Origin of the sequence: Butyrivibrio proteoclasticus (genome assembly GCF_900115735.1) — a bacterium.
Classification (GTDB): Bacteria; Bacillota; Clostridia; order Lachnospirales; family Lachnospiraceae; genus Butyrivibrio; species Butyrivibrio proteoclasticus_B.
Window position 1 is genome coordinate 1 of sequence record NZ_FOXO01000002.1, and the last position, 115,343, is coordinate 115,343.

Below are 115,343 nucleotides of genomic sequence, written 5' to 3' on the forward strand. Positions count from 1 at the left end.
TTTTGAATTAACAAGACAATAATAACATATCTGAGAAGATAAGACTAAAAAATCTGTTAAAAAATAAACAACGTTATTGAAATTAGCATCATTATCTCAAGTTCAGAAGCAAAACAGGCTCAATCCTAGAGCACATCTGGGATTGAGCCTTTTCTTCTGTATGGCGCAACAGCATTTATTTCATAGCAATCAAGAAAAATTTGACGGTGTTTTGCAACCCATGTAGAAAGCAAGCCAACTGCCAAGGCAGTTGCCATTGAATATAGAGCGCGGAGCGCTCTTATCCTTAATTCGGGCTTGGTTACTTTCTCCAACATATCTATAGGTTTGTCAAGGCTGCCCGCAGGGCACCGCTTCGCGGCTTTGGCCTTGACTAACCTATAGATATGTTAGTACGGTTAGACAAGCCCGAATAAGGATTTTTGTGCATCTTTGATGCACTTGTTTCAGAGAAATCCCATGATTGGGATTTCTTCCATTTCAGTAACGTAACAGGCGCTGAATGTCCTGCTGTTTCCGGTTCTGAAGATTAAGTGTCAACCCAAAGGCTTTGCTGCATTCATCGATGACTTCGTCATAGTAGGTGAATCTCCACAGATTTGTGTGAAGCTTTGTACAGTTGTATTTCTTCAGCGAATCTATGATTCTTCCTGCCTGATATTTTCCGTCAAGTTTTTTCTCTAACAGTCTCACAAGTACCAGTGCAAGGAAGCAGGTGGTAAAGTGAGCGTCGATGTGCTTATTGGTTCTAAGATATACAGGGCGTGATTCAAAGAAAGTCTTTGTTACTTTGAATGAGTCTTCAATCCTTGCAAGCCCCCTGTAGACATTACGCATCTCTTCGTCACTCATGTTTAATTCGCTGGTTACAATAGCGTAGTAACCATCATATTTTTCTTCTTCCCTAATCTTATCGATATCAAGTTCAAGATTTCTGCCTTCGACTATTTCCCCAGTTTTCTTGTCAAACGCTATATTTACTACGTATGACGCGCTGCCTCTTGCAGTTACCCGTGTATACTTCTTTGGATTTTTTATCAGGTCTTTGGCACGTTTGATCATGGCTTCACGGTCAGCTTTCTGCTTTTTTGCATATTTCTCTGAGTAGTAGACAAGCTGCTTCTGGTCCACAACGACTTTCTTTTTTACGGGTTCCTTCTGATCTGGCTTTGTTACATTTACATGCAGCTCCTTTGGGAAGATGCGGGATTTGTGTTTGAAGGTTATTTTATGTCCGTCATCATCAATTACCTTGTCGCTTTTATAATCATCCTTCAGTACCCATTCCTTGAATTCTGCGTCAGCACCTCTTACAGTCTGACCATAAACATATCCATCCCTAGTGTTGTTGTCGCTTTTGTTATCCCCGTTAAGCCAGTAGATGTTATCTGAAGTATTGAGACCTCGGTCTGCTACAAAGATAACCCTGCAGTCATCAAACTTCTCTTTGGCTCTGTTTATGATTGGGCGCATATGCACTTTCTCTGACTCGTTACCGGGGAACATATCAAATGCCATAGGTATCCCGTTCTTATCCATGAGCAGACCCATTTCTACGATTGGGTCAGGACGGTGGTTCTTCTCAGGACCACGCTTACGATATTTGGCATCGGTTGGATTGCCGTTCTCATCTATCGGATTTCCTTCATTATCAACTTCATCAACATCAGGACGGCTGATATCAAAGTAATAGTTCGTGCAGTCAAAGTAAGACACAGACATATCACGAGGAACTATTTTCTGTGATTTTTCATAGATCCATGTCTGAAGGTCGTCCTTGTTATCTGCAATGATATCAAGGGCATGGTATATGTCATCAAGAGAGCAGTCGTCGAAAGGTTCAAAGAAGAAATCACTGCTGTTGAGAGTGTATCTTTTTGAACCTGGATTAAGCGCCCTTGAAAAGGTGAGGAGCTTTGTTATCTGATCCGTGCTGAATTTCATCTTACGGCCACGGGTCTTCCAGTTCCAGAACTTATCTATTTCCAGATCCTTGTAGAGGTTTTTGAGAATGCCATAGCCTACATTTCGGACGTCATTTGTGCCGATTTCCATTGTAGATTTAAGATCAATAGCTATATCGGTACTCTTTTCGATCTTATTCTTTTCAGTCAGTTCCCTGGCGTATTCGGTGAAGTAAGCTACAGGGTCGTCATATTGCGTTTTTAGTTTTTCCAGGTATCCAAGGCTTTGTACTGTCCTCGTGCGGCTCTGCCGCTTTTCCCTGTCATAATAACTTTCCTGGATTGCAAGATATATCCCCTGAGGCCGATTGATTTGTCTAAGATACATGGTGTTTTACCTCTTTGCTGTGAGATTGAATTCAGATATGATTCTGCTGGCAGATTCTTCAGGTGAATCGCCGTTCATGTCGAAGGTACGGCAGAAACCGGCATAGATACTGCCATACCATTTCTGATCTTCAATGATTTCTTCCATATAGTAGTCTTTATGTTCATTTTTGTATTCATCATCTTTGTAAATGACATCGTTTTCATCACTGAATACCAGTCTGTCAAAAATGTTCTCGACAGAATCTTGAAGTTCGATAGATAGAGTGTTGTCATTGCTGACTATATCAGACAAGTGTTCAATATTTGAGATGGGAGTAACAGCAATGACTTTGCTTCTGTTAGACTTGCTGATTATATCTTTAAGAACACAACAGCGTTTACAGTCGCGCTCTTTAAGATTGCCTGTGCTGACAAATTCCTCAAGTGTGATTCTAAACGCTTTTTTTACTTCGTCATCAAGATCGTAAAAATCAAACCCAAGGCTTTGAGCAAGTACTTTACCAGTTGAGCTTTTGCCTACATTTGAAATGCCAAATAAAAGAATATTCATAATAACCGCCTTTCTTACAATATTATACCATATTACATTAGATTACACTATATATAAAATACATAATATTGACAAAAAAATTCCGCATGCCACAAGGGCTTGCGGATGATTTACGCTTTATTCAACTTCTGAACTCGGGAGATCGTACATTTTTGAAATCTTAAATTCTTCCATGTTTAATACCTCACCTATATTTTTGAATTAACAAGACAATAATAACATATCTGAGAAGATAAGACTAAAAAATCTGTTAAAAAATAAACAACGTTATTGAAATTAGCATCATTATGTGCAAAAATAATGATGGTGTTTTCTGAGGGTATGTTTTCAGAAGGCATTATCTTTGGCCTGATGCTTGGCATGCATCGAATTATGGCCAGTCTAAAAATAGGTAGCAAGTAATGAAAGTTACTTCACAATACGAAAGGAGATTTTTTCATGATTTACTCTACAGAGGTAAAAAACATGTGCCCTGTTACACAAGGGGTACACCATGGCGCTGCTCCCATCCCGGAAGAGGCTAAGTGGGTTAAGTCAAAAGAAATAAAGGATATTTCCGGCTATACACATGGTATCGGCTGGTGTGCTCCACAGCAGGGCTGCTGTAAGCTTTCCTTAAATGTTAAGGATGGTATCATTCAGGAGGCACTCGTTGAGACTATTGGATGTTCAGGAATGACACATTCAGCAGCTATGGCTTCTGAAATTCTTCCAGGACTTACAGTTCTTGAAGCTCTTAACACAGACCTTGTTTGTGACGCTATCAACACAGCTATGAGAGAGCTCTTCCTTCAGATCGTTTACGGCAGAACACAGTCTGCATTCTCAGAGGATGGTCTTCAGATCGGTGCTGGTCTTGAGGATCTTGGTAAGGGTAACCGTTCAATGGTTGGTACAACATACGGTACACTTGAAAAGGGACCTCGTTACCTTGAACTTACAGATGGTTACATCACAGACATCGCTCTTGACGAGAACGATGAGATCATCGGATACAAGTATGTTAACTTTGGTAAGATGATGGACTTCATCAAGGCTGGTGATGATGCAAACACAGCTCTTGAGAAGGCTAAGGGACAGTATGGACGTGTTGCAGATGCAGTTCGTTGCATCGACCCAAGAAACGAGTAATAGGTAAGGAGGAAAATATACAATGGCTTTATTTGAATCATATGAAAGAAGAGAGCCCCAGATCCTGGCTTGCCTTAAGGAGTATGGAATTTCTTCTATCGAAGAGTGTAAAGATATTACAATGGCAGCTGGCATCGATGTTTACAAGCTTATCGAAGGCATCCAGCCAATCTGCTTCGAAAACGCAAAGTGGGCTTACACAGTAGGTGCTGCTATCGCAATCAAAAAGAACTGCCGCAAGGCTGCTGACGCTGCTGCAGCAATCGGAATTGGTCTTCAGGCTTTCTGTATCCCTGGATCAGTTGCTGACAGACGTAAAGTAGGTCTTGGACATGGTAACCTTGGAAAGATGCTTCTTGAAGAGGATACAGAGTGTTTCGCATTCCTTGCTGGTCACGAGTCATTCGCAGCTGCTGAGGGTGCTATCGGTATCGCAGAGAAGGCTAACAAGGTTCGTCAGAAACCTCTTAGAGTTATTCTTAACGGTCTTGGAAAAGACGCTGCTCAGATCATTTCTCGTATTAACGGATTCACATATGTTGAGACAGAGTATGATTATTACACAGGTGAAGTTAAGGAAGTATTCAGAAAGTGCTATTCTAAGGATGCTAATTCACCTCGTGCAAAGGTTAACTGCTATGGTGCTAACGACGTACAGGAAGGTGTAGCTATCATGTGGAAGGAGAACGTTGACGTATCTATCACAGGTAACTCAACAAATCCTACAAGATTCCAGCATCCAGTTGCAGGGACATACAAGAAAGAGCGTATAGAAGCTGGTAAGAAGTACTTCTCAGTAGCATCAGGCGGTGGTACAGGTCGTACACTTCACCCAGATAACATGGCAGCTGGTCCTGCTTCTTATGGTATGACAGATACTATGGGACGTATGCATTCAGATGCTCAGTTCGCTGGTTCTTCATCAGTTCCTGCTCACGTAGAGATGATGGGTCTCATCGGAGCTGGTAACAACCCTATGGTTGGTATGACAGTTTCAACAGCTGTTTCTATCGAAGAGGCTGCAAAGGCTGGTAAGTTCTGACCATGATCACTTGACGAGGTTTTTTCGAGTCTAGTGAGCATGGTCGTTCGGGCGAGCGCGAAGTGCGAGAGCCGAACTTCATATTAACTTGACGAGGTTTTTTCGAGTCTAGTGAGTAAAGTCGTTCGGGCGAGCGCGAAGTGTTAGAGCCGAACTTTCTTGTTATAAACTATATAAAAGCGAGTGCTGAGCACTCGCTTTTTTAACGCCTTTTATCGGGGTATTGTTCGTAGAATTTGTTTTTGTCTTTGTACATGAGCTCGTCTGCATAGCGCATGGCAAGGCGAAGATCTCCTAATTCGGCATCGTGATAGTAGCCTATGGCAAAGTGGAGCCAGGTAGGATCTGAAGCTTTTTCCCGAAGGATGTGGATTTTTTCTTCAAAATTATCTTTAGTATCGAATGATATAATAGTGAATTCATCGCCGCCAGCTCTGTATATTTTATCTGATTCAAATACTTCTTTTAATACATTGGCGGCATATACCAGGAGTTTATCACCCTGATCGTGACCGCCATTATCATTTATTGTCTTAAGACCGTTAAGATCACAAAATGCTACATTGAAAGGCCTTGGATTAAACTCAAGTTTAAGTGCCAGTTCATCTACATTTACGTTCATGCAGTTTCTATTGAATACTCCCGTAAGCATATCGACATTACTAAGGTACTCGAGTCTTTGCAGGAAGAGGTGATTGGCAACTTCAGATGATAAAAAGAATGAGATTAGCTCAACAGTTTCTTTTATCCTAACAAGGTGATTTACGTCAAAGTTTGTAATATAAAGATAACCGATAGTTTCACCGCTATGAGAAAAAGGTACAAGGCAAAGACTTTCAACATTATTTATTCTGAGTGTTTTAACCCATTCAGGAGCTTTCTCTTCAATATAATCTAGATCATGTTCATCCTTTATAATAATGCTGTTTGTTGTCTTTACAAGTTGTTCCCAACTTTCGATAATCTCATAAGGAATTTTGCTAAAAATACCTCGTATATCGTTAAGCGGATTAGATGATGCAGCACTGATAATGTCGTAAGATCTGAATTCCTTGTCAATTGTGAGGGTGCTGGCGGCATAGGAGCCTGTATACTCGAGAAGGTCCTTTGTTACTGTTTCCATGCTTTCAAGGAATTTGTGTTCATTTCTAAGCTCAAGGCAGGCTTTTATAACAAAGCTTGCAATGTCAGGAGAAACGGCTGCAAATTTACCGGTATCCATTTCTTTGTTTAAAGTATAGGAAAACTGGCAGTAGGAAATGGCAGGATCATCGCTTTTCTCTGTGATGGGGTTAAGTATGTCCTGAGTCCAAAAACCGTAGACCTTTGAGGTATCTACATAAGTGTTTATGAATTCGCCTTTCCATGCAGCTCTGAAGCAAACATCCTCAAAATTTGGTTCTTTTGGAAGATGCATGGTATAGAGTTGTCCCTCAAGGTGCTTATCAAATGATTCATAATCAATGTCGGCATCATGTTCTGTGCCAACAAAAATGTCATAATAGTTTTTCTTTAAAAATTCATTTATGACAGCGAAGCGAACCTCGCCACAACTGCCATCAGGATGTTTTTCAACAGACATGATGGCACTTGGGATGGGGAGCAGATTAACGTAGGTTTTCAATTTTAAATAAGTTTCATTTGTCATATTACTTTATCATCTCCGGGTGAGTGTAATAGAACTCTTCTTTAAATTCCTGACCGTACTGGTTTGCAAATCTCATAGCTGTATGGAGTGAACCATCTGTGGTGTCGGTATAGTAGCCTACCGTGAAGTATACCCAATTCGGATCGGAAGCTTTATTTTTTAAGCTTTCTATCTTTTGGCTGAATTCTTTTTCTGAACTGTTGGTGGAAATAATAGCAAATTCATCACCTGCAGATCTGTAAATAAAGTCGTCTTCAAATACTTCACGAAGAATCTTCCCGGCATCTCGAAGCAGATTATTTCCTGCGTCATGTCCCTGATTTATATTGATGGTCTTTAATGTGCTTAAGGTACAGAAAGCTACGCTGTAAGGCGCAGGTGACATTTTAAGCTCCATGGCAAGCTCGTCAACCTTTGTGTTCATGGCATTTCGGTTTTGCACGCCGGTGCGTAGATCGAGAGAACTTAGACTTCTTAATCTATCAATAAAGATATGGTGTGCCACTTCAGAAGCAAGGAAGAAAGCAACCATCTCTATGGTGTCTTTGAATCTGGCTAATTGTGATACATCAAAATTGGTAATGAAAAGATATCCTATGACTATGTTCTGGTGGATGAAAGGAGCCAGACAAAGGCTCTTTACATCATTTTCCCTTAGTGTTTTTACCCATTCAGGAGCTCGCTTTTCAATATCGTACATATCCTGTTCATTTCGGATGATGATGCAGTCTGTGCCCGAAATAAGGTCTTCCCATGATTCAACTATTTCATATGGAATATCAGTGAAGATGTCATGTATATTAACAAGATTGTTTCTGACGGATTCGCTGATAATTTCAAACTGATAAAGGTCTTTTGAGATTGTGACAATAGACGTGGCAAAAGAATTAGTGAATTCACGTATCTCTTTTGTTACAAGATTCATAGTAGTGTAGAAATCATCATTTTTCCTAAGGTTAAGGCAGGTTCTTATTACAAAGCTTGCGATATCCGGTGAAATGATGGAGTACTTACCAGAATCCATTTCTTTGCTAAGGATATAGATGAACTGGCAATAGCCTATCTTAGGATCGTTGTCATTGTTTATGGGAATTACAATATCTTCAGTCCAATAGCCATAGAGCCTGGTTGTGTCAACATAGGCGTGATAGTGTTCATTATTCCAGGCGGCTTTAAACAGTATATCTTCGAATTTAGGATCTCTTGGTATTTTTAAGTCATAGCGCTGACCTTCAACGTTTTCTCCAGTCATACTGAATTTATCATTTGTTGCTGCCATGAGTATTTTTCCGCAGGTTCCATCATCATTTTTTTCAACAGACAGAATAGCAGAAGGCATGTTGCACATGTTTACAATGGTTTTAAGTGTTTCGTAATTGATACCAGGCATTTCATCCTCCAAAGATTAAAAAAAGTAACGGCATCACGATAATATATATACTATTATATAATAGCATATAGGAACTTGATTTTTTTAATATCTCAATGTATAAATTATGAAATTCCTATTAAATATTTGTTGTAATGTAAAGACTGGAAAAATAATCCATATATATTGTGATTTTGGGCGAGATATAAGTAGTAATGCTTTAAAAAGAGGTTTACTATTGATATAATGCTTTTTAAGCGGCATGGCTTAACTGTGCCGCTTTTAATATAATTATCATAGTATTGGATCAGGGCTTTTTACTTATGGATAATATTACTGAAAAGACAATAAATCATAAATTTAATACAAAATCAGAACTGGTGTGGTTTTTCCTTAGAGGAAGTAAGACTTTCTTTTGCCTTTCAGTCGTTCTTTCCTTTGGGATAACCTTTTTTGAACTCATAAGTCCCAAGATAGTTCAGTACACTGTGGATTATCTTTTGGTGGATGTGCCTGATGAAGGCGGGAGCATTCCTTTTTATTTGAGACTTTTGTTGGATGCAATTGGAAACAGAGCTTTCCTCAAGGAGCATATTTACATAATGGCACTGTTAGTTGCTCTTTTTGCTCTTTTATCAGCGATATGCAGGTATTTGTTCAAGGTGTGCAATGCCCATGCTGCTGAGAAACTTATTCAGAGGATGCGAGATAAGCTTTTTGAACATATTATGCATCTGACTTTTTCCTGGCACAGCGAGAATCATACAGGTGATATCATACAAAGATGTACTTCAGACGTTGATACGGTTAAAATGTTCATTTCAGAGCAGCTTCTGTCATTGGTCAGGATTATTATCAGAATCATTATAGCCATGTATTTCATGATTCAGATAAATGGCATTCTTTCAATTTTTTCTGCGGTATTTATTCCTATTGTAGTGTTATATTCGTTCATTTTTCATAACAAGATCAGCAGAAGTTTTGAAAAAGCTGACAATGAAGAAGGAAGGTTATCAGCTACGGCGCAGGAAAACCTCACAGGTGTAAGGGTTGTCAGGGCTTTTGGCAGAGAACAGTATGAAAAAGAGAGATTTGAAAGACAGAACTTTGAGTACACAAATCTTTGGATAGAAATCATGAGGATACTGTCTTTGTTCTGGTCTTCAAACGATCTGATCTCGGGTTGTCAGGTCATGCTGGTAACTGTTGTTGGTGCTGTTTTTGCCGTAAAGGGGAATATCACGGTTGGTGAGTATATTGCATTTGTATCCTACAATGCTATGCTTACATGGCCTGTAAGAGCTCTTGGAAGGATAATCTCAGAGATGAGTAAGGCCGGGGTTTCAATTGAGCGTATCAGATATATTATGAATTCTGAAGTTGAGAAGGATAAAGAAGATGCAAAAGAAGTATCAATGAATCAGGATATTAATTTTGAAAATGTTTCTTTTACCTATGGAAATGGTTCTGAAGAGGTTCTAAATAATGTAAGTTTCAAGATAAAGGCAGGAACAACGGTTGGAATATTAGGCGGAACCGGATCAGGAAAATCGACGCTCATGTATCTTTTAGACAGGCTCTATGATCTGCCAAAAGGGTGCGGACGAATAATGATCGGAGATACTGATATTAAGGACATTAAGGCAAGCCATTTAAGAAAGAACATCGGTCTTGTGCTTCAGGAGCCGTTCTTGTTTTCAAGGACTTTGTCTGAAAATATAGGAATAACCCTTAAGGATAATGACATTAAACAGGTTCGTGATGCGGCGAAGGTGGCAGCGCTGGACGAAACTATAGAGAGCTTTGGTCAGGGATATGATACTTATGTGGGCGAAAGAGGCGTGACGTTGTCAGGAGGTCAGAAGCAGAGAACTGCAATCGCTCAGGTTCTTGTTTCCAAGCCGCCTGTAATGATATTTGATGATTCGCTTTCTGCTGTAGATACAGCAACAGATGCCAAGATAAGGCGAGGCCTTTTGGAATCTACTTATGATACAACAGTAGTCCTTATTTCTCACAGAATAACAACTCTTATGCATGCGGATCACATTATAGTACTTGATCATGGTAAAGTGGCGGAAGAGGGACCGCACGATGAGCTTTTAAAGAAAAACGGAATTTATAAAAAAATCTACGATATTCAGATGCAGGGAATATGAAAAACGAACAATTAAAAAAACTACCATTTTTTGGAATACCAAAATTATATCCATTTATAAAGCCATATCTTCCAAAGATAGTATTTATGGTATCTTTGGGAGTATTAAGTTCTCTTATTGACTCAATTTATCCTATCTTTAACAGGTATGCCCTTGATAATTTTGTGGGCAAAAAGACTTTGGAAGGTCTTGGAAGCTTTGTTGTCTTTTATCTTGTAATCCTTGTTTTGCAGGTAATTGATAATTATATTTCAACTTATGTCTGCGGACAGGTTGAAATGAGTATGGATAGAGATTTAAGGAATGCCTCTTTTAATCATCTGCAGGAGCTTTCATTTGCATATTTTAATCAGAATAATGTTGGATATATTCATGCGAGAGTCATGAGCGACACAGGTAAGATTGGTGTAATGGTATCCTGGCGAATGATGGATATTATATGGAATGGCTCATATATTGTATGTGTGCTTATCATGATGATTTTTCTTAATGTCAAATTGGCGCTTTATGTAATAATTCTTGTTCCTGTGGCAGCTCTTTTTTCTATGTACTTTCAGAAAAAACTGATTGTTTTTAACAGAAAGATACGTGAGATTAATTCTACTATCACTAGCAATTTCAATGAGGGTATTACCGGAGCAAAAGCTATTAAGACACTTGTAGTAGAAGATAAGATTCAAAATGATTTTGAAAAAGACACCGGGAATATGTACAGAACTTCAGTACATACGGCACATTTTTCTGCACTTTTCACATCATCAATAACATTAATGTCGTCACTTGCTCTTTCTTTGGTGTTATGGAGAGGCGGAATTGCCACAATGGAGGGAGTAATCCAAATTGGCACGCTTTCCGTGTTTCTTTCTTATGCGCTGGGGCTTATGGAACCGGTCCAGAATGTTATAGTCACAATATCTGAGCTTATCAGTGTACAGGTAAATGTCGAGAGATTTTTTAAGCTTATTGAGACTGAGTCTGACGTCTCAGACAGACCTGATGTCATAGAGAAATATGGAGACACATTTAATCCAAAGAAGGAGAATTGGGAAGACCTCTATGGTGATGTTGAGTTCGAAGATGTGACTTTTAAGTATCCTGATGGAGATGAGTATGTTCTTGAGCATTTTAATCTAAAAGTTCCACAGGGAACGAATGTTGCCATTGTGGGTGAAACCGGTGCCGGAAAGTCAACTCTGGTAAATCTTGTTTGCAGATTTTTTAAGCCTACAAGCGGAAGAGTCCTTATTGATGGAAAAGATGCTGCGGACAGATCTCAGTTATGGCTTCACAGTAACATCGGATATGTTCTGCAGACGCCACATCTTTTTTCGGGAACAGTAAGGGATAATCTAAAGTATGGAAAGCCTGATGCTACTGAGGATGAAATCTGGGAAGCTTTGCGCCTTGTATCTGCCGAGACAATTGTAAAGCGCATGGAAAAAGGACTTGATAGTGATGTTGGAGAAGATGGCGGAATGTTATCAACTGGTGAAAAACAGCTTTTGTCTTTTGCCAGAGCAATTCTTTCTGATCCCAAGATACTTATACTGGATGAGGCCACAGCTTCTATTGATACAGTAACCGAAAAAGCTATTCAGGATGCCATTGTTACCGTGACTAAGGGAAGAACATCTTTTGTCATAGCACACAGACTATCAACTATTGTAGATGCTGATATCATTTTGGTTGTTCAGGATGGTAAAATAATAGAGAGAGGAACACATAAGGAGCTTATGAGGATTAAAGGTTTCTATCATGAGCTCTTTACAAGACAGTTTGCTGATGAGGCTTTTAATCAGACAGCAGGATGAGTAAAGGTGGCAGGCTACTATGATGGATATAGCGGTATTTAGTGATATACATGGTAATCATTCGGCGCTTCAGGCGTGCATTGATTATGCGATGGGGAAGGGCATAACAAGATTTGTCCTTCTTGGCGATTACGTGACAGATTGTCCCAATCCTCAGAGGACCATGGAGCAGATATATGTGCTTAAGCAGTATTTTGAAACCTATATAATAAGGGGAAACAGGGAGGAGTATCTTCTCAACTATAGGAAAAATGGAGAGGGCAACTGGAAGAAGGGGTCAGCTAGCGGTTCACTTTTATATACCTATGAGAATCTGACAGAAAAAGACTTTGATTTTTTTGAATCACTTCCCAATTACGGAATATATGAGCAGAAAGGCTTTCCCGGATTTGAGTATTGCCATGGATCACCAAGTGATACATCAGAGCTTCTTTTCAGTGAGAAAAGAAATACAAAAAAGGTGTTGTCTCACTTAAAGACGGGAGTTCTTTTGCATGGTCATAATCATGTGCAGGAGACATATATTTACAGGGGGAAAAAGGCTGTTAATCCTGGATCAGTAGGAATTCCATGGTATCACGATGGTAAGACTCAGTTTTGCATTCTTCATGGGAATGGAAAGGTTTGGGAAGAAGAGTATGTGCAGCTTAATTACGACAGGAAAGAAATTCTCAGAGAATTCAAAAACTCTGAATTAAAGACCTATGCGCCTGCGTGGGCAGCGGTTACTATGCATACCATAAGAACCGGAATTGATCTTAACCAGACAGTTCTTCTGCGAGCGATGAGACTATGTGAACAGGAGAGGGGGATTGTTAAGTGGCCGGACATTCCGGAGAAATACTGGGCAATTGCGCTTAAGGAAAACTATATTGATCTAAATGGAAAAGAGATACCACATCAAAAGGGAAACAGTAAAACTTAATTGTGTGGCTGTAAAAAATGAGAAATCATTTTTTTACAGCCATTTTCGTTATGCAGAAATAACAGTGTTTCTTCCGTGCTGTTTTGCAGAATAGAGCCTTGTATCAGCTTCTTTTAGCAAATCATATGGCGTCATGTCTTTAGTGTATGTAGCCGTACCGAAAGAAGAGGTAACTTTTATATCAACGCCTTCATAGGAGAAAACCTGATCAGATATTTCATCGCAAATGATGCTGATAGTATGACAAAAATCTTCGTAATTTAAATCTTTGTTTGCCAGAAGAAATTCTTCTCCGCCCCATCTTCCTGCGCATATTTCAGTGCGAGAGGATATCATTTTAGCTATTTCGGTCAAAACGTGATCACCCAATAGATGGCCATATTTGTCATTGATATTTTTGAAATGGTCAACGTCCATTATGGCGATGTTTTTGTAATTATCTTCGTATAATACTTTTTGAATGTGTTGTCTATTATAAAGGCCTGTAAGGTAATCTGTATTTGCCATTATATTAAGCTGTTTTGCATTTTGCTTAATGTTCACGCTGTAGATAGTGTTGTAAATAATAAGAACAGAAAAAGCGATGAGAGCATTTGTATAAAATAAAAAAGCGGAAATAGAATCAGAAGCCAGAAATCTTGTAGATAGGTAGCCATTTTCATGAAATCCATAAAGCGCTATAAAAGTTGCAATATATATGAATACAAGTATATTGGCTGAAAAACTCTGGACTTTTGAATAAAGTGGCATGAAATAAGGCGTTACAACTGAAAAGACACAAGGAAAAAGCCAAAGCCAAAAGCCACATTTATATCCCATGAAATATGTTGCCAGAACAATTTGAAAATAAATCTCAAAATGAGCAAGCCACACCATAATAATAGTATGTCCTGTGGCATTAAAGTAGTATTCAATCAGATAAATTCCTATGCTGACGAGATTGATGTAGATCATGGGAGTGCAATAGGAATATGCATAAATGCCCTCAAGAATAATGTGCATAAAAAGAAATGATGTTATTGTTTTATTAAATAACTCTTTATCTTCAAAATCATATTGTGTTTTTTCTCTCTTTATATAATTTGCAAGAAAAAAATTGTTGTATGAATTATCCATTTTATTACCCACATTATAATAACTTTTTGTCTTTAAACAGATATATTATATTTGTTCGAAAGAAATTGTCTAGTTCAATATAGTAAACAACTAAAGAATTTGAAAGAAATTAGCAAAAAAAAGCCCTGAAAATATCATTTTCAGAGCTTTAATGTCATAATTTAATTATTTTTTTATATTGCTGCAAATATGACAGCTGAAGAATTCTGCTATATTGTCGTATCCATTGCCACAGATGTATCAGCTGCAGTAGTCTTGTTTGCATCCTTGTCATAACTCTTTAGCTGATCATCAAGCCATGAAGATTTGTATTTTGCGTATTTGTCAGCGGTGACGGTTGATTCAGAAGACGTGGAAGATTCGCTTTTTGAGCTGGTTGTTGTTTTGCCTTTTCCCAAACCGTCGATGAAATCAGATTTAGAAGTAGTCTTTTTTGAACTGATGTTTGATGAAGTAGATTCAGTAGCAACAGCGGTTGAGCCTGTTTCGCGATATGCATTAAGAGCGTTCTGATTGCCAACTTTTTTCACATACGACTTCATAAGTGAGCCATAAGCACCACTTTTAATACTGGAGTAATCAGTAAGAAGACTAGTCATATCATTTACATAATTATATGAGCCAGAAAGGCTGCTGAATATATTTGCCATTTGCACACCTCCTTGATAAGAATGCTTCCTTAAGGCCTCCATGCCATAAGTATGACTTCTTGAACTGAATTCCAGAAATCCGCATATACTGCGGATTTCGTGAGAATATGAGTGAAGAGTCAACCAAGCCTCATCGACGAAGTCGATTTAAATTGGCTTGGTTGATGCATTCTTGAATTGTTGATTCAAGAATGCATAATATTACGCATATTATTAAGGATATTATCACAGAAAAGTGGCACAGTTACAATTTCTTTCAAATTAAATTAGTATAAAAAAATATTAAAGTATTTTTTTTATTCCTCATTGAATGTAAATATTTGTTTTCAACACTTCGGCAATATGTTGAATGATCCCATAAATAGTAGGCTTAAACATGCTCAAAAGAAACAAAATATAGAAAAAGCAAGAAAAAAAGAGAAATGAAGAGATAAAAGGAGTATAGAGTAAAAAATAGAGCTTTTTACAGCTTGCGCAAGTCAAATTAAACTACTAATATATGTTCTTAGAGATTAGCACTCGAATCAAACGAGTGCTAACAACTAATTAAATAATAATCACATATTATATAAAGGAGGCATTTACAATGAAGTTAGAACCACTTTCAGACAGAGTTGTTTTAAAGCAGCTTGAGGCAGAAGAAACCACAAAGTCAGGTATCGTTCTTCCCGGAGCAGAAAAAGAAAAGCCACAGCAGGCAGAGGTTATTGCAGTAGGTCCTGGCGGAATCGTTGATGGCAAGGAAGTTAAAATGCAGGTTAAGGTAGGTGACAATGTCATCTATTCTAAGTATTCAGGAACAGAAGTTAAGCTTGATGATGTGACATACATCATTGTTAAGCAGAATGATATTCTTGCAATCATTAAGTAATCCAGAGACTTTTTAAGTCGTATGTTTCGAATTCAGCAAATATAATATTTTGGAGGAAAACAAAATGGCTAAGACAATTAAGTACGGCGCAGACGCTCGCACAGCTATGGTAGAAGGCGTTAATAAGCTTGCAGATACAGTTAGAGTAACAATTGGACCTAAGGGAAGAAACGTAGTTCTTGATAAGAGCTATGGTGCACCTACAATCACAAACGATGGTGTTACAATTGCCAAAGAGATCGAGCTTGAGGATGCATATGAGAACATGGGCGCTCAGCTCGTAAAAGAAGTAGCTACAAAGACTAATGATGTAGCAGGTGATGGTACAACAACAGCTACAGTTCTTGCACAGGCTATGATCAATGAAGGTGTTAAGAACCTTGCTGCAGGTGCTAACCCAATAGTTCTTCGTAAAGGTATGAAGAAGGCAACAGATGCAGCTGTTGAGTCTATCAGCAAGATGGCAACTAAGGTTAAAGGAAAAGAGCAGATCATGAGAGTTGCTGCTGTATCATCAGGAGATGATGAAGTAGGTCAGATGATCGCTGATGCAATGGAAAAGGTTTCTAATGATGGTGTTATCACAATCGAAGAGTCCAAGACAATGCAGACAGAGCTTGACCTTGTAGAAGGTATGCAGTTCGACAGAGGCTATATCTCAGCTTACATGGCTACAGATATGGACAAGATGGAAGCTACATTAGAAGATCCATATATTCTTATTACAGACAAGAAGATTTCTAATATCCAGGATATCCTTCCTCTTCTTGAGCAGATCGTTAAGACAGGTTCTAAGCTCCTTATCATCGCTGAGGATGTTGACGGCGAGGCTCTTACAACTCTTATCGTTAATAAGCTCCGTGGAACATTCAATGTAGTAGCTGTTAAGGCACCTGGATATGGCGATCGTAGAAAGGCTATGCTTGAAGATATCGCTATCCTTACAGGTGGTAAGGTTATTTCTTCTGATCTCGGTCTTGAGCTTAAGGATACAACAATGGATGATCTTGGTAGAGCAAAGAGCATCAAGGTAGAAAAAGAGAAGACAACAATCGTAGATGGTCTTGGAAATAAGGATGACATTAAAGCAAGAGTATCTCAGATCAAGAAGCAGATTGAAGATACAACATCTGATTTCGATAAGGAAAAACTTCAGGAGAGACTTGCTAAGCTTGCTGGTGGTGTTGCAGTTATCAGAGTTGGTGCTGCTACAGAGACAGAGATGAAGGAAGCTAAGTATAGAATGGAAGATGCTCTTAATGCTACAAGAGCAGCTGTTGAAGAAGGTATCATCTTTGGTGGTGGTAGCGCATATATTCATGCTTCTAAGGAAGTTGCTAAACTTGCTGATTCACTTGAAGGTGATGAGAAGACAGGTGCAAAGGTAGTTCTTAAAGCACTTGAAGCTCCTCTTTTCCATATTGCCAACAATGCAGGTCTTGACGGATCAGTTATCGTTAACAAGGTTAAAGAGTCTAAGCAGGGTATCGGCTTCAACGCATACACAGAAGAATATGTAGATATGGTTAAGGATGGAATCATCGATCCTGCCAAGGTTACAAGATCAGCTCTTCAGAATGCTACATCTGTAGCATCAAGCTTCCTTACAACAGAAGCAGCTGTAGCTACAGTTAAAGAACCAGTTCCTCCAATGCCAGCAGGCGGCGCAGGAATGGGCGGAATGATGTAAGCGATAACGAACCAAGCTCCAATACATAATCAAAACCGCTTTAGCGGTAACAATAGAGAAAACCACGGAACCAAGTTTACTTGGTGTTCCGTGGTTTTTCTATTGTTATATGTGCGATAGCACATTATGATTATGTATTGGAGCTTGGCGACAACGGACGACAGGGAAATTGCGAAGCAATTTCGCTGTATAAGCGATAAACCGCCTCGCCAACAAAGTTTGGCGACTGGGATGCTGCACTAAATTCGGTAAAACCTCATTAAGTGCCCACCCATGGCTCGTACTAAGCTCGAAAAAACCTCGCTAAGTACTCTGCACAAACGGACGACAGGGAAATTGCGAAGCAATTTCGCTGTATGAGCGATAAACCGCCTCGCCAACTTATCTCAATCTTTGCAAAAAACATCCCTGTATTTTGCATATTTATTGTATATAAAACCATTAAAAATCTGCTATACTCATCTTATAAAACATAAAGGAGGGGAGTTATGGATATATCTATGCAAATTGTCTGGCTTATAGCAGCGGTTGTTTTTGGTGTGCTAGAGCTTGTTACAACTAGCCTTACAAGCATATGGTTTGTGTTTGGAGCAGTTGTTTCTATGATTGCCGCACTATTTAGTGCTCCAATGCTGATTCAAATTATTATCTTTATTATTGTATCTGCGGTTTCCCTTTGGTTTACAAGACCTTTAGCAATGAAATATTTGAATAGTAGAACAGTTAAGACTAATGTTGATTCACTTGTTGGAAGAATACTTATTGCTAAGACTGAAATAGATAACCTGAAGATGAGTGGGAAGGCAGATCTTGATGGATCAACGTGGATTGCAGTAAGCAGTGATGATTCAATCATTGCTGCGGGCGAAGAGATTGAAGTGGTAAAAGTTGAAGGAGCTAAGCTCATAGTTAAGAAAAAGGAAGCAGGAGGTAAATGATATGGGTTCAGTATCAAAAGTGTATTTTACCAGGAATATAACTCCTGAGCAGGTTGTTAAGATGTATGATACTCTTGGCAAAAAGCTTACCGGTAAGATTGCTGTTAAGGTCCATTCCGGTGAAGATGGCAATCAGAACTATTTAAAGCCTGAGTTTTGGAAACCTATGGTTGAGCATGTAGGTGGTACCGTTGTTGAGTGCAACACAGCTTATGATGGCGAACGTAACAGCACCGAGAAACATGTAAAACTTATAAAAAAACATGGTTGGAATGATTTCTTTGTGGTTGATCTAATGGATGCAGAGGGGCCGGATGCTATACTACCTATCACTCATGCAAACCATTTAAAAAATGATATTGTTGGTAAGAATCTTCTTAATTATGATTCGATGCTCGTTTTGTCGCATTTTAAGGGACATCCAATGGGCGGATATGGTGGAGCATTAAAACAGCTTTCTATAGGCTGCGCATCTACTGCCGGAAAAGTAAATATTCATTCAGGTGGAAAGCTTACAAAGACTGATGAACAGGCTATTGTCTGGGATAATCATGCTGCCCAGGATGATTTTCTTGAGTCTATGGCCGAGGCTGCATCTGCAGTTGTGGAGCATTTTAAAGGAAATATGGTATTTGTTAATGTAATGAAGAATATGTCGGTTGACTGTGACTGTTGTGCAGTTGCTGAAGATCCTTATATGGCTGATGTTGGAATCCTCATTTCTACTGATCCCATCGCTATTGACAGGGCTTGCATGGATCTTGTTTATCAATCAGACGATCCGGGAAAAGAGCATTTCCTTGAGAGAGTACAAACGAGAAATGGAGAACATACTATTGATGCTGCTGCAGAAATGGGATTTGGCGTAAAAGAGTATGAGCTCATTTCTATAGATTAAAATAATAAAAAGTTGGGGCATGTTTTTTTAAACATGACAAAAGGAGGAAAAATGGTAGCAGCAATTATTTTAGTCGTTCTTATTATCGCGCTTATCGCAACTAATATCAGAGTTGTTCCGCAGGCGCATTCTTTCGTAATTGAAAGGCTTGGAGCATATAAGGAGACATGGGATGTTGGACTTCATATCAAAGTTCCATTTATCGACAGAGTTGCTCGTCAGGTTGATTTAAAAGAGCAGTATTGTGATTTCCCACCTCAGCCTGTTATTACACAGGACAACGTAACAATGCAGATTGATTCAATTGTCTTCTTTAGAATTTCAGATCCTATGGCCTATGCTTATGGCGTAAGAAATCCTATCGGGGCTATTGAAAATCTTACAGCAACAACTCTTCGTAATGTTATCGGATCACTTACACTTGATGAAACGCTTACTTCCCGTGATCAGATTAATGCGCAGATGCAGGATGCACTTGATATTGCAACAGATCCTTGGGGGATAAAGATCACAAGAGTAGAGCTTAAGAACATCAATCCACCAGAGCAGATCAGAGATGCGATGGAGAAACAGATGAAGGCTGAACGTGAGAAGAGAGAGAAGATTCTTTTTGCTGAAGGTGAAAAGCAGTCTCAGATCACAGTTGCAGAAGGTGAGAAACAGAGTAAGATTCTTCAGGCAGAAGCTGATAAGCAGGCTACAATCCTTAGAGCTGAAGCTGAGAAGGAAAAGAAGATCAGAGAAGCTGAGGGTCAGGCAGAAGCTATTAGAAATATTCAGAAGGCTAATGCAGACGGAATCAGTATGCTTAAGTCCGCAGGAGCAGATGAATCAGTTCTTACACTTAAGAGTCTTGAGGCGTTTGAAAAGGCTGCAGACGGCCAGGCTACAAAGATCATTGTACCTTCAAATATTCAAGGACTGGCAGGACTTGCAGGCTCTCTAAAAGAAATTGTGAAATAATTTAAAAAATATAGCGAAAATCGGCATTATATAGTATTATTACATTACTGTGTAATTTGATAAAACAAGGGGTTGTACGTTCCTTTGGAACGTGCTACTCCTTTTCGCATGTTTAAGATATTTTGGGAGGGTATGTAGTTGGATCTTGAGAGGCAGAAAAGAGCGCCTATATACGAAGCGCTTGAGAGATTTAGAAAGCAGCGTGTGGTTCCATTTGATGTTCCGGGACACAAAAGGGGAAGAGGAAACGCTGAGCTGGTTAGTTTTCTTGGTGAGAGGTGCGTTGGAATCGATGTAAACTCCATGAAACCTCTGGATAATCTTTGTCATCCGGTATCTGTTATTAAGGAAGCCGAAGAGCTTATGGCTGACGCATTCGGCGCTGCACATGCATTTATGATGGTTAATGGGACTACAAGCGCAGTTCAGGCAATGGTTCTTTCTAATGTGAAAATGGGCGAAAAAATAATCATGCCCAGAAACGTTCACAAAAGCGCGATCAATGCCCTTATACTTTGTGGTGCAGTTCCTGTATATATTGATCCTAAGGTTGATACTAAACTCGGTATTCCTTTGGGAATGGAAATAGCAGATGTTAAAAGAGCTGTAAAAGAGAATCCTGATGCAAAGGCAATTCTTATCAATAACCCTTCTTATTATGGAATTTGCTCAGACCTTAAGGCAATTGTAGAATTGGCACATGAAAATGGCATGAAGGCTCTTGTAGATGAAGCTCATGGAACACATCTATATTTTGGCCCCGGACTTCCTCTGAATGCAATGGCTGCAGGTGCTGATATGGCGGCCATCAGTATGCATAAGTCAGGTGGTAGCCTTACGCAGAGTTCTATTCTTTTATGCGGAAAGGATGCTAATATAGGATATATAAGCCGAATAGTTAATCTGACTCAGACTACAAGTGCCAGCTACCTTCTTCTTGGAAGTCTTGATATTTCCAGAAGAAACCTTGCACTAAACGGATACAATAGCTTTGAAAAAGTAACAAAGATGGCTCAGTATGCAAGAGAAGAGATCAATGATATTGGTGGCTATTATGCATATGGGAACGAGCTTAAAAACGGCGGAAGTATTTTTGATTTTGATGAGACTAAACTGGTTGTAAATACGAGAAGCATAGGACTTACCGGTATTGAGGTTTACGACCTTTTAAGAGATGAGTATGACATTCAGATGGAATTTGGGGATCTTTCCAATGTCATGGCATATATTTCAATAGGTGACAGACTGCAGGATATTGAGCGTCTTGCCGGAGCTTTGGCAGATATAAGACGTCTTTATGCTAAAACAGAACAGAGCTTCTTCTCTGCAGAGTATGTAACTCCTATTGTTAAGGCAACTCCTCAGGAAGCATTCTATGCAGAAAAAGAGCAGCTTCCAATCGACAACTGCGTTGGCAGGATAAGCGCAGAGTCTGTTATGTGTTACCCGCCGGGAATCCCAATTCTTTCTCCGGGAGAAGTAATAACAGCAGATATTTTGGATTATATTAAGACAGCAAGAGAAAAGGGATGCTCAATGCAGGGACCTGAAAGTGAAGATATATCTGAACTTTTTGTGCTGAAATAACCTTTTGATAAGAACTGAAGTATATAGGAGGAAAATCATGGCCGAAATGGATTATTGGTTTAGTGATATGCATACAGGCAATGTCAAAATAAGCATAAGACTTGCCAAGCAGCTTTTTTCAGGAACAAGTGAGTTTCAGAGAATTGATGTTTTTGATTCTCCGGAGTTCGGTAAATTCCTGACCTCAGATGGAAATATTATCTTTTCAGAGAAGGATGAGTTTACTTATGACGAGATGATCGTTCATGTGCCTATGGCAGTTCATCCTAAAGTCCAGAGAGTCCTTGTACTTGGTGGAGGAGACGGCGGTGTTGCCAGAGAGCTTTGCCATTATGATGAGATAAAGGTTATAGATGTAGTTGAGCCAGACAACATGTTTGTGGATGTTTGCAAGCAGTATTTCCCTGACAATGCTATAGGTCTTGAGGATGACAGAGTTCATATTTTCTATCAGGATGGCCTTAAATATCTCAGAAAATGTGAGGACATGTATGACCTCATAATAAATGATGCCACAGAGCCTTTGGGACATGAGGCAGGTCTTTTCACAAAAGAGTTTTATGGAAGCTGCTACAAGGCGCTTCATGATGATGGAATCATGGTTTATCAGCACGGAAGTCCTTTCTATGATGAGGATGAGGAAAGCTGCAGAGCCATGCATAGAAAGGCTTACAGAGTATTCCCTATAAACAGAGTTTATCAGGCGCACATTCCTACATGTCCTGCTGGATACTGGCTCTTTGGATTTGCCAGCAAAAAATATCATCCTCTAAAGGATTTTAATCCTGACAGATGGGATGAAAGAGGTATTAAGACCTGGTACTATACAACTCACTTACATAAGGGAGCCTTCATGCTTCCCAAATATGTAGAGGATCTTCTTCAGGAAGAAGAGGATATGAGCAGGTAAATTTGATTTTATTATTTTTTTGTGATTTCAAGCGAAGAAAACGGAGGATATATAGATGAGTAGATTATTGGTTATCGGATGTGGCGGTGTTGCACAGGTTGCAATCCAGAAATGTTGCCAGAACAGCAAGGTGTTCACAGAGATGTGCCTTGCCAGCAGAACTGTTTCTAAATGTGATGCTCTTAAGGAAAAAATTGAGAAGCAGGGTACAAGTGTAAAGATTACTACAGCAACTGTAAATGCTGATGATGTTAATGATGTTATAAAACTTATTAAGGAGTACAAGCCTGAAGCGGTGCTCAATGTTGCACTTCCTTATCAGGATCTTGTTATCATGGATGCCTGCCTTGAGTGCAAGGTTGATTACATTGATACAGCAAACTATGAGCCTGAGGATACAGACGAGCCTGTATGGCGTGCTGCATATGAGAAGAGATGTAAGGAAAAGGGCTTTACAGCTTACTTTGATTACAGCTACCAGTGGGCTTATATGGACAAGTTCAAAGAAGCCGGAATCACAGGACTTCTTGGAACTGGCTTTGACCCAGGTGTAACAAGTGTATTTACAGCATATGCTAAAAAGCATTATTTTGATGAGATTCACACTATTGATATTTTGGACTGCAACGGCGGTGATCATGGCTATGCTTTTGCTACAAACTTCAATCCTGAGATCAACCTTCGTGAAGTAAGTGCAAACGGAAGCTATTGGGAGGATGGTCACTGGGTTGAGACAAAGCCTATGGAGATCAAGAGAGTATACGACTTCCCACAGGTTGGACAGAAAGACATGTATCTTCTTCACCATGAAGAGATAGAGGCTCTTGGTAAGAACTTCCCTGAGGTTAAGAGAATTCGTTTCTTTATGACATTTGGCCAGAGCTATCTTGACCATATGCGTTGCCTTGAGGATGTAGGAATGCTTTCAACAAGCCCCATCAATTTCGAAGGAAAAGAGATTGTGCCTATTCAGTTCCTTAAAGCTCTTTTACCTGATCCTGCAAGCCTTGGACCAAGAACAGTCGGAAAGACTAACATTGGATGTATATTCCGCGGTGTTAAGGATGGAAAAGAGAGAACAATCTATATTTACAATGTATGTGATCATCAAGATTGCTACAAGGAACTTGGCAGCCAGGCAATCAGCTATACAACGGGTGTTCCTGCCATGATCGGAACTGCACTTGTTCTTAGCGGTCAGTGGAAGAAGCCTGGCGTATATACAACTGATGAGTTTGATCCTGATCCATATATGGATATGCTGGGTGAATTTGGTCTTCCATGGGTTGTTGATGAAAATCCACAGCTTGTTGACTGATATAAGATTAATAATTTTTAGTTGCATTGATGAGGGGGAATTATGAATCTATCTGAAATACGTACGCCGGCGTATGTTATTGATGAAAAGAAATTACGCGAGAATCTTGAAATTCTTGAAAGAGTACAAAGAGAGTCAGGGGCTAAAATACTCCTGGCTCAAAAAGCGTACTCTATCTATCAGACGTATCCATTGATATCAAAATATTTAACAGGCGCGACTGCTTCAGGACTTTTTGAGGCAAGGCTTGCTCACGAAGAGATGCATGGTGAGAACCATGTTTTTGAACCTGCATTTGGCGATGAGGAGATGAATGAGTTATGTGATATTTGTGATCATATTGTCTTTAATTCTCTTAATCAGCTAGAGCATCATAGACCAGTGTGGGAGAAAAGAGTCATTGATGGAAAACTCTCTGTCGGTCTTAGGATAAACCCTGAGTTTAGTACTCAGGATGGAAATGATATCTATGATCCCTGTGCAAAAGGCTCTAGACTTGGTATAAGGTTAAAGGATATGCCTGAAAGTCTTCCGGCGGGGGTTGAGGGGTTTCATTTCCATACTCTGTGTGAGCAGGGGTTTGAACCTTTAGAGACCACATTTTTAAAGGTGGAGGAAGAATTTAAGAGATTCTTTCCAAATCCGGCACAGGAAAATCTTGAGGGATTTGATGAAGATACACGAGGTAAGATCAAATGGATCAATCTTGGTGGAGGTCATCATATAACAAGGGAAGATTACGATGTTGACGGCCTTATCAGACTTGTAAAAAGAATCAGACAGACCTATGGTATTGAGGTTTATCTTGAGCCGGGTGAGGCAATTGCTCTTGATGCCGGATATCTTGTGACCACAGTCATGGATATTGTAGAAACTGATAGAATTCCTGTCCTTATTCTTGATACTTCTGCAGCATGTCATATGCCTGATGTTTTGGAAATGCCATACAGACCACCTCTTAAAGATGGTGAGGAGCCTGGCGAGATGAATTATACATACAGATTATCTTCCAGAACCTGCCTTGCAGGTGATGTTATCGGAGACTATAGCTTTGAGACCGAAAAGAACATTGGAGACAGGCTTGTATTTGAAGATATGGCAATATACAGCATGGTTAAAAACAATACATTTAACGGAATGCCACTTCCTGATATAGATATTCTTCATGAGGATGGAAGTGTCGACATTATTAGAAGATTTGGCTATGAAGATTTCAAGTGCAGACTTTGATTTTTATCAACAGGCAGGAATTTGTAATGGAAATAATTAGTAATAGAAAGCCTTGTGAAGATGCTTTCTTTATGCCGGCAGAGTACGATGCCCATGAAGGAACGCTTATGATATATCCGGTTCGCCCGGGAAGTTGGGGTAAGGATAGAAAAGGCGCTTTAAACAGTTTTAAAAAGATATTTATAGAGATTATTAAAAGGGAAAGCTTATTTCTTCTGGTAGATGAGGAGCATTTCAAAGAAGCAGAGAACCTCATTTATGGAGCGATAAATGAGTACTGCGATGAGCTTAAGGTCTCAGGAAAATATAATGAAGTCTTTGAAAAATATATTGGTGCTTATGGTGACGATGAGCTGATCCTTGAGGATATTCTTGAAGAGAGATGCTTTATTTTGAAAATTGACTCAGATGATTCCTGGGCAAGAGATGTAGGTCCTACTTTTATTGTTAATAAAAGTAAGGATTTACGCGGAATTAATTGGAAGTTTAATGCCTGGGGCGGTGAATTTGATGGCCTTTACGCTTCATGGGATAAGGATGATGCTGTAGCTGTGGCTTTTTGCAAGGCCCTAGATGTGGACATGTATGATGCAGCACCTTTTGTTTTAGAAGGTGGTTCAATACATACTGACGGAGAAGGCACTTTGATGGTTACAGAGAGTTGTCTTTTAAGTCAGGGAAGAAATCCTTCCATGAGCAGGGAACAGATTGAAAACACCTTAAAAGAGTACCTTGGCGTTTCAAAAGTTCTTTGGCTTCCAAGAGGAATCTACAATGACGAGACTAATGAACATGTAGATAATGTTTGCGCTTTTATTGCACCTTCAGAAGTAGTACTTGCATGGACTGACGATGAAAATGATCCTCAGTATGAGCTTTCTAAAGCTTGTCTTGATTATCTGGAAAAAGAAACGGATGCTAAGGGAAGAAAGATAAAGGTTCATAAGCTGCCTATCCCTAAGCATGCTGTATTGGTAACATCTTCAGACCTTCAAAACTATGAGTTTGAAGAGGGCGAAGATATGAGAGATGAAGGGGAGCGTCTTGCGGCCAGCTATGTGAATTTTTACTTTATAAACGGAGCAGCTCTTGTTCCTCAGTTCGGTGATGATAATGATGAGAGCGATAAGAAAGCTTTGGAAATACTAAAAAAGATCTGCCCTGATAGGGAGATAATCGGTATTCCTGCCAGAGATATTCTTTTAGGCGGCGGAAATATTCATTGTATTACACAACAGGTTCCTGCCAGGAAATAAGTAAAAAGGAATGCGGTAAAAATATGGTTAATAAGATAAAGGTTGCCTGTGTTCAGTTTGCCTGCGGTGCAGTTTCAGCAAGTGATGAGGAACAGGTAAAAAGAAACATAGAGAAAGCAGGGCAGCTTACAAGAGAAGCTGCAGCAAATGGCGCAAAGATAATTCTTTTGTCAGAGCTTTTTGAGAGAAAGTATTTCTGTCAGGAGAGGCGCTATGACTATTATGAGCTTGCAAAGCCTGTAATGGAGAATCCTGCAGTTATTTACTTTAAGGAGCTTTGCAAAGAACTTAAGGTTGTTATGCCTATAAGCATTTTTGAAAAAGATGGCAATGTTTTTTATAATTCGGTAGCAATGATAGATGCGGACGGAGAGGTTTTGGATGTGTACCGCAAAACTCATATACCCGATGACCATTACTATCAGGAAAAATTCTACTTCACTCCCGGAAATACAGGCTTTAAGGTGTTTGAGACTGTATATGGAAATGTTGGAGTTGGAATATGCTGGGATCAATGGTTCCCCGAAACAGCAAGATGCCTTGCGTTAAAAGGTGCTGATATTATACTTTATCCTACTGCCATTGGCTCAGAACCTATATTGGAAGTTGACAGTTCGGGGCATTGGATGAGAACAATGCAGGGGCATTCTGCAGCTAATATTATTCCTGTGGCGGCTGCCAACAGAATAGGAAGAGAGGATGTTGAACCGACAGAAGAAAATGGCGGACAAAAATCAAGTCTTACTTTTTATGGATGCAGCTTTTTGACTGATGAAACAGGGGATATTGTTTCAAGGGCAGGTCGCGATACAGAAGAAATAATATATGCAGAGTATGATTTTGAAGAAAATAGAAAAATGAGAGCTTCCTGGGGACTTTTTAGAGACAGAAGACCCGAGTGTTATAAAACTATTACAGACTAATAAATAACTTGTTATGAATTGTTGGGGGAAATTATGACAGTTGATGCTTACTTGAATCCGAATTTTACTATAACAAAGAAACTGATTTTTTTATTATTATCATTTGCAGGGATGCTTGTTTGCGGTCTTGGCATATTCATCTATTCAAAAATATATGCCCGGAAATATCCATCAGATAAAAGAGAAGAGTATCTCAGCATAGATTTTGAGATAAGACTTCAGAAATTTTTTGAGATGCTCATTGCAGGAACAGCCGTAATGTCTTTTTCCTGCGCGTATGTGATCATCAATCATGTATACGGTCTTGTTGCCTCAGGAAAGGCAACAAATCTTACGAGAATTGAGCGGTATCTTACAAGTACCTGGGCAGATGGTAAAGATTTTATCCTACTGTTTCTGATTCTTTTTTCATGTGTCATAAATACAGTGCTTGATGGCTTTATTATAAGGCTAAAGATCCTGACAAGTGAAGAAAAAGCAACAATGCGTATGCTGGCGATGTTCTATGTTATTCTGATACTTATGTATTTAAACAACATAGGCGATGAAAGTGAATATGGTCCTGTAATGATGTATTATTTTGGTCTTATGATAGGACGTTTTGTTTACTTTGATGCTTCTTTCAAGGATTTTGTAACAAACATAAAAAACGTTATCATAAACCTTCCATACATGCTTATTGATATAGCGCTCACAGGACTTTTGTGCTATATAGGTTTTGTATCGGGGTACTTCCTTGAAAGGAACTACTATATTGTAGGCCTGTTTCATACACAGATATTTATTCTTGCCTGTACTTTTATTGTTTACCATGCAATGCGTCTGTTATACTTTAATAAAAAGCATTGATATTGATATAAAAAAGCCTCTTCCGCAATGGAAGGGGCTTTTGCTATAAAGAAAAGAGTTTATTTTGCTTTTTCTTTGATGGCCTTGAGGTCGTCTACTGAGAATGTGTAGGCTTTATTGCAGAAGTGGCAGCGAAGCTCAACATCCTTGCCATCGTCTATCATTTCCTGAATTTCCTTTTTGCCGATGAGCATGAGAGCTCTTTCTACTCGGTCTTTGTCGCAGTTGCAATAAAAGTTAAGATCAACCTTGTCTGTAAATTCAATATCAAAGCCATCGAGAACAATTTTTAGGAGTTCTTCAGGTGTCTTGCCGGCTTTTAAGATATCTGTGACTGATGAAAACTTCTGAAGATTGAATTCAAGGTGAGTGATAGTCTGTTCATCAGCAAAAGGAAGCAGCTGAATGATAAAACCACCTGCTGCTATAACTGAGAGACTTTCTCTTTCTACAAGAACACCAAGTCCAACAGAAGAAGGAGTCTGTTCGGACTTTGTAAAATAGTATGTGAGGTCTTCGGCAACTTCACCGGAATAGAGGGGAACCTGACCAACATAAGGCTCTTTGAGCCCCATATCTCTTATTACAGTAAGAGTTCCTTCGCCAATACCTCCGCCAACATTTAAGTGCCCGGATGCATTGGGCTCCATGATAACATATGGATTAACTGCGTATCCCTTTACATTACCGTGCCTGTCTGCTGTGGCAAGAACTCCTTTTAAAGGACCATCGCCGTCCATTTTTACGGTGATAAGGTCATCGTCGTTATCCATCATTGTTCCCATCATAGCGGTACCTGTCATGAGTCTGCCAAGAGCAGCAGCTGCTATTGGGGAGAGATTATGCGCTTTCCTTGCATATTCTGCCAAATCTCTGGTAGTTGCTGCAAAAGCTCTTATCTGTGCATTTCCTGCTGTTGCACGTACCATGTAATCTTTATATGACATAAGTTTATACCTCATCTTTCAAGTATTAAGCTTTTCCATGATAATTTATTTTACTGGATATGTAAACAGTAAAGCTTAATCAAAATTTAATAAAAATAATATCGATATTACAGGAATTATAATTCGGTTTGCAATATAATAATAAATAGTAGTCAGTATTTTATATATTAGTGTTCGATGAAGCAGGAGGGATAAATGGAAGTCAAAGAAAGAAATGGTAAGCTTGTCTTAAAGCTCATTATTGCAGCAGTGCTGGCTATTATTTTTGTGGCAACTGTTTTGACTATTATAAGTGGTATTGAGATTAACAGAATATATAGTGATATGGTTCAGGAAGAACTCAGGGTTGCTGCTGAACAGCTTAACAGTGAAATGAGCAATGTCTGGGATGGCGATTGGAGCCTACGTGATGGTAACCTGTATAAGGGCGATGAAAATATCATGGAAGAATATAATGAGATCGTGGAAGAAATGAAATCTCTTACCGGAATCGAATATTCTGTTTTCTATGGCAAGACAAGACAAATCACAACCCTTCTTGATGGCAACGGGAATAAAGCTGTAGGTTATGATGTATCTGATGCTGTATATAATCAGGTTGTTGGGAATAAGTCAGAATATTATGCAAAGAGTATTCCGGCAGGGACCAATGAACATTATTATTTGTACTACCTTCCGCTCATGAATGATGACGGTACAGCCATCGGTATGGTATTTGCAGGAAGAGAGAGCGATTCAGTAGATGGCAAGGTCAGAGGTATCATTATCACGATGACCGTTATTTCAATCATTCTTGCTCTTGCTACTTCAGCAGTTGGTTATTTTGTAGCGAATACTGTATCGGTCAAGATGAAAGCAATTGCAGATGAACTTGGAAAGCTTTCAAGAGGTGAACTAAAGCTTAATATTGACGAGAAATCTTTACAGAGAACTGATGAGATAGGTCTTTTGGCTGATGGGGCAAAGACACTTAGCGATAAGCTTGGTGATGTCATTACAAGAACCATGGACATGTCCAATGAGCTTAAAAAATCAGGCGCGGAGCTTGCAGATTCTGCTAATCAGGCGTCAACAGCTTCAGGTCAGGTGAGTCAGGCTGTGGACGATATTTCAAAGGGCGCTGTAAATCAGGCTGAGAGCGTTGAAACGGCCGCCGGAAACACCCAGGATATCGGCAGAGATATTGATGAAGTTTCAGAGAATGTTGAACAGCTCAATTCTTATTCAGAACAGATGAAGGCTTCCTGTGAGGCGGCAATGGAAGCTCTTACCAAGTTGATAGATCAAAGCAGAGAGGTTCAGGACTCTGTGAAGGATATTGGAGCAACTATAGATTCTACAAATGAATCGGCAAAAGAAATATCGAAGTTTTCAGAGGCTATCACTGAAATTGCCAGCCAGACAAATCTATTGTCGCTCAATGCTTCTATTGAAGCAGCAAGAGCTGGCGATGCCGGGAAAGGTTTTGCAGTAGTTGCAACTGAGATTGGAAAGCTTGCAGTGCAAAGTAGCAATAGTGCTGAAGAAATAAAGAAGATTGTTGAAAAACTTGTGGCTGATTCAGAGGCTTCCGTAGAAGTAATGCAGAGACTCAACAGCAGCTTTGAGCAACAATCTGAGCAACTTGATGATACAAAGTCGAACATGCAGAGCATGGCTGAAAATGTTGACAATGTGGCAGACAGTACAGGAAATATTGCAGGCTATGTTGATCAGCTTAATTCAGCTAAGGATAAGCTTGTTGCAATTATATCTGACCTTTCGGCTATTTCTCAGGAAAATGCTGCATCTACTGAAGAGACAAATGCCTCTATGCAGGAACTGAATGCAACCTTCGCTATTATTACGGAATCAGCTGATAAGCTCCAGAAACTTGCAACAAATATGTCCGATGTAATTAGCTATTTTAAGCCATAACAGGCCGCTTTTTCAATTGACATATATTTAACGTGTGGCTATAATAAATTGTAGAATTATTAACAAACACACATATATATATATGTATTAGATAGGAGCAGCATATGGCAGAAAAAGAGATTTCTCAAGCGGTTATCGCTAGACTTCCGAGATATTTCAGATACTTGGGAGACCTTAAGGAGAAAGGCGTTGAGAGAATTTCTTCTCAAGATCTTTCAGGCATCATGAAGGTTACTGCTTCTCAGATAAGACAGGACTTTAATAATTTTGGCGGCTTTGGGCAACAAGGATATGGGTATAATGTGAGTTACCTCTATGAAGAAATAAGTAAGATTCTTGGTATCGATAAACAGCACAGCCTTGTGATTATTGGTGCAGGTCATCTGGGAAAAGCAATAGCAGGTTATACCAATTTTACCAGAAGAGGCTTTGTGTTCAAGGGGGCATTCGATTGCAATCCTGCGCTTTATGGAACTAAGATACGTGACGTAGAAGTAAGACCTATAGAGGAAATGGAACAGTTTGTAAAGGATAACAAAATTGAGATAGCGGTTTTGACTATTCCTAAAGATCAGGCAGTTCCGATGGCTCATAAACTGGCACAGTGCGGAATCAAGGCTATATGGAATTTTGCCCATGTCGATCTTGAAGTTCCTGACAATATTCAGGTAGAAAATGTACATTTATCTGACAGTTTAATGAAATTGTCATATAATATAAATAGGTATGAAAATAATTTTTGACGGTGAGAGACTGATGGCAAAGAGTGATGAAGTGTATATGTCTGCTCTTGAAGGGAAAAGAGTTCCCATACTGACGCTGGATAATAAATGGCATCAGCTTTTTACGCAGACAGATATGACACCTGAAATAGAACAACTTGCAGATCAACTTAATGCGCTAGTTAGACGTGATGGTCAAATCCGAAGTGAGACCAAAGATATCAAGAAGCTTAAGAAAAAGCTGCTTGGTGAAATTGTGCCGCTTAGAGATATGGCTAATATGACAGGTGATTCTTCGACCATTGAAAAAGAAATTCAGGATAGAACCAGGCTTATAAATGATTGCAATGAGAGACTGGACTCGCATCAGGGCGAGCTTCTTGATCTATCCAGACAGATTTATGATATTGATTATAAGTTGATGATTGAGACTATGAAGGTTTGCTATGAGAGACTTCATGAGAATACCGACTATATCAAGACCATGGATGAGTGGATATCCAAGGTTAGGGTAGAGCTGAAGAAAAATGTTATACGTCTGCAGGAAACTGAGATGGAGAATTACAATCTATATACGTATATGCATCAGATTTTTGGACCGGAGGTTATAGAGATTTTTGACATGAAGTATGATCCGGACAGAAGACATCCAATAAGACGACCTCTAGCAGGTGATGAGTCGGAATATGTTGAATAAGAATCAGGCTGCCTAAGGGCAGCCTGTTTTGGTATATTTTATATGTTGGGGAGGGCGGATATGAAGTATGCAGTTACAAGTCAGGAAATGAAAATCTATGACAGAAATACTTCTGAAGTGTTTGGTGTTTCCAGTGAAGTATTGATGGAAAGAGCATCGCTTAAGGTTGTAGAAAAAATAGATCTTTGGGCAAAGGAAAGAAAGTGCGAGCGCAGATATAGAGCACTTGTTTTTGCCGGGGTAGGAAATAATGGCGGTGACGGCGCTGTTATTGCAAGACTTCTCAAACAAAAGGGCTACCTTGTTACTTTGGTGGTCATAGGGGATCCCACCAAAATGAGCGACCTTCTGCTTAAGCAACTTAAGACCTGTGAAAAATATGGAATTATAACTGACACATTTTCCAATGTGACGGGCAACCTTTACTCTTTGGAATGGGATATCATTATAGATGCATTATTTGGCATCGGATTATCCAGAAATATTACCGGTAGTTTTTTGAAGGCAATTGAATATATAAATTCATGTAAAGAAGAAAAAAAGAGCGATCTGCTTGTTATATCAGTTGATATACCTTCCGGTGTAAATGCTGATAATGGCAAGGTTATGGGTACTGCAGTAAGAGCAGATATTACAGTTACTTTTAATCAGATCAAACTTGGTGAAATCCTTTATCCGGGATGTGAGTATTGCGGTAATCTTTATGTCGAAGATGTTGGTATAACAGATGACAGCTTTTTAGGAAGAGAGCCGTCAGCGTTTTATTTTGATGAAAAGATAGCAGGCCTTCTCCCTAAAAGACGCAAGGATTCCAATAAGGGAACTAATGGGAAAGTGCTTATTGTTGCCGGCTCAAAGAATGTCAGCGGAGCATGCATACTGGCTGCAAGTGCGTGCATCCGTTCGGGGGCAGGAATGGTCAAGGTCATGACAGCTATCGAGAATGCTGAAATCGTTAAGTCACTGCTTCCTGAAGCGCTTATTGACGTATATGAAGATTTTGAGCCTGTGGCTGATAAACTCATGAAAGATATTGAATGGGCTGATACTGTGGTCATTGGACCCGGAATAGGGATTGATATAAAGGGCGACGAGCTTCTAAACATTGTTCTGAATAATTGTGATAAGCACCTTGTAATGGACGCGGATGCTCTTAATCTTGTGGCCATGAACAGTGAGTACAGAAGGCTTTTGGCTCATTATTCGGTTGGTGGAAGGAAACTTGTTTTAACGCCCCATTTGGCAGAATTTTCAAGGCTCTTTGGGAAGTCTGTCAGTGAATGCAAGGATAATATACTTTTTTATCCAAAAGAACTTGCAAAAGAACTTAGATGTACTGTCGTTTGCAAAGATGCCAGAACTATAGTAAGTGACAGTAACGAGAAAAAGATATATATTAATGTGAGCGGTAATGATGGTATGGCGACTGCCGGATCGGGAGATGTATTATCCGGTATAATAGGAGCACTTTTGTGCCTTGAAAACACTAGCTTTGAAGCTGCGTGTCTTGGTACATATATCCATGGAGCCTGTGGTGATAATGCCGCTGCCAAGCATGGTAAATATGCTATGGTCGCATCTGATATTGCGGCCGAACTTGAAGATATATTGAGGTGAAGTTTAGAAATGTTAGAAGAATTTTCCAGAGTTTATGCCAAGATTGACTTAAAGGCAATTGATTACAATTTGGAGAGTATGAGAAAGAATATTCCTGCCGGAACCAAAATAATGGCGGTTGTTAAGACAGATGCCTATGGTCATGGAGCAGTTAGAATAGCTAAGGAGCTGGAAAACAAGGATTATATCTGGGGATATGCTGTAGCTACAGCAGAGGAAGCTTTTGAACTTAGAGATAATGCTATCAAAAAGCCTATTCTTATTTTAGGATACACTTTTTCATATGCTTATGAGAGGCTTTTGATAGAAGGTATAAGACCTGCAGTATTTAGAATAGATATGGCAAAAGAGCTTGATGCCTGTGCCAAAAAGCTACTTGAAAGAGGCGATATCAGTAAAAAGCCTGAGATTCATATAGCTATTGATACAGGAATGTCACGTATAGGAATTACTCCGGATGAAGAGGGAGTAGAGTTTATAAGGGAAGTAGCTGCTCTTAAAAATCTGGATATTGAAGGTGTGTTCACACATTTTGCAAGGGCCGATGAAAAAGATCTTACAAATGCAAAAGAGAGAGAACTTGTATTTAAAGAGTTTGTTGACAGGGCTGAGGCTGAGTGCGGAATAAAGATAGAATTACGACACTGCGCAAATAGTGCAAGCATAATATCTATTCCGGAAAGTTCAATGGATATGGTGCGTGCAGGGGTGACTATGTATGGAATGTGGCCATCAGAGGATGTTCCAAAGACAATAGTTGATCTTAAACCTACACTTGAACTTATCAGCCACATAGTAATGATAAAGACTGTTCCCACTGGTACACCGGTAAGCTATGGCGGAACATATGTGACTGGAAGGGAGACTAAGATAGCAACGATTCCTGTCGGATATGGTGATGGCTATCCAAGAAGTCTTTCAAACAAAGGCTATGTTCTTATCGATGGCGAAAGAGCCAATATCATTGGCAGAGTATGTATGGATCAGTTTATGGTTGATGTAACACATATAGACAATGTTAAAGAGGGAGATGAGGTTATTCTCATTGGAACAGATGAAAAATCAGGAGATGAGATAACTGCTGAAATGCTCGGAGAAATAAGCGGAAGATTTAACTACGAGCTTACCTGCAATATAAACAAAAGAGTTCCAAGGGTATTTGTATAAAGGGAAAGTTTTGGAAAATGTGGTGTAGGATAGATTGCTCTCAATAGGGGAATCTATCCTACTTTTTACATTTATTATGCTACGACATTAGGAAAAGCGTCGCTTTGATTTATCATACTGAACGTTAATTTCCTGAAGTGCAGCAGTGTCACCGTCCATGTTGTCGGGGTGGTAGAGCTTTACGAGTGATTTATATTTCTTATCAACACTTTCTTTGGTTGTACATCCGGCAAAGAAGTCAAAAGAACTTGATGTAGCTTGTTTAGCGCTACCATTAGTGTTCTTATTGTATTTTGAATTATTGTATCTTTTGCCATTGCCTGAGTTGTTATAGTCATACTCGTCATTATCTATATCATCGTAATTATCATCAGACTCGTCATCGTAGTCTACATCATCTTCTTCATATATATCACTTTCATCATAGTCTTCATCGTAATCTTCATCATATTCATCATCATATTCTTCGGCGTAGTCTTCATCATAATCTTCATCGTATTCTTCGCTATAATCCTCATCCTCATCCTCGTATTCGTAGTTCTCATCTTCATAATCATCATCTTCATAGAAGGAGGCTCTTTTACTGCGGCGATGATCGTGTTCATCCTCGGAATCGGCATAGGATCTGTTCTTGAGCCATTTTTCATAGTCTTTTTCATAATGTCTTTTGCCTGCATCCGGGAAAAGATGGTAATAGCGGTCAAGGGCCTGAGTCACAAAACCTTTACCGATAAAGGCTCTTAAAACGTATATTACAGCATCTGCAATGATACAGAAGAAAATTATCTTGCTAAATGACATGAATACCGAGATTGATAGAAGAATAGTTCCAACAGGGATTATCATTATGATGGTCAGTATCAAAAGGAAAATATAAAGTGGAGCACCTTTGTATGAGTAAACCGCTTCAATCCACCAGGTCCTGATATCGTTGTAAAAGGAAGTAACAAAATAGTTATTTTTGGTAATACTGTTGTTGGCCTCTTTTACCATCTCCTCAGGAATATTTAGGTCACTGCCCTGGATATCTAAAGAGTGAGGCGCCTGAATCTGAGAATCCGGCCCGCTTCCTATAGATAATAGACCGAAGTTTCCTCCAAAGAGCAGAAACACATTTATACATAATAAAAGAAAAAAAGAAATCGATGTAATAGGAAGAATACAGAAAAACAGCTTAAGAAATCTGACATAAGCTCTTATAAACCAGGAAAGCATTGAGAAAAATGCTTTTAAAACCGAAACAACGATACTTGAGATGGCGCCGACGGCCATCGTTAAAACAGAAATCATACTTACAAAAACTCCTTAACCTAAATCCCCACACAAAGAAAATTTTATATGAAAAATGAAAAGGTGTCGAGAGGCTTGATAGAGAAAACAAAAATGTGTTATAGTTAAATTTGATATTATGCGTCTTTTGGCGGATAGGAGGATTGATTATGGACGAAGGCTTGCCTTCTGTCATTCTTATTACAGTATTTATAGTTTTTTTTATTGATGTACTTATACATTCCATTTTTCGTGCTGTTTGGCATTTCAAGGGCGATGAGATGGAAAAAGAAGAGAATATCAGGATATTTAAGTTTTTTAATGATGATGGCACAAGTATTGAAGGCTTTTTTATCAATATATTTTACAAAGCTATATTATATTTGTGCGGCGATCGAGGTGATGCCAATCTTTCAGATGTGACTGAGGAAGAAATTAAGTCCATGGTTACAGAAGGTCAGGAGCATGGTGTTATCCTTGAGTCAGAAGCTGATATGATTTCCAATATTTTTGAGTTTTCAGATAAGGAAGCTCAGGATATCATGACCAATAGAAATGCTATGGTGGCTATCGATGCCAACATGACACTTAAGGAAGCTGTTAATTTCATGATGGAGACCAATAACAGCAGATTTCCGGTGTATCTTGATGATATTGACCATATAATTGGCATAATGCATATAAGAGATGCCATGAAAAAACTCTCAGAGGAAACAGATGAGGAACTTCCGATAAGGAAAATAAAGGGCCTTCTTCGTCAGCCTAAGTTTGTTCCTGAGACAAGGAATATTGATTCTCTTTTTCATAGCATGCAGTCATCTAAAACTCAGATGGTTATAGTAATTGATGAGTATGGTCAGACTGCAGGTCTCGTATCTATGGAGGATATTTTAGAAGAAATAGTAGGAAACATCCTTGATGAATATGATGAGGATGAGAACTATGTCAAACCTACTAAGAACAGAGGCGAGTTTATCGTTGATGGAATGACTCCAATAGAAGTTCTTGAAAAGAAATTTGAGATTTCTTTTGATAAATCTGAGTTTGAAACTCTAAACGGTTATCTTATTTCAAAATTGGACAGGATACCGGAAAGTGACGAAGAATTTGATACTTCAGTTGAAGGCTATAATTTCAAGATCCTCTCTGTACAGAACCATATGATCCAGAGCGTTCTTATGACAAAGCTCCCGGAGAAGGAAACAGGCAGTGAGGAAAAAGAATTAGAAATAGCAAAATAGTTAATTATTATGAAAGGAAGTTTTTATGTCAGGACATTCAAAATTTGCTAACATCAAGCACAAAAAAGAAAAGAATGATGCAGCAAAGGGAAAGATTTTTACTATTATCGGTAGAGAAATTGCCGTTGCAGTAAAGGAAGGCGGACCAGATCCGGCTAACAACTTTAAGCTTGCACAGGTTATTGCAAAGGCTAAGGCAAATAACATGCCTAACGATACAATTGATCGTGGAATCAAGAAGGCATCAGGTGCTGACGGAGCAGTTGATTACAAGAATATTACTTATGAAGGATATGGCCCTGGCGGAACAGCTATCATTGTAGAGGCACTTACAGACAACCAGAACAGAACAGCTTCAAACGTTAAGAGCGCATTCACTAAGGGAAATGGTAACGTTGGAACACCTGGATGTGTATCTTACATGTTCGATAAGAAAGGTCAGATCATTATCGATAAGGAAGAGTGCAAAATGTCTTCTGATGACCTTATGATGCTTGTTCTTGATGCAGGGGCTGATGATTTCAATGAGGAAGAGGACAGCTATGAGATCCTTACTACTCCTGAGAATTTCCAGCCTGTAGTAGAGGCACTTGGCAGAGAGAATGTTGAGTCTGTTTCAGCAGAAGTAACAATGATTCCTCAGAACTACGTATCTGTAACAGATGCTGATACAGTTAAGTATCTTCAGAGAATCCTTGATCTTCTTGATGAGGACGATGATGTTCAGGCTGTTTACCATAACTGGGAAGAGGCAGACGAATAATTATTATTTTTAATATTTGATAGGCGGGGGGAGTCCTAAAATGAAACTGAAACGTGTGTGGCCAGCGTATTGCATCTGGGCTTTGTTTATTATTTTTGATGTGGTGATGGTAGCAAGTTCCAGCTTCTTTTTAGGACTTTTTCCGTCTGATAAAAAAATTATGTATACAGCAGTTCTGACGGTTCTGGGAATTCTTTTGATGTCAGTTCTGATGGTGTTTTTTGGAAAGCTATATGACAGCATTGAAGAGGGGGTTGCTTCAAGAGAAAAACTTTTTGATATTCTATACGGGCTTTTGCTGGGTATCATTGTTGCCAGTGCATTTATTTTAAGAATGAAGGTCTGTGCCAATGGAATCCTTGAAGTTTCAGGTAAGCTTTCTCTTTATGAAAATGCTGTGATCGGTGGAACAAATGTAACTCCCGAAAATGATCTGTTGTCTATTGTATACATCTTTATTCTTAGAGGTATCCTTTTTCTTACAGGTAATGACATAAACGTTGCACTGGTCTTTGAGATTGTTTCATTTTGCATTTTTATCCTGTTTTCATCGGCTTCGGTAAAAATGTTATTGGGAAGCCTTCCATCTATTGTTTTTGCTTCCTTTGTTTCATTTATGCCGATATTTGTCGACAGGTTCAGAATACCTTCTCTTGGTACAGACAATCTTTTTTATGCAATGTTTTCAGTAGAGTTATTTTTGATAGCAACACTTTTGAGAGGAACATACCTTGGGCGATTCAAATCGAAGGTATGGATTATTTGGTATTTGGTTGTTGGTGCTGTGATTGGCTTTATGGGCTATACAGATGCCGGAACTCTTTTTACTGTTGCACCACTTGTTTTTTCTGTTCTGTTTATTGCCGGACAGGAGATAAAGAGTGGGCTAATTAAATTAGCATTTATTATGCTTGGTGGTTTATGCAGCTTTTTTGGAATGATAATTCAGGAACTGGGACCAGAAAATACACTTAATACACTTGTAAAATGGGCTGCATATTATTTTAAGAATCTTAATACATTTAGCCTTTTCATGATCTATACGGATTATAAAATCATATATCTTATCACTGTTATTGCCATGTCTGGGGTTATTATCGGATTTTGGAAGAACAGAAAGATAGACAGAGTTTCTCCATGGCTTTTATCTATGCTCATCATTTATGTGACTGTTCCTTTCATGGGAGCTACTCAGATGAACTCACAGATAATGGTTACTATATTTTATGGCTTCGTGCTTGCCTGCGTAGCCAGTCTTATTACAGTATCTCCTGATGATGATGGCCTTATTGTGATAGAGGATATGGAACAGGGAGAAGCACAAGCTGATACAGCTGATGTAAACGCTGTTGAAGTTACTGATGGCAAGGAAGAAATTGAGGAAATTGCAAAAGAAATTGTGAATAAAAAAGTCAGTGAAGTTATAACAAAGGAAAAAGAAGTCAAAGAAGAGCAGCGCTTTGTTCCGGAGGGGATGGTGCTTCCTATGGAAACTGAGGCGGATTTTAGGGAAAGAGATGAGGCGCCAAGGATGAAAATGCCTAAATTTGAGGGAACCATTTCTCTTGATAGAAAGGCAATAGAACAGGCACTTAAGGATGATTTTGATATCCCGTTTCAACCAGGCGATGATTTTGACTTTTAAAATATATTATTTGAAGGGAAAAATATGAGAATAGAAGATTTGGACGCTTATGAGATAGTTGAAAAGAGAAGAATAGAAGATCTCAACTCTGAAAGCTATCTTCTTAGCCACAAGAAGACAAAGGCAAGAATAGCTCTTTTGTCTAATGATGAAGAGAATAAAGTTTTTTCTATTGGATTTAGAACACCACCAAAGGATTCTACGGGGGTTGCTCATATTATCGAGCATACAGTTCTTTGTGGTTCAAGAGAATTTCCTATTAAGGATCCTTTTGTAGAGCTTGTTAAGGGATCTCTTAATACATTTTTGAATGCTATGACTTATCCGGATAAAACTGTGTATCCTATTGCAAGTTGTAATGATGCTGATTTTCAGAATCTGATGCATGTTTATCTGGATGCAGTTTTTTATCCGAATATTTATAAGACAGATAAGATTTTTAAGCAGGAAGGTTGGCACTATGAGATGGAGGATGAGTCCTCTGATCTTACAATTAATGGTGTTGTATATAATGAGATGAAGGGTGCATTTTCTTCTGCTGATGATGTCTTGTCAAGAGAAATACAGAACTCTCTGTATCCTGACACTACTTATGGATTTGAGTCAGGCGGAGATCCTGATCATATCTACGAGCTTACTTATGAAGATTATCTTGATTTCCACAGGAAATATTATCATCCTTCAAACAGCTATATTTATTTGTACGGAAATATGGATATGGCTGAAAAACTTGATTATATCGATAAAAACTATCTTTCAAAGTTTGATTACCTTGAAGTTGATTCTGAGATTGCCACGCAGGAAGGATTTACATCTCCAAAAGAAGTTAGAAAACCATATTCAATCCTTGAATCAGACAGCGAGTTAAAGAATACATATCTTTCTTATAACTGCAGCATAGGTTCAACTTTAGACAGAAAGACATATATTGCATTTGATATTCTGGATTATGCCCTTTGCTCAGCTCCCGGAGCTCCTATAAAAAAGGCACTTATTGATAAGGGAATCGGGCAGGATGTCTACAGTGAGTATGATAATGGCATCAAACAGCCTGTATTTTCAATCATTGCTAAGAATGCAGACAGCTTTCAGAAGGATGAGTTTGTAAAAACTATTGTTGAAGTCCTTGAAAAGCAGGTAAAGGAAGGCATTGACAAGAAAGCTCTCATGGCAGGCCTTAGCTATGATGAGTTTAAGTATAGAGAAGCTGATTTTGGAAGATTTCCAAAGGGACTCTTGTATGGACTTCAGATCTATGATAGCTGGCTTTATGATGACAAGCTGCCTTGGATACACGTTGAGGCAAATAATACTTTTGCTGAACTGAAAAAAGAAGTTGATGGAGATTATTTTGAAAAGCTTATCGTTAAGTATCTTCTTGATAACACTCACAAGACAGTTCTTTTGCTTGAGCCTGAAAAAGGTCTCACAGAGAAAAAAGATGCGGAGCTTGCAGATAAGCTTGCTGTTTACAAGGCTTCATTGTCTAAAGATGAAATAAAGAAAATAGTAAGGGAAACAAAAGAGCTTAAGGAATATCAGGAAACACCTGATGATCCTGAGGATCTAAAAAAGATTCCGCTTCTTAAGCTATCAGATCTCAAAAAAGAAGCCGAACAGTTTAAATTTGAAGAAAGAGAAATGGATGGTGTTAAGATTCTTTTCCATGATATTTTTACCAATGGAATTGATTATCTGACATTTGTCTTTGACCTTAAGAATATAGATGCAGAGGACCTTCCATATGCTGCTGTACTTAAAAAAGTGCTTGGCATGATGGATACTAAACACTATACATATGGAGATCTTTACAACGAGATCAACATACGAACAGGTGGAATCAGCGGATCTATCAGCACTTATACGGATTCTTCTGATGTTAAGAAGTTCGAAACTGCCTTTGAGATTAGCGTGAAGGTGCTCCATGATAACCTTTTATACGCTTTTGAACTGGTAAAAGAGATCCTTACATGCACTAAGTTTGATGATACAAAGAGATTAAAAGAGATATTTGGTGAGCAGTATGCAAGACTTTCATCAGATCTTTCATCTGCAGGACATCAGACTGCGGCTCTTAGAGCTATGTCCTATGTTTCACCGGCAGCCTTCGTTTCTGATCAGGTAAGTGGTATCGGATACTTCAGAACCCTTGAGGAGCTTTCGAAAAAGGTTGAAACAGATGAAGGGGCTAAAGAAATATCTGAGCATCTCTATAGGCTTTGCAGACTTATTTTCAGACCTGAAAATCTTTTAGTAGATATAACTGGAACAGAAAAAGAATATGAGAATGTTCCAAATGAGAGTGTTAAGTTTGCAAAAGCTCTTTTTACAGATGAATGTCAAAAAGGCAACTTGGAAATCACAACTACCAAGAAAAATGAGGCATTTGTTACTGCGGGACAGGTTCAGTATGTGTGCAGAGCAGGTAATTACGCGGATAAAGGTCTTAAGTACAACGGAGCTCTTAGAGTATTAAAGGTAATGATGGGGTACGATTACCTTTGGAGAAATATCAGAGTGCTTGGTGGTGCTTACGGGTGCATGAGCAGTTATGCTAAAAATGGTGACAGCGCATTTGTGACTTATAGAGATCCTAATCTTCAGAACAGTATTGATGTATTTGAGAAGGCCTCGGATTATCTTAGGAATTTTGAGGCGGATGACAGAGTTATTCTTCAGTATATTATTGGAGCGATTTCTGACCTTGATACTCCTAAGACTCCTTCCGGCAAGGGAACTTATGGCCTTACTGCTTATATGTGTCACGCAAAAATGGAGAACATTCAGAAAAACCGTGAGGAACTTTTGGGAACAACCAAAGAGACTATTAGAAGCCTTGCTGCGTATGTGGACGCATTTATGGAAGATAACTGCGTTTGCGTAATCGGAACAGCAGACAAGATAGAAGAAAGCAGGAGTTTGTTCAACGTTGTTGAGCAGCTTGTAAAAGCATAATTGGAGGATTGGGTTATGAAAAGGTGTAGCGTGAAAGCTTTGTTGTTAGGGAGTACAATCGGATTATCATTAGTTCTTTCTGCGTGCGGTGGTAGCGGTTATACAGCTTCAAATTATGCAGAAGAATCTGTTGCAGAGTCTGCGTATGATGCTAAGAGCTACAACGCTTATGAGACAATGGATGCAGAGGCTGTTGAGGCTCCGGGGGAATCTGTTCAGGTTCCGGAAAAGTCAGACAGAAAGCTCATTACAACCGTAAACTTAAGCACTGAAACAGAAGATCTTGATAAGACAATGGCACAGGTTGAGAACAAGACCAAGGAGCTTGGTGGTTACATTGAGAACAGCAGCATCTATAACGGAAGCACTTATTCCTCATACAAAGAAAGCAGAAGTGCCAGCTACACCATCAGGGTTCCGGTTGATAAGCTTGATTTTTTTATAGAATCTGTTGAAGAGGGAACCAACATTACTAACAAGTCAGTTAGTGTTGATGATGTCACACTTCAGTATGTTGATATAGAAAGCAAGAAGAAAGCATTAAAGACAGAGGAGCAAAGACTTTTAGAGATACTTGAAAAGGCTGAGACAGTTGAAGACATTATAAAGGTTGAGGAAAGACTTTCTGATGTAAGGTATGAGCTTGAAAGTATTGAATCACAGCTACGGACCTATGACAACAAGGTTGATTACAGCACAGTTTATATGGATGTCTCAGAAGTTGAGCAGTATACGCCGGCTGAGAAAAAAGGCGTGATCGAGAGAATTGCTGAAGGATTTGTATACAACTTTAAAGAAGTGATCAATGCGCTTGTTGAGCTCTTTATATGGATAGTGATACATATCCCTCAGATAATAATTCTTTTGCTCCTATGCTTGGCAGCCATATTTGGTTGCAGAGCATATGCTTCTTCCAGAAAAAAGAAGCGCGAAATGAAAATGAGAGCATATATGCAGGCTCAGGGACAGGCCCAGCCACAGGCTCAGCCATCGGCAGGCCAGATAAATACACAAGGAAATGATAATGGAAATAAACAATAGTTTTAAAACAGGCTTTATAACTTTAATTGGTCGCCCTAATGTAGGGAAGTCTACACTTATGAACCATCTTATTGGACAAAAAATTGCGATAACTTCCAATAAGCCACAGACCACAAGAAACAGGATCATGACTGTTTATACAGATGATGATGCACAGATGATATTTCTTGATACGCCGGGCATTAATGAAACCAAGAATGCTCTTGGCGAATATATGTCAAAGGTTGCCAAAAGCGCAATAGAAGAAGTAGATATGGTACTTTGGCTTGTAGAGCCCAGCACTTATATCGGCGAAGTAGAGAGATCAATTATTGAAGAATTAAAGACATTAAAAAAGCCTGTGATCCTTGTAATAAATAAGATAGATACTGTTCCGGCTGAAAAGCTTGAGCTTTTTGAAAATGCCTATAAGAAAGAAATGTCTTTTTCTAAGATAGTTCATGTAGCAGCCCTTAAGGGACAGAATATTGACGGTGTGATGAATGTCATCAAGGAATTCTTACCTGTGGGACCTCCATTTTATGACGAGGATACAATTACAGATCAGCCGGAACGTGATATTGTAGCTGAAATAATCAGAGAAAAGGCTCTTAGACTTTTAAAGGATGAGGTTCCTCATGGAATAGCAGTAACTATTGAAAGCATGAAGATGCGTGAGAAAAAGGCTGTAGAGGAAAAGAGTAAGAAAAAAAGGCATTATCATCCTCCAAAACAGGCAGCTTTAGACCTTGATGCAATGCTTAAGGATGCAGCTATTGATTCATCGAGCGGAATGATAGATATAGATGCGACCATTATTTGCGAAAAGGATTCTCATAAAGGAATTGTTATAGGTAAAGGCGGAGCAATGCTAAAAAAAATTGGCACTGCAGCCAGAAAAGATATTGAGGATCTCTTGCAGTGTCAGGTTAATCTTCAGATATGGGTTAAAGTCAGAAAAGACTGGAGAGATGACAAGACTCAGATGAAGAGTTTTGGATATGATGTGAATAGCTTTAAAAAGTAAGGATTTTTATGGAAGAACTTGTCTATGTACGTGGAATTATAATAAAGCATTCACCTGTAGGCGATTACGACCTTGTGGCAACTATTTTTACAGCTGAAAGAGGTAAGATAACAGCTTTTGCCAGAAATGCCAGAAAGCCTGGAAACAGGCTTTCCGGTAACGTTGAGCCATTTAGTTTTGGTACATTTAAGCTGTATGAAGGAAGAAATTCCTATACTATTGTTGAAGCAAATATAGAAAACTACTTCGAGGGATTCAGACAGAATTTTGAAAGTGCCTGTTATGGCTCTTATTTTTTGGAAATTGTCAGTTTCTATACGAGAGAGAATAATGAGGATAAAGAACTCCTAAATCTATTGTATGTTTCATTGAAAGCTCTTTTGAAAAACAATATTCCCAACAAGCTGGTAAAATGTGTATTCGAACTAAGAACATTAAAGACTCAGGGAGAATATCCGGGAATTCCGGAGAATATGAATCTTCTTGATTCCACCAGGTATGCAATGAATTATATTGCGACAAGTAATCTTGAAAAGCTTTATACTTTCACGGTTACGGATGAAGTTCTTTCAGAACTTGAAAAAATATCGAGTCGCTATATAGGAGATAGTATAGACAGACCACTTAAGAGTCTTGAAATGCTTAATATGATATAACAATATGTTCTATTGAAAAAGAAAAACTATTTGGATATAATTACTTTGTTTGTTTTGAGGAAAAATCTATGAACGGGTTTATTATGAAAAGATTTGTCGGAGTTATCAGCGCGTTCATGTTGCTGTCATGTCTGTTTGGATGTGGAAGTGATGAAGGACAGCTTACAACTGTAGCACTAGATAAAAATGGGAAGATCACCAATACAATTTATGAAGACTTCGGAGAAGAGTACTATGATGTCACTGAACTGACTCAAATGACAGAGGATGAGATATCTTCTTTCAACGCAGAAAGACTTACTGAAAAGATCACATTGGATGCAGTTGATAAGATATCTGATGGAAATGCTGTTAAAATGGTCTTAAAATTTGCAACACCGACAGATTATGCCGAGTTTAACAACACAGTTCTTTATTATGGAACTGTACAGGATGCGCTTGACAGAGGTTATTCTATATCATCAGATCTTATTGATGAAAATGGCCTTAAGATAAACTCAGATGCTTTAGAAGATAATAAGGACAACCATATTATTATTACTAAAGACAGATCGGTATTTATTACACCTTACAATATAGTATATTCTTCAAACGGAGTTTCTTTAAAAGGAAAAAAAGAAGCTGTTTTGTCTTCATCAACAAGTGAAGAAATACAGCTCATTCTTTCAAAATAATTTTTTTATATTAAAATCACTTGCTTGTGATTGATTGGAGGAACATGGAAGCAAAAGCAAAATCAATGGAAAAGATCATAGCACTGGCCAAGGGAAGAGGATTTGTTTACCCTGGTTCTGAGATTTATGGAGGTCTTGCCAATACCTGGGATTACGGTAACCTTGGTGTTGAGCTTAAGAATAACGTAAAAAAGGCTTGGTGGCAGAAGTTTGTACAGGAGAACCCTTACAACGTCGGCGTTGATTGTGCGATTTTGATGAATCCTAAGACATGGATTGCATCAGGTCATTTAGGAGGCTTTTCTGATCCTCTTATGGATTGTAAGGAATGCCATGAAAGATTTAGAGCAGACAAGATCATAGAAGATTTTGCTTCTGAGAATGGAATTACTCTTGAATCTTCAGTTGATGGCTGGAGCCATGAAGAAATGGAGAACTTCATTAAAGAGCATAGCGTTCCATGTCCAACATGTGGTAAGCATAACTTTACAAGCATCAGAGAGTTCAACCTTATGTTCAAGACATTCCAGGGTGTAACAGAAGATGCTAAGGATACAGTTTATCTTCGTCCTGAGACAGCACAGGGTATTTTCGTAAACTTCAAGAATGTTCAGCGTTCTTCACGTAAAAAAGTGCCTTTTGGTATCTGTCAGATTGGCAAGAGCTTCAGAAATGAGATCACACCTGGTAACTTCACTTTCAGAACAAGAGAGTTTGAGCAGATGGAGCTTGAGTTCTTCTGCAAGCCTGGTACACAGACAGAATGGTTTGAGTATTGGAGAAAGACATGTTATGAATGGCTTCTTTCTCTTGGTATCGACAAAGAGCACATCAGACTTCGAGACCATGATCCTGAGGAACTTTCATTCTATAGTGATCACACAACTGATATTGAGTATGCATTCCCATTCACAGATTGGGGCGAGCTTTGGGGCATTGCTTCAAGAACAGATTACGACCTTACAAGACATCAGGAGACATCTGGTGAGCCTATGGAATACTTCGATGATGAGACTAATGAGAAGTACATCCCATATGTAGTTGAGCCTTCTCTTGGAGCTGACAGAGTAACACTTGCATTCCTTTGCGAAGCATATGATGAAGAGAATATTGGAACAGAAGAGAAGCCAGATATGCGTACAGTTCTTCACTTCCATCCGGCAATTGCACCTGTTAAGATCGGTGTTCTTCCTCTTTCAAAGAAACTCAATGAGGGTGCTGAGAAGATTTATGCTCAGCTTTCAAAGAAATATAACTGCGAGTTTGATGATCGTGGAAACATCGGTAAGAGATATCGTCGTCAGGATGAGATCGGAACACCATTCTGCATCACATACGATTTTGATTCAGAAGAGGACCACAAGGTTACAGTTAGATTTAGAGACAGCATGGAGCAGGAGCGTATCGCTATCGATGAGCTTGATGCTTATTTCGCTGATAAGTTTACATTTTAAGGAGTTTGTTTGATTATGAAGCAATATACTGCTAACGAGCTTAGAAAAGCTTGGAAAGATTTTTATATTAAAAGAGGCCACGTTGACTGTGGTGCTGTATCTCTTGTTTCTGACGGTTCAACAGGTGTTATGTTCAACGTTGCAGGAATGCAGCCACTTATGCCTTATCTTTTAGGTAAAAAGCATCCTCTTGGAACAAGACTTTGCAATGTTCAGGGATGTGTTCGTACTAACGATATTGATTCTGTTGGTGATAAGAGCCATGGAACATTTTTTGAAATGATGGGAAGCTGGTCTCTTGGAGACTATTTCAAAAAAGAGCGTTGCCAGTGGAGTTTTGAACTTCTTACTGAGCTCTTTGGCTTTGACGCTGATCATCTTGCAGCTACTGTATTTGCAGGTGATGAGAATGCACCAAGAGATGAAGAAGGTGCTAAATACCGTATTGAGTCAGGTTTCAAGCCTGAGAACATTTATTATCTTCCTGCTGAGGACAACTGGTGGGGACTTGAATATGGTCCATGCGGTCCTGACAGTGAGATGTTCTATGTAAAGGATATTCCTGATTGCGGTCCTAACTGCGGTCCTGGGTGCCATTGCGGTAAATATACTGAAATTGGTAATGATGTTTTCATGCAGTATGAGAAACACCATGACGGATATCTTACACCACTTGCTCAGAAGAACGTTGATACAGGTTGGGGACTTGAGCGTATTCTTGCTTTCCTTAACGGTACTGATGACGTTTATAAGATCGATCTTCATGCTCCTGTAATTTCTTACATAGAAAAAGAGAGCGGAATTAAATACGATACTGATGAGAAGAGCACAAGATCAATGAGAATCCTCGCTGATCACACACGTACTTCTGTTATGCTCATTGGTGACGAAGCTAAGCTTTTACCATCTAACACAGGCGCAGGATATATCCTTAGAAGACTTATACGTCGTGCAGTCAGACATGCAAGAGCTCTTGGACTTAAGAAGGAGCATATTCTTGGAGTGGCTTCAATTTATCTTGATGAGTATTCTGAGAGCTATGAGAACCTTGTTAAGAATCGCAGCTTCGTTCTTCAGGAACTTGGAAGAGAAATTGACCGTTTTGAATCTACTCTTGAAAACGGTATGAAAGAGTTTAAGAAGATCCTTGATAAGACAACTTCTGAAGGAAAGAAAGAAATCGAAGGAAAAGATGCATTCTTCCTTTATGATACATTTGGATTCCCTGTAGAGCTTACTGTAGAGCTCGCAGAGGAAGAGGGCTTTACTGTTGATGAGAAGGGCTTTGCCGCTGCTATGGAAGAGCAGAAGCAGAAAGCCAGAGATAATCAGAATTTCGCTGCAAATCTTACAACAGGCGCTGGTTTATTTGATGAACTTGCAGAGGATGTTAAGTGTGAATTTGTAGGATATGATTCACTTTCATGCGAAGGTAGTGTTGTTGCTATGGCAGATGCAGAGGCACTTACAGAAAGCCTCTCAGAGGGCCAGCAGGGAACAATCATTACTGATAAGACATCTTTCTATGGCACAATGGGTGGCCAGGTTGGAGATATCGGTGAGATAACCGGGAAAGATGGTGCTAAGTTCAAAGTATCAGAAACTGTTAAAGTTGCCGGTGGAAGAACAGCTCATGTTGGAACTGTTGTAAAGGGAAGCTTTAAAGTATCTGATAAGGTGACTTTGGACGTTGACGCTGAAAACAGAGCTAAAACATGCAGAAACCATTCAGCTACACACCTTCTTCAGAAAGCTCTTCAGGAAGTTCTTGGCGATGGTGTTGAGCAGGCCGGTTCTTACCAGGATCCTGACAAGACAAGATTTGATTTTAGCTATCATCAGGCTATGACTGCTGAAGAAATCAAGAAAGTTGAAGATATAGTTAATGCCAAGATTTTGGAAGCACTTCCAGTTGTTACAAAGGAAATGACTTTGGAAGAGGCCAAGAAGACAGGAGCTATGGCTCTGTTTGGTGAAAAGTATGGCGATACAGTAAGAGTTGTAAATATGGGAGACTTCTCTATTGAACTTTGTGGTGGTACACATGTATCTAATACCAGCCATATCGGTCTCTTCAAGATCGTAGCAGAGAGCGGTGTCGCAGCAGGCGTACGTCGTATTGAAGCACTTACCGGAAGCAACGCAAGAGATTACTATCTGAATGTAGAGCAGACACTTAATGCATCAGCAAAGCTTGTTAAAGCAAATGCCTCTGATCTTGCTGAGCATATCAAAAAGCTTCAGGACGAGCTTAAGGCACTTAGAAGTGAGAATGAATCACTTAAGAGCAAAGAGGCACAGGCTGCACTTGGTGATGTTACAGATCAGGTTAAGGAAGTTGCAGGAGTTAAGCTTCTTGCTACATCAGTTAAGGGTGTAGATATGAATGGTCTCCGTGATCTTGGAGATCAGATGAAGACAAAACTTGGTGAAGGCGTTGTAGTTCTTATTTCTGAAACTGATGGCAAGGTTAACCTTATTACAATGGCTACAGATGAAGCTATTGCAAAGGGGGCTCATGCAGGTAATCTTATAAAAGCAATTGCGCCAATAGTAGGAGGAGGCGGTGGTGGCCGTCCTAATATGGCTCAGGCAGGTGGTAAGAATCCTGCTGGAATTAAGGATGCTCTTACAGAGGCAGAAAAAGTTCTTGCAAATCAGATAAAATAATGCTTGACGCATATATTTTTTGTGTTATAATTGATAATGTTATGTGAGCTATTATGCTCAGTATAAGCATAATAAATAACCCAATCAGTCATGTACTTGAAGGGACTGAAGGGAGGGTAAGAGTAGAGATGTCAACTGTAGTAGTAAAAGAAAACGAGACTTTGGATAGCGCACTGCGTCGTTTTAAGAGAAGTTGCGCAAAGGCTGGTATCCAGCAGGAGATTCGTAAGAGAGAACACTACGAGAAGCCTAGCGTTAGACGCAAGAAAAAGTCTGAAGCAGCAAGAAAGCGCAAATATAACTAAATCTAATAAAAAGCCTTTGGCGTATGCCAAAGGCTTTTTTGTTGGAATTTTACTATAAGTAGGCAATACTAATGAGAATATGTTTTTTGACCTTTGGGTTTTATCTATGATAAAATAAACATCGTATGTCGTTTATGCTAAGAGAGAAAGAAAAAGTATGGCAATATATTTGGTAATAGCACTGATTGTGCTGATAATATTATGCGTTCTGGTAATTTATCATGACACGCACAGTTTTGTTGTGAGAAATTATGAGATAAAGTCAAACAAAGTAACTGAAGATTTTAAGTTTGTTTTTCTTTCGGATCTTCATGGGTACGTTTTTGGGAATAATAATGATAAGCTTATTAAAGCGATTGATGAGATAAATCCTGATGCTATAATTTGCGGCGGAGATATGTTTACAGCCCATGCTAAGGACGGGAAAATAAAATACGAGCCCGGATTTGACCTTATCAGAAATCTTTCCGGCAAGTATAAGGTCTATTATGCAAATGGTAACCACGAGTATAAGGTGAAATTTTTTACAAAAGAATTTGGTAATTTCTATGATAGATACAGGAGCAGACTGAAAAAAGAAGGGGTTGTCTTTTTGGAGAATGACTCTGTTTGGCTTGAAGATAAAAACATAAGGATCACAGGTCTTGATCTAAATCTTGAGTACTTTAGAAAAGTAGTAAAAAGAAAAATGGATCCTTCACTGATGGGAAGGCTTGTCGGGAATATTAATGACAAAGAAAAAGAGAGGTTTCAGCTTCTTATTGCGCATAATCCCCAGTATTTTGAAAATTATGCATCCTGGGGTGCCGATCTTACAATGTCAGGGCATGTTCATGGCGGAATCGTAAGACTTCCGATACTTGGAGGCGTTATCTCTCCATCAATAGCTCTTTTTCCGAAATATGATGGAGGCTTTTATAAAAAGGGCGAGAAGACAATGATCCTGGGAAGAGGACTTGGAACTCATACAGTACATGTGAGATTTTTAAATCCCGGAGAAATTTGCGTGGTAAACATCAAGTGCGGGATTTGATGCATTCTTGAATTGTTGATTCAAGAATGCATGACTTATTAAATGAAATTACAGAAACCCGCACTTGCTGCGGGTTTCGTGAGAAGGTGATACAAGGGTCAACCATGCCTCATCGACGTAGTCGATTCAATTTGGCATGGTTGATATATTCTTGAACTTTATGTTCAAGAATATATGATTTGTTTTTATGAGGAGATTTTATGTCACTAGAGATTAAACTTCAGGTCTTTGAGGGCCCGATGGACCTTTTGATGCACCTGATAGATAAAAACCAGATAGATATCTATGATATTCCTATTGTAACCATTACGGAACAGTACATGGAATACATCAATGCCATGCAAAAAGAGGATATGGAAGTTACCAGTGAATTTTTGGTAATGGCAGCAACTCTTATTGATATCAAATGCAAGATGCTTCTTCCTAAGGAAGTCAATGAGGATGGAGAAGAAGAGGATCCAAGAGCTGAGCTTGTTGAAAAACTGCTTGAATATAAAATGTACAAATATATGGCATATGAACTTAAAGACAGGCAAATGGATGCAGGCTTGTCCTGGTTTAGACACAAGGATATTCCCAAAGAGGTAAAAGAATACGAGGTTCCAATAGATTTTAGTGACCTTATCGGTGACGCAACTCTCACAAAACTTAATGAGATATTTCAGGACTTGCTTAAAAGGCAGGAAGATAAGGTGGATCCAATCCGTAGTAAGTTTGGAAATATTGAGAAAGAAACTGTGGATATGGATGCTAAGACACTTTATATCAAGGCATATATTAGAGAACATAAAACTTTTAGTTTTAGACAACTCTTGGAAAAGCAGCATAGTAAGACGGAGGTTATCGTTACATTTCTTATAGTTCTTGAGGAAATGAAACTTGGAGAAATTGAGATACAGCAGGACGGGACCTTTGCAGATATAATAATTACTTCCAGAAAGGCAAGCTGATATTATGACAAAAGAAGAAGGCGCAGGAATAGTAGAGGCTATTCTTTTTACAATGGGCGATTCTGTTGAAATTAGTGCTTTAGCTAAGGCGATGGAGACTGAATCAAAAGAGATAAAGAAATATATTGAGTATTTAAAAGGGAAATATGAGAAAAAAGACAGCGGTATAGGAATCATAGAACTTGAAAATTCTGTACAGCTGTGTACCAAGAAAGAGATGTACGAATACTTGGTGAAAATAGCAAAAACCCCTAAGAAGGCTGTTTTGACTGACTCACTTATGGAGACTCTTTCCATAATAGCTTACAAGCAGCCAATCACAAGGCTTGAAGTTGAAAAGATCAGAGGTGTAAACAGTGATCATGCTGTTAACAGACTTGTAGAATTCGGACTTGTTCAGGAACTTGGCAGATTGGATGCTCCGGGAAGGCCGCTTCTTTTCGGAACAACAGAAGAGTTCCTTAGAAGCTTCGGAGTGAGAAGTCTTGATGATCTTCCAACAATAGGCCCTGTTCAGGTTGAAGAATTTAAGGCACAGGCTGAAGAAGAAGTAAATGTAAAATTGGATATCTAATTTATTAAAAGATAGGGAAAATACTGAATTTTTATGTATTTTCTCTTTTTTTTGGTTTTTTTTATGATATACTATATTCTGACTTAAGTTGCGGGTTTATGCGATTTGAGATTGTGAAAAAATGCACAATAATCAAATAACATAGTTGCACACATTCACATAAAATTTATTGGAGGTTAAACACATGAGTAGTTCTTCACAAGCGAGTCAAAGAATAAATGCTTTGCTCGACGAAAACAGTTTCGTTGAAATTGGCGGCCTTGTGACAGCCAGAAACACAGATTTCAATCTGAAACAGGAAGAAACACCATCTGATGGAGTAGTTACCGGATATGGTGTTATCGATGGCAATCTTGTATATGTTTATAGTCAGGATGCGTCAGTACTTGGCGGTTCTATTGGCGAGATGCATGCTAAGAAGATTGTTCGCCTGTATGAACTGGCAATCAAGACAGGTTCACCTGTGATCGGCCTTATCGATTCAGCAGGACTTCGTCTTCAGGAGGCAACAGATGCACTTAATGCATTTGGAGAAATTTATCTTAAGCAGGTGGAGGCTTCCGGAGTTGTTCCACAGATAACAGCCATCTTCGGTACATGTGGTGGAGGGCTTGCACTTATTCCTTCTATCACAGACTTTACATTCATGGAAGCTGATAAGGCTAAACTTTTTGTTAATTCTCCTAATGTACTTGCAGGAAATTACAAAGAAAAATGCGATACATCAGCTGCTAAATGGCAGGCTTCAGAGGTAGGTAATGTTGATGTTGTAACAGATGAGGCATCTATCTACACTCAGATCAGAGAGCTTGTTTCAATCCTTCCTTCAAATAATGAGGACAGTGATTCATATCAGGAATGCACAGATGACCTTAACAGAGCATGCGAGAATCTTGATGGCGCAGCTGCAGATCCTGCACTTGTTGCTGCACAGGTTTCTGATAATGGTCTTTTCTTTGAGACAAAGAGAGATTATGCAAAAGAAATGGTTACAGGATTTATCAGACTTAATGGTGCGACAGTAGGTCTTGTTGGCAACCGTACAGCTATTTTCGATGAGAATGGCAAGGAGGCAGAGAAGTTTGAAGACAAGCTTACTGCACATGCTTGTGAGAAGGCTGCAGATTTCGTTAACTTCTGCGATGCTTTTGATATCCCTGTTCTTACACTTACAAATGCAACAGGCTTTGGCTCATCAAAGTGTGATGAGAGACATGTAGCAAAAGCTGCCGGAAAGCTTGTTTATGCACTTGCAAATGCTACAGTTCCTAAGGTTAACCTTGTAACTGGTAAGGCTTTTGGTAGTGCTTACGTTATCATGAACTCTAAGGCAATCGGTGCAGATGTAACTATCAGCTGGCCTGATACACAGATTGGTACAATGGATGCAAATCTTGCTGCCAGGATCATGTGCGATGGAAAAGATGCTGAGACAGTAGCAAAGGCTGCATCTGATTATGCACAGCTTCAGAATAATGTTAAGAGTGCTGCTGCAAGAGGCTATGTTGATGAAATCATCGAGCCTGCTGATACAAGAAAGTATGTTATAGGCGCATTCGAGATGCTTTTTACAAAGAGGGATGAGCGTCCTGCTAAGAAACACGGCACAGTTTAATGAAGGGAGCACTCAAAATGAAGAGTAAATTTTTAGTTTTGGGAGTTGTTCTTAGCTGCTTCCTAAGTCTGAGTGCTTGTGGACAGGAAACAAAGACAAAGACAATCGACAGCAGCAAGTACCCGGCTGAAATGTTCAACGAGTCTTCTATTGTTTCTTACATGAATAACTTAGAGGATCAGAATTTCGAAGCATGGTACGCGGACGGAATTACTCCTGACAATTTCGAAGAAAAACTTTATGTTGCACTTGCCATGAAGTTTAGAACTGAAACTTCAAATGGAATGGAGAGAACTGTACTTGATGGCGTTGATGAAGATTTTTACAATGCTATAAAGTCTGGTTACACAAGCTGGTATAAAGCCCTTGATGAGATAGGTTATACCAGTGATGCAACACTTGCTGATGAGCTTTATATCTCAGATGTTAATTACTACACTAACGATGATGAGCAGCTTGTAATTGATGCTACACTTCAGGGCACAAAGCATTCCGCATTGTTCCAGGTATATATGAACAATGAGACAATGGCTACTGATATGGGTGTCACAGTTAATAAGTCAAGCGCTGAGAAACTTGAGAATGCCGGCCTTAATACACTTCTTGGTATGGGAATGGCTTTCGCAGTTCTTATAATCATTTCACTTATTATTTCTCTGTTCCCTATCTTTATTAGTGGAAACAAGAAAAAGAAAGTTAATGATAAAGAGCTTGCTAAAGAGGCTATGGACAACACAATCACCCAGATTGAAGAAAAAGAAGATCTTGTTGGTGATTCTGAACTTGTTGCAGTTATAGCAGCAGCTATTGCAGCTTATGAAGGAAGTGCAAGCACAGATGGCTTCCAGGTTAGATCAATCAGAAAAGTAAATAAAAATTGGAAAAGATAAGGAGTATACACAATGAAGAACTATACAATAACCGTTAACGGAAACGTATATGATGTAACAGTAGAAGAAGGCGCAGGTTCAGGAGCAGCTCCTGTAGCAGCTGCAGCTCCTGCAGTTAAGGCTCCAGCAGCTCCTGCAAAGAAGGCAAGCGCTGGCGCAGGTTCAATCAAGGTTGAAGCTGGTGCAGCAGGAAAAGTACTTAAGATCAATGCAAATGTTGGCCAGGCTGTAAAGAAAGGTGATACAGTTGTAACTATCGAGTCAATGAAGATGGAGATCCCTATGGTTGCTCCTGCAGATGGAACTGTAGCAAGTGTTGATGTTGCTGCTGGCGATTCTGTTGAGGCAGGAACTGTTCTTGCAACTCTTAACTAATTAAATTGTCAGAGAATATTATTGTTGTTTTATTAAAACAGAAATGAGGATAAAAAATGGATTACGTTGTTAATACATTATCTAATCTCTGGCAGCAAACTGCATTTACAACCATGACTCCTGGTAACTATATCATGGTAGTTGTTGCTCTTGTATTTATGTATCTTGCTATAGCTAAGGGATTTGAGCCTTTACTTTTGGTACCAATTTCATTTGGTATGCTTCTTGTAAATATCTATCCGGATATTATGGCAGAGCCTGTAGGTGGAGCAGCCGGCGGACTTTTGCATTATTTCTATATCCTGGATGAATATGCAATTCTTCCTTCACTGATATTCCTTGGTGTTGGAGCGATGACAGACTTTGGACCACTTATTGCAAACCCTATCAGTTTTCTTATGGGAGCAGGAGCTCAGTTTGGTATTTTTTCTGCTTATTTCATGGCTATTTTCTTTGGCTTTAATGATCAGCAGGCTGCAGCAGTATCAATTATCGGTGGTGCAGATGGTCCTACTTCAATCTTCCTTGCAAGTAAGCTTCATCAGACTTCAATCTTAGGACCTATTGCCGTTGCTGCTTATTCATACATGGCTTTGGTTCCTATGATCCAGCCACCTATCATGAAGGCTCTTACTACAGATAAAGAGAGAAAAATAAGAATGTCTCAGCTTCGTGAAGTATCAAAGCTTGAGAAGATTCTTTTCCCTATAATTGTTACTATCGTAGTAAGTATGATCCTTCCTACAACAGCGCCACTTATTGGTATGTTGATGCTGGGAAATCTCTTTAGAGAGTCAGGAGTTGTTCGTCAGCTTCAGGAAACAGCTTCTAATGCACTTATGTACATTGTAGTTATCCTTCTTGGTACATCAGTTGGTGCTACAACAAGTGCTGAGGCATTCCTTAACACAACAACTCTTATCATAGTAGTACTTGGACTTATAGCATTCGCATTTGGTACAGCATCCGGATGCCTTTTAGGAAAGCTCCTTTGCTTTGTTACAAAGGGTAAGATCAATCCTCTTATCGGCTCAGCAGGTGTATCTGCTGTTCCTATGGCAGCCCGTGTATCACAAAAGGTTGGTGCAGAGTATGATCCTTCAAACTTCCTGCTCATGCATGCTATGGGACCTAACGTAGCCGGTGTTATTGGTACAGCCGTTGTTGCTGGAACATTCATGGCTGTCTTCGGTGTATAAAAGACTTTTTATAACTTAGAAAGGATGTAATAGATATGGCAGAATTAGAGAGAAAACCAGTTCGTATCAATGAGACTGTTCTGCGTGATGCTCATCAGTCACTTATTGCAACAAGAATGCCTACAGAGGTTATGTTGCCTATCATTGATACAATGGATAAGGTTGGATATAACGCAGTAGAGTGCTGGGGCGGTGCTACATTTGACGCTTGCATGAGATTCCTTAAGGAAGACCCATGGGAGAGACTTAGAAAACTCCGTGACGGCTTTAAGAACACAAAACTTCAGATGCTTTTAAGAGGACAGAATATCCTTGGTTACAAGCATTATCCGGATGACGTAGTAGAGTATTTCGTACAGAAGTCTATTGCAAATGGTATTGATATCATCAGAATCTTTGACTGTCTTAACGATCTTAGAAACCTTGAGGCTTCAGTTAAGGCTTGTAAGAAAGAGGGCGGTCATGCACAGATAGCTCTTGCTTATACACTTGGTGATGCTTATACAGAAGAATACTGGATGAACATTGCAAAAGACATTGAGTCAATGGGTGCAGATTCTATTTGTATCAAGGATATGGCAGGCCTTCTCCTTCCTTATGAGGCAGAGAAGCTTGTTAAGGCACTTAAGAGTGCTACAAAACTTCCTATCGACCTTCACACACATTACACTTCAGGTGTTGCCAGCATGACTTACATGAAGGCTGCTGAAGCAGGTGTTGATATTATTGACTGTGCTATTTCTCCATTTGCACTTGGAACATCACAGCCAGCTACAGAAGTTATGGTAGAAGCATTCAAGGGACAGCCTTTCGAGACTGGTCTTGATCAGAAACTTCTTGCTAAGATCGCAGATCACTTCAGACCATACAGAGAAGAGTGCCTTGCTAGCGGACTTATGGACCCTAAGGTTCTTGGTGTTAATATCAAGACTCTTATGTATCAGGTTCCTGGTGGAATGCTTTCAAACATGGTTTCACAGCTTAAAGAGCAGAACGCAAGCGATAAGTATGATACAGTTCTTGAGGAAATCCCACGTGTTCGTAAGGACTTTGGTGAGCCACCTCTTGTTACACCATCATCACAGATCGTTGGTACTCAGGCCGTTATGAATGTACTTATGGGTGAGAGATACAAGGTTGCTACTGACCAGACTAAGGACCTTCTTGCCGGTGAGTATGGTAAGACAATTAAGCCATTCAACCCGGAAGTTCAGAAGAAGATCATTGGCGACAGAGAGGTTATCACATGCAGACCTGCAGATAAGCTCGAGCCAGGACTTCAGAAGTTTGAGAAAGAAGTTGCGCAGTGGAAACAGCAGGATGAGGATACTCTTTCTTATGCATTGTTCCCACAGGTTGCTACAGATTTCTTTAAGTATCGTCTTGCACAGCAGGAAAAGGTTGATGTTACAGCCGCAGATACAAAGAATGGTGCATATCCAGTGTGATTTGTCGCAAATGAGATTTAGATAAAAATAAAAAGATGGAATTTTGTTATATTAAATACAAAATTCCATCTTTTTTTATTTTTATAAATGATTAATTTGAACAAGCATATGGTAAAATATTTGTATGAATGAGTATAGACGTCATAGACAAAACAGAAAACTGGTTGAAATAGGCGAGCGTCAGGTAAGGGAGCTGAGGAAAACAGATCTCAACAGACAAATGCTGGCTTTAGATGAATGCAATGGATTCAGAATCAGACCGGGCTTTTACAATATGAATGGCGCTACGATGTTAGCGGATGGTGTAAACTTCACTGCTTATTCAAAGGGAGCAACTGCAATAACACTTCTTTTGTATAAACGAGGGGAGTCTACTCCTTTTGCGCATCTTCCTTTCCCTGAAAGTTACAGGATTGGAAATGTATATTCAATGATTGTTTTCGGCCTTGATATTGAAAATATAGAATACTGTTATAGTGTTGACGGTCCATGGGATCCTGATAAAGGTCTTTTGTTTAATAAAAATCATCTGCTCCTTGATCCATATGCAAAGGCAGTATCAGGACAGAGAATTTGGGGGCAAAATCCCAATAAAGATGGCGCATATAGGGCCAGAATAGTAAGAGATAATTTTGAATGGAATGATACCAACAGCCTTTGTACACCGATGAACGATACAGTGATTTATGAAATGCATGTTCGCGGTTTTACTATGGATCCTTCTTCAGGTGTTAAATGCAGGGGCACATTTGAAGGCATTAAAGAAAAGACTGAATACCTCAGAAAACTCGGTATTACAGCTGTTGAACTCATGCCTATATTTGAGTTTGATGAAACCAGAGATAAGAGAATTGTAAACGGCAAAACTTTACTTGACTACTGGGGATATAACACAATTAGCTTTTTTGCTCCTAATACAAGCTATGCGTCAGAGAGTGAATACAACAAAGAAGGCGTTGAATTAAAACGAATGATAAAAGAGCTTAAGGATAACGGAATTGAGGTTATCCTTGATGTTGTGTTCAACCATACTGCTGAAGGCAATGAGAATGGTCCGTTTATTTCATTTAAAGGTTTTGATAATAATATCTATTATCTTTTGACACCTTATGGTCAGTATTATAATTTTAGCGGCTGCGGAAATACTATGAACTGTAATCATCCAATGGTGCAGGAGCTTATCGTTGAGTGCCTTAGATATTGGGCTATTGAATACAGGGTTGATGGTTTTAGATTTGATCTTGCAAGTATCCTTGGAAGAGACCAGGACGGTTCTCCGATGGAAAGGCCTCCGCTTATTCAGAGACTTGCTTATGACCCGATTCTTGGTAATGTCAAACTGATCGCTGAGGCATGGGATGCCGGAGGAATGTATCAGGTTGGCAATTTCCCTGCGTGGAAGAGGTGGGCAGAGTGGAATGGTAAGTATAGGGATGACATAAGATCGTATTTAAAGGGTGATATATGGGCAGCTCCTGAAGCTGTAAAGAGAATTACAGGTTCAATGGATATGTATGGCGGTTCATATCTTGGATATGACTCTTCTGTTAATTTTATTACCTGTCATGATGGTTTTACTCTTTATGATCTTTATTCATATAATGGCAAGCATAATGAGGACAATGGCTGGAACAATACGGATGGAGCCAACGATAACAGGAGTTGGAATTGTGGCGCTGAAGGCGAGACTACAGATCCAAAAATTCTTGATCTTAGGTTTAGGATGATGAGAAACGCTATAACTGTGCTTATGTGCAGTCGTGGCACTCCAATGGTCTATGCCGGAGATGAATTTGGAAATACGCAGTTTGGTAATAATAATGCCTATTGCCAGGATAATGAGATTTCCTGGCTTAACTGGAATCTGTTAAAAAAGAATAAAAACTATTTTGACTTTTATAGGAATATGATCCAGTTTAGAAGAAAACATCCGGCTATCAGGAAGGATTTACAGCCATCCAAGTGCGGATATCCTCATATAAGCGTTCATACAGAAAATCCTGATAATGGTAACATTACCAAGGACTCGAAGGTAATCTGCGTAAGATATGCCGGATTTATAGAAAAAAAGAATCATGATGATATTGTTTATATAGCAATCAATGCTTACTGGGAGGATATACAGATTATGCTTCCTAATCCTCCGGAGGGAGCTTACTGGTCACTTTGTGTTGACACAGGTGACGAGAGCGGTAAATATTTCTATAACAGACCTAAACCTCTCACCTGGAGAAATAGGACTTTGAAAGCCAGAAGTGTAAGCGTATTTATTGTTTCTTTTGGAGCGGAGTATGGCGTCTAATGAAGAAAATAAAGGAAAGTGCATAATTGGCGGCTATGAGTTTTTGACAGAAAAAGATGCTGAAAAAGGTTCGTTGGATCTTTCAAAAATAAAAGTTTTGGAGACCAGAGTTAAAGTCAGCAAAGCAGAGGATATGTTGACGTTATATGAAAAAGCGATTCAAAGCAGGATTTTTAAAACTCCACTCGGCTGGAGATATCTGACGGATCTAAGAGAAAAGCTTTTATCAAGTGGCTATAAGGAAAAAGATCTTATCCCGATACCGCTTGAGATTCCTATGACAAGGCAATCCTCTCTTGAAAAACTTACACCTGAAAAAGATCGTCCCACACAAAAAAAAGTTCAGTTCAGAGGAATTTTATCAATTGTGCTTAACGTAGTGCTTATAATTGTGGTAATCTTAATGTTTGTAATTGCTTCTACCAGTGAAAATGATAATATCATTAATTACAAAAGAAATATCACAAATCGTTATTCAGCTTGGGATGAAGAACTGAAAGAACGAGAAAAAGCTGTGCGTGAAGCAGAAAAAAGGCTTGGCATCACTGATTCTAAAGGGTATGATGAGGGGGATGAAAGTTACTGATTTAGGAGGACAGAATTAATGGATGATCTTAAGATACTGGTTGTTGATGACGAGAGCAGGATGAGAAAGCTCGTCAAAGACTTTTTGATAAAAGACGGATATATAGTTCTTGAAGCAGGCGATGGTCAGCAGGCATTGGATATGTTTTATGAAGATAAAGATATTGCACTGATCATTTTGGATGTAATGATGCCAAAGCGTGATGGCTGGGAAGTGTGCAGAGAAATAAGAACAAATTCAAAAGTGCCTATCATCATGCTTACTGCAAAGGCAGAAGAAAGGGATGAGCTCCTTGGTTTTGAACTTGGTGTAGACGAATATATTTCAAAACCTTTTAGTCCCAAAATACTTGCGGCTAGAGTTTCGGCTATTCTTAGACGAACAAATCAGGCTGCTAATAACCAGGTTATGGAACTTGGCGGTATTGTTGTGAATAAGGTTGCGCATAGTGTTTTTGTTGATGGCAAAGAAATTGAACTTAGCTATAAGGAGTTCGAGCTTTTGTCTTTCTTTTTTGAGAATAAGGGCGTTGCACTTTCAAGAGAAAAAATACTTAACAATGTATGGAATTATGACTACTTCGGAGATGCCCGTACTATTGATACTCATGTTAAAAAGCTTCGCGGAAAGCTCGGTTCTAAAGGCGATATGATTAAGACTATTTGGGGAATGGGGTATAAATTTGAAGAAAATTGAGGCTCCTATTGATAAAACCAAAACTCATTCCATTAGATTTGAAATCAGTTCAGCATTTATTTTTACCTTGATAATGGCGTTTGGTTTTTGCCTTGTTATAAATCTTTTCTTCATGGAACAATTTTATGTTCAAAATAAAAGAGAAGCGATTATCCAGGCTTATAGAAGCATTGCTCAGGCCATAAGTGATGGCGATATTACTTCAGAAGAATTTGATGTTGAAATCACTCACATTTGTGAGCGATACAACATTGAAATGATAGTTCTTGATGCTGATTCTCTGACAATAAAATCTTCTGCTAACAATGCTGAACAGCTTACAAAAATATTATGGGACAATATTCTTAATCCGGAAAATATCGACGATAAAGAGATTATTGATATTGGCGAAGGATATACTCTTCAGATTGAAAAAGACCGTGCTACAGGAAGAAAATATCTTGAAATGTGGGGAGTTGTCGGAGCAGGTAACCTTATCCTTGTTCGCTCCACAATGGAAAGCATAAAAGATAGCGTATCAATTTCAAATACCTTTATGGCGTATGTAGGAGTTATTGCTATAGTTGTAGGTTCTGTTGTTATCCTCTATATTTCAAAGAAGATAACTGATCCTATAAAGCGTCTATATCTTATTTCTGATGAGATGAAGAATCTGAATTTTGAAGCCAAGTATGAGAATTCAGAGAATTACAATAACGAGATTGATATCCTTGGACATAACATGAATGAGCTTTCTGAGACACTTGAGCAGACAATTAAAGAGCTCAAAAATGCGAATATTGCATTGAAACAGGATATTGCTCAAAAGGAAGAAATTGATGAAATGAGAAAAGAATTTCTTTCGAACGTATCCCATGAGCTAAAGACTCCTATTGCTCTCATTCAAGGCTATGCGGAGGGCCTTAGGGAGGGTATCAATGATGACCCTGAAAGTAGGAATTTTTACTGTGATGTTATCATGGATGAAGCTTCTAAGATGAATATCATGGTAAAAAAACTTCTTACTTTGAATCAGCTTGAGTTTGGAAATGAAAAAGCCAATATGGATAGATTTGATATTGTTGAAATGGTTCGCAACTACATTAAATCTGCTGAACTTTTGGCGAAACAGAAAGAAGTTACAATTCAATTTGATGCAGAAGAACCTATTTTTGTCTGGGGTGATGAATTTAAGATAGAAGAGGTTCTGCAGAATTATTATAGTAATGCCCTTAACCATATTGATGGAGAAAGAATTATTGAGATTAAGGTGGTTAAGCTTGATAATCATGCCAGAGTTTCAGTGTTTAATACGGGTAATCCAATTCCAAAGGAAAGTATTGGACATATCTGGGAAAAATTTTATAAGGTTGATAAGGCCAGGACCAGAGAGTATGGGGGAAGCGGTGTTGGTCTTTCAATTGTTAAGGCTATAATGGAAAGCATGAATCAGGCCTATGGGGTGATAAATTATGACAACGGAGTAGAGTTTTATTTTGAACTGGAAACAGAGTGACGTTTATTTATGAGGGTGCTTTTATGAGGGTTAGAAAAGTTGTATTACTTTTTGTTGTTATTATGACTGTTTTTTCACTTTCAGGCTGTGGAGAAAAATTTCCTGAGCTCTCTGAGGAAGAGTATAATAAGACTGTTGAATTTGCAGTAGGTCTTTTGATGAAATACTCTAATAATGACAAAGAAAAACTGACATATGTAGATGCAAAGGAAGTTCAGAAAGAACGCGAAAATGAGGCGAGAAAAGCAGCAAAAGAGGAAGAGAAGAAAGAGCCTACAGTTCCTGTAAAAGTTGAAGAACCTGAGCCGGTTGCTGAATCCAGTGAAGAACTTGTTTCAACTGCAATGTCGAGCGAGGAGCCTGCATCAACAGCAGCGTCCGGCAATGAGCCTGTAGATGAGCATGGGAAGGAAACGACGGATGATGCTGCAGCTGTTTCCGGTTCATCAGATTCTGAAGTGGTACAGGAAACAGAGACGGATAACGGTGAAAAAATATCTTCTGATGTCAGCAGTGATGCGATTGTTCTTTCTTCGGACCAGACGCAGGAAATTGTAAACGATATATTCCTTTCTTATCAGGGTTATTCAGTTTCAAGTACTTATCCTGAAAGCTCAAAGAGCTATGTTGTAAATGCTGATAAGGGCAAAAAACTTCTTGTTTTAAGATTTGATCTTTATAATGCATCAGGCTCTTCAAAAAAGGTAAATATGATTAACCAGAAGCTTCTTTTCCAGATTCTGCTTAATGGAAAAAATCTGGGATATTCGTCGGTTACTTTTTTGCCAAATGATTTGTCATCATATATTGGAGAAATAGATTCTAAAGCGCATGAGAGTCTTGTGATACTGACGCAGATAAGCGCTGATGATTCTACATCTATTCAGACACTTGGAATGATAGTAAGCATGAATGGCACGCAGCAGGAAGTTGCTCTTAAGTAAATGGCTTGTCAAAATGCTAACAATTGATATATACTATGCAAGGAATTACAAAGCTTTATAATTGCTTTTAACGTATTACACGTGAAATGGAGGATATATATAATGAGAGGTTCTAAACCAACAGTTCTTTTGATCCTTGATGGATACGGACTTAATGATAATCCGGAGGGAAATGCTATTGCTATGGCAAAGACTCCTGTAATGGATGGTCTTATGAAGGATTATCCTTTTGTAAAGGGATATGCTTCAGGTCTTGCTGTAGGTCTTCCTGACGGACAGATGGGTAACTCAGAGGTTGGACATATGAATATGGGTGCCGGCCGTATTGTTTACCAGGAACTTACAAGAATCACAAAATCTATTGAAGACGGTGATTTCTTTACTAATGAAGGTCTTTTAGCAGCTATCAATAACTGCAAAGAGAAAAATTCAGCTCTTCATTTATACGGTCTTGTTTCTGACGGTGGTGTACACAGCCACATTACACATATCTACGGACTTTTAGAGCTTGCAAAAAAGAACGGACTTGACAAGGTATTTGTTCACTGCTTCCTTGATGGCAGAGATACTCCACCTGAAAGCGGAATTGATTTTGTGGCTCAGCTTGAGAATAAGATGAAAGAACTTGGCGTTGGTCAGATTGCTTCTATTTCAGGTCGTTACTATGCAATGGACAGAGATAACAACTATGACCGTGTAGAGGTTGCTTATAACGCTATCACAAAGGGTGAAGGCAACAAGGCAAACAGTGCGCATGAGTGCATGGAGCAGTCTTACAAGGATGGCAAGACAGATGAGTTTGTTATCCCTACAGTTATCATGAAGAATGGTGCTCCTGTAGCAACAGTTAAGGATGGAGATTCAATTATTTTCTATAACTTCCGTCCAGACAGAGCAAGAGAGATCACACATTGCTTCTGCGATGATGAGTTTGATAAGTTTAACAGAGGAAAGCGTCTTGATGTTACATATGTATGCTTCACAGAGTATGATCCTCTTATCCCTAATAAGGAAGTTGCATTTAAGAAGGTTCTTCTTAACAACACATTTGGCGAGTGGCTTGCTGCTAAGGGAATGAAGCAGGCACGTATCGCAGAGACTGAGAAGTATGCTCATGTTACATTCTTCTTTAACGGTGGTGTTGAGCAGCCAAACGAGGGCGAGGACAGAGTACTTGTTAACAGCCCTAAGGATGTTCCTACATACGACCTTAAGCCTCAGATGAGTGCGCCTGAAGTTTGTGAGAAGATTCTTGATGCTATAAATTCTCAGAAATATGATGTTATCATTGCTAACTTTGCTAACCCTGATATGGTTGGACATACAGGTGTTATTCCTGCTGCTGTAAAGGCTATTGAAACAGTTGATGAGTGTGTTGGCAAGATTGTTGATGCTGTAAAGGCAACAAACGGAACAATGTTTATCTGCGCTGACCACGGTAACGCTGATATGATGATCGATTATGAGACAGGTGAGCCTTGGACAGCTCATACAACAAATCCTGTTCCATTTATCCTTGTTAATTATGATGAGGCTTATACTCTTAGAGAGAATGGATGCCTTGCAGATATCATTCCTACACTTATAGAGTGTATGGGCGAGGAACAGCCAAAAGAGATGACAGGAAAGTCACTTCTTATCAAGAAATAAGACTGTTACTGTTCAGACAGAAATGCGCACTAAGCTGCGCATTTCGTGAGAACTTGATACGGGAGTGAGCGCATTCCATCGACGAAGTCGATTTGGAATGAATGCGCGAAGTGGTTACTGGAGCGAGCTGTATGCGAGTGAACAGTAACATAAGACTGTATTGTTTGACGATATTGCATAAATATGATAGAGTAATATGTGCTTGTGACTTTAAATAATTAGCAAGACTATTTTTATACAGGTACTGGGAGGGAAGTTTTTCGTGAGTGCTTTAGATTATGTTTTCGGAGTAGTATTTATTATAGTATGTGCCGCATTGGTTGTTCTTGTACTTGCACAGGAAGGCAAGAATCAGGGACTTGGAGCAATTCAGGGAACAATAGAGAATACATACTGGAGCAAAAACAAAGGCCGTTCAAGAGAGGGTGTTCTTAAGAAAGCTACATTTGTTTTATCAGTTTTGTTTATCGTAGTTAGCGTAATTCTCAACATGAATATGTTCTAAAGATTTTAATTTTGTTTTCTGAGGCACTCTAGAAATAGAGTGCCTTTTAAAATTCCAAAGTTAGGCACTTGCCGAGGTATATATGAGTAAGGGAAAAAAATTAAAAAGAGTAGAAGAAAGTTCTTTTGGAACTTCAAAGAAGCATAAAAACTATATAGTAGGACAGTTCGTAGCTAACCCAAGAGGCTTTGGCTTTGTTGAAGTAGAAGGAATGGATGAAGATATCTTTATTCCTGAAGAGTATGTTCATGGCGCCTTTCATTCAGATACTGTAGAAGTTGAGATTTTGCCTGAGTCAACAGGTAAGAGACAGGAAGGCCGTATCAGGAACATTCTTGTAAGAGGAATGGAAGAGCTTGTGGGAACATATCAAGGGGAAAAGAACTTTGGTTTTGTTATTCCTGATAATTCAAAAGTCCTTCAGGACATTTTTATTCCGATCGAACATCATGGCAGCGCCGTTACCGGTGATAAAGTAGTTGTAACAATCACAGATTATGGTAATCAGGCCCTGCACAGAAAGCCTGAGGGCAAGGTTAAAGAGGTTATTGGCAATATAAATGACCCCGGAGTTGATATATTATCAATTGTAAAAAACTATGATATTCCTTATGAATTTCCAGAGAAAGTTATAAATCAGGCTAACAGATGCCCTGATCAGATAAGCGAAGCTGACATGTACGGCAGAGAGGACCTTCGCGATGTAATGATGGTGACGATCGATGGCGAGGACGCAAAAGACCTTGATGATGCAGTCAGCCTTACTATAGATGATAAAGGTCTTTATCATTTGGGAGTTCATATTGCTGACGTTACAAATTATGTGCAGGAGAGTTCTGCCCTTGACAGAGAAGCCTTTAAAAGAGGAACAAGTGTCTATCTCGTGGACAGGGTAATCCCTATGCTTCCACACAGACTTTCAAATGGTATCTGCTCTTTGAATCACGGAGAGGACAGACTTGCACTCAGCTGTCTTATGACAATCGATAAGAGCGGTAAAGTTATAGATCATGATATTGTTGAGTCTGTGATCAATGTCAATGAAAGGATGTCCTATACAAGCGTTGCTAAGATTCTTGAAGATAAAGATGAAGAGGAAACTGCTAAGTATAAAGAGCTGGTGACCATGTTCGAGGAAATGGCTGAGCTTTCAAGTATCCTTAGAAAGAAAAGAGAATCCAAGGGCGCAATTGACTTTGATTTTCCTGAGACCAAGATCATTTTGGATGAAGGAGGAAATCCGATCGATATAGTTCCTCATGAAAGAAATACAGCAACTAAGCTCATCGAGGACTTTATGCTTGCTGCGAACCAGACAGTTGCAGAACATTTCTTTTACCTGCAGAGTCCTTTTGTATATCGTATCCACGAGCAGCCTGATCCTGAGAAGATCAGCTCCCTTGCTGCATTTGTCAATAATCTTGGATACCACATCAGAACCAGGAAAGATGAAGGGGTTAGACCAAAAGAGCTTCAAAAGCTTTTAAAAGGAATTGAAGGTACAAAAGAAGAGGCTGTTATCAGCAGAATGACCTTAAGGAGCATGATGCAAGCTAAGTATAGTACAGAGTGCACAGGGCATTTTGGCCTTGCTTTTGATTATTATTGCCACTTTACTTCTCCTATCAGGCGATATCCTGATCTTCAGATCCACAGGATCATTAAGGACCACTTGCGTGGAAGAATGACAGCGGCTAAATCCTCACATTATGAGGAGATTCTTGATGAGGTTGCAAAGCATTCTTCAGAAACTGAAAGAAGAGCCGAGGAAGCCGAAAGAGAGACTGATAAATTAAAAAAAGCTCAATATATGGAAAAACATATAGGTGAGCGTTTTGAAGGTATTGTTTCCGGAGTTACAGCCTGGGGATTATTTGTTGAGCTTGAGAATTCCTGTGAGGGTATGGTAAGAGCTGCAGCTATGAGCGATGATTTTTATGTGTATGATGAAGGAAACATGAAGCTTGTAGGCGAGAGAACTCATAAGGAGTATACTCTTGGTCAGAGAGTTATGATCAAAGTGGCCGGTGCTGACAGACTCACAAAATCTATTGATTTTAAGCTTGTTTTGTCAGAAGATGAAGACGATGATGAGTTTGACTATGATGGATTTGAAGATATCCCAAAGGCCAAAAAGATTGCTTTGGACAGAGCAAGAAAGGTCAGAAAACTTGGTGAGATCGCTCAGGAAGAAAGAAACGACGATGATGGTGATGATGAAAGTGATGACATTAAAGTCGCTGAGGGACGCCTTGTAGAATATAATGGCAAGCTTATTGATCTTAGCGAGTATGAACCGGATGCACTAACTGGCGAGTTCAGGAAAAAGCGTAAATCAGGAAGCGATAAAGGAAAAGGCAGGAAAAATGCCCCATCCAATAAGGAAAAAGCTAAGTCTTCCCGAAAGGTATATAAGGTTCATAAATATAAAAAGTCTGCTACAAGCAAGGCAGCAAGAAGTGCACAGGGAAAGGGCAGAAAAAAGAAAAAGTAAACTATTGGTATATGGAATAAATATATACAATGGTATATGCTTAATAAAAAAACGTAGGTGTAATATGGCAGAAGATAATAAGGCAAGGAAGCTCGTTGCAAACAATAAAAAAGCATATCATGACTATTTTATCGAGGAAAAATACGAAGCAGGAATTGAACTGTTTGGAACAGAAGTAAAATCTATCAGACAGGGAAAATGCAGTATAAAAGAGGCTTGGATCAGCATAGATAAAGGTGAGGCTTTTATCATGGGCATGAATATCAGTCCATATGAGAAAGGAAATATTTTCAATAAAGATCCCCTTCGTGTTAAAAGGCTTCTTTTACACAAAGCAGAGATCAGGAAGCTGGATCAGCAGAAGATGGTTCAGGGATACACCCTTGTACCACTTGAAGTTTATTTTAAAAACGGCAGAGTGAAAGTTGAAGTGGGCCTTGCAAAAGGTAAAAAGCTTTATGATAAACGAGCAGATATGGCCAAAAAGGATCAACAGAGAGAGGCTGAAAAAGAATTTAAGGTCAAATTTAAATAAAAACTAAACTGCTGGTGTATTGATTTTATCTGTGCTTACCGATATAATGGGTAAGCACAATTAAATAAGGGTTAGTAAAGGTTTCGACAGGGATTTTGAAGCTGGAGAAGCTATCCGCAGGATGGTCGCGTTAAACCTCAAATTAAAATTAAACGCTAACGATAATTTAGCACTCGCTGCCTAAGCGCAGCCCGTCAGCCCGTGTGCACCTACACACTCGGTAACTGGCGTCAAACTTTGTAGGAAACGACATAGCCTAAGCTTTGCGGTTATGGTCGTATCATGAAGCTACCGATTATTTGCAGTTGCTTGTTACCGCAGGTAAGAGGGAACAGAGATGAAGAATCTCGGAATAATAAGCTATGATAGTAGAAGGACAGGGGATGAATTTTTGGACAGGGGTTCGACTCCCCTCTAATCCATTTTTAAGGACTACCATTGATTTATGGTAGTTCTTTTTATATAGTATTAACATATGATTTAACAAGGTAAAGGGGAAAACTATGAGCGTCAGTAAGAAGAGAATAGTTGTAAAAGTAGGTACTTCCACAATAACAAATAGTGATGGAAATGTTGATATAAGGGCTCTTGATCATCTCTGCAGAGCTTTGGCGGGAGTTGAAAATCTAGGGTATGATCTTGTGCTTGTTTCATCAGGAGCTATTGCTGTTGGCGCAGGCAAGATGAGACTTGCTCAGAAGCCAAAAGAAATAAGAATGAAGCAGGCTGCAGCTGCCGTTGGACAGACTGAGCTCATGCATCTTTATGACAAGTTCTTTAGCGAATACGGTAGAATGGTAGGTCAGATACTTCTTGATAATGAGGATATTGCAGATCCCATAAGAAGTAAGAATCTTAAGAATACATTTGATGCTTTGCTTGAGAATCACATAATCCCTATAGTTAATGAGAATGACTCAGTCAGCCATGCTGAGATTGAATCTGAAAAGAAGCTCTTTTCTGATAATGATATGTTGTCAGCTTTTGTTGCAGCTTTTTGCAATGCCAGTAAACTCATTATTTTTTCAGATATTGATGGACTTTATGATGGCAATCCAAGTACTAATCCTGATGCAAAGCTCATCAGCAGGGTTGAAGAGATTACAGATGAATTAAAGTCAATTGCATCAGGCTCGGGTTCAAATCGTGGAACAGGCGGAATGATAACAAAGCTTGATGCAGCAGAGTATGCTACAGAGCATGGAATCGATGTGATCATCACAAATGGTAAGAATCCTGAAAAGCTTTATGATGTCATTGAGAAAAAGATTGTGGGAACTTTGTTTGTGGCAAAATAAGAAGCTTATGCGCGCTCTGACATTGACAAGCAGGGTGTTTGATGCTATTTTTGTCAGTGCAAATGGTGTGACCAGGATGGATTCTCCGGTGTCACTTAATAGGGAATGAAGTGAAAATCTTCAGCAGTGCCGCTACTGTGATGGGTATAGTGCCCAAGCCAGATACCTGCCTTTGCGTAAATCACAGAATTTCTTCGTGACCAAAGAAAGTGAGGGAAAATTATGAAAAAGAAAATTCTATCTATTGTCATGGCTGTTGCCATGATGTCTACTTTTGCTGTTGGTTGTGGAAATAGCACAACAGCAGAGAATGTTTCAGAGTCAGTAACAGAGGAAAGCGCTGAAGCTATCAGCGAAGCATCTGCTCTTCAGACAGAATCCACTGAAAATACAGATGTATCAGCAAAACCAACCACGGACAGAAGTGGTAATGAAGTTACAATTCCTGAAGAAGTAAATTCAATTGTATCTATGGCTCCTTCAACAACACAGATTCTTATAGACCTTGGACTTGGTGATAAGATCGTTGCATGTGATACATATTCATACTCAAGCTATGCAGATTCACTTAACGCTGATATTCCACAGTTTGACATGATGACTCCAGATCAGGAACAGATAATTGCCCTTGGCGCAGATGTTGTTTTCACAACAGGTATGAGTGCCAGCCATGGAGATGATGTTTTTGCAGCTGTAAAAGAAGCAGGTGTATGTGTCCTTGATATTCCAAGCAGCGCAAGCCTCCAGGATATTTCAGATGACATCAGATTTATAGGAGCTGCTACATCAACAAGTGATGCTGCAGAGGCAATTGTTAAAGAGATGGAAGCTACTATTGAAGAAATTTCCAAAATAGCGGCTACTATTCCGGAAGAAGAGAAAAAGACAGTTCTTTTCGAACTCTTTACTCCATCTGCTGATTCACCAACAATTTATACATGTGGTTCAAATACTTATATCAACGAGATGATAAGTCTTATCGGAGCAACTAATGTTGCGGGAGAGGAAGAATCACAGTGGCCTGCACTTACGGAAGAAGCAGCTGTAGCTATGGATCCTCAGGTTATCCTTACTGCTGATATGTACACAGATGATGTTATAAATGTTATTCTATCTATGAGTGGATGGGAGAATGTATCTGCTATTAAGGACAAGGCAGTATATCAGATTGATAACGATACAGTTAACAGACCTAATCATCATGTTGTAAGTGCTATGATCGAGATGGCTAGGGATATATATCCTGATTACTACGAGACAACAGTTGATCCGTTTGGAGCAGAAGATAGCAAGGAGCAGCCTGCTGCATAATATGAAAAAAGAAAAAGAGCTTAAGATAGTAATTTTAGTTTTGATATCGATATTAGTGTTGATTCTTAGTGTGGGATTAGGAAGTGTATATATTCCTGCATCAGATATAGTATCAGTATTGTTAAATAAGCTCTTTAATATGCCTTTAACTCAGAGTATTGAGGGCTCTTACATCTCAATACTCTGGGATATAAGGTTGCCAAGGGCGTTCACAGCATTCTTTGTTGGGGCAGCACTTTCGGTGAGTGGAGCGGTAATCCAGTCTATTTTGCAAAACCCCCTTGCATCATCCTATACTCTTGGTGTTTCTGCCGGTGCATCTTTAGGAGCTGCGATCGTTATTACTTCCGGAATAACAAGTTCATTACTTGGCTTTTTTCTACTACCTGCTGCAGGTTTTTTGGCAGGGCTTTTTACAGTGTTTTTTGTTATTGCTGTGTCCGGAAGGCTGGATCATAACATGAGCAATCATACGATCATTCTGTTCGGAATGGTCTTTTCACTTTTTGTTAATGCTATTTTGACTCTTATAAGTGCTTTGAACAGTGAACATATGCAGAGACTTATTTTATGGCAGATGGGTTCATTTTCGGGAAGAAGATGGATACATGTAGCTGTTTTGAGCGTGTGTGCAGTGTTGGGAACACTTATAATATGTTTCTTTGTCAGAGAACTTGATATTATGACCTTTGGTGAGGAAGAGGCCATGAGTATCGGCGTTGAGACAAAGAAGGTTAAAGTTTTTCTTTTGGCTCTTGCAACGTTTTTGACAGGAGCTGCCGTTTGCTTTTCCGGTATCATTGGTTTTGTTGATCTTACAATTCCTCATATTGTAAGGCGCTTATTTGGCTCAAAGCATAAATATGTGATTCCTATGTCATTTGTTCTTGGAGGGGCCTTTATGGCTTTTGCAGATATGTTATCAAGAACTGTACTTGCACCTCAGGAGATACCTGTCGGTGCCATTACGGCCCTTGTTGGAGCGCCGTTTTTTGCATATATATATTTTAGAGGTAAGAGATAATCAAATGCTGCTTGAGTGTAAGAATCTGATCTGCGGATACGGGAAAAAACCCGGTGAGAACCCGGTTATAAAGGATATCTCTTTTGGTGTAAATGAAGGAGAAAACATTGCCATTTTGGGCGCAAATGGATGTGGTAAAACTACGCTGATCAAGACTCTTGCAGGAATGCTCCCATATGACGGAAATATCATTCTTGGTGATAGAGAAGTCAGGAATCTTAAGAGAAAAGATATAGCAAAAAAGATTTCTGTAATGATGCAGTTTTCTGACATCTATTTTTCATATACTGTCGAAGAAACGGTCATGCTTGGAAGGTATCTTTATTCCAACAATGTTTTTGGGATTGCTAATAGCCGTGACAAAGAGATTGTAGATAAAAGCCTTAGAGAATATGGCCTTGAAGATATTAGAGACAGGCAGATAAGCCAGTTATCGGGAGGACAGCTTCAGAGAGTATTTCTGGCAAGGACAATGGCTCAGGATACTGATATTATCATTTTAGATGAGCCCACCAACCATCTGGACCTTAAATATCAGTCTGAATTTCTGAGTTTCCTTTCTGATTGGAAAAAAGAGAGCAAAAAACATACACTTATAGGTGTTTTCCATGATATCAATATTGCCCTGGAAGTTGCGGATAAGCTTATTTTGCTTAAAAACGGAAAAATTCTTGCTGATGGCAGTAAAGAGGAACTTATAGAAAGCAAGTACCTTGTCGACGCTTTTGATATTGATGTAAAGCAGTATATGAAAAAGCAGTATTCACATTGGATATAAGGTTTATTTATGGAAGAAAACAAAGATTACTATCATGGCGGTGAAATTAAGAGTGATTCGCTGATTGATTTTAGCGTTAATACCAACTTTTTTGTCAATGAGATTGAGTTTACAAAAAAGGAGATTCAAGAGGCTACCAGTTTTTATCCTGACAGGGAGAGTAAAGAACTTGTTCGCAAAGTGGCCGGGAAAAATAATATTTCACCAGATCACATAGTTATGGGAAATGGTGCATCTCAGATCATCACGCTTTTGCCGTTTTGCATTGATATAGAAAATGCTCTTATTATAGAGCCGACTTTTTCAGGATATGAGAGAGCTCTGCAGGCGAAAGGTGCAAAGGTAAAATACCTGTTTCTTGATGAGAAGGATGATTTTTCATTTGGTGAGAGCCGGGTAAAAGAAATAGAAAGATTTGTAAAAGAGTTCAAAAACCATGGGAACAGTGCTGTTTATATCTGTAGTCCCAACAATCCCACAGGAAAAGTAATTAAAAAAGATACTTTGAAGGATGTGCTTGATATATGCAAAAAATATGGAGCCTTTCTTGTAGTTGACGAGTCTTTTATTGATTTTGCGGATGACGAAAGGGATAAGAGCCTTGTATGTTTCATAGATGAATATAAGAATCTTTTTATCATCAGGTCTTTTACCAAGATTTATTCTATACCGGGAATCAGGCTTGGATATGGCATATGTAGTGATGAAAAGGTTATTGAAAAGATGAGACTTTTGCAGCCTGAATGGAGCATTTCGGGACTTGCTCAGATTGCAGGTGCAAAGCTGTTAGACTCTGATTTTGAAATAGAAAAGAGCCTTATGGATATTAAAAATGAAAGAGAATACCTTGAAAGAGAACTTGAAAGGCTTGGAATCAGGGTATTTCCTTCAGATGTGAATTTCATTTTAATCAAGGTAAATGCAGAAGGTGGTTTCTATGATAATCTTTTGCGCAAGGGGATTTATCTTCGTAAAAGCTCCAATTTCCCGGGGCTGACAGATGAATACTACAGAATAGCCATAAGAGGACATGAAGACAATAAAAAACTCATAGAGGTTATAGAGAAACTTATCTGAGGTGCAGACATTGGATTTTGAATTAGAACTTAAGGAAAAAATTAAAGATATAGAAGGGGTAGATGCTGATAAAAAGCGCGAAGCTTACGGATATATTGACAGCCTTATTAAACCTCCCAAAAGCCTTGGAAAGCTTGAAAAAATAGCAATTGCGCTTGCGGGTATTACAGGGCAGGTCAAAAACACACTTAAGAAAAAGCGGATAATTGTGCTGTGCGCGGATAATGGCGTTACATGTGAGGGCGTTTCTTCAGCGCCTGTTTCTGTAACGGCTAGCCAGGCGGTTAATATGACAAAAGGCATTACCGGTATGTCTTCTATGGCTAAGCATTTTGGAATTGAGACTGAGATCGTCGATGTTGGGATTGCAATAGATTATGACTGCGAAGAGGTTCTTGACAGGAAAATAAGGAAGGGCACCGGGAACATCGCTATAGAGCCTGCGCTAACAAGAGAAGAGGTTATAAGAGCAATCTTTGTAGGAATGGAAAGAGCAGACAGGGCTGCTTTGGATAATGTAGATGTTTTGGGTGTTGGAGAGATGGGAATTGGAAACACCACGACAAGTGCTGCGGTTTTAGCTGCCATTTCAGGGGCTTTGCCTGGAGACCTGGTTGGAAGAGGCGGCGGACTTACAGATGAGGCCTTTCAAAAAAAGTTAAGCGTTGTTGAAAGAGCGGTAAAGAGGTTTTTAAATAGCGGCTCGGATAAAGGAGATATAATTAATATCCTTTCTGAACTTGGAGGTCTTGATATTGCCGCTATGTGCGGAGTCTTTCTGGGCGCCGCCAAAAACAGGATACCTGTTGTAATAGACGGCTATATATCAGTGGTTTCGGCCCTTTGTGCCTGCAGATTAAACGAAAAGGTTACCGGATATCTTTTTCCGTCTCATGAGTCAAAAGAAAAAGGCTATAAAATTGCAATCTCAATGCTTGATTTTGAGCCGTGGTTTAATCTTGATATGGGCCTTGGAGAAGGCAGCGGATGCGTTATAGCTTTTCAGATAATGGAGGCAGCCTGTGCTTTTGTCTGCAATATGGGGACCTTTGAGAGTGGCGGCATATGTGATGATTATCTGGAAGATATCAGAAAACAGGAGAAATAAGATTGCTTGTACTAATTACAGGTGGCTGCAAGAATGGAAAGTCATCAAAGGCTGAAGCTATAGCTTTTGAGCTTTCAAAAGGCGATAATCTATACTACCTTGCGACCATGATTGCCTCTGACAATGAGGATAAAGAACGTATAAAAAAGCATATAGAAAGCAGGAAAGACATGCCTTTTCTTACAATAGAAAAGGGGAGAGACATCGATACTATCCTTGAAAAGATTCCAGAAAATGCGACAGTCCTTTTGGACAGCCTCACAGCTCTTTTATCCAATGAAATGTTCAAGATATCAGATGGTGGCGGATATGTTTTTTGCAAGGAAGCTGCAGGGAAGGTGCTAAAGGATATCGAAACTTTAAATGACAGGGTTTTAAATCTTGTTATAGTTAGCGACTATATTCAAAGCGACGCTCCTATGTATGATGAATATACGCAGCTTTATAGAAATGGACTTTCTTTTTTGGAGGAGAGGCTTTGCAGCCTTTCTGATAAAGCTTTTGAAATCGTTGCGGGAAAAGAAATGCTGATAAAAGAGAAAAAAGATACCAAAATTAAAACAGATAATAGAAATGTGCTTGTTTTGGGCGGCGCTTTTCAGGGAAAAAGAGATTTTGTAATGGAGAATTTTGGAATTTCTCAGGAGGAAATCTACACCTTTGACGAAGAATGTGCAGAGATTCCAGTGGGATACAAGTGCTATGAGCATATTGAAAGGTATGTCTATGCTTGTATAAAGAAGGAGAAAGAACCCGTTGAAAGCTTTCCTGAAGGTTCTGTCATTATAATAGACGATATTTTTTGCGGCGTAGTGCCTATGGATGAATTTATCAGGCATTATCGCGAAGAAGCTGGGCGATTCATGCAGAAAATTGCTGCACATTCAGATGTCTACAGAGTTTTTTGTAAAAGAGGGATAAAGCTATGAATGTCTTAAAATCTATTGCAATTGCTTTTTCCATGTATTCACGAATACCTATGCCTGTATTTGAATGGAAGAAAGAAAACATGAAATACAGCATCTGTTTTTTTCCTTTTGTGGGACTAGTTATTTCTTTTATCATTTCTTTGTTGTATTATCTCTTTGGAGCGTATTTTGCGATGATTCCGGATGTTGCCAAAACGCTTTTTATTTTGGCAATTCCGGTTGTAATTTCCGGAGGTATCCATTTAGACGGATATATGGATACAAGTGATGCGCTAAGCTCATACAGGGACAGGGAAAAGCGGCTTGAAATTCTTAAAGATCCTCATATTGGAGCCTTTGCTGTTATAAGACTTCTTTTATACAGCTGCATTTTTCTTGCTACAGTGTTGACAATTGTAAGCGCTCATGCTGAGCTTGATATATTTTTTTCATGGAGCCTTGTGTTTTTCTTATCTCGTATTCTTTCAGGAATAGCGGTGGTTAGTTTTAAATGTGCCAAGAGTAATGGGACTTTGTACACTTTTGCAGAAGGGGCTGAAAGGACAAAGTGCAAAGCTCTGATGACCATAGAGGTTATAATTTGCATTTTTCTTATGACCTATTTTGGGAAAGTTGCTGGAGTGCTGGGAACTGTTGCTTCATTTTTAGTTTTCATATATTATCATCGTATGGCAAATGACAAATTTGGAGGTCTAACAGGAGATCTTGCAGGCTTCTTTGTCTGTGTTTGTGAACTGGTTTCTTCTTTTGCCTTTATGATTTGGCTTTTTATGTAGGGGATTTGTTATGTTGACGGGGTGTTTTATATTTTAAGGAGTATATAGTGGCACTATTTTACAGGGATTTTTTGGTTTCTTTTCTGATAGGAATTGCGCTTGATACGTGCGTTGGCGATCCTAAATGGCTTTATCATCCGGTTCAGGCAATTGGCGCTCTTATCACATTTTTAGAAAGGAGACTGCTTAAAGAAGAGGATTCCGATAGAAAAAAACGGGTAATGGGAGTTATTTTAGTAATAATAGTTCTTGTAATTACCGGAACGGTCACAGGGCTTATAGTATTTGTTGCATTTAGAATAGATCGTGTTTTTGGAATTGTGGTTATGGGAGTGTTATCATCTTTTGCAATTGCCGGAAAAAGTTTAAGAGACGCAGCAATGGATGTTTACAGACCTCTTGCCGCTCTGCCGAAAGATATTGAGAGTGCCAGAAGAGCGCTTTCAATGATAGTTGGAAGAGATACGCAAAGCCTTGATGAAGCAGGGATACTTCGAGCGACAGTTGAAACTGTTTCGGAGAATACAAATGACGGAGTTATATGTCCGATGTTTTATCTTATTATTGGCGGACCTGTGCTTGCCTTTATCTATAAGGCAGTCAGCACAATGGATTCAATGATTGGCTATAAGAACGATAAATACAGATATTTTGGTACTGCTGCAGCAAGACTTGATGATATTCTCGCTTTCATTCCTGCAAGAATAAGTGCTTTATATATGATTTTTTCAGCGCTTATACTTGGTTATGATCCTTTTGGAGCTTTCAGGATATGGCGCAGAGACAGGTACAATCATGAAAGTCCCAATTCAGCACAATGTGAAAGCGTGTGCGCAGGAGCACTTGGACTTAGGCTTGCAGGCCCTGCTTCATATTTTGGTAAGATTAAGGATAAGCCTTTTATAGGTGATGATATAAAAATGATAGATAAAGAGGATATTTTAAGAAGTATAAGTCTGATGCAGGCAACAGAATCATTATTGACGCTATTTTGCCTTTTTATCTATCTTGGAATAAGATGATTTTTGATAGGAGTTTTGCTGAAAATGCTTTTATTTTTTGATATTGATGGGACCTTGTGGGATTACAACAACACAATAAGGGAAAAGACGAAGCTTGCAATTAAAACAGCCAGAGAAAATGGGCACAAGTGCTTTATAAATACCGGAAGAGCAAGGGGCTTTGTTACCAATAAGGAACTCTTATCTATAGGGTTTGATGGAATTGTTTCTGCCTGTGGAACAATGATTGAATACAATGGCGAAGTTATTTTTAACAGGATAATTCCAAAGGATGACGCAATAAGAACTGTAGAAACGGTCAGAAAATATGGATTTCGTCCCATCTTGGAAGGGCCTGTATATCTCTACATGGACAAATCTGACTTTGCAGGCGATATGTATGGCGAAAAGGTTATGCAGGAGATGGGGAGTCACTTAAGAGGAATAGAGGATAATTGGGGCAATTGGGAAATGAATAAGCTCTCATGTGCAACGGATGTTTCTAAAGCTGAAAGGAATGCCTGTTATAAAGAGATGCTTGATCTATATAGTTATATTATTCACAGCGATACTGTTGTGGAGATGGTTCCAAAGGGATTTGATAAAGGAACAGGAATAAAGAAAGTCTGTGAGCTTTTGGGAGAGGATATTAAAAACACGTTTTCTTTTGGTGATAGCATTAACGATAAAGAAATGCTTATAGCAGCGGGAACGGGCGTCGCTATGGGCGGTACATATCACGATCTGTCTGAATATGCGGATTATATAACGCTGCCTCTTGATGAAGATGGTATATATCACGCAATGAAGCATTTTGAACTTATATAAAGTTTGCTATTTTATAGCATTTCATTTATTATATTAAAGATATCCTCATAAGAAAGGAAAAAAAGTATGTGCGGAATAGTAGGATTTATCGGAAAGCATCAGGCAGCACCTATATTGCTTGAAGGCCTTTCAAAACTGGAATATAGAGGTTATGACTCAGCAGGAATCGCTGTTCGTGATGGGAATAATAAAGCAGAGGTTGTTAAGGCGGTAGGAAGACTTAAAAACCTCGAAGAGAAGACTGATAATGGAATGAGCGTTATTGGATGTTGCGGTATCGGACACACAAGATGGGCAACTCACGGTGGCCCTTCCCAGATAAATGCGCATCCTCATGTATCAGGCAATTGCACCGGATCTGCTTCCGGAACTGTAGAATCTGAGGTTGTAGGTGTTCATAATGGTATTATCGAAAACTATCAGGAGTTAAAAGAAAAGCTCCTAAAGAATGGTTATGAGTTTTATAGTGACACAGATACTGAGGTTGCTATTAAGTTGGTTGATTATTACTACAAGAAGTATAAAGTTGGACCTATTGATGCTCTTGCAAAAACTATGGTAAGAGTTCGTGGTTCATATGCGTTGGAAGTAATGTTTGCTGATTATCCTGATGAGATTTATGTTGCCAGAAAAGACAGCCCAATGATCATCGGAATTGCAGGCGATGAGACATTTGTTGCATCAGATGTTCCTGCTATCCTTAATCACACAAAGAATGTTTATTATATTGGCAACAATGAGATGGCAAGACTCCTTCCGGGGAAGGCAGAGTTTTATGACCTTAATGGCGATCTTATTGAAAAAGAGCTTGTTGAGATCAAGTTTTCAGCTGAGGCTGCTGAAAGGGGCGGCTTTGAGCACTTTATGATGAAGGAGATCCATGAGCAGCCAACAGCTATAAAGAATACAATCAATTCACTTGTTACTAATGGCAAAGTTGATCTTTCCAAGTTTGAAATGGATGAAGAGACAATTAAATCCATTTCAGCAATTACAATTGTTGCCTGCGGAAGTGCATGGCATGTTGGAATGGCAGCTCAGTATGTAATAGAAGATATTGCGGGCATACCGGTAAGAGTTGAGCTTGCATCCGAATTTAGATACAGAGGACCGCTTCTTTCTGAAAATCATCTTGTTATTGTTGTTTCACAGTCCGGTGAGACAGCAGATACTTTAGCGGCTCTTCGTGAGGCTAAGGAAAGAGGAGTTAAGACCCTTGCTATTGTCAATGTTGTAGGATCTTCAATTGCAAGAGAAGCTGATTATGTAATTTATACTGTAGCAGGCCCTGAAATTTCAGTTGCTACCACTAAGGCTTATAGTTGTCAGCTTGTTGTTACATATCTGCTTGCACTTGAATTTGCAGCTGTACGTGGAAAAATCGAAAAGGATTTATATGATAAATACATGGCAGAAATTTCAAGAATTCCTGAATGTATTCAGAAAATCCTCGATGACAAGGAAAGACTTCAGTGGTTTGCGGCTAAGATTGCTAACTCAAAAGATATCTTCTTTATCGGAAGAGGTATCGATTATGCAATCGGCCTTGAGGGCAGCCTTAAGATGAAGGAGATTTCCTACATTCATTCAGAGGCTTACGCTGCAGGTGAGCTTAAGCATGGTACTATCAGTCTTATTGAGAATGGCACTTTGGTAATTGGTCTTCTTTGTCAGGATAATCTTTATGAAAAGACTATTTCTAACATGGTAGAGTGTAAGAGTAGAGGCGCTTATCTCATGGGACTTGCACCATATGGAAGATATGAGATTGAAGATACGGCAGATTTCGTTACTTATGTTCCTAAGATGGATAAACATTTTGTTGGATCACTTGAAGTTGTTCCACTTCAGCTTTTAGGCTATTATGTATCAGTTGCAAGAGGACTTGATGTTGATAAGCCAAGAAACCTTGCTAAATCAGTTACAGTAGAATAAGAATGGTGAAAACAGGAATTGATTTTTTTTTAATCACTTCCTGTTTTTATATATAAACCAAAAATAAAAAGCTGCCGGATTTAACCTGACAGCTTTTGTATTATTAATCGATGTTCTCGTGATATTTATCATATATCTCTGTGAGATAAGTCTTTACAATCTGGATGTTTGCCATTTTGCGGAGTCCTGCATTTCCCATCATGACAGATATTTCATCTGCAAGAAGAAGCATGTTGTAAATAGCAAGTTTAAATTCGTCTCTTGTAAGCTCATCGACATTGATGTTCATAAGAGTTGAACCAAGCTTCATGGTGATGTTTTCATCAGCGATTCCTGTAGACATTTTATGGGATTCCGGATCAAAGCTAACATAAAGAATAAGATTTTCTTTTTCATGTCTTTTTAGTGTTTCAGGAGTCTGATGTGATGTCTCCATCCATTCATACAGATCAGCCTCATCAGGGTTCATTAGATATTTTGTAAGTTCTTCTTTGTGCTTTTCAACATACTGCATATATTTGCTGGCATTAGGACCTGTATAAGCAAGTTCGACCTTAACACCGTTATCTGTTTTAACTAGTCTGCACTTTGTTGCAACTTCTTTGATCTTTAAAGTTGTATCAGTGTTGCTGACAATTTTAAATGTGCCAGTTTCAACTTCCTGTCTAAATTCCATTTTTTTCTCCTATTCATATTGAATGCGTTTCAAATGCATATTAAATCAGTTGTTAGTATAGCATAAACCTCCTAAAAATGATATACTATTAAGAGTTTTGTACGGAATAAGGGGATCATATGACACAGTCTGGTAAGGGGAGAAAACAGTCTAGAAAAACAACTACAAGAAGTTCATCAAAGGCACGAAGTGCTCGTGCACCAAAGAGGCAGGAAGAAGAATTTGATTATTCTCTTAAAAGTGAACTGATTGTAATCATTGTTATTGCTCTGACTATTTTCCTTTTTTTATGTAATTTTGGAATATGTGGAGATTTCGGTAATGCTGTAAGTTCCATTCTTTTTGGACTATTTGGCATTACTGCTTTTATTGCGCCTTTGGTTATGCTTGGCGCAGTTGCTATTGGAATAGCTAATTTTGGATCAAATGCTTCAGTCAGGAAAATTGTATCCGGCATTGTTATATTCTTTGTGATTGGAATAATTGCAGATCTGATTACAGGAAGACCACAATCATTAACTAAATACGATATTGCTTATATTTATAGTCAGTCCAGCGCAGCGAGAAATGGTGGTGGATTTTTTGCCGGTTCGCTTGCTTACATTATTTTTAAGTATCTTTCATTTGCAGGAACAGCTCTGCTTTTACTTGTGATAGGAATAGCCAGTGTGGTTGTGTTTACGGAGCAGTCCTTTGTTGGAGGCTTGAAAAAGGGCGGGAGAAAAATAATTGAACGCACCAGGGAGGATGCTGCAAATTATAGGGATTATGCTGAACGCCGAAGAGAAAAGATGGAGCAAAGACGTGCTGAAATAGAAGAGGAGAGACGTCTTGCCATAGAACAGAAAGAGGATGAAAAGATTCTCAGAATGGAAAAGAATGTCCGAGGAGTTATGCTTGAAACGGATCTTAAGGATGAACAGGACGAGGAAGTGAGCCGTCCTGAGATTCACGTTCATGATGAGAATGATTCTGCTGCAAAAAATATATTTATTCCTGATGAAGAGGATTTTCATGATGATATTCATGAAATCGTTCTTAATAAAAATGATGTCAGAACTGAGGTTGAGCCGGATGGCCAGCGTGTGTTCGTAACAGACCCTGTTATCCACGGAATGGGATTTGAGGATGAAACTCCTGATACTTATGAGGAGCCAGATGACAGAGAGATTTATGAAGAACCGGCTGACAGAGAGAGCTATGTAGAGCCAGCTTCAGAGCACACAATTATTCAGCTTCCTCCTGTGGAGGAAGAGCCTGAATGTGAGCCGGCATATGAACCTGAAAAACCTGCATCACATGGAAAGCTTGTAGCAGCATCTGCCGAGACTGTTGAAGAGGAGGACATTTTACCAGATGTTCCTATTCATTCTGAGAATATTGGTAATGGCATGAACGGAGAGTATTCAATCCATGCGCAGGATCACATATCCATGAGTAAAAATGCTTCTACAAAAATAGATTCATCATCATCATCTTCTTCTCATGCGGTAATAAATGCTTCAGGGCCTGTTACTACAAGTCCAGGGATGGAAAAAGAAATTGAGGCTCATAAAAAAGCCATTCCAAAGAAATATGTATTTCCACCGGTATCTCTTTTGGAGAAGGGAACAAAAAACAAGAATGCGGATACTGCAAGACAGCTTAAAGAAACAGCTGTTAAATTGCAGGAGACACTAAAGACATTCGGTGTAAACGTTACTGTCACAGACATAAGCCAGGGGCCTGCTGTTACAAGGTTTGAACTTCAGCCTGAGGCTGGCGTTCGTGTCAATAAGATTGTCGGACTTGCTGATGATATCAAGATGAATCTTGCAGCCAGGGACATTCGTATAGAAGCACCTATACCAGGAAAAGCTGCAGTAGGAATTGAAGTGCCAAACAAGGAAAATCAGGCTGTTGCTTTCAGAGATATCATAGAATCCAATGAATATAAAGAATTCTCTTCAAAACTAGCGTTTGCAGTTGGTAAGGATATTGCAGGAAAGGCAGTTGTTACTGATATTGCCAAGATGCCACACCTTCTTATAGCGGGTGCAACGGGTTCAGGTAAATCTGTTTGTATCAATACGATCATCATGAGTCTTATTTATAAAGCAAAACCAGAAGAAGTTCAGATGATCATGATAGATCCTAAAATCGTTGAACTTAGTGTGTATAATGGTATTCCACATCTTATGATACCGGTTGTCACAGACCCTAAGAAGGCTGCTGCTGCTTTGAACTGGGCTGTTGCGGAGATGACAAACAGATATAAAAAGTTTGCGGATTCCGGAGTAAGGGATCTAAAGGGGTATAACAAAGTAGCAGAGAGTTGCACAGATGGCAGTATGTCTGTGCTTCCTCAGATTGTTGTTATTGTAGATGAGCTTGCAGATCTTATGATGGTATCAGCTAATGAAGTTGAGGATGCTATCTGCAGACTTACTCAGCTGGCAAGAGCTGCAGGTATTCATCTTATTATTGCGACTCAGAGACCTTCAGTTGATGTCATTACCGGTCTTATTAAGGCCAATATGCCAAGCCGAGTTGCTTTTGCTGTTTCAAGTGGTGTTGATTCCAGAACCATCCTTGATATTAATGGCGCTGAAAAGCTTCTTGGTAAGGGTGATATGTTGTTCTATCCTCAGGGATATACAAAACCTGCCAGAGTGCAGGGAGCATTTGTATCTGATAAAGAGGTACAGGCTGTTACTGATTTCCTTCGAAATCAAGGAATTGAAACTGGATATGGAGAAGAGATTGAGATGCAGATCAACAGCATCCAGAGTCAGGGTGGCTCATTAAATGGGGCATCAGGTGATCCTTTCTCCGATAGAGATGAGTACTTCGCTGCGGCAGGCGAGATCATTATAGAAAAAGAAAAGGCATCAATAGGAATGCTACAGAGAGTGTTCAAGATTGGCTTTAATAGGGCGGCAAGGATCATGGATCAGCTCTGTGATGCCGGAGTTGTTGGTGACGAAGAAGGAACCAAGCCAAGGAAAGTACTTATGACAAAGGAACAGTTTGAAGAAATACTTTGAAAGAGCTAGGAGGAGAGTTATTAATGGCTGTAAAAAGTGATATCGAAATCGCTCAGGAAGCAAAAATGCTTCATATTAGGGAAGTGGCTGAGAAATTAGGCATTTCAGAGGATGACCTTGAATACTATGGCAAGTATAAGGCTAAGTTGTCTGAGGATTATATAAAGAGAGTTAAGACAAATAAAAAAGGAAAACTTATTCTTGTAACTGCTATTAATCCTACTCCTGCAGGAGAGGGCAAGACAACCACAAGTGTTGGTCTTGGTGACGCCTTAAGCAGATTAGGATACAAAACAGTAATAGCACTCAGAGAGCCTTCACTTGGACCGTGTTTTGGAATTAAGGGCGGTGCAGCCGGCGGCGGATATGCACAGGTTGTTCCAATGGAGGATTTAAATCTGCACTTTACCGGTGATTTCCATGCTATCACTTCTGCCAATAACCTTCTGGCAGCTCTTTTGGATAATCACATTCAGCAGGGCAATGAACTTGGAATCGATACAAGACAGATAATATGGAAAAGGGCTGAGGATATGAATGACAGAGCTCTTAGAAATATTGTTGTAGGTCTTGGTGCTAAGGCCGATGGTGTTCCAAGAGAGGATCACTTTGTTATCACGGTAGCATCTGAGATCATGGCAATTTTATGTCTTGCAAGCGATATGGATGACCTGAAAAAGAGATTATCCAGGATAATAGTTGCATATAATTATAATGGAGAGCCTGTTACTGCAGGTGATCTTAAGGCTGTTGGCTCTATGGCAGCTCTTTTAAAGGATGCTATTAAGCCTAATCTCGTTCAGACACTTGAACATACACCTGTAATTGTTCATGGTGGACCATTTGCCAATATTGCACATGGATGTAACTCAGTAAGGGCTACGGAGACGGCTCTTGGAATTTCTGACATTACCGTTACTGAAGCAGGTTTTGGTGCAGATCTTGGTGCTGAGAAATTCCTTGATATAAAGTGCCGAATTTCAGGCCTTAAACCTGATGCTGTCGTGCTTGTAGCCACTGTCAGAGCTCTTAAGTATAATGGTGGTATACCTAAGGCTGAACTTGGAGCTGAGAATCTTGATGCTCTAAAAAAGGGAATAGTAAACCTGGAAAAACATATTGAGAATATTCAGCAGTATGGAGTTCCTGTTGTTGTAACACTTAATTCATTTATCACGGATACTGATGCTGAGACTGAGTTTGTTAAGAAGTTCTGTGAGGAGAGAGGATGCAAATTTGCTCTTTCCGAAGTTTGGGCAAAAGGTGGCGAAGGTGGCGAGGCCCTTGCGAAAGAAGTTTTGGATACAATCAACACAAAGCCTTCAAACTACGCTCCAATATATGCTGATGATCTCTCGCTTAAAGAGAAAATTGAGACTATTGCAACCAGGATTTATGGTGCTGATGGTGTGAATTTCACCCCTGCGGCATCAAGACAGCTGTCTAAGATTGAGGATATGGGCTTTAAAAATCTTCCGGTCTGCATGGCTAAGACACAGTACTCACTGTCTGATGATCCGTCACTTTTAGGAAGACCGTCAAATTATAAAATTACTGTCAGAGAAGCATATGTTTCTGCAGGAGCCGGTTTTGTTGTAGCACTTACAGGTTCAATCGTTACTATGCCCGGACTCCCTAAGCATCCGGCAGCTTTTGATATTGATGTTGACGCAGATGGAAGAATAACGGGATTGTTCTAAAGTGGATACCCGATGAGGCTTTTTCAAATCTGGTAGGAACTTTGTCCTGGCTAAGGCGTGTGAGAGCAGGACTTCATATTTAGGGAGGATTATATGGCGGCACAGATTATTGATGGTAAGCTTATTTCGAGCCAAATCAAAGATGAATTAAAAGAAAAGACAGCTCTTTTAAAAGAGAAAGGTATAGAGGTAACTCTTGCAGTAATATTAGTAGGAGATGATCCTGCATCTGAGGTATACGTAAGAAATAAGAAAAAGGCATGTGAATACATTGGATTTAGATCTTTATCTTATGAACTTCCTGCTGAGACTACCCAGGAGGAATTATTAAAACTGATTGATGAGTTAAATGACAGGAAAGATGTAGACGGAATACTTGTTCAGATGCCTCTTCCGGCGCATATTGACGAGAAAACTGTCATTAACGCAATTTCACCTTCCAAAGATGTTGATGGTTTTCATCCTATGAACGTTGGCGCACTTTGTATAGGTGAGAAGGGTTTTGTCTCTTGCACCCCGGCAGGAGTTATACAGCTTTTAAAAAGAGGTTGCGGCGGTAAAATAGATATAGCCGGCAAAGAGTGCGTTATTGTTGGAAGATCAAATATTGTCGGTAAACCAATGTCTCTTTTGATGTTAAGGGAAAATGCAACTGTTACTGTTGCACATTCAAGGACTAAAAACCTTGAAGAAGTTTGCAAAAGAGCTGATATACTTGTTGCTGCAGTAGGTAAAGCCGGCATGATCACAAAAAATCATGTTAAAGAGGGCGCTGTTGTAATAGATGTTGGCATTAATCGTAATGAAGATGGCAAGCTTTGCGGAGATGTAAAATTTGATGAAGTTTCTGAAATAGCTTCTGCTATCACTCCTGTACCTGGTGGTGTAGGGCCAATGACAATAGCAATGCTTATGAATAACTGTTATGAAGCTGCGTTGATGCATATGGAATCATAATAAGGAAGAGAGCCTATGATCTGTCCTAATTGTGGCAAAGAAATCCCGGAAGGGCATATGTACTGTGATGATTGCGGCACAGAAATTAACTTTGTCCCTGAATTTGAGCCGGAAGTAGAAAACAAAATAAAGGAAAGCCTTACAGGCCTTGCGAATGAACTGACCAAGGATGAAAAGAAATGGATCGATAGAAAGAGGAAGGTAGAAGCATTTCTTTTATCTTTGTGGAAGAAAAAAGGTATAATTCTTGCTTGTATTTTGGGCATAATTCTGGTGGTGTGTCTTTTTGTTACTTTTGCGGGATTTAACAGCAAATCTCCGAAATATTATTTAAGACTTGCAGGTAATTCTAAAGATTCAGGTAAAATGGATGAGGCAATAGAATATCTGATTGAGGGAAATAATTTATTTCCGGAAGACTCTGATATAATTTTCAGATTATCTGACTATTACCTTGAAGTTGGAAAAAATACCGAGGCAGTCGATGCATTGAAGCTTATAACACATAATTCTTCTTTTTCTGATGATAAAGTTCTTTCTGCGTATGAGGGTATTATATCTATTTACAGGCAGGAGGGAGCATATCAGGAAATTACAGTTCTTTTGACAGAAGATGACACTGATATAACAAGATCTCTCAAAGCAAAATATATTCCATCACCACCTGAAATGGTTCCTTCAGCAGGAACTTATGAGGGAGCAGTGAATGTTGAAGCCTCAGGAGATGCTGATTGCAGGATTTACTATACTGTAAATGGTGATAGTCCCGACAGTAGTAGTATCTTATATGAGAATGCTATTGTGCTGGATGAAGATGGTGAGTACAACATAAAGGGTGTTAGTGTAAATAAATACGGTCTTTATAGTGAAACAGTTGAGCAGAATTATATAGTTGAGCAGGGAGCGCCTGCTGCACCTGAGATCATGGAACCCAGTGGTGAATATAATCAGAATACTATGATAGTAGCGGTAGCAGAGGCCGGTAGTACGATTTTTTATACTATAGATGGTTCAGATCCGACTGTGGAATCCAAGCAATACATTTCACCTATAACTATGCCTGTTGGCTCTTCTGTTTTTAAGTTCATTGCTTTCAATCAGAATGGGGATTGCAGTGAGATAGTAGAAAGAAATTATCATCTTATTTATACAAGGCTTGTTTCTACAGAGCAGGCAGTTAACAGTATTGTTAATACTCTTGTCAGACTTGATATTCTGTTGGATACTTCTGGAAAAGTCAGAGGGCAGGAAGGCCATAATGAATATATTTATAACTCTGTCATTGAAATACAGGGAGCAGGCGAATATTATGTTGTTATGGAAAACCATGTTTCAAATGATGGAACAGTGACTCCGACCGGGTTATTATATGCTGTTAATACTCATGATGGCACTGTTAACAGACTTGGGTATGATTCCAGTGGTAAGTATACACTTATTACAATTTCGAATAGATAGACAGTTTAACACTTTACCAATTTAAATTACTGATTGAAAATTTTTTTGAATTAATTTATTATTGTGCAATGTAAATAATTATTTGTAGGAGGAAGACTATGTTCAAAATTTTAGAGGCAAATGAGCTTACTACAAACATCTATCAAATGATTGTTGAGGCTCCACGTGTAGCTAGTGCGTGTTTACCCGGCCAGTTCCTGATTATTCGTGTTGATGAGGAAGGTGAGAGAATTCCTCTTACTATTTGCGATTACAACAGAGAGAAAGGAACGGTTGAAATTGTAGCACAGGCTATTGGAGCTGAAACTTTTAAGCTTTCAAAGCTGAAGGCGGGTGATGAACTTGCAGATGTAGTTGGACCACTTGGAAAACCTTCTGATCTCTGTGAGTTGAGCGTAGATGAGCTTAAGAAAAAGAAAATAGTGTTTATAGCAGGTGGTGTTGGTACAGCACCTGTTTACCCTCAGGCAAAGTATCTCAAGGAGCATGGTGTTGATTGTGACGTTATCATCGGTGCAAAGACTAAAGATCTGGTTATCCTTGAAGACAGATTTAAAGAAGTTTGTAACCTTCACATCACAACTGATGATGGTTCTTATGGCAGAAGCGGAATGGTTACAAAGGCTTTACAGGATCTTTGGGATGAGGGCAATAGATATGATCACTGCGTAGCTATCGGACCTATGATCATGATGAAATTTGTTTGCAAATTAACTCAGGAACTTGGAATTCCTACAGTAGTAAGTATGAATCCTATTATGGTGGATGGAACCGGAATGTGTGGAGCATGTCGCCTTACAGTTGATGGAAAGGTTCAGTTTGCGTGTGTTGATGGCCCTGAATTTGATGGACATAAGGTTGATTTTGACCAGGCTATGAATCGTATGAAATTGTATAAGACTGAAGAGGGCAGATTATTCCTTAAGGCACAGGAAGGTGATACACACCACGGCGGATGCGGTAACTGCCAATGATATATTGATGAAGAGAAACATTTATGATTGCTTGAAGGCATATAAATGTTACCTTTAGGACAAAGAAACGAAGTTCGGAGTAGGTCGTATATCATTTAAATAAAAAATAAGGAGATCAACTATGGATGGATTTGTAAGAGTTCCTGTTAGAGAGCAGGATGCAAAAGTGCGTGCTACTAATTTTGAGGAAGTATGCCTTGGATATAATAAAGAAGAAGCTGAAAAAGAAGCACAAAGATGTTTGAATTGTAAGAATCCTCAATGTGTTCAGGGGTGTCCTGTTTCTATCGACATACCTGCATTTATTTCACAGGTTAAAACAGGCGATGTCGAAGGCGCTTATCAGACTATCAGTAAATCAAGTGCTTTACCTGCAGTGTGCGGACGAGTTTGTCCTCAGGAAAGTCAGTGTGAGGGAAAATGTATCAGGGGAATTAAGGGTGATGCAGTTTCAATCGGTAAGCTTGAGAGATATGTTGCTGATACAGCAAGGGAGCTTGGCATCAAGCCTGAGGGAGCAAAGGAGAAGAAGGGTAAGAAAGTAGCCGTAATTGGTTCAGGTCCTTCAGGTCTTACATGCGCCGGAGATCTTGCAAAGATGGGCTATGATGTTACAATTTTCGAAGCCCTTCATGAAGCAGGCGGTGTTTTGGTATATGGTATTCCTGAGTTCCGTCTTCCCAAAACAGCAGTTGTTAAAAAGGAAATTGAGAACGTTAAGTCTTTAGGCGTTAAGCTTGAAACTGACGTTGTTATTGGTAAATCAGTAACTATAGATGAACTTATGGAAAAGGAAGGCTTTGAGGCAGTATTCATTGGCTCAGGAGCTGGTCTTCCAAGATTTATGAACATTCCCGGAGAGCAGGCTATGGGTGTATTCTCTGCGAATGAGTTCCTTACAAGAAGCAATCTTATGAAAGCTTTTGATGAAAATTCAAGAACTCCTATCATGAGACCTAAAAAATGCGTAGTTGTAGGCGGTGGAAATGTAGCTATGGATGCTGCGAGAACAGCACTTCGTCTTGGCGCTGAGGTACATGTTGTATATCGTCGTGGTGAAGAAGAACTTCCTGCAAGAAAAGAGGAAGTAGGGCATGCAAAAGAAGAAGGTATCATTTTTGATCTTCTTACAAATCCTGTTGAGATACATGCTGATGAAAATGGCTGGGTAACAGGAATAACATGTATAAGAATGGAACTTGGAGAACCTGATGAGTCAGGAAGAAGAAGTCCGGTTGAAATTCCGGGTTCTGAGTTTGATATTGAGTGCGATGCTGTTATCATGTCGCTTGGAACATCTCCTAATCCTTTGATTTCATCAACAACTGAAGGACTTGAGATTAATCGTAAAAAGTGCATTGTTGCACAGGAAGATAATGGACAGACTTCTAAACCGGGTGTATTTGCAGGCGGTGATGCAGTAACCGGTGCTGCAACAGTTATTCTTGCCATGGGGGCAGGTAAAGCAGCGGCAAAGGGTATTGATGAATATCTGTCATCAAAACAGTGAATTAAATAGAATTTTAGTTACTGTTCAGACAGAAATGCGCACTAAGCTGCGCATTTCGTGAGAACTTGATACGGGAGTGAGCGCATTCCATCGACGAAGTCGATTTGGAATGAATGCGCGAAGTGGTTACTGGAGCGAGCTGTATGCGAGTGAACAGTAACGAATTTTATCTATAAAATCTTCCCAGGCCTTTAATAGGTTTGGGAAGATTTGTTTTTTATGCTATAATTAGTAAGATTGCGGATTGGAGAATAATATGGATAAGAATGAAAAAATAAAAGTTGCTATCACATCTGGAATAGTTGCTGCAATATTACTTATTTTAGTACTTTTTTTAGCTCTATCAGGAAAAAAAGAAAATGATGAAAAGCTTCTTGATAAGAATATTAGTGAATATGCTTCTCTTGAAAGCTCTTTGAATCAAAATGGAGATTCCGGAATACTGATTTCTTCTGAAAGTGCTGATAGTGGTGCATCTCAAAATGCTGAGGATAATGCTGGAACAGCCGGAAGCAGTGAAGACTCAGATATGCAGGCAAATAGTATAGAAAGTGTAAATGATATTTCCGGAAATAGTTTGTATTCAACTAAGGCGGCAGTCCTTAAGAATATCTATAAGGGACTTGCTATTGATACTAATGCCCAGCTCAAGGAAATGTATACCTATTGGTCAGATAACAATACAGAAGCTGTAAGAGATCTGGCTCATCTTGAAAGATTTGAAGCTATGTCTTATAAACTGTCAGGTACTCAGGATTTCTATTATTATGGAGATCTTGATTCTACAGGATTACCGGAAGGTACAGGCCTTGCTGTATATGGAGATGATCAATATTATTTCGGTGAATGGAAAGTGGGAAAGAGAAACGGAAATGGTACATGGATAAATTTCTATCCTGATTATAGCAACTATGTTGTTACTGAGCATATGTATACAGGAGCATGGTCAGATGACCTTCCAACAGGGGAGGGACAGGAGCATTATGACTACGATTTTACCAAGATGAATGGCGATGATATATATGTTCAGAATGCTATTGGAAGTTTCGAAAACAGTTACTACAATGGCAAAATGTATATTATTACCATTGACAAGGATCAAAATACAGAAGAATGGTTTGGTACTTGCCAGGGCGGAACATGGCAACAGGTTGTCAACACACATTTAGATAAGGACGGCAAGATTCCTGTTCTTCAAAATAAAAATGATGAGAAGGACTTTGTTTCTATGACAGAGGAAGGAACAAAGGACAATAGGGTTTCAGGAATTATAATAGGTGGAAAAAAGGCTAATTGAAGATTTGAGTAAGATAACGATTATTTGTGTAGGAAGAATAAAAGAAAAATACTGGAATGATGCAATTGCTGAGTATTCCAAGAGATTATCCAGATACTGTAAGCTTAGTATTATTGAAGTTGCTGATGAGAAGACACCTGACAATGCGCCACCTGCAATAGAGGAACAGATAAAAGATAAAGAGGCAAAGCGTATTATCAAGAATATTGATTCATCAGCTTTTGTATGTGCACTTGCCATTAATGGTAGAAAATTTACTTCAGAGAGCTTTTCTGAATTTATAGATAATCAGGGTATCAAGGGTATAAATCACATACAATTTATTATTGGTGGATCATTGGGACTTCATAAAAGTGTCCTTGATTTAGCAAATGAATATATTAGTTTTTCAGATATGACTTTTCCGCATCAGATGATGAGAGTAATTCTGCTTGAACAGATTTACAGAGGATATAAGATCATAAGTGGCGAGCCATATCATAAATAAAGAATAATAATTGGGGAATAGTTTTATATGAGTGAAATTACAGAACTTAGATTATCACTTTCTGCAGATGACGAGAGAGGGATTTTTGGGGAGAATGACAGTTATATAAGGAAAATTGAAGATAGTTTTCATGTTGAGATAATTGATAGAAACGGTGAACTTCATATCATTGGTGATAAAGAAGGGGCCGGGAAAGCAGCAAGCATTATAAGGGAACTTGTTCAGCTCTATAGAAGAGGCGGCGGAATTGAGGAACAGTCAATAAATTATGCTATCACTCTAAAAGAAGAGAAGAACATATCTAAGCCATTAAATAGTGAGAATGTACTTGTAGACATCGATAAAGATGTAATTTGTCACACTATATCAGGTAAACCAATTAAACCAAAGACTATAGGTCAGAAAAAATATATTGATGCAATCAGAAATAAAATGATCGTGTTTGGTCTTGGACCTGCAGGAACCGGAAAAACATATCTTGCAATGGCCATGGCAATTACTGCATTCCAGAGAGAAGAGGTAAGCCGGATAATTCTTACAAGGCCTGCAATAGAAGCCGGAGAAAAACTTGGCTTTTTGCCAGGTGATCTTCAGAGTAAGGTTGACCCGTATTTAAGACCTTTATATGATGCTCTGTATCAGATAATGGGAACAGAGAATTTTATTAAGAATATGGAAAAAGGTCTTATCGAAGTTGCACCTCTTGCTTATATGAGAGGAAGAACTTTGGATAATGCATTTATTATCCTTGATGAAGCCCAAAATACAACTCCAGCTCAGATGAAGATGTTTTTGACAAGAATTGGATTTGGATCAAAGGTTATCATCACAGGTGATGCCAGTCAAAAAGATCTTTCACCTGATGTTAAATCCGGACTTGATGTGGCACAGAGCGTACTTAAGGGAATTGATGATATTGAGTTCTGTACACTTACAAGCAATGATGTTGTCAGACATCCTCTCGTGCAGAAGATCGTTAAAGCTTATGAGGACTATGAGAAAAAATCAGCAAACAAGCAGAAAACCAAATCTATTAGAAAACTGGAGAAATCGCATAAGTGATGGAAAAGAAAACAATTTCTTTCAAAAAAACTGAGTTCATATATGCTGGTTTATTTTTACTGACCGGGGCAATAGTATGTTTATTTTCATTTTTTATGGGTAAGAGTTATGAAGCAATTTTAAGAAACGTAATTGTTTCCCTAATTATGTCAGGAACGATTATTTTTATGCTTCTTGACGCGGCAACCAGGGGAAAAAACGGCTTTTCATATGATAATTTTGATAAAAAGAGTCGTTTTATAGTTGTGTACATAATGGCACTTGTTCTTTCATGTGCTTTAGCTCTTGTTCCTAATCAGTTTTGGCCATATATGTCTTTTTTTGTTATATTGGCTCTTTTTTCTAATAATGAGATAGGGATGATATCAGGGACCTTTTTTGTTACATTGACAGTTATGCTTGAGGAAAATGGAAATTACGCTGAACTCTTTATGTATGTGATTGCAGGTGCTGTTGCGATTGCTGTGTTTAGAGATTTAAATGAGAATACAAAAATAGCATTTCCTACTTTTATCTCATTGACGATGCAGGCGGTTTTGCTTGTTGCATTTAATGTCTTGTTTTTGAACAGGACTTTTGGTATTAAGGTTCTTTTTTTACCAATTCTTAATCTGATGTTGAATCTTTTGATACTTCTTATTTTTCTTAATATGTTTGGAGTTTATGTTATAAGAAAATCCAATGATATGTATATGGAGATCAATGATTCTGAGTTTTCACTTCTCCAGGAATTAAAAGAGAAAAATCCTGAAGAGTATTATAGGGCTATTCATACTGCCTATCTTTCTGAAAGGATAGCGTTGGGGCTGGGTTTTAATTCAAGAGCAGTTAAGACATGTTCCTATTATCACAGAATAGGGATTATTGATGGAAAAATGGATTATGACGATGTTTCCCATTACTACACAGAGAATAGATTTCCTCTTGAGGCGATAGAGTATTTACATGAGTATATGGTTCCTTCAAAAGCTTCAGTAAAATCAAGGGAAACTTTGACGGTTCAGTTATCTGAAACAGTCATAGCTACGATAATGATGCTAATAAAAAAAGATCCCAATGTGGATATTGATTATGATCATTTGATTGATGGAATTATAGATAAAATGATAGAAACTGGTGAGCTTAATTCTTATGATGTAACCTTTAGGGAATTAAATGAAATGAGAAAAATCCTAAAGAAGGAGAAATTGTACTATGGTTTTTTACTTAGATAATGAAGTAGATGCGAAATTTGATTTTGATATAGAAGAAGTTGCAAAGCTTGTTGCTTGTAAGGTTCTTGAAACTGAAGGCTGCAGGGATGATGTCGAAATAAGTCTGATAATAACTGATGATGAAGGAATCAGACAGATGAATAATGAATTCAGGGAAATTGACAGAGCTACAGATGTTCTTTCTTTTCCTAATGTTAGTTATGAAGAACCGGGTGATTTTTCAGTTATGGATGGAGAACAGAAGGTTGACCTTCTTAACCCTGATTCCGGAAATATAATGTTTGGGGACATTGTTGTTAATGAGAACAGGGTGAGAGAGCAGGCTAAAGAATATGGTCATAGTGAAAAAAGAGAGTTTGCTTTTTTGATAGCTCACAGTATGCTTCATTTATGTGGTTATGATCATATGGAAGAGAATGAGGCAGCTATAATGGAAAAAAAGCAGAGAGAAATTTTAGAGGCACTAGGGATTACCAGAGGCTGATATTTTGGGAGCAGAAGTATGAAGCAGTATTTTGAGGAAAAAAGAATCAGACCGGATGTTATAACAGCATTGTTTTTCTTTTCCGTCTTATTGATGATGACTTATGAAATCATCACAATTAGAATCTATGGTGACAAGGGATCCGGCTTCGTAGCAGGACCAATGGCAATTTTTTATATGTTATATCTGGCATTTGTAATTGCAGTACAAAAATCTGTATGGATAATGGTCAGACTTCGCGCCAGAAGATCACAGTATTTAAATGCAGAAACTAATATGGTCAGGTCTTTTAGGATATTTGTGGTTTGTGGTGTTCTATCATTTGCAGTACTTTTTGTTAGTAGCTATTATTGTTCAGAGTATCTGTTTGGATCTAAAAGATCATTATTTCAGTGTATTATTGTTGCTGTTTGCGCTTTGTTTATGTCAATTCAAGGCGTCCTTAGAGGCTATCTTCAAGGACTTGGCTACACTAAGCCTATAGTTATTTCAGATGTGCTTATTGCTGTGTGTGCTCTTGTATCAGGAACGATAATATCGGCAGTTCTTTATAATTATGGCCTCAAAGTGAATAATCTTTTTCATGTAAATGAGCTTAGCAGTGTTTACGGATCGACCGGAATGATGATAGGAATACTGATAGGTATCATTGTAGGTTTCATACAGATAGTTGTAAGTTTTTCTTTAAGGAAGAATGAGATAAAAGAAATTGTTAAACAGGGCGCTCCAAGGTACCTTGATAATAAGAATGATGTTCTTATTACCATAAGGTCTATCATACTTTTGTATATTACACCTGCTCTTGTTATCCTGTTTGATATCGTTTTTTATGTAATTCATCAAAAACATATTGGATCGGAAAGCGACTATGTTTTAAATTACGGTGTTTATGCAGGACGAGTTTTAAACCTTATTTCTATATTTGTTATAATATGTATTATTCCGTTCATAAAGATGTGGAACATGATTATGGCTCGAATAGAAAGAGATGAGGTTACTGGTGCCAAAGATAGATTAAAAGCTTTATCGCATAGCTTTTTTGCATTATCTGTTCCAATTATGATTTTTATATTTGTTATGGCCAAAACAATTGAAGTTGCTGTGTTTGGTAAAAATAATGATCTGTCAAATTATCTCATAGAGATGGGAAGCTTACTTGTTGTTTTTGCACCAATTGCTGTTTTCTTTTCATGGCTGTTAAATCATATCGGGAAGGTGATCCTGTCCCTTGTTTCCATTATGCTGTCATGGATACTTCATGTTGTAATGATGGTTGCCCTTGTTGTTATTGCTGAGATGGGGGCATATGGCGTATTGATATCACTTATACTTTCGTTTGTTCTTTATGATCTTGTTTGTTATTTTATCCTAAGTAAGATGTTAAGATACAGGCAGGAAATTATCAGAACCCTTGGAGTGCCTCTATTGTGTTCAGCACTTTCAGGGCTACTGGCATTTATTATCAATGTAATTTTTCTTAACTTAATAGGCGATATCCTTACTTTGGTTATAGCATTTATTCTATATTCAGTTCTGTATATTGTACTGATGATCATATTCAGAGGTCTTACTGCCAAAGAAATAAGCAGATTACCATTTGGAAGTATATTCATGATTCTTGCCGGTAATATTGGAGTTCAGAAGAATTTTGAGGATTAAAATTGGATAGAAAAATAATTGTAGCCGGTGGCGGTGCGGCAGGTATGTGTGCTGCAATCTATGCTGCCAGAAATGGTGCATCAGTTACCATAATAGAAAAGAATAGTCAGCTTGGAAAAAAGTTATCGATGACTGGAAATGGCAGATGTAACATTTCAAATCTCAATATGAACGAGAAAATGTATAATCCTGCCGCTGAAAAGAGGATGAAGCAGTGGCTTTCTGTCTATGGCGTTTTGGATGTTATAAGCTTTTTCAAATCTCTTGGAATAGTTATTAAGAGTGAAGATGGTTATTTATATCCTATATCAGGACAGGCACAGACGGTAGTTTCAGCCTTTGAAAACGAGATCAAAAGACTTGGAATCAGTGTTATATATGGTGAGCAGCTTAAAGCTGTTGACGTTATACAAGAGAGTGAAAACAAAAGATATCGTGTTTTGACGAATAATAATACCTACGAAGCTGACAGAGTTATTATTGCCACAGGTTCTTTATCTGGTCCTAAAACGACGATGTCTACCGGTGACGGTTACTATATCTGTAAAAAGCTTGGCCTGACAATAAAAGACACTTACCCGGCACTTGTTGGTTTTAAAGCTGCAGCTGGCGAAATAATGCCAGATGGTGGTGTTAGAAGCCTTGCGGAGATTTCATTTTTTCTTGGAAATGAAGTTGTTGCAAAAGAATATGGTGAACTTCAGATAACAAAAGATGGAATTTCTGGTATTCCCGTGATGCAGGCAAGTTCCAAGGTAGTAAGGCTTTTGAATGAAAAAAAGCCTGTAACAGTTTCTATTAACTTTTTCCCTGATTATGATGAGGATGATTATATATCTCTAGAAAAAGAAATGCTAAGACTGCGTGATGACAGGTCACTTTCAGATTTCCTGACAGGTTTTCACAACGGTTATATTACAGATATGATTATTAGGAAAATGAAAATGGGAAGATCCATGAAAATGAAAAATATTTCTGAAAGCATGGTTTTGAGTATACTTGATAGTTATAGATACTATAAGATAAAGTTGGATTCCGACTATGGCTATTTGCAATCACAGGTAACATCCGGTGGTGTAAGTCTTGGTGATGTCAGGGATGATTTGACAACTAATAACCATGATGGAATATTTGTCGTTGGTGAGCTTTTGGATGTGGACGGAAGATGTGGCGGCTACAACCTGCAGTGGGCATTTACTTCGGGCAGCATAGCAGGAACAGTGGCTTCCTTGTGATTTGGTGAGCTGCTTAAGACTTATCAAAATCAAATTACATATAGGAAAAATAAAATGATTAGAATTAACCAAATTAAATTAATACATGATGAGAACAAATTCTATGACTACGATTCGATAAATGATGTTTTGAAGACGAAGGCTGCAAAGATATTACGAATTTCTGAAGGAAACATAGAATCATTTGAAATCATCAGACATTCAATTGATGCGCGGAAAAAGCCGGAAATTTATCATATATATATTGTTGATGTGTCTTTGAAGAATATAAATGAATCAGGTGTTGTAAAGAAATGTAAGAATAAGGATGTTTCAATTATTGAGCCTGTAAGATATGTATTTCCTTATGATTATCAGGATATTGCAGATAAAAAAGATTTACGGCCGGTTATTATTGGTGCAGGACCTGCAGGTCTATTTTGCGGATATGTTCTTGCAAAACATGGTTTTAAGCCTCTTATTCTTGAGAGAGGGGCTAACGTTGACAAAAGAACAGAAATTGTCGAACATTTCTGGAAAACAGGTGAAATTGATGAGACTTCAAATGTTCAGTTTGGTGAAGGCGGTGCAGGAACCTTTTCTGATGGTAAACTTAATACCATGGTTAAAGACAAAGATGGAAGAGGAAGAACTGCGTTAAAGATATTTGTTGATAATGGAGCGCCTAAAGATATTTTATATGATGCCAAGCCACATATAGGCACAGATATATTAAGAGATGTTGTTAAGAACATGAGAAACAGCATCATTGAGTGGGGCGGTGAAGTCAGGTTTGAGTCAAAAGTTGATGGAATCGAACTTTCAATGAATGGTGAGGTAACAGGGCTCAAAGTTGGTACTGAGATCATTCCATGTAACGAAGCTGTTCTTGCCATTGGGCATAGTGCCAGGGATACTTTTTATATGCTTAAAGAAAAAAAGGTTGAGATGACCCCAAAACCTTTTGCTGTGGGATTCAGAGTTGAGCATCCGCAAGCTCTTATCAATTTTTCACAATATGGAATAGCAAGTCCCAAGGCGCTTGGACCTGCGCCCTATAAGCTTACAACAACCACAGATTCAGGAAGAGGTGTGTATTCTTTTTGTATGTGTCCGGGAGGATTTGTTGTAAATGCATCATCCGAGAAGGGCAGACTTGCTGTAAATGGTATGAGTTATAGCAAACGTGATAGTAGTAATGCCAATTCTGCAATAATTATAACAGTAGATCCCAAGGATTTTGGCAGTGATGACGTTCTGGCTGGTATAGAGTTTCAAAGAAAACTTGAAGAAAAGGCTTACAAAGCGGGTAATGGAAAGATTCCTGTCGAGTACTACGGAAATTTTAAAGCGGCTGTGTCAGGTAAAGATGATAAGCAGACTGTAGATGATTTATTGTCGCAATATGAAGAAGATTTTAATCTTAAAGAGAACACTCCATCCATGAGAGGTGATCATGTATTCGCAAATGTGCATGATATTTTACCGGATGATTTAAATAACGCCTTTATTCAAGGCATGGAAAAATTTGGTAGTATGATAAAAGGATACAATAGTGAATATGCTCTTGTATCAGGGGTTGAGTCCAGAACTTCTTCACCGGTAAGGATAGGCAGGGATGAAAATGGACAATCTGTCAATGTTAAAGGATTATTTCCCTGCGGAGAAGGTGCAGGATATGCAGGCGGTATAATGTCAGCCGCAATGGATGGAATGAAAATAGCAGAATATGTGGCAGAGAGGATATGTAAAAATGAAAAAAAGTAGTTCTTTTGGAACAAAGCAAATTGCGATAACGGCGATTCTTTTGGCAATTTGTCTGGTAAGTCAGTTTTTTAAATCTTTAAGTGTATTTATTACGGGCCCTATTATAAATGCATGCCTTTTATTGGCAGTTGCACTTGTTAACCTTCCATGTGCAATAGTGTTATCTGTTATTACTCCGATAACAGCATACTTTATAGCGGCTTCACCTGTTATGATGGTAGTTCCGGCAATAATTCCATTTATCATGCTGGGAAATGTTGTTCTTGTTGTGTCTACGCATTTTATTTTGAAAAAAGATTTAGATACAATGAACTTGGATGGCATAGGTAGCCTTAAGCTTATCATTAAAGCAGTTTTGTGTTCACTTTTAAAGGCTGTATTTATGGGATTGACTATTTCGTTGTGGCTTTTGCCAACATTTGTCCCTGAGCAGTCACCACTTCGTCAGAAAATGCCGGTATTCCAGTACACATTTTCAGTAGTTCAGTTTATCACTGCGTTGATTGGTTTCATATATTTCGTTATTATTTTTGTGGCGCTTAAGAATTATGCAAAAAGAAACGGCTGATAAAAAAGACAGAATAAGAAAAGAAGTACTAGAGAAAAGAAATCTGCTTTCAGTTGAAGCAATTGAAGAAAAAAGCAGTTTGATAGCTGAAAAGCTTTTTGGATTAAAAGAGTATGTGGATGCTGAAAATATCCTGATTTATGCTTCAATGAAAAGTGAAGTGATCACTGATGGGATTATAGAGCATTCTCTTGAAAGTGGGAAAAAAGTATTTTGTCCTAAATGTACTGATAAAAACAATGGACTTATGGAGTTTATTCAGATAGAAATGCTTTCTGATCTTAAAGCTGGTTATATGGGGATAAGAGAGCCCGAGATAAATGAAAGCTCTAAGATCTTTTTGGGCCCTACTGAAAAAACGCTTGTGATAATTCCCGGTGTTGCTTTTGATAAAAAGGGAAACAGGATAGGATACAGGGGTGGTTATTATGACAGATTTCTTTCAAAATATAATGGTATCATGTCTGTAGCTCTTGCATTTACAGAGCAGATTATAGAGGTTGTTCCTTCTGAAATTCATGATATTCCGGTAGATATGGTATTAAACGCGTAGGAAAAGACCTTCCATCTTGTGATGGAAGGTCTTTTTTGGAAAAATATTAAAAGAATTCTTAAGTATTTATAAAACTGACTTATATAAACGTAATATTGATATAATAGTATGTATAAAATGATAAATTATGGAGAGTTTATATGGATTTACAAAAAGATGATCAGTTTATAAGTAAAAGCAAGAGACCGTTAAAGCGCAGCATTTTTTTGTTTATTCTTGCATTTATCACACTACTTTGTCTTGTATTAAGCATACTTACATATAGATCATTCAATTATTCTCTATATGAGTCTTACAATAAGAGGATGCTTGACGTTTTAGAGTATGTTTACAGTCATATAGATATTGAAAATCTCTCGGAATGTGTGGAAACAGGAATTGAATCTGACAAATATACCGAGCTGGTTTCTTTTATGGATTCAATAATGGAGGATTTTGATATTCATTACCTTTATATAATAAAACCATATTTAAATGGCGATGATTATGGGATGATGAATGTTATATCAGCTGATACAGCGGAGGGAAGAAAAACAGATCCTGATGGATACTATCTTGGCTTTATACTTAAAGATGTATATGAACTTGAGGAACTTGAACGGTATCAGCATTATCTTGATCTAAACAAAATTTCCTATTTTAAAAATTTCAGTACATGGGGCTATGATTATACAGCTATGATGCCTCTTATAAACAGTAAAGGAGAGCATTTTGCAGCTCTTTGCGTGGATATCGAAGTTGAAGACGTAGAGCGTGCCATTCAGACTTATACAGCAGCAAATATTGTCCTGATTGCCTTTTTAGGTGCAATGTTTTTTGTTCTGTTTCTTTTATGGATGAACCGCAATATTACAGAACCTATTAGAAAACTTGAAAAGAGTGTTGTTTCTTTTGCTCAAAGGAGTCATTATCAGCTTGATCCTACGCTTCTAATCTATGAAGATCCGGGAATTCATACCAAAAATGAAGTAGAATCTCTTTCAGATGCTGTCAATCAGATGTCTCAGGATATGAGAACATATGTAAAAAATGTAATTGATGCTGAAGGAAAAGTCGAAGATATGAAGAGTCAGGTAAGTCATATGGATATACTGGCTTATCAGGATGCTCTTACCCATGTGAAAAACAAGGCTTGGTACGATAAAACTGAAATACGTGTAAATGAGGATATTTCTAAAGGAATTGCCAGATTTGGAATCATCATGATTGATCTTAATAATTTGAAGAAAATCAATGACAATTATGGTCATGAACATGGAAATGACTATATTTTTGGTGCCTGTCATCAGATCTGCATAACTTACGACCATTCTCCGGTATTTCGTATAGGAGGAGATGAGTTTGTTGTTCTTTTGGAAAATAGAGATTACGAAAACAGGGAGAAACTTTTAGAGGAGCTTAAGGTTGCTTTCAAACTATTTATGGAGGATAACTCAAGACAGCCATGGGAAAGATATTCAGCAGCTATTGGAATGGCAATATATGACAAAAATGCAGATTCTTCCATGAATGATGTATTTAAACGTGCAGATAAGCTGATGTATGAAGATAAATTGCAATCAAAAGCTGCAAGAGTTTAAGTTTCTTTTTCGCGCATATCGTAGTTTTTATCCTCATCAATCATTTGGAGCATGATGTCTGCAAAATACGGGTCAAACTGTGTGCCTTTACCTTTTTCAATCTCTGCTCTTACTTTTTCCTGAGGCATACTACGCCTGTAACTTCTGTTGCTGGACATGGCATCATAGGAATCGGCAATTGCAATGATTCTTGCTTCTTCAGGAATCTGATCACTGGAAAGCCCTTCAGGATAGCCTTTTCCATCATAGCGTTCATGGTGCCATTTTGCGCCTATCGTTAACTCAGGCATTTCTTTTATATTTTTTAGTATTGTCGATCCTTTTTCGGGATGTGATTTGATTATTTCGTATTCGACATCATCTAGCTTGCCTTCTTTGTTGATAATTGCATCGGGAACACCAATTTTTCCAACGTCATGTAAAAGACCTGTAATGTAGATCCTTTGCTGCATATCTTCATCAAAACCGGCTCTTTTTGCTATTTCCTGCGAATACTCGGCAACTCGAACAGAATGACCGTTTGTGTATGTATCTTTTGCATCAATGGCAGCGGCAAGGCTTTTTACAATGCCTAAAAAGAGCTGTTCATTTTCTTTTGTTTTCTTCTTTACTTCTTTAGTAAGTTCATTTTGAAGAGTAATAAGCTCAATACAGTGGCTTACACGCAGAGTAAGTATTTCCGGAACAAAGGGCTTTTTTATGAAGTCCATAGCTCCAAGCTCAAGGGCCCTTTTTTCAATATATCTGTTGTCTTCAGCAGTCAGGAATATTACGGGAATCTGTCGTTTTCCAAGTTTTTTTTCTTTTTCACGAAGAGCAGAAAGAGTTTCAAGGCCATCCATTTCCGGCATTATAACATCAAGGAGAATAAGGTCGGCTGTTTGCAACTCAATGAAATCCAGAAGAACTTTTCCGGATGTCATAGGAATTGCTTTCATATCAGCGCTTATTAGAATATTACGTATTGCGGCTATCATTGCCGGATCGTCATCCACAACAACAATCTTGTAAGCCATCGCATGCTCCCTGATAAATGCATTTGTCACGCCTTCTTTTTAATGATAACATCTGGCCATTATTACGAGTATAAATAGTTTGTAAAAAATAATTAAAAAATAACTTTTGGGTATTTTGATTTTTACAAAAAGAATTTTGAATATTTCATTTTTTTAGAGATTATTTTTCCTTATACTGAATACTGTAATCAATATATGAGTTTCCCCAAGGGAAGCCATTTAGAGAAGGGAAGGGAATTATTATGAAAAAGAAGATTTTAAGTTCTCTGCTTTGCGCTACAGTTGCGGCTACAACAATCATTGGCTGTGGGCAGAGCGCACAAACAACTACAGAGACTCAGACCGAGGCACCAAGTGAGGCTGCTACAGCTGAAGCTACTGCTGAGGCAGAAAATACTCAGGCTAAGGAGCCAGGGGAGAAGGTTACACTTTCAATTTACACACAGTATGCAGATGATGATACAAAAGTTCCATATGATTATGCAGTAGAGCAGCTTAAAGAAGCTTATCCTAATGTTGAGCTTAATCTTATTGTTCAGGCTCAGGATGACGGACAGACACTTAAAACTCTTGCAGCTACAGGACAGTTACCTGATATCTACCAGGCAAGTACTGATATTATCAATACTTTCCGCGAGTCAAATCAGATCATGGTATTAAATGATGTTGCAAAGTCAACAGGCTTCCTTGATAAGCTTTATGAAGCCAATAAGGATCTTGCATATGCAGAAGATGGAAATATCTACGCATTCCCATTCTCTGGTCAGGAATATGTGCTCTGGTATTACAACAAGGCTCTCTTTGAAGAAAATGGCCTTGAAGTTCCAAAGACATATGATGAATTAAAGAATTGTATTGAAGTATTTAAGTCAAAGGGAATTACTCCTCTTGCACTTTTTGGACAGGAAGGCTGGAACACAGCAGCTGCCTATGATGTTGTAGCTACAAGATACACAGAGGGCGGTATTAAGGCACTTGATGAGGGAACAGCAAGCATCACTGATGAAGCTTACCTTACAGCAGCAAAGACATTGGAAGAGCTTGTTGCAGCAGGTCTTTTCCAGGATTCAGCAACAACAACAAATTATGATCAGGCATCTGAGATGTTCCTTTCAGGAAATGCTGCAATGTTCATAAATGGTCAGTGGTATATTGAAGATGCAACAGCTGCTCTTGGCGAGAACGTTGACTGGATGTTCTATCCTGCAGCAGATGAAGCTTCTTATGAAGCTGGTAAGAGCGTATTCTCAGGCGGCGGAAGTGCATCTGGATTTGCAGTTAACCCTGATTCAGAGAACGCTGAGCTCGCAGCAGAAGTAGCAGAGTTTATCACAGAGAAGTACTGCGAAGCAAAGGTTATGTACAGACATAATCCACTTGTTGCTCTTGATACAGGCAAAGAACCAGATTCTGAGTATCCTGCAATGATGAAGAAGCTTTCAGATACACTTCCTTCAATCACAGCAACAACAAAGTTCACATGGGGACTTACAAATTCAACATTTAACGATGGTATACAGTCTGAGTCACAGGGACTTGTTTCAGGTCAGTTTACAGCAGATGAGTTCATTGCAGATATGAAAGACGTGATGGAATAATTATTATCAAAACTTGATAAACCAGGCGGCTTACAACGGCCGCCTGATTTTATGATAAGGGAGAACCACCATGAAAAAATACATGGGTAACAAGCTTGCTATATTTCTATTTGTTTTACCTGCACTTGCAATTTTTATAATCTTTGATTTTTTTCCAATCATCCAGGTTTTTGCATACAGTTTTACTGACTGGAATGGTCTTACAACACCGACTTTTCTGGGTTTAAAGAATTACATAGACCTTTTTAATGATAGAGTTTTTTATACATCTAACAGAAATCAGCTTATTTTCGCAATTATCATAACCGTATATCAGATGTTCTTTGCGACAGTATTTGCCATAACAATTTCTGATAAAAAGATGAAGGGCAGAAAGTTTTTGAGAGTTGCTTATTTCATACCTGTAATCTTGTCAGTAACTGTTGTCTGTCAGCTCTGGAGTGCAATTTTAAGCGGACAGGGACTTCTGAACAAACTGTTTGAGACATTTGGTTCTGACTATACTCAAAACTGGTTAGGAGACAGATATAAGGCAATCTATGTTATTGCATTTGTAAATGCATGGCAGTGGATGGGCTATCAGTTTGCACTTATAGTTGCAGGGATAAAATCAATACCTGCAGATTATTATGAAGCGGCTAAAATTGACGGATGCTCAAATGTAAAAGCACATATGAAGATCACGATACCTCTTCTTGCGGAAACATATAAGTTTTGCCTGATCATATCCCTGACTGGTGGTATAAAAGCATTTACTGAAATGAATATTTTGACAGGCGGTGGACCAAATAAATCAACCTTCACGCTTACATACATGATGTATAATGCAGCATTTAAGAAGTCTGACTACGGATATGGTCTTGCATCTGCATCAATTATGGTCATCGAGTGTATGCTTGTTATGCTACTTATCAACTTTATTTTCAGAGAAAAGAATCAGCTAAAAGAGGAAGAAAAATCTAAGAAGAGGAGGCTGTCATATGGAAACTAATAAAAGTGTTTTGCACAAAGTTTTTGTGCTGTTTTGCTGGATATATGCAGCTTTTTCATTATACCCGCTTATATGGATGCTTTTTTATTCATTTAAGACTAATCAGGAGATTTTTGTCACAAATCCATTTGGATTTCCTTGGCCATTACATTACGAAAATTACATAACTGCATGGACTAAATATGATGTGCCATTATACTTTTTAAATTCACTTCTTGTATCTGTAGGAACAGTAGTTATTACAATCTTTTGCGCATTGCTATTTTCCTATGCAACAAGTAGAATGATTTGGAAGGGAAGAACTTTTACAAGGCTGTTTTTGGGGCTTGGAATGTTTATCCCTGTACAGGCAATCATGATTCCTGTAGTTAAGGTTGTCCAGAGATTCAATCTTATGGGAACAAGATGGTCATTGATTTTCCCTTATATAGCTATAAACCTTGCATTTGCCTGCATGGTATACTATGGCTTCTTTAAAGGGATACCTATGGAGCTTGAAGAGGCTGCATGTATGGATGGGGCCAATATTTATCAGACATTTTTCAGGATCATTGAGCCACTTGTAAGGCCGGCTACAGTTACACTTGTTATTTACATTTTCCTTAATGCATGGAATGAATTCATTCTTGCCAATGTTGTAGTTGGAAGTATTCCTCAGCTTAAGACACTTCCTCTTGGAGTGTTGTTCTTCCAGGGCGAATTTACGACAGACTGGGGAGGAATGGGTGCTACAATGGTTATTGCATCATTCCCTGCAATTATAGTTTATTCTATTTTCTCTGAGCAGGTGGAAAGTGCCATGACAATCGGAGGAGCGGTAAAGGGTTAATCTTGAATATGACATTAAAGGACATGGAGAGGCAGCATTCTGACAGGAAGCTTTCCGGTAAGGATAAAGCCCGCAACATGTCAATAAAGTATAAAATAGCATCAATGACAGTTGTAGTAGCACTAATACCAATAGTGCTACTTACTGTTTTGATGCTTATTTTTTATAACAGAGCAATTATGCAAAGAGCAGAAAAACAGATTGAAGAAAATATCAGGATCATGTCGGACAGGATCACATCTGTTTTGAAAAATGGCGAGCTTTGCTCAAATAATCTGACGATCGAGTTTAGTAATTTCTATAACGAAAGGATCATGAAGCAGGTAACAAGGGATGCGAGGATAACATCGCAGCTTTCCCAATCACTGCTTATTTATAATGGAATATCATCTATTGTTTTTATTGACTCTGAAGGGCGATTTTACTCAAGTGATCCCAAGCTTGAAGATATAAAGGATAAGATAATGGCTTCGGAGTACATATCATATTTAAAGGATATGGGCGGTAAAACTGTAATGATGGATCAGGCTGAAAACATCATGAACAGGGATGACAAAGAGATAGTAACCATGGGAAAACATGTCATAAATATTGTGACCGGAAGCCCTATAGGATATCTTTTTGTGAATATGGACAAGGATTATCTTATTGAATCTTCGCAAAGTGAGATAAGCTATTATTTTCTTTATGATACATTGGGAAACTGTATTTCTGAAAGCGACAGTAAAGAGCAGTTCTATTCTGATACAGATTTTTTGAATGGACTAATAGAAAGCCCCAAGGAGCTCTTGAAGTATGGCGGCGAGACTTATCTTATGGCAAAAGACACAATAGATGAATTCAAATGGACTGTTGTAGGAATCACAAATCTAAATAAATTTAATGTAACAGGGAAAGACCTTAGGTTTATTTTGCTTACTACAGGTTCTATTTCCGTAGTTTTACTTCTTTTATCTGTTGTTTTCTCAACCAATATAATAACAAGGCCCCTTAAGATATTACATGACGGTGCTCAGCAGATAGCCGAGGGCGATATGAGCTACAGGTTCAGGTTCAAGACAAGGGATGAAATAGGAAGACTTGGAAGAATCTTTAATTATATGACTCAGAGGAATTTGGAACTTTTAAATCAGGTGGATGAAGAGGCTAAAAAGAAAAGAGAATATGAGCTAGCTTTGATCCAGGAACAGGTAAAGCCGCATTTTCTATACAACACTTTGGATATTATCATCATGCTTATTGAGATGAACAGGTCAAAAGAGGCTGCAAGAGTTACTCAGAAGCTGGCGAATTACTACAAGAATTCTTTATCCGGCAGTGAAGAAATCGTCAGTATTGAAAGAGAGATACAGATCACCAGGGATTATCTTGATCTTCAGACTATGCGATATGGAGATAAGTTTAAGTATGACTTTGATATACCAAAGGAGTTGTTTGTAATCAATATACCTAAGATGACGCTTCAGCCCCTTGTAGAAAATGCGATTTACCACGGACTTAAGTACAAGGAAGATTGGGGTAAGATCACTATAACCGGGCAAAAAAACGGAGACATTATAAAGCTCTATGTAACTGATGATGGCGTTGGTATTGATCCTGAGAAACTCATATCCATGCAGGGAAATCTTAAGAGAAATGAGATTCCGGAGGATGCTGACAGAAAACATTTTGGTGTATATAGTGTTGATCACAGGCTCAGACTATATTTTGGCGATGAATTTGGCCTTAGTGTTGACAGCCAAAAAAATCAGGGTACGACTTTTACAATAAAGATACCTGATGTAAGTGAAAAGAGGTAAATTGTTTTGAATAAGATTATGATTGTCGATGATATGCCTATTTTTTTGGAATATTTAAGGGGCTGCATTGATTGGAATGCATATGGGTTTGAAATATGCTGTGAGGCTCATGATGGCAGAGAAGCACTTCAAAAGATGGATGAATATCTCCCTGATGTAGTGCTTACAGATATAACTATGCCATATTTAAACGGTCTTGAGCTTTCCGAAAAGATCATAAAGGATTATCCGGACACTGCAGTTGTTCTGATAACCGGGAATAATGAATTTGAATATGCAAGAAAAGCAGTAAAGATCGGTGTTTGTGATTATATAGTGAAGCCTTTTGAAAAAGAAGAACTGATACTTAGCCTTTTAAAGCTTCAGGATAATATTGGAAAGGCTATAGAGAACTCACTTAGAGATGACTATGTTTTGACAGATGAGCTCAAAGCTCTTATATATGCCGGCATATCAGATGTTGAACATTCAAATGAGATTGAAGAGAAAATATTTGGATGGGGATCCGGAGCCGGGTACCTTTTAGGTCTGGTTAAATTTGACGGAGACATAAATAATAACAGCTCCAGGGAAGAACTTATGAACTGGGAGCGGCTCATTGCAAAAATGCTTGAGGATAAACTTGATATTGATGGTGAAGTAAAGATTTTTAATGATTTTGAAAATAACATCATTATCCTCATGCGTTTCAATAGAGCTTTGGATATCAGTAGTTTCAAGGGATATGAGTTTACGGATATTATTGATGTGGTAAAAAACCAGCTTGGGTTTGATATTACAATTGTTCTTTCCAGGGCTGATGAGCTAAAAGGTGTAAAAAAAGGCTATGAAAGAGCACTTGGAACTGTAATGGTCAAGGGATGCGGAAAACTCATAGACCTTAGAGAAGAATCAGAACCACCTGTTTTTACTTCTCTTGATGCAATCTTCAGGCTGAACAAGGATATTGAAAATCTATTATCGGATGACGTTGAAAATGTCATCAATACAATGTGGCAGCATATTAGAGAAGCGTGTCCCTCAAAAGATGGCCACGTTATCTCGGATATGAATATTATAAGCAGTGCTCTCAGCGTACTTATGACTAACATTATCAATTCGGGATTTTCAATAGAGAAGATTTATGGCGATGGTTTTTCACCTGAAGACTTTTTTTCCGGATCGATAGGTTCTAATGAAATGAAGGATAAAGTGATATATCTTTTTAAAAAGAGGATTGAATTTGAAAAGGATAAGAAAAAGTCCAAGTCAAGGGACGTTGCGCTTTCTGCAAAGGAATATATAGAAGAGAATTATAAAAACAGTGAATTGTCAGTTGCTGACATATCGGAAGAACTATGTGTAAACCAGACTTATCTTAGGAAGATGTTCAAAAGTGAAATGAATATGACACTGTCTGAATATATAACACAGGTGCGTATGCAGGAGGCAAAAAGGCTGATCACTGCAACCGATGAAAAGCTGTCTTTAATTGCAGAAAAAGTTGGCTATAGCGATGTGAGTTATTTTTCAAATGTGTTCAAAAAATATTATGGAAATTCTCCGCGCAGTATGAGCAAAGAGTAGTGTATTTTAAGCCATTTGTGGTATTATTTTAAATAACGAATTTTTCTGGTGACTTGTTATTAGAAGTGGAGGAGCTATGGTATTACTTGATATTTGTAAAAATGCGAAGGCTGCAAAGCCGGCAATGATAAAGCTTTCAACAAAAGAAAAAAATGGGGCTCTTTTGGCGGTGGCAGATGGTCTTATTAAAGATTGTGGCAAGATCCTTGAAGCAAACCGCATCGATTATGAAAATGGTGAAAAAAATGGCATGAATCAAGGGCTTTTAGACAGGCTTAAACTGGATGAAAAACGAGTAGAAGCTATGGCTGAAGGCATCAGAGAAGTATCCGCACTTGAAGACCCTATAGGGCAGGAAATTGAACATTTTGAGAGACCAAATGGTCTTAAGATAAAAAAGATTAGAGTTCCGCTTGGAGTTGTTGGAATAATTTATGAATCACGTCCAAATGTTACAGCGGATGCATTTGCTCTTACTTTTAAGTCAGGTAACGTGACTATTCTTAAGGGTGGAAGTGATGCTATAAACAGCAATATTGCAATTACGAATTCTATCAGAAACACTCTTCAAAGCCTTGGTATTACAGCAGATGCCATTCAGCTCATAGAAGCTACGGACAGACAGGTTACAACTGATTTCATGAAGATGAAAGAATACGTTGATGTTCTGATTCCAAGAGGAAGCGCAGGACTTATAAGAGCGGTTGTAGAAAACTCCAATATTCCTGTTATTGAGACGGGAACAGGTAACTGCCATATATATGTTGATAAGGACGCTGACCTAAAGAAGGCAATTCCAATCATAATCAATGCTAAGACACAGAGAATTGGCGTGTGCAACGCTGCAGAATCACTTATCGTTCATGAAGATATTATGGAGAAGTTCCTTCCTGAATTTGAAAAGGCTATGAAAGAACACTCTGTTGAAGTCAGAGCAGATAAGCCAAGTAAGGCATATATGTCTTTTGCCATTGATGCAACAGAAGAAGATTTCGGAAAAGAGTATCTTGATTACATTATTTCTGTTAAGTCGGTAAAATGTGTTGATGAGGCAATTGATCATATAAATAAGTATGGCACCGGTCATTCAGAGGCAATCATTACTGAAAACAAGGAAACAGCAGATAAGTTTTTAGCACTTGTTGATGCAGCATGTGTTTACGTTAATGCATCAACCAGATTTACAGATGGCTTCGAATTTGGCTTTGGAGCTGAAATAGGAATTAGTACACAGAAACTCCATGCAAGGGGACCGATGGGTCTAAAAGAGCTTACTTCCTATAAATACCAGATCTACGGAAATGGTCAGACTAGAAAATAAGGCATAAGAAGGAGTGGGTTTTTATGTTACATGGTAAAGAGGAAATATTAGAGGCAAAGAAACATATTATTGAAGTTGCAAGAGAACTTCATGAAATCGGTCTTCTTGTAAGAACATGGGGAAATGTAAGTCAGCGAATAAATGAGAAGAGCTTTTTGATAACACCAAGTGGAATAAAGTACGAGGATCTTACTCCGGACATGATCGAAGAAGTTAATATTCAAGATCTGTCTTATAAAGGAGATTTTTTACCTTCAACTGAAAAAGCTGTTCATGCGGCTTGCTATAAAGAACGAAAAAATATAGATTTTATTATCCATACACATCAGGTTTATGCTTCATGCGCCGGTACACTTGGAATGAAGAGAATACTATCATATCTGGAAGATAATGATGTCGAGATTCCGGTTGCACCATTTGCTCTTCCGGGGACTGAGCAGCTTGTTGATAATACGATTAGAACTATAAAAAAATATCATGATTGCAACGGTTTTATCATGGCCAATCATGGAACATTGTGCCTTGGAAAAAATTCTAAAGAGGCAATTTATGAGGCTGAAAAGATGGAGATTGCATGTAACAATTTCCTTATTGATGTCTGTAAAACGGATATACATCATGGTGTGGAATTTGGTTTTAACTCGCATCTTGAAAATGGCGAGATAGTTTATGATATTCCAGATACTCCTAAACGTGTAAGACATATTCATGAGCTTATATATGCAAAGAGGAAGGATGTAAAATATATCATTCATAATAAATCGGAAGCCGTAATGACAGTATCAAGGAGAGCAAACCACATGCGACCGCTTCTGTATGACTTTGCTCAGCTCATCGGCGTAAGCGTAAAAGTTCCAAGCAATGAACACGGAAAGGACGGTATGAGTTATCATAATATTAAAAAGAACGTCAATGCTGTTTTTTCACTATATGATGGAGCTTACTGCCTTGGCGCGTCTTATGATGATGCCATGGACGTAGCAGATGTACTTGATAAAGGATGCATTGCCCATATTGCAGTAATGAGACATGGAGAGGGACATTTCCTGTCACTTTGGGAATGTTATAAAATGAACAGATTTTACAGGAAATCTTACTCAAAGAGAGCAGAAATAGTAAAAAAATAAATTGAAAGGCAGCCAAAATAATGATCAGAAGGCCAGAAAGCATCAAAAAAGGAAATACAATTGGAATAACAGCACCTTCTTTTGGAGCAGCAACAGAACCCTATAGTGTTCTTATTGACATAGCTATAAAAAATCTAAAAGAAAGAGGCTATAACATTATAGAAGGTAAGACAGCACGAATGGGTGATGGAAAGGGAATAAGTACAGATCCAAAAGTTACAAGTGCTGAACTTATGGAGTTTTATAAAAGGGACGATATAGACGCCATTATATCTGCCGGTGGTGGTGAGCTAATGAATGAGACCATTACTTATGTTGATTTTGAGAAATTAAAAGAATGTAAGCCAAAGTGGTTTATAGGTTATTCAGATAATACTCATTTTATTTTCCCTTTAGTGACTATTGCCGGTACTATGGGAATTTATGGACCTTGTATCAATGGTTATGGGAAGAACTGGGAAGACACTGAAAAAGATGCTTTTGCACTGTTAGAAGGAACAAAGACTGTTTTTACGGGCTACGATATGTATTCATATAGTGATGAACCATCTGATCCAGACGCTCCCATAGATTATGAAAAACTCATGACTTATGATCTTAATCAGAAAAAGATATTAAGTTCTTTTGATTGTAGTAGCAAGAGGGCTGTGAAGGTAGATGAGACAAAAGAGCTTAAATGT

95 protein-coding genes, 1 other RNA gene, 1 pseudogene and 1 riboswitch (1 of these 98 running past the window's edge) are annotated in these 115,343 nt (G+C 38.6%); of the genes and pseudogenes, 87 read left to right on the forward strand and 10 right to left on the reverse strand.

Annotated elements, in window-relative coordinates:
* Positions 1-480: 480 nt before the first annotated feature.
* Together BM146_RS01230 and BM146_RS01235 are read right to left on the reverse strand one after the other, a co-directional pair.
* Complete coding sequence (locus tag BM146_RS01230; protein WP_074883189.1) at positions 481-2,292, reverse strand: IS1634 family transposase; 1,812 nt, start codon at positions 2,290-2,292, stop codon at positions 481-483.
* 6 nt (positions 2,293-2,298) lie between these two features.
* Positions 2,299-2,844, reverse strand: coding sequence for a shikimate kinase (locus BM146_RS01235; protein WP_074883193.1), 546 nt, complete (start codon positions 2,842-2,844; stop codon positions 2,299-2,301).
* 438 nt (positions 2,845-3,282) lie between these two features.
* Here BM146_RS01235 and BM146_RS01240 point away from each other — a divergent pair, with 438 nt between their 5' ends.
* Positions 3,283-3,975: an iron-sulfur cluster assembly scaffold protein gene (locus BM146_RS01240; protein WP_074883196.1), complete on the forward strand. Its 693-nt coding sequence runs from the start codon at positions 3,283-3,285 to the stop codon at positions 3,973-3,975.
* 22 nt (positions 3,976-3,997) lie between these two features.
* Entirely contained in the window at positions 3,998-5,017 is a 1,020-nt protein-coding gene (locus BM146_RS01245) for a GGGtGRT protein (RefSeq protein WP_074883199.1), read from the forward strand.
* Positions 5,018-5,219: 202 nt separating this feature from the next.
* On the opposite strand, the gene BM146_RS01250 is transcribed toward BM146_RS01245, so the two are convergent.
* Entirely contained in the window at positions 5,220-6,599 is a 1,380-nt protein-coding gene (locus BM146_RS01250) for a GGDEF domain-containing protein (protein ID WP_207649887.1), read from the reverse strand.
* Between the two features lie 67 nt (positions 6,600-6,666).
* Entirely contained in the window at positions 6,667-8,055 is a 1,389-nt protein-coding gene (locus BM146_RS01255; RefSeq protein WP_074883206.1) for a GGDEF domain-containing protein, read from the reverse strand.
* Positions 8,056-8,357: 302 nt separating this feature from the next.
* Between BM146_RS01255 and BM146_RS01260 the strand changes: the two genes are divergently transcribed.
* Genes BM146_RS01260 through BM146_RS01270 form a run of 3 tightly spaced genes read left to right on the forward strand, consistent with a single transcriptional unit; the run spans position 8,358 to position 12,929 of the window.
* On the forward strand, positions 8,358-10,193 hold the full coding sequence (locus BM146_RS01260) for an ABC transporter ATP-binding protein (protein ID WP_074883209.1): 1,836 nt from the start codon (positions 8,358-8,360) through the stop codon (positions 10,191-10,193).
* Positions 10,190-12,004 carry an ABC transporter ATP-binding protein gene (locus BM146_RS01265; RefSeq protein WP_074883212.1) on the forward strand — a complete coding sequence of 605 codons (1,815 nt, stop codon included), beginning with the start codon at positions 10,190-10,192 and terminating at the stop codon, positions 12,002-12,004. Before BM146_RS01260 ends, BM146_RS01265 begins: the two co-directional genes overlap by 4 nt.
* Positions 12,005-12,023: 19 nt before the next feature.
* A complete protein-coding gene (locus BM146_RS01270) occupies positions 12,024-12,929 on the forward strand; it encodes a metallophosphoesterase family protein (protein ID WP_083413350.1) in 906 nt (301 codons plus the stop codon).
* A 48-nt stretch (positions 12,930-12,977) separates the two neighbouring features.
* Here BM146_RS01270 and BM146_RS01275 read toward each other — a convergent pair whose 3' ends face one another.
* Both BM146_RS01275 and BM146_RS01280 read right to left on the reverse strand, forming a co-directional pair.
* Entirely contained in the window at positions 12,978-14,045 is a 1,068-nt protein-coding gene (locus tag BM146_RS01275; RefSeq protein ID WP_074883217.1) for a GGDEF domain-containing protein, read from the reverse strand.
* Between the two features lie 209 nt (positions 14,046-14,254).
* Positions 14,255-14,695: a hypothetical protein gene (locus BM146_RS01280; protein ID WP_074883220.1), complete on the reverse strand. Its 441-nt coding sequence runs from the start codon at positions 14,693-14,695 to the stop codon at positions 14,255-14,257.
* A 586-nt stretch (positions 14,696-15,281) separates the two neighbouring features.
* Here BM146_RS01280 and BM146_RS01285 point away from each other — a divergent pair.
* From BM146_RS01285 to BM146_RS01340, 12 genes are all read left to right on the forward strand, one after another.
* On the forward strand, positions 15,282-15,566 hold the full coding sequence (locus BM146_RS01285; RefSeq protein ID WP_074883223.1) for a co-chaperone GroES: 285 nt from the start codon (positions 15,282-15,284) through the stop codon (positions 15,564-15,566).
* Between the two features lie 64 nt (positions 15,567-15,630).
* Entirely contained in the window at positions 15,631-17,256 is a 1,626-nt protein-coding gene (groL, locus tag BM146_RS01290; protein ID WP_074883226.1) for a chaperonin GroEL, read from the forward strand.
* A 488-nt stretch (positions 17,257-17,744) separates the two neighbouring features.
* Positions 17,745-18,194, forward strand: coding sequence for an NfeD family protein (locus tag BM146_RS01295; protein ID WP_074883229.1), 450 nt, complete (start codon positions 17,745-17,747; stop codon positions 18,192-18,194).
* A 1-nt stretch (position 18,195) separates the two neighbouring features.
* A complete protein-coding gene (locus BM146_RS01300; protein WP_074883232.1) occupies positions 18,196-19,092 on the forward strand; it encodes a DUF362 domain-containing protein in 897 nt (298 codons plus the stop codon).
* A gap of 51 nt (positions 19,093-19,143) precedes the next feature.
* Positions 19,144-20,055 carry an SPFH domain-containing protein gene (locus BM146_RS01305; protein WP_177201560.1) on the forward strand — a complete coding sequence of 304 codons (912 nt, stop codon included), beginning with the start codon at positions 19,144-19,146 and terminating at the stop codon, positions 20,053-20,055.
* Between the two features lie 138 nt (positions 20,056-20,193).
* Complete coding sequence (locus BM146_RS01310; RefSeq protein WP_074883238.1) at positions 20,194-21,642, forward strand: aminotransferase class I/II-fold pyridoxal phosphate-dependent enzyme; 1,449 nt, start codon at positions 20,194-20,196, stop codon at positions 21,640-21,642.
* A 46-nt stretch (positions 21,643-21,688) separates the two neighbouring features.
* Positions 21,689-22,552: a polyamine aminopropyltransferase gene (gene speE, locus BM146_RS01315; protein ID WP_074883821.1), complete on the forward strand. Its 864-nt coding sequence runs from the start codon at positions 21,689-21,691 to the stop codon at positions 22,550-22,552.
* A 55-nt stretch (positions 22,553-22,607) separates the two neighbouring features.
* Positions 22,608-23,870, forward strand: coding sequence for a saccharopine dehydrogenase family protein (locus BM146_RS01320; RefSeq protein ID WP_074883241.1), 1,263 nt, complete (start codon positions 22,608-22,610; stop codon positions 23,868-23,870).
* Positions 23,871-23,912: 42 nt separating this feature from the next.
* Positions 23,913-25,100 carry a carboxynorspermidine decarboxylase gene (gene nspC, locus BM146_RS01325; RefSeq protein WP_074883244.1) on the forward strand — a complete coding sequence of 396 codons (1,188 nt, stop codon included), beginning with the start codon at positions 23,913-23,915 and terminating at the stop codon, positions 25,098-25,100.
* A 26-nt stretch (positions 25,101-25,126) separates the two neighbouring features.
* Positions 25,127-26,356 (forward strand): agmatine deiminase, encoded by a 1,230-nt coding sequence (gene aguA, locus BM146_RS01330; protein ID WP_177201561.1) that lies wholly within the window; start codon positions 25,127-25,129, stop codon positions 26,354-26,356.
* A gap of 23 nt (positions 26,357-26,379) precedes the next feature.
* Positions 26,380-27,279, forward strand: a complete 900-nt coding sequence (gene aguB, locus BM146_RS01335; RefSeq protein ID WP_083413364.1) for an N-carbamoylputrescine amidase — start codon at positions 26,380-26,382, stop codon at positions 27,277-27,279.
* A gap of 33 nt (positions 27,280-27,312) precedes the next feature.
* Positions 27,313-28,128, forward strand: a complete 816-nt coding sequence (locus BM146_RS01340) for a hypothetical protein (protein WP_074883248.1) — start codon at positions 27,313-27,315, stop codon at positions 28,126-28,128.
* A 59-nt stretch (positions 28,129-28,187) separates the two neighbouring features.
* On the opposite strand, the gene hslO is transcribed toward BM146_RS01340, so the two are convergent.
* Positions 28,188-29,075, reverse strand: coding sequence for an Hsp33 family molecular chaperone HslO (hslO, locus tag BM146_RS01345; RefSeq protein ID WP_074883251.1), 888 nt, complete (start codon positions 29,073-29,075; stop codon positions 28,188-28,190).
* A gap of 195 nt (positions 29,076-29,270) precedes the next feature.
* On the opposite strand from hslO, the gene BM146_RS01350 reads away from it, so the two are divergent.
* From BM146_RS01350 to alr, 5 genes are all read left to right on the forward strand, one after another.
* Complete coding sequence (locus tag BM146_RS01350) at positions 29,271-30,992, forward strand: methyl-accepting chemotaxis protein (protein ID WP_074883254.1); 1,722 nt, start codon at positions 29,271-29,273, stop codon at positions 30,990-30,992.
* Between the two features lie 104 nt (positions 30,993-31,096).
* Complete coding sequence (locus tag BM146_RS01355) at positions 31,097-31,735, forward strand: redox-sensing transcriptional repressor Rex (RefSeq protein ID WP_074883257.1); 639 nt, start codon at positions 31,097-31,099, stop codon at positions 31,733-31,735.
* Positions 31,719-32,411 (forward strand): hypothetical protein, encoded by a 693-nt coding sequence (locus tag BM146_RS01360; protein WP_242949317.1) that lies wholly within the window; start codon positions 31,719-31,721, stop codon positions 32,409-32,411. The genes BM146_RS01355 and BM146_RS01360 overlap by 17 nt, the downstream gene beginning before the upstream one ends.
* Positions 32,412-32,471: 60 nt before the next feature.
* Positions 32,472-34,028: a bifunctional ADP-dependent NAD(P)H-hydrate dehydratase/NAD(P)H-hydrate epimerase gene (locus tag BM146_RS01365; RefSeq protein ID WP_074883261.1), complete on the forward strand. Its 1,557-nt coding sequence runs from the start codon at positions 32,472-32,474 to the stop codon at positions 34,026-34,028.
* 9 nt (positions 34,029-34,037) lie between these two features.
* On the forward strand, positions 34,038-35,195 hold the full coding sequence (gene alr, locus BM146_RS01370) for an alanine racemase (protein WP_074883264.1): 1,158 nt from the start codon (positions 34,038-34,040) through the stop codon (positions 35,193-35,195).
* A gap of 87 nt (positions 35,196-35,282) precedes the next feature.
* Here alr and BM146_RS01375 read toward each other — a convergent pair whose 3' ends face one another.
* Positions 35,283-36,485, reverse strand: a complete 1,203-nt coding sequence (locus BM146_RS01375; protein ID WP_074883268.1) for a hypothetical protein — start codon at positions 36,483-36,485, stop codon at positions 35,283-35,285.
* A 149-nt stretch (positions 36,486-36,634) separates the two neighbouring features.
* Here BM146_RS01375 and BM146_RS01380 point away from each other — a divergent pair, with 149 nt between their 5' ends.
* The 40 genes and pseudogenes from BM146_RS01380 (at position 36,635) to glmS (ending at position 82,230) form a co-directional block, all read left to right on the forward strand.
* On the forward strand, positions 36,635-37,705 hold the full coding sequence (locus tag BM146_RS01380) for a hemolysin family protein (RefSeq protein WP_143087398.1): 1,071 nt from the start codon (positions 36,635-36,637) through the stop codon (positions 37,703-37,705).
* Positions 37,706-37,730: 25 nt separating this feature from the next.
* On the forward strand, positions 37,731-38,468 hold the full coding sequence (locus BM146_RS01385) for a YebC/PmpR family DNA-binding transcriptional regulator (protein ID WP_074883270.1): 738 nt from the start codon (positions 37,731-37,733) through the stop codon (positions 38,466-38,468).
* A 40-nt stretch (positions 38,469-38,508) separates the two neighbouring features.
* The gene (locus BM146_RS01390) at positions 38,509-40,113 is read left to right on the forward strand and encodes a glycosyltransferase family protein (RefSeq protein ID WP_074883273.1); all 1,605 of its coding nucleotides are present in this window, start codon (positions 38,509-38,511) and stop codon (positions 40,111-40,113) included.
* 24 nt (positions 40,114-40,137) lie between these two features.
* Positions 40,138-43,068, forward strand: coding sequence for an insulinase family protein (locus tag BM146_RS01395; RefSeq protein WP_074883276.1), 2,931 nt, complete (start codon positions 40,138-40,140; stop codon positions 43,066-43,068).
* Between the two features lie 15 nt (positions 43,069-43,083).
* A complete protein-coding gene (locus BM146_RS01400) occupies positions 43,084-44,109 on the forward strand; it encodes a DUF4349 domain-containing protein (protein WP_074883279.1) in 1,026 nt (341 codons plus the stop codon).
* On the forward strand, positions 44,093-45,115 hold the full coding sequence (era, locus tag BM146_RS01405) for a GTPase Era (protein ID WP_074883282.1): 1,023 nt from the start codon (positions 44,093-44,095) through the stop codon (positions 45,113-45,115). The genes BM146_RS01400 and era overlap by 17 nt, the downstream gene beginning before the upstream one ends.
* Positions 45,116-45,123: 8 nt before the next feature.
* Positions 45,124-45,771, forward strand: coding sequence for a DNA repair protein RecO (recO, locus tag BM146_RS01410; protein WP_074883284.1), 648 nt, complete (start codon positions 45,124-45,126; stop codon positions 45,769-45,771).
* Between the two features lie 68 nt (positions 45,772-45,839).
* A complete protein-coding gene (locus BM146_RS01415) occupies positions 45,840-46,445 on the forward strand; it encodes a hypothetical protein (RefSeq protein WP_074883287.1) in 606 nt (201 codons plus the stop codon).
* Positions 46,446-46,489: 44 nt separating this feature from the next.
* Positions 46,490-47,899 (forward strand): glycine--tRNA ligase, encoded by a 1,410-nt coding sequence (locus BM146_RS01420; RefSeq protein WP_022773234.1) that lies wholly within the window; start codon positions 46,490-46,492, stop codon positions 47,897-47,899.
* Between the two features lie 15 nt (positions 47,900-47,914).
* Positions 47,915-50,569 (forward strand): alanine--tRNA ligase, encoded by a 2,655-nt coding sequence (alaS, locus tag BM146_RS01425; protein ID WP_083413352.1) that lies wholly within the window; start codon positions 47,915-47,917, stop codon positions 50,567-50,569.
* A 128-nt stretch (positions 50,570-50,697) separates the two neighbouring features.
* A complete protein-coding gene (gene rpsU, locus BM146_RS01430) occupies positions 50,698-50,874 on the forward strand; it encodes a 30S ribosomal protein S21 (protein WP_013280615.1) in 177 nt (58 codons plus the stop codon).
* Between the two features lie 157 nt (positions 50,875-51,031).
* Positions 51,032-51,907, forward strand: coding sequence for a metallophosphoesterase (locus BM146_RS01435; protein WP_074883290.1), 876 nt, complete (start codon positions 51,032-51,034; stop codon positions 51,905-51,907).
* A gap of 200 nt (positions 51,908-52,107) precedes the next feature.
* The gene (locus tag BM146_RS01440) at positions 52,108-52,857 is read left to right on the forward strand and encodes a segregation and condensation protein A (protein ID WP_074883294.1); all 750 of its coding nucleotides are present in this window, start codon (positions 52,108-52,110) and stop codon (positions 52,855-52,857) included.
* Between the two features lie 4 nt (positions 52,858-52,861).
* Positions 52,862-53,431, forward strand: a complete 570-nt coding sequence (scpB, locus tag BM146_RS01445) for an SMC-Scp complex subunit ScpB (RefSeq protein WP_074883297.1) — start codon at positions 52,862-52,864, stop codon at positions 53,429-53,431.
* Between the two features lie 184 nt (positions 53,432-53,615).
* Positions 53,616-55,046, forward strand: coding sequence for an acyl-CoA carboxylase subunit beta (locus BM146_RS01450; protein WP_074883300.1), 1,431 nt, complete (start codon positions 53,616-53,618; stop codon positions 55,044-55,046).
* A gap of 17 nt (positions 55,047-55,063) precedes the next feature.
* Positions 55,064-55,936 (forward strand): OadG family transporter subunit, encoded by an 873-nt coding sequence (locus BM146_RS01455; protein WP_074883304.1) that lies wholly within the window; start codon positions 55,064-55,066, stop codon positions 55,934-55,936.
* A gap of 12 nt (positions 55,937-55,948) precedes the next feature.
* Entirely contained in the window at positions 55,949-56,311 is a 363-nt protein-coding gene (locus BM146_RS01460) for a biotin/lipoyl-containing protein (protein WP_074883307.1), read from the forward strand.
* Positions 56,312-56,367: 56 nt separating this feature from the next.
* On the forward strand, positions 56,368-57,510 hold the full coding sequence (locus BM146_RS01465; protein WP_074883310.1) for a sodium ion-translocating decarboxylase subunit beta: 1,143 nt from the start codon (positions 56,368-56,370) through the stop codon (positions 57,508-57,510).
* Positions 57,511-57,545: 35 nt separating this feature from the next.
* The gene (locus BM146_RS01470; protein ID WP_022773217.1) at positions 57,546-58,958 is read left to right on the forward strand and encodes an oxaloacetate decarboxylase subunit alpha; all 1,413 of its coding nucleotides are present in this window, start codon (positions 57,546-57,548) and stop codon (positions 58,956-58,958) included.
* A 124-nt stretch (positions 58,959-59,082) separates the two neighbouring features.
* Positions 59,083-61,260: a glycogen debranching protein GlgX gene (gene glgX / locus BM146_RS01475; protein WP_083413354.1), complete on the forward strand. Its 2,178-nt coding sequence runs from the start codon at positions 59,083-59,085 to the stop codon at positions 61,258-61,260.
* Positions 61,250-61,846, forward strand: coding sequence for a hypothetical protein (locus tag BM146_RS01480; protein ID WP_074883312.1), 597 nt, complete (start codon positions 61,250-61,252; stop codon positions 61,844-61,846). Before glgX ends, BM146_RS01480 begins: the two co-directional genes overlap by 11 nt.
* Before the next feature lie 18 nt (positions 61,847-61,864).
* The gene (locus BM146_RS01485) at positions 61,865-62,542 is read left to right on the forward strand and encodes a response regulator transcription factor (RefSeq protein ID WP_074883315.1); all 678 of its coding nucleotides are present in this window, start codon (positions 61,865-61,867) and stop codon (positions 62,540-62,542) included.
* Positions 62,529-64,037 carry a sensor histidine kinase gene (locus tag BM146_RS01490; protein WP_242949318.1) on the forward strand — a complete coding sequence of 503 codons (1,509 nt, stop codon included), beginning with the start codon at positions 62,529-62,531 and terminating at the stop codon, positions 64,035-64,037. Before BM146_RS01485 ends, BM146_RS01490 begins: the two co-directional genes overlap by 14 nt.
* 23 nt (positions 64,038-64,060) lie before the next feature.
* The gene (locus tag BM146_RS01495) at positions 64,061-64,981 is read left to right on the forward strand and encodes a hypothetical protein (RefSeq protein ID WP_074883317.1); all 921 of its coding nucleotides are present in this window, start codon (positions 64,061-64,063) and stop codon (positions 64,979-64,981) included.
* A gap of 102 nt (positions 64,982-65,083) precedes the next feature.
* Positions 65,084-66,631 carry a 2,3-bisphosphoglycerate-independent phosphoglycerate mutase gene (gene gpmI / locus BM146_RS01500; protein ID WP_074883322.1) on the forward strand — a complete coding sequence of 516 codons (1,548 nt, stop codon included), beginning with the start codon at positions 65,084-65,086 and terminating at the stop codon, positions 66,629-66,631.
* A 262-nt stretch (positions 66,632-66,893) separates the two neighbouring features.
* Entirely contained in the window at positions 66,894-67,136 is a 243-nt protein-coding gene (secG, locus tag BM146_RS01505; protein WP_074883325.1) for a preprotein translocase subunit SecG, read from the forward strand.
* A 97-nt stretch (positions 67,137-67,233) separates the two neighbouring features.
* Positions 67,234-69,228 (forward strand): annotated as a pseudogene (gene rnr / locus BM146_RS01510) (ribonuclease R); the annotation flags it as partial.
* Between the two features lie 466 nt (positions 69,229-69,694).
* Positions 69,695-70,165, forward strand: coding sequence for an SsrA-binding protein SmpB (gene smpB / locus BM146_RS01515; RefSeq protein WP_074883331.1), 471 nt, complete (start codon positions 69,695-69,697; stop codon positions 70,163-70,165).
* Between the two features lie 68 nt (positions 70,166-70,233).
* Positions 70,234-70,590: a transfer-messenger RNA gene (ssrA, locus tag BM146_RS01520) on the forward strand.
* A gap of 78 nt (positions 70,591-70,668) precedes the next feature.
* A complete protein-coding gene (gene proB, locus BM146_RS01525; protein WP_022773202.1) occupies positions 70,669-71,463 on the forward strand; it encodes a glutamate 5-kinase in 795 nt (264 codons plus the stop codon).
* A 46-nt stretch (positions 71,464-71,509) separates the two neighbouring features.
* Positions 71,510-71,652, forward strand: a riboswitch (cobalamin riboswitch).
* 33 nt (positions 71,653-71,685) lie between these two features.
* Complete coding sequence (locus tag BM146_RS01530) at positions 71,686-72,774, forward strand: ABC transporter substrate-binding protein (RefSeq protein WP_074883336.1); 1,089 nt, start codon at positions 71,686-71,688, stop codon at positions 72,772-72,774.
* A gap of 1 nt (position 72,775) precedes the next feature.
* A complete protein-coding gene (locus tag BM146_RS01535; protein ID WP_074883339.1) occupies positions 72,776-73,798 on the forward strand; it encodes a FecCD family ABC transporter permease in 1,023 nt (340 codons plus the stop codon).
* Between the two features lie 4 nt (positions 73,799-73,802).
* Positions 73,803-74,576: an ABC transporter ATP-binding protein gene (locus BM146_RS01540; protein ID WP_074883842.1), complete on the forward strand. Its 774-nt coding sequence runs from the start codon at positions 73,803-73,805 to the stop codon at positions 74,574-74,576.
* A gap of 9 nt (positions 74,577-74,585) precedes the next feature.
* The gene (locus BM146_RS01545; RefSeq protein ID WP_074883342.1) at positions 74,586-75,653 is read left to right on the forward strand and encodes a pyridoxal phosphate-dependent aminotransferase; all 1,068 of its coding nucleotides are present in this window, start codon (positions 74,586-74,588) and stop codon (positions 75,651-75,653) included.
* Between the two features lie 10 nt (positions 75,654-75,663).
* Entirely contained in the window at positions 75,664-76,761 is a 1,098-nt protein-coding gene (gene cobT, locus BM146_RS01550) for a nicotinate-nucleotide--dimethylbenzimidazole phosphoribosyltransferase (RefSeq protein ID WP_074883845.1), read from the forward strand.
* A 2-nt stretch (positions 76,762-76,763) separates the two neighbouring features.
* Positions 76,764-77,690: a bifunctional adenosylcobinamide kinase/adenosylcobinamide-phosphate guanylyltransferase gene (locus tag BM146_RS01555; protein WP_074883345.1), complete on the forward strand. Its 927-nt coding sequence runs from the start codon at positions 76,764-76,766 to the stop codon at positions 77,688-77,690.
* The gene (locus BM146_RS01560; RefSeq protein WP_074883348.1) at positions 77,687-78,466 is read left to right on the forward strand and encodes an adenosylcobinamide-GDP ribazoletransferase; all 780 of its coding nucleotides are present in this window, start codon (positions 77,687-77,689) and stop codon (positions 78,464-78,466) included. Before BM146_RS01555 ends, BM146_RS01560 begins: the two co-directional genes overlap by 4 nt.
* A 47-nt stretch (positions 78,467-78,513) precedes the next feature.
* Positions 78,514-79,488, forward strand: coding sequence for an adenosylcobinamide-phosphate synthase CbiB (gene cbiB, locus BM146_RS01565; RefSeq protein WP_074883351.1), 975 nt, complete (start codon positions 78,514-78,516; stop codon positions 79,486-79,488).
* A gap of 24 nt (positions 79,489-79,512) precedes the next feature.
* Entirely contained in the window at positions 79,513-80,295 is a 783-nt protein-coding gene (locus BM146_RS01570) for a Cof-type HAD-IIB family hydrolase (protein WP_074883354.1), read from the forward strand.
* A gap of 66 nt (positions 80,296-80,361) precedes the next feature.
* A complete protein-coding gene (glmS, locus tag BM146_RS01575) occupies positions 80,362-82,230 on the forward strand; it encodes a glutamine--fructose-6-phosphate transaminase (isomerizing) (protein ID WP_074883358.1) in 1,869 nt (622 codons plus the stop codon).
* Positions 82,231-82,333: 103 nt separating this feature from the next.
* Here the strand turns inward: glmS and BM146_RS01580 are convergent, their stop codons facing one another.
* Positions 82,334-82,906: a hypothetical protein gene (locus BM146_RS01580; protein WP_074883361.1), complete on the reverse strand. Its 573-nt coding sequence runs from the start codon at positions 82,904-82,906 to the stop codon at positions 82,334-82,336.
* A gap of 119 nt (positions 82,907-83,025) precedes the next feature.
* Between BM146_RS01580 and BM146_RS01585 the strand changes: the two genes are divergently transcribed.
* The 17 genes from BM146_RS01585 (at position 83,026) to BM146_RS01665 (ending at position 104,416) form a co-directional block, all read left to right on the forward strand.
* Entirely contained in the window at positions 83,026-85,932 is a 2,907-nt protein-coding gene (locus BM146_RS01585) for an FtsK/SpoIIIE family DNA translocase (RefSeq protein WP_074883364.1), read from the forward strand.
* A 23-nt stretch (positions 85,933-85,955) separates the two neighbouring features.
* Positions 85,956-87,632 (forward strand): formate--tetrahydrofolate ligase, encoded by a 1,677-nt coding sequence (locus BM146_RS01590; protein WP_074883367.1) that lies wholly within the window; start codon positions 85,956-85,958, stop codon positions 87,630-87,632.
* A 93-nt stretch (positions 87,633-87,725) separates the two neighbouring features.
* Complete coding sequence (gene folD, locus BM146_RS01595; protein WP_074883370.1) at positions 87,726-88,589, forward strand: bifunctional methylenetetrahydrofolate dehydrogenase/methenyltetrahydrofolate cyclohydrolase FolD; 864 nt, start codon at positions 87,726-87,728, stop codon at positions 88,587-88,589.
* Positions 88,590-88,604: 15 nt separating this feature from the next.
* Positions 88,605-90,047: a chitobiase/beta-hexosaminidase C-terminal domain-containing protein gene (locus tag BM146_RS01600; RefSeq protein WP_074883372.1), complete on the forward strand. Its 1,443-nt coding sequence runs from the start codon at positions 88,605-88,607 to the stop codon at positions 90,045-90,047.
* A gap of 98 nt (positions 90,048-90,145) precedes the next feature.
* Positions 90,146-91,021: a sulfide/dihydroorotate dehydrogenase-like FAD/NAD-binding protein gene (locus BM146_RS01605; RefSeq protein WP_074883375.1), complete on the forward strand. Its 876-nt coding sequence runs from the start codon at positions 90,146-90,148 to the stop codon at positions 91,019-91,021.
* 121 nt (positions 91,022-91,142) lie between these two features.
* Positions 91,143-92,531, forward strand: coding sequence for an NADPH-dependent glutamate synthase (gene gltA / locus BM146_RS01610; protein WP_074883378.1), 1,389 nt, complete (start codon positions 91,143-91,145; stop codon positions 92,529-92,531).
* 256 nt (positions 92,532-92,787) lie between these two features.
* Entirely contained in the window at positions 92,788-93,828 is a 1,041-nt protein-coding gene (locus tag BM146_RS01615) for an MORN repeat-containing protein (RefSeq protein ID WP_074883381.1), read from the forward strand.
* Between the two features lie 4 nt (positions 93,829-93,832).
* Positions 93,833-94,315, forward strand: a complete 483-nt coding sequence (gene rlmH, locus BM146_RS01620) for a 23S rRNA (pseudouridine(1915)-N(3))-methyltransferase RlmH (protein ID WP_074883848.1) — start codon at positions 93,833-93,835, stop codon at positions 94,313-94,315.
* Between the two features lie 27 nt (positions 94,316-94,342).
* Positions 94,343-95,377, forward strand: coding sequence for a PhoH family protein (locus tag BM146_RS01625; RefSeq protein ID WP_074883384.1), 1,035 nt, complete (start codon positions 94,343-94,345; stop codon positions 95,375-95,377).
* A 95-nt stretch (positions 95,378-95,472) separates the two neighbouring features.
* The gene (locus BM146_RS01630) at positions 95,473-96,591 is read left to right on the forward strand and encodes a hypothetical protein (RefSeq protein ID WP_177201562.1); all 1,119 of its coding nucleotides are present in this window, start codon (positions 95,473-95,475) and stop codon (positions 96,589-96,591) included.
* Positions 96,572-97,075: an rRNA maturation RNase YbeY gene (gene ybeY / locus BM146_RS01635; RefSeq protein ID WP_074883390.1), complete on the forward strand. Its 504-nt coding sequence runs from the start codon at positions 96,572-96,574 to the stop codon at positions 97,073-97,075. The genes BM146_RS01630 and ybeY overlap by 20 nt, the downstream gene beginning before the upstream one ends.
* An 18-nt stretch (positions 97,076-97,093) precedes the next feature.
* Positions 97,094-98,734, forward strand: a complete 1,641-nt coding sequence (locus tag BM146_RS01640) for an MATE family efflux transporter (protein WP_074883393.1) — start codon at positions 97,094-97,096, stop codon at positions 98,732-98,734.
* Between the two features lie 2 nt (positions 98,735-98,736).
* Positions 98,737-99,969 carry an aminoacetone oxidase family FAD-binding enzyme gene (locus BM146_RS01645; protein ID WP_074883397.1) on the forward strand — a complete coding sequence of 411 codons (1,233 nt, stop codon included), beginning with the start codon at positions 98,737-98,739 and terminating at the stop codon, positions 99,967-99,969.
* Positions 99,970-100,023: 54 nt separating this feature from the next.
* On the forward strand, positions 100,024-101,715 hold the full coding sequence (locus tag BM146_RS01650; RefSeq protein WP_074883400.1) for an NAD(P)/FAD-dependent oxidoreductase: 1,692 nt from the start codon (positions 100,024-100,026) through the stop codon (positions 101,713-101,715).
* Positions 101,702-102,283 carry an ECF transporter S component gene (locus BM146_RS01655; RefSeq protein ID WP_074883403.1) on the forward strand — a complete coding sequence of 194 codons (582 nt, stop codon included), beginning with the start codon at positions 101,702-101,704 and terminating at the stop codon, positions 102,281-102,283. The genes BM146_RS01650 and BM146_RS01655 overlap by 14 nt, the downstream gene beginning before the upstream one ends.
* Positions 102,264-102,836, forward strand: a complete 573-nt coding sequence (locus tag BM146_RS01660) for a 5-formyltetrahydrofolate cyclo-ligase (protein ID WP_074883406.1) — start codon at positions 102,264-102,266, stop codon at positions 102,834-102,836. The genes BM146_RS01655 and BM146_RS01660 overlap by 20 nt, the downstream gene beginning before the upstream one ends.
* 140 nt (positions 102,837-102,976) lie before the next feature.
* Positions 102,977-104,416: a GGDEF domain-containing protein gene (locus tag BM146_RS01665; protein WP_074883409.1), complete on the forward strand. Its 1,440-nt coding sequence runs from the start codon at positions 102,977-102,979 to the stop codon at positions 104,414-104,416.
* Here the strand turns inward: BM146_RS01665 and BM146_RS01670 are convergent.
* Positions 104,413-105,432, reverse strand: a complete 1,020-nt coding sequence (locus tag BM146_RS01670; protein WP_074883413.1) for an HD domain-containing phosphohydrolase — start codon at positions 105,430-105,432, stop codon at positions 104,413-104,415. The two genes, BM146_RS01665 and BM146_RS01670, sit on opposite strands and share 4 nt — an antisense overlap.
* Before the next feature lie 242 nt (positions 105,433-105,674).
* Between BM146_RS01670 and BM146_RS01675 the strand changes: the two genes are divergently transcribed.
* The 8 genes from BM146_RS01675 to BM146_RS01710 all read left to right on the forward strand — a co-directional run.
* Positions 105,675-107,030, forward strand: coding sequence for an ABC transporter substrate-binding protein (locus BM146_RS01675; protein WP_074883416.1), 1,356 nt, complete (start codon positions 105,675-105,677; stop codon positions 107,028-107,030).
* Positions 107,031-107,100: 70 nt separating this feature from the next.
* The gene (locus tag BM146_RS01680) at positions 107,101-108,021 is read left to right on the forward strand and encodes a carbohydrate ABC transporter permease (RefSeq protein WP_074883419.1); all 921 of its coding nucleotides are present in this window, start codon (positions 107,101-107,103) and stop codon (positions 108,019-108,021) included.
* Positions 108,011-108,850: a carbohydrate ABC transporter permease gene (locus BM146_RS01685; protein WP_074883422.1), complete on the forward strand. Its 840-nt coding sequence runs from the start codon at positions 108,011-108,013 to the stop codon at positions 108,848-108,850. Before BM146_RS01680 ends, BM146_RS01685 begins: the two co-directional genes overlap by 11 nt.
* Positions 108,851-108,858: 8 nt before the next feature.
* Positions 108,859-110,649 carry a sensor histidine kinase gene (locus BM146_RS01690; protein ID WP_083413355.1) on the forward strand — a complete coding sequence of 597 codons (1,791 nt, stop codon included), beginning with the start codon at positions 108,859-108,861 and terminating at the stop codon, positions 110,647-110,649.
* Positions 110,650-110,655: 6 nt separating this feature from the next.
* On the forward strand, positions 110,656-112,215 hold the full coding sequence (locus tag BM146_RS01695) for a response regulator transcription factor (protein ID WP_083413356.1): 1,560 nt from the start codon (positions 110,656-110,658) through the stop codon (positions 112,213-112,215).
* Between the two features lie 76 nt (positions 112,216-112,291).
* Positions 112,292-113,536: a glutamate-5-semialdehyde dehydrogenase gene (locus BM146_RS01700; RefSeq protein WP_074883424.1), complete on the forward strand. Its 1,245-nt coding sequence runs from the start codon at positions 112,292-112,294 to the stop codon at positions 113,534-113,536.
* Between the two features lie 23 nt (positions 113,537-113,559).
* The gene (locus BM146_RS01705; RefSeq protein ID WP_074883427.1) at positions 113,560-114,663 is read left to right on the forward strand and encodes a class II aldolase/adducin family protein; all 1,104 of its coding nucleotides are present in this window, start codon (positions 113,560-113,562) and stop codon (positions 114,661-114,663) included.
* A 20-nt stretch (positions 114,664-114,683) separates the two neighbouring features.
* Positions 114,684-115,343, forward strand: partial view of a S66 family peptidase gene (locus tag BM146_RS01710; protein WP_083413357.1) — the 5' portion only. Its footprint extends 411 nt past the window's final position; 660 of the gene's 1,071 nt are visible here — the first part of the coding sequence; it begins with the start codon at positions 114,684-114,686; its stop codon lies beyond the right edge, outside the window.

What these genes read in the sequence shown, in the direction of transcription:
- BM146_RS01240 (WP_074883196.1), top strand. Translation starts at nt 3,283, where the DNA reads ATGATTTACTCTACAGAGGTAAAAAACATGTGCCCTGTTACACAAGGG.
- BM146_RS01705 (WP_074883427.1), top strand. Translation starts at nt 113,560, where the DNA reads ATGTTACATGGTAAAGAGGAAATATTAGAGGCAAAGAAACATATTATT.
- BM146_RS01675 (WP_074883416.1), top strand. Translation starts at nt 105,675, where the DNA reads ATGAAAAAGAAGATTTTAAGTTCTCTGCTTTGCGCTACAGTTGCGGCT.
- BM146_RS01390 (WP_074883273.1), top strand. Translation starts at nt 38,509, where the DNA reads ATGAAACTGAAACGTGTGTGGCCAGCGTATTGCATCTGGGCTTTGTTT.
- gpmI (WP_074883322.1), top strand. Translation starts at nt 65,084, where the DNA reads ATGAGAGGTTCTAAACCAACAGTTCTTTTGATCCTTGATGGATACGGA.
- BM146_RS01260 (WP_074883209.1), top strand. Translation starts at nt 8,358, where the DNA reads ATGGATAATATTACTGAAAAGACAATAAATCATAAATTTAATACAAAA.
- BM146_RS01615 (WP_074883381.1), top strand. Translation starts at nt 92,788, where the DNA reads ATGGATAAGAATGAAAAAATAAAAGTTGCTATCACATCTGGAATAGTT.
- BM146_RS01440 (WP_074883294.1), top strand. Translation starts at nt 52,108, where the DNA reads ATGTCACTAGAGATTAAACTTCAGGTCTTTGAGGGCCCGATGGACCTT.
- BM146_RS01400 (WP_074883279.1), top strand. Translation starts at nt 43,084, where the DNA reads ATGAAAAGGTGTAGCGTGAAAGCTTTGTTGTTAGGGAGTACAATCGGA.
- BM146_RS01680 (WP_074883419.1), top strand. Translation starts at nt 107,101, where the DNA reads ATGAAAAAATACATGGGTAACAAGCTTGCTATATTTCTATTTGTTTTA.
- BM146_RS01285 (WP_074883223.1), top strand. Translation starts at nt 15,282, where the DNA reads ATGAAGTTAGAACCACTTTCAGACAGAGTTGTTTTAAAGCAGCTTGAG.
- BM146_RS01340 (WP_074883248.1), top strand. Translation starts at nt 27,313, where the DNA reads ATGACAGTTGATGCTTACTTGAATCCGAATTTTACTATAACAAAGAAA.
- BM146_RS01535 (WP_074883339.1), top strand. Translation starts at nt 72,776, where the DNA reads ATGAAAAAAGAAAAAGAGCTTAAGATAGTAATTTTAGTTTTGATATCG.
- aguB (WP_083413364.1), top strand. Translation starts at nt 26,380, where the DNA reads ATGGTTAATAAGATAAAGGTTGCCTGTGTTCAGTTTGCCTGCGGTGCA.
- BM146_RS01235 (WP_074883193.1), bottom strand. Translation starts at nt 2,844, where the DNA reads ATGAATATTCTTTTATTTGGCATTTCAAATGTAGGCAAAAGCTCAACT.
- gltA (WP_074883378.1), top strand. Translation starts at nt 91,143, where the DNA reads ATGGATGGATTTGTAAGAGTTCCTGTTAGAGAGCAGGATGCAAAAGTG.
- BM146_RS01650 (WP_074883400.1), top strand. Translation starts at nt 100,024, where the DNA reads ATGATTAGAATTAACCAAATTAAATTAATACATGATGAGAACAAATTC.
- BM146_RS01460 (WP_074883307.1), top strand. Translation starts at nt 55,949, where the DNA reads ATGAAGAACTATACAATAACCGTTAACGGAAACGTATATGATGTAACA.
- scpB (WP_074883297.1), top strand. Translation starts at nt 52,862, where the DNA reads ATGACAAAAGAAGAAGGCGCAGGAATAGTAGAGGCTATTCTTTTTACA.
- BM146_RS01570 (WP_074883354.1), top strand. Translation starts at nt 79,513, where the DNA reads ATGCTTTTATTTTTTGATATTGATGGGACCTTGTGGGATTACAACAAC.
- BM146_RS01465 (WP_074883310.1), top strand. Translation starts at nt 56,368, where the DNA reads ATGGATTACGTTGTTAATACATTATCTAATCTCTGGCAGCAAACTGCA.
- hslO (WP_074883251.1), bottom strand. Translation starts at nt 29,075, where the DNA reads ATGTCATATAAAGATTACATGGTACGTGCAACAGCAGGAAATGCACAG.
- BM146_RS01665 (WP_074883409.1), top strand. Translation starts at nt 102,977, where the DNA reads ATGGATTTACAAAAAGATGATCAGTTTATAAGTAAAAGCAAGAGACCG.
- alr (WP_074883264.1), top strand. Translation starts at nt 34,038, where the DNA reads ATGTTAGAAGAATTTTCCAGAGTTTATGCCAAGATTGACTTAAAGGCA.
- BM146_RS01545 (WP_074883342.1), top strand. Translation starts at nt 74,586, where the DNA reads ATGGAAGAAAACAAAGATTACTATCATGGCGGTGAAATTAAGAGTGAT.
- era (WP_074883282.1), top strand. Translation starts at nt 44,093, where the DNA reads ATGGAAATAAACAATAGTTTTAAAACAGGCTTTATAACTTTAATTGGT.
- BM146_RS01450 (WP_074883300.1), top strand. Translation starts at nt 53,616, where the DNA reads ATGAGTAGTTCTTCACAAGCGAGTCAAAGAATAAATGCTTTGCTCGAC.
- BM146_RS01670 (WP_074883413.1), bottom strand. Translation starts at nt 105,432, where the DNA reads ATGGCTTACAAGATTGTTGTTGTGGATGACGATCCGGCAATGATAGCC.
- glmS (WP_074883358.1), top strand. Translation starts at nt 80,362, where the DNA reads ATGTGCGGAATAGTAGGATTTATCGGAAAGCATCAGGCAGCACCTATA.
- BM146_RS01540 (WP_074883842.1), top strand. Translation starts at nt 73,803, where the DNA reads ATGCTGCTTGAGTGTAAGAATCTGATCTGCGGATACGGGAAAAAACCC.
- BM146_RS01245 (WP_074883199.1), top strand. Translation starts at nt 3,998, where the DNA reads ATGGCTTTATTTGAATCATATGAAAGAAGAGAGCCCCAGATCCTGGCT.
- BM146_RS01380 (WP_143087398.1), top strand. Translation starts at nt 36,635, where the DNA reads ATGGACGAAGGCTTGCCTTCTGTCATTCTTATTACAGTATTTATAGTT.
- BM146_RS01590 (WP_074883367.1), top strand. Translation starts at nt 85,956, where the DNA reads ATGGCTGTAAAAAGTGATATCGAAATCGCTCAGGAAGCAAAAATGCTT.
- BM146_RS01355 (WP_074883257.1), top strand. Translation starts at nt 31,097, where the DNA reads ATGGCAGAAAAAGAGATTTCTCAAGCGGTTATCGCTAGACTTCCGAGA.
- BM146_RS01480 (WP_074883312.1), top strand. Translation starts at nt 61,250, where the DNA reads ATGGCGTCTAATGAAGAAAATAAAGGAAAGTGCATAATTGGCGGCTAT.
- BM146_RS01230 (WP_074883189.1), bottom strand. Translation starts at nt 2,292, where the DNA reads ATGTATCTTAGACAAATCAATCGGCCTCAGGGGATATATCTTGCAATC.
- BM146_RS01270 (WP_083413350.1), top strand. Translation starts at nt 12,024, where the DNA reads ATGATGGATATAGCGGTATTTAGTGATATACATGGTAATCATTCGGCG.
- BM146_RS01365 (WP_074883261.1), top strand. Translation starts at nt 32,472, where the DNA reads ATGAAGTATGCAGTTACAAGTCAGGAAATGAAAATCTATGACAGAAAT.
- rpsU (WP_013280615.1), top strand. Translation starts at nt 50,698, where the DNA reads ATGTCAACTGTAGTAGTAAAAGAAAACGAGACTTTGGATAGCGCACTG.
- BM146_RS01690 (WP_083413355.1), top strand. Translation starts at nt 108,859, where the DNA reads ATGACATTAAAGGACATGGAGAGGCAGCATTCTGACAGGAAGCTTTCC.
- BM146_RS01700 (WP_074883424.1), top strand. Translation starts at nt 112,292, where the DNA reads ATGGTATTACTTGATATTTGTAAAAATGCGAAGGCTGCAAAGCCGGCA.
- BM146_RS01585 (WP_074883364.1), top strand. Translation starts at nt 83,026, where the DNA reads ATGACACAGTCTGGTAAGGGGAGAAAACAGTCTAGAAAAACAACTACA.
- BM146_RS01485 (WP_074883315.1), top strand. Translation starts at nt 61,865, where the DNA reads ATGGATGATCTTAAGATACTGGTTGTTGATGACGAGAGCAGGATGAGA.
- BM146_RS01580 (WP_074883361.1), bottom strand. Translation starts at nt 82,906, where the DNA reads ATGGAATTTAGACAGGAAGTTGAAACTGGCACATTTAAAATTGTCAGC.
- BM146_RS01275 (WP_074883217.1), bottom strand. Translation starts at nt 14,045, where the DNA reads ATGGATAATTCATACAACAATTTTTTTCTTGCAAATTATATAAAGAGA.
- BM146_RS01685 (WP_074883422.1), top strand. Translation starts at nt 108,011, where the DNA reads ATGGAAACTAATAAAAGTGTTTTGCACAAAGTTTTTGTGCTGTTTTGC.
- aguA (WP_177201561.1), top strand. Translation starts at nt 25,127, where the DNA reads ATGGAAATAATTAGTAATAGAAAGCCTTGTGAAGATGCTTTCTTTATG.
- BM146_RS01455 (WP_074883304.1), top strand. Translation starts at nt 55,064, where the DNA reads ATGAAGAGTAAATTTTTAGTTTTGGGAGTTGTTCTTAGCTGCTTCCTA.
- BM146_RS01530 (WP_074883336.1), top strand. Translation starts at nt 71,686, where the DNA reads ATGAAAAAGAAAATTCTATCTATTGTCATGGCTGTTGCCATGATGTCT.
- BM146_RS01300 (WP_074883232.1), top strand. Translation starts at nt 18,196, where the DNA reads ATGGGTTCAGTATCAAAAGTGTATTTTACCAGGAATATAACTCCTGAG.
- BM146_RS01360 (WP_242949317.1), top strand. Translation starts at nt 31,719, where the DNA reads ATGAAAATAATTTTTGACGGTGAGAGACTGATGGCAAAGAGTGATGAA.
- smpB (WP_074883331.1), top strand. Translation starts at nt 69,695, where the DNA reads ATGGCAGAAGATAATAAGGCAAGGAAGCTCGTTGCAAACAATAAAAAA.
- BM146_RS01280 (WP_074883220.1), bottom strand. Translation starts at nt 14,695, where the DNA reads ATGGCAAATATATTCAGCAGCCTTTCTGGCTCATATAATTATGTAAAT.
- BM146_RS01385 (WP_074883270.1), top strand. Translation starts at nt 37,731, where the DNA reads ATGTCAGGACATTCAAAATTTGCTAACATCAAGCACAAAAAAGAAAAG.
- nspC (WP_074883244.1), top strand. Translation starts at nt 23,913, where the DNA reads ATGAATCTATCTGAAATACGTACGCCGGCGTATGTTATTGATGAAAAG.
- BM146_RS01255 (WP_074883206.1), bottom strand. Translation starts at nt 8,055, where the DNA reads ATGCCTGGTATCAATTACGAAACACTTAAAACCATTGTAAACATGTGC.
- BM146_RS01415 (WP_074883287.1), top strand. Translation starts at nt 45,840, where the DNA reads ATGAACGGGTTTATTATGAAAAGATTTGTCGGAGTTATCAGCGCGTTC.
- glgX (WP_083413354.1), top strand. Translation starts at nt 59,083, where the DNA reads ATGAATGAGTATAGACGTCATAGACAAAACAGAAAACTGGTTGAAATA.
- groL (WP_074883226.1), top strand. Translation starts at nt 15,631, where the DNA reads ATGGCTAAGACAATTAAGTACGGCGCAGACGCTCGCACAGCTATGGTA.
- BM146_RS01625 (WP_074883384.1), top strand. Translation starts at nt 94,343, where the DNA reads ATGAGTGAAATTACAGAACTTAGATTATCACTTTCTGCAGATGACGAG.
- speE (WP_074883821.1), top strand. Translation starts at nt 21,689, where the DNA reads ATGGATTATTGGTTTAGTGATATGCATACAGGCAATGTCAAAATAAGC.
- BM146_RS01630 (WP_177201562.1), top strand. Translation starts at nt 95,473, where the DNA reads ATGGGTAAGAGTTATGAAGCAATTTTAAGAAACGTAATTGTTTCCCTA.
- BM146_RS01495 (WP_074883317.1), top strand. Translation starts at nt 64,061, where the DNA reads ATGAGGGTTAGAAAAGTTGTATTACTTTTTGTTGTTATTATGACTGTT.
- BM146_RS01600 (WP_074883372.1), top strand. Translation starts at nt 88,605, where the DNA reads ATGATCTGTCCTAATTGTGGCAAAGAAATCCCGGAAGGGCATATGTAC.
- folD (WP_074883370.1), top strand. Translation starts at nt 87,726, where the DNA reads ATGGCGGCACAGATTATTGATGGTAAGCTTATTTCGAGCCAAATCAAA.
- BM146_RS01375 (WP_074883268.1), bottom strand. Translation starts at nt 36,485, where the DNA reads ATGATTTCTGTTTTAACGATGGCCGTCGGCGCCATCTCAAGTATCGTT.
- BM146_RS01265 (WP_074883212.1), top strand. Translation starts at nt 10,190, where the DNA reads ATGAAAAACGAACAATTAAAAAAACTACCATTTTTTGGAATACCAAAA.
- BM146_RS01470 (WP_022773217.1), top strand. Translation starts at nt 57,546, where the DNA reads ATGGCAGAATTAGAGAGAAAACCAGTTCGTATCAATGAGACTGTTCTG.
- BM146_RS01560 (WP_074883348.1), top strand. Translation starts at nt 77,687, where the DNA reads ATGAATGTCTTAAAATCTATTGCAATTGCTTTTTCCATGTATTCACGA.
- BM146_RS01435 (WP_074883290.1), top strand. Translation starts at nt 51,032, where the DNA reads ATGGCAATATATTTGGTAATAGCACTGATTGTGCTGATAATATTATGC.
- BM146_RS01295 (WP_074883229.1), top strand. Translation starts at nt 17,745, where the DNA reads ATGGATATATCTATGCAAATTGTCTGGCTTATAGCAGCGGTTGTTTTT.
- proB (WP_022773202.1), top strand. Translation starts at nt 70,669, where the DNA reads ATGAGCGTCAGTAAGAAGAGAATAGTTGTAAAAGTAGGTACTTCCACA.
- BM146_RS01305 (WP_177201560.1), top strand. Translation starts at nt 19,144, where the DNA reads ATGGTAGCAGCAATTATTTTAGTCGTTCTTATTATCGCGCTTATCGCA.
- alaS (WP_083413352.1), top strand. Translation starts at nt 47,915, where the DNA reads ATGAAGCAATATACTGCTAACGAGCTTAGAAAAGCTTGGAAAGATTTT.
- BM146_RS01640 (WP_074883393.1), top strand. Translation starts at nt 97,094, where the DNA reads ATGAAGCAGTATTTTGAGGAAAAAAGAATCAGACCGGATGTTATAACA.
- ybeY (WP_074883390.1), top strand. Translation starts at nt 96,572, where the DNA reads ATGGTTTTTTACTTAGATAATGAAGTAGATGCGAAATTTGATTTTGAT.
- recO (WP_074883284.1), top strand. Translation starts at nt 45,124, where the DNA reads ATGGAAGAACTTGTCTATGTACGTGGAATTATAATAAAGCATTCACCT.
- BM146_RS01320 (WP_074883241.1), top strand. Translation starts at nt 22,608, where the DNA reads ATGAGTAGATTATTGGTTATCGGATGTGGCGGTGTTGCACAGGTTGCA.
- BM146_RS01250 (WP_207649887.1), bottom strand. Translation starts at nt 6,599, where the DNA reads ATGTCTGTTGAAAAACATCCTGATGGCAGTTGTGGCGAGGTTCGCTTC.
- BM146_RS01395 (WP_074883276.1), top strand. Translation starts at nt 40,138, where the DNA reads ATGAGAATAGAAGATTTGGACGCTTATGAGATAGTTGAAAAGAGAAGA.
- BM146_RS01660 (WP_074883406.1), top strand. Translation starts at nt 102,264, where the DNA reads ATGCAAAAAGAAACGGCTGATAAAAAAGACAGAATAAGAAAAGAAGTA.
- BM146_RS01655 (WP_074883403.1), top strand. Translation starts at nt 101,702, where the DNA reads ATGAAAAAAAGTAGTTCTTTTGGAACAAAGCAAATTGCGATAACGGCG.
- BM146_RS01605 (WP_074883375.1), top strand. Translation starts at nt 90,146, where the DNA reads ATGTTCAAAATTTTAGAGGCAAATGAGCTTACTACAAACATCTATCAA.
- BM146_RS01420 (WP_022773234.1), top strand. Translation starts at nt 46,490, where the DNA reads ATGGAAGCAAAAGCAAAATCAATGGAAAAGATCATAGCACTGGCCAAG.
- BM146_RS01350 (WP_074883254.1), top strand. Translation starts at nt 29,271, where the DNA reads ATGGAAGTCAAAGAAAGAAATGGTAAGCTTGTCTTAAAGCTCATTATT.